Source organism: Escherichia sp. F1 (genome assembly GCF_046764225.1).
Lineage (GTDB): Bacteria > Pseudomonadota > Gammaproteobacteria > Enterobacterales > Enterobacteriaceae > Escherichia > Escherichia coli.
Window position 1 is genome coordinate 1,206,946 of the sequence record NZ_CP177202.1, and the last position, 115,343, is coordinate 1,322,288.

91 protein-coding genes, 1 tRNA gene, 3 rRNA genes, 2 pseudogenes and 1 other annotated feature (2 of these 98 only partly in view) are annotated in these 115,343 nt (G+C 52.1%); of the genes and pseudogenes, 67 read left to right on the forward strand and 30 right to left on the reverse strand.

Features of this window, described 5'->3' with window-relative positions; all coding sequences use genetic code 11:
- A protein-coding gene (gene tyrA, locus ACK8NJ_RS05805; RefSeq protein WP_000225221.1) for a bifunctional chorismate mutase/prephenate dehydrogenase crosses the window boundary here: on the forward strand, positions 1-441 show its 3' end. The gene continues 681 nt to the left of window position 1, outside the view; only the last 441 of its 1,122 coding nucleotides appear in the window; the start codon falls outside the window, past its left edge; it ends in the stop codon at positions 439-441.
- 42 nt (positions 442-483) lie between these two features.
- Here the strand turns inward: tyrA and pheA are convergent, their stop codons facing one another.
- The 5 genes from pheA to bamD all read right to left on the reverse strand — a co-directional run bounded on the left by pheA (position 484) and on the right by bamD (position 4,683).
- The gene (pheA, locus tag ACK8NJ_RS05810; protein ID WP_061361407.1) at positions 484-1,644 is read right to left on the reverse strand and encodes a bifunctional chorismate mutase/prephenate dehydratase; all 1,161 of its coding nucleotides are present in this window, start codon (positions 1,642-1,644) and stop codon (positions 484-486) included.
- Positions 1,645-1,665: 21 nt separating this feature from the next.
- Positions 1,666-1,791, reverse strand: a sequence feature (Phe leader region).
- Entirely contained in the window at positions 1,743-1,790 is a 48-nt protein-coding gene (gene pheL, locus ACK8NJ_RS05815; protein ID WP_001386991.1) for a pheA operon leader peptide PheL, read from the reverse strand. (Overlaps the previous feature by 48 nt.)
- Positions 1,792-1,893: 102 nt before the next feature.
- Complete coding sequence (raiA, locus tag ACK8NJ_RS05820; protein WP_000178456.1) at positions 1,894-2,235, reverse strand: ribosome-associated translation inhibitor RaiA; 342 nt, start codon at positions 2,233-2,235, stop codon at positions 1,894-1,896.
- Positions 2,236-2,495: 260 nt separating this feature from the next.
- Positions 2,496-3,842 carry an IS4-like element IS4 family transposase gene (locus ACK8NJ_RS05825; RefSeq protein ID WP_024195936.1) on the reverse strand — a complete coding sequence of 449 codons (1,347 nt, stop codon included), beginning with the start codon at positions 3,840-3,842 and terminating at the stop codon, positions 2,496-2,498.
- A 103-nt stretch (positions 3,843-3,945) separates the two neighbouring features.
- Positions 3,946-4,683 carry an outer membrane protein assembly factor BamD gene (gene bamD / locus ACK8NJ_RS05830; protein ID WP_000197686.1) on the reverse strand — a complete coding sequence of 246 codons (738 nt, stop codon included), beginning with the start codon at positions 4,681-4,683 and terminating at the stop codon, positions 3,946-3,948.
- 134 nt (positions 4,684-4,817) lie between these two features.
- Between bamD and rluD the strand changes: the two genes are divergently transcribed.
- From rluD to kgtP, 8 genes are all read left to right on the forward strand, one after another.
- Positions 4,818-5,798 carry a 23S rRNA pseudouridine(1911/1915/1917) synthase RluD gene (rluD, locus tag ACK8NJ_RS05835; protein ID WP_000079112.1) on the forward strand — a complete coding sequence of 327 codons (981 nt, stop codon included), beginning with the start codon at positions 4,818-4,820 and terminating at the stop codon, positions 5,796-5,798.
- Complete coding sequence (yfiH, locus tag ACK8NJ_RS05840) at positions 5,795-6,526, forward strand: purine nucleoside phosphorylase YfiH (protein ID WP_000040130.1); 732 nt, start codon at positions 5,795-5,797, stop codon at positions 6,524-6,526. Before rluD ends, yfiH begins: the two co-directional genes overlap by 4 nt.
- Before the next feature lie 129 nt (positions 6,527-6,655).
- The gene (gene clpB, locus ACK8NJ_RS05845; protein ID WP_001235102.1) at positions 6,656-9,229 is read left to right on the forward strand and encodes an ATP-dependent chaperone ClpB; all 2,574 of its coding nucleotides are present in this window, start codon (positions 6,656-6,658) and stop codon (positions 9,227-9,229) included.
- A gap of 443 nt (positions 9,230-9,672) precedes the next feature.
- A 16S ribosomal RNA gene (locus ACK8NJ_RS05850) occupies positions 9,673-11,214 on the forward strand.
- Between the two features lie 85 nt (positions 11,215-11,299).
- Positions 11,300-11,375, forward strand: a tRNA-Glu gene (locus ACK8NJ_RS05855).
- 195 nt (positions 11,376-11,570) lie between these two features.
- Positions 11,571-14,472, forward strand: a 23S ribosomal RNA gene (locus ACK8NJ_RS05860).
- 96 nt (positions 14,473-14,568) lie between these two features.
- Positions 14,569-14,684, forward strand: a 5S ribosomal RNA gene (gene rrf, locus ACK8NJ_RS05865).
- The 16S, 23S and 5S rRNA genes sit together here with 1 tRNA gene alongside, the layout of an rRNA operon.
- Before the next feature lie 347 nt (positions 14,685-15,031).
- Positions 15,032-16,330, forward strand: coding sequence for an alpha-ketoglutarate permease (gene kgtP, locus ACK8NJ_RS05870; RefSeq protein ID WP_000852132.1), 1,299 nt, complete (start codon positions 15,032-15,034; stop codon positions 16,328-16,330).
- Here kgtP and ACK8NJ_RS05875 read toward each other — a convergent pair.
- The 5 genes from ACK8NJ_RS05875 to trxC form a co-directional block, all read right to left on the reverse strand.
- Entirely contained in the window at positions 16,327-16,650 is a 324-nt protein-coding gene (locus tag ACK8NJ_RS05875; RefSeq protein WP_001221086.1) for a YfiM family lipoprotein, read from the reverse strand. The two genes, kgtP and ACK8NJ_RS05875, sit on opposite strands and share 4 nt — an antisense overlap.
- A 45-nt stretch (positions 16,651-16,695) precedes the next feature.
- Positions 16,696-18,051, reverse strand: coding sequence for a CDP-diacylglycerol--serine O-phosphatidyltransferase (gene pssA / locus ACK8NJ_RS05880; RefSeq protein ID WP_000949265.1), 1,356 nt, complete (start codon positions 18,049-18,051; stop codon positions 16,696-16,698).
- A gap of 113 nt (positions 18,052-18,164) precedes the next feature.
- The gene (gene patZ, locus ACK8NJ_RS05885) at positions 18,165-20,825 is read right to left on the reverse strand and encodes a peptidyl-lysine N-acetyltransferase PatZ (protein ID WP_001559655.1); all 2,661 of its coding nucleotides are present in this window, start codon (positions 20,823-20,825) and stop codon (positions 18,165-18,167) included.
- A 31-nt stretch (positions 20,826-20,856) separates the two neighbouring features.
- Positions 20,857-21,555 carry a tRNA-uridine aminocarboxypropyltransferase gene (gene tapT / locus ACK8NJ_RS05890; RefSeq protein ID WP_001300438.1) on the reverse strand — a complete coding sequence of 233 codons (699 nt, stop codon included), beginning with the start codon at positions 21,553-21,555 and terminating at the stop codon, positions 20,857-20,859.
- Positions 21,556-21,623: 68 nt separating this feature from the next.
- A complete protein-coding gene (gene trxC / locus ACK8NJ_RS05895) occupies positions 21,624-22,043 on the reverse strand; it encodes a thioredoxin TrxC (RefSeq protein ID WP_001098726.1) in 420 nt (139 codons plus the stop codon).
- Between the two features lie 206 nt (positions 22,044-22,249).
- On the opposite strand from trxC, the gene ACK8NJ_RS05900 reads away from it, so the two are divergent.
- Positions 22,250-23,287, forward strand: a complete 1,038-nt coding sequence (locus ACK8NJ_RS05900; protein WP_000997420.1) for a tRNA/rRNA methyltransferase — start codon at positions 22,250-22,252, stop codon at positions 23,285-23,287.
- Between the two features lie 47 nt (positions 23,288-23,334).
- On the opposite strand, the gene ung is transcribed toward ACK8NJ_RS05900, so the two are convergent.
- Complete coding sequence (gene ung, locus ACK8NJ_RS05905; protein WP_411962230.1) at positions 23,335-24,024, reverse strand: uracil-DNA glycosylase; 690 nt, start codon at positions 24,022-24,024, stop codon at positions 23,335-23,337.
- A gap of 304 nt (positions 24,025-24,328) precedes the next feature.
- Between ung and grcA the strand changes: the two genes are divergently transcribed.
- Positions 24,329-24,712 (forward strand): autonomous glycyl radical cofactor GrcA, encoded by a 384-nt coding sequence (gene grcA, locus ACK8NJ_RS05910; protein WP_000627804.1) that lies wholly within the window; start codon positions 24,329-24,331, stop codon positions 24,710-24,712.
- 61 nt (positions 24,713-24,773) lie between these two features.
- On the opposite strand, the gene eamB is transcribed toward grcA, so the two are convergent.
- Positions 24,774-25,361 carry a cysteine/O-acetylserine transporter gene (gene eamB / locus ACK8NJ_RS05915; protein WP_411962231.1) on the reverse strand — a complete coding sequence of 196 codons (588 nt, stop codon included), beginning with the start codon at positions 25,359-25,361 and terminating at the stop codon, positions 24,774-24,776.
- 102 nt (positions 25,362-25,463) lie between these two features.
- On the opposite strand from eamB, the gene ACK8NJ_RS05920 reads away from it, so the two are divergent.
- Entirely contained in the window at positions 25,464-26,345 is an 882-nt protein-coding gene (locus tag ACK8NJ_RS05920) for a LysR family transcriptional regulator (protein WP_328180391.1), read from the forward strand.
- A 32-nt stretch (positions 26,346-26,377) separates the two neighbouring features.
- On the opposite strand, the gene srmB is transcribed toward ACK8NJ_RS05920, so the two are convergent.
- Positions 26,378-27,712, reverse strand: coding sequence for an ATP-dependent RNA helicase SrmB (srmB, locus tag ACK8NJ_RS05925; RefSeq protein ID WP_000219193.1), 1,335 nt, complete (start codon positions 27,710-27,712; stop codon positions 26,378-26,380).
- 131 nt (positions 27,713-27,843) lie between these two features.
- Between srmB and trmN the strand changes: the two genes are divergently transcribed.
- A complete protein-coding gene (gene trmN, locus ACK8NJ_RS05930; RefSeq protein ID WP_411962233.1) occupies positions 27,844-28,581 on the forward strand; it encodes a tRNA(1)(Val) (adenine(37)-N(6))-methyltransferase TrmN in 738 nt (245 codons plus the stop codon).
- Here trmN and nadB read toward each other — a convergent pair.
- Positions 28,566-30,188, reverse strand: a complete 1,623-nt coding sequence (gene nadB, locus ACK8NJ_RS05935) for an L-aspartate oxidase (protein WP_411962235.1) — start codon at positions 30,186-30,188, stop codon at positions 28,566-28,568. The two genes, trmN and nadB, sit on opposite strands and share 16 nt — an antisense overlap.
- Before the next feature lie 255 nt (positions 30,189-30,443).
- Between nadB and rseD the strand changes: the two genes are divergently transcribed.
- The 13 genes from rseD to shoB all read left to right on the forward strand — a co-directional run bounded on the left by rseD (position 30,444) and on the right by shoB (position 40,493).
- Complete coding sequence (rseD, locus tag ACK8NJ_RS05940) at positions 30,444-30,599, forward strand: rpoE leader peptide RseD (protein ID WP_001303621.1); 156 nt, start codon at positions 30,444-30,446, stop codon at positions 30,597-30,599.
- Positions 30,596-31,171 carry an RNA polymerase sigma factor RpoE gene (rpoE, locus tag ACK8NJ_RS05945; protein WP_001295364.1) on the forward strand — a complete coding sequence of 192 codons (576 nt, stop codon included), beginning with the start codon at positions 30,596-30,598 and terminating at the stop codon, positions 31,169-31,171. The genes rseD and rpoE overlap by 4 nt, the downstream gene beginning before the upstream one ends.
- A gap of 32 nt (positions 31,172-31,203) precedes the next feature.
- Positions 31,204-31,854, forward strand: coding sequence for an anti-sigma-E factor RseA (gene rseA, locus ACK8NJ_RS05950; protein WP_001168459.1), 651 nt, complete (start codon positions 31,204-31,206; stop codon positions 31,852-31,854).
- Positions 31,854-32,810 carry a sigma-E factor regulatory protein RseB gene (gene rseB, locus ACK8NJ_RS05955; protein ID WP_000812053.1) on the forward strand — a complete coding sequence of 319 codons (957 nt, stop codon included), beginning with the start codon at positions 31,854-31,856 and terminating at the stop codon, positions 32,808-32,810. Before rseA ends, rseB begins: the two co-directional genes overlap by 1 nt.
- Positions 32,807-33,286, forward strand: coding sequence for a SoxR-reducing system protein RseC (gene rseC / locus ACK8NJ_RS05960; protein WP_000589047.1), 480 nt, complete (start codon positions 32,807-32,809; stop codon positions 33,284-33,286). Before rseB ends, rseC begins: the two co-directional genes overlap by 4 nt.
- Positions 33,287-33,483: 197 nt before the next feature.
- Positions 33,484-35,283, forward strand: coding sequence for a translation elongation factor 4 (gene lepA / locus ACK8NJ_RS05965; RefSeq protein ID WP_000790168.1), 1,800 nt, complete (start codon positions 33,484-33,486; stop codon positions 35,281-35,283).
- Positions 35,284-35,298: 15 nt separating this feature from the next.
- Complete coding sequence (gene lepB, locus ACK8NJ_RS05970; protein WP_000002542.1) at positions 35,299-36,273, forward strand: signal peptidase I; 975 nt, start codon at positions 35,299-35,301, stop codon at positions 36,271-36,273.
- A gap of 272 nt (positions 36,274-36,545) precedes the next feature.
- Positions 36,546-37,226, forward strand: a complete 681-nt coding sequence (rnc, locus tag ACK8NJ_RS05975) for a ribonuclease III (RefSeq protein ID WP_001068343.1) — start codon at positions 36,546-36,548, stop codon at positions 37,224-37,226.
- Positions 37,223-38,128: a GTPase Era gene (gene era, locus ACK8NJ_RS05980; protein ID WP_000020737.1), complete on the forward strand. Its 906-nt coding sequence runs from the start codon at positions 37,223-37,225 to the stop codon at positions 38,126-38,128. The genes rnc and era overlap by 4 nt, the downstream gene beginning before the upstream one ends.
- Positions 38,129-38,139: 11 nt before the next feature.
- Complete coding sequence (recO, locus tag ACK8NJ_RS05985) at positions 38,140-38,868, forward strand: DNA repair protein RecO (RefSeq protein ID WP_000399404.1); 729 nt, start codon at positions 38,140-38,142, stop codon at positions 38,866-38,868.
- Between the two features lie 11 nt (positions 38,869-38,879).
- Positions 38,880-39,611 carry a pyridoxine 5'-phosphate synthase gene (gene pdxJ, locus ACK8NJ_RS05990; protein ID WP_001295365.1) on the forward strand — a complete coding sequence of 244 codons (732 nt, stop codon included), beginning with the start codon at positions 38,880-38,882 and terminating at the stop codon, positions 39,609-39,611.
- Entirely contained in the window at positions 39,611-39,991 is a 381-nt protein-coding gene (gene acpS / locus ACK8NJ_RS05995; protein ID WP_000986029.1) for a holo-ACP synthase, read from the forward strand. The genes pdxJ and acpS overlap by 1 nt, the downstream gene beginning before the upstream one ends.
- Before the next feature lie 421 nt (positions 39,992-40,412).
- Positions 40,413-40,493 (forward strand): type I toxin-antitoxin system toxin ShoB, encoded by an 81-nt coding sequence (gene shoB / locus ACK8NJ_RS06000; protein ID WP_000128776.1) that lies wholly within the window; start codon positions 40,413-40,415, stop codon positions 40,491-40,493.
- Between the two features lie 194 nt (positions 40,494-40,687).
- Here shoB and yfhL read toward each other — a convergent pair whose 3' ends face one another.
- Together yfhL and ACK8NJ_RS06010 are read right to left on the reverse strand one after the other, a co-directional pair.
- Positions 40,688-40,948 carry a 4Fe-4S dicluster ferredoxin YfhL gene (yfhL, locus tag ACK8NJ_RS06005; RefSeq protein ID WP_001196285.1) on the reverse strand — a complete coding sequence of 87 codons (261 nt, stop codon included), beginning with the start codon at positions 40,946-40,948 and terminating at the stop codon, positions 40,688-40,690.
- Between the two features lie 55 nt (positions 40,949-41,003).
- A complete protein-coding gene (locus ACK8NJ_RS06010; protein ID WP_001296301.1) occupies positions 41,004-41,852 on the reverse strand; it encodes a MurR/RpiR family transcriptional regulator in 849 nt (282 codons plus the stop codon).
- A 208-nt stretch (positions 41,853-42,060) separates the two neighbouring features.
- Between ACK8NJ_RS06010 and yfhb the strand changes: the two genes are divergently transcribed.
- The gene (gene yfhb / locus ACK8NJ_RS06015) at positions 42,061-42,696 is read left to right on the forward strand and encodes a phosphatidylglycerophosphatase C (protein WP_411962244.1); all 636 of its coding nucleotides are present in this window, start codon (positions 42,061-42,063) and stop codon (positions 42,694-42,696) included.
- 57 nt (positions 42,697-42,753) lie between these two features.
- Positions 42,754-43,257 carry a tRNA adenosine(34) deaminase TadA gene (gene tadA / locus ACK8NJ_RS06020; RefSeq protein ID WP_001297409.1) on the forward strand — a complete coding sequence of 168 codons (504 nt, stop codon included), beginning with the start codon at positions 42,754-42,756 and terminating at the stop codon, positions 43,255-43,257.
- On the opposite strand, the gene mltF is transcribed toward tadA, so the two are convergent.
- Positions 43,254-44,810 carry a membrane-bound lytic murein transglycosylase MltF gene (gene mltF, locus ACK8NJ_RS06025; RefSeq protein WP_411962245.1) on the reverse strand — a complete coding sequence of 519 codons (1,557 nt, stop codon included), beginning with the start codon at positions 44,808-44,810 and terminating at the stop codon, positions 43,254-43,256. The genes tadA and mltF overlap by 4 nt on opposite strands.
- Before the next feature lie 257 nt (positions 44,811-45,067).
- Here mltF and purL point away from each other — a divergent pair, with 257 nt between their 5' ends.
- The 5 genes from purL (at position 45,068) to glnB (ending at position 53,556) form a co-directional block, all read left to right on the forward strand.
- The gene (purL, locus tag ACK8NJ_RS06030) at positions 45,068-48,955 is read left to right on the forward strand and encodes a phosphoribosylformylglycinamidine synthase (protein WP_000970168.1); all 3,888 of its coding nucleotides are present in this window, start codon (positions 45,068-45,070) and stop codon (positions 48,953-48,955) included.
- Between the two features lie 574 nt (positions 48,956-49,529).
- On the forward strand, positions 49,530-50,957 hold the full coding sequence (qseE, locus tag ACK8NJ_RS06035) for a two component system sensor histidine kinase QseE/GlrK (RefSeq protein WP_019843105.1): 1,428 nt from the start codon (positions 49,530-49,532) through the stop codon (positions 50,955-50,957).
- Between the two features lie 162 nt (positions 50,958-51,119).
- Positions 51,120-51,833 carry a two-component system QseEF-associated lipoprotein QseG gene (gene qseG / locus ACK8NJ_RS06040; RefSeq protein ID WP_001215884.1) on the forward strand — a complete coding sequence of 238 codons (714 nt, stop codon included), beginning with the start codon at positions 51,120-51,122 and terminating at the stop codon, positions 51,831-51,833.
- Positions 51,823-53,157 carry a two-component system response regulator GlrR gene (gene glrR / locus ACK8NJ_RS06045; protein WP_001298983.1) on the forward strand — a complete coding sequence of 445 codons (1,335 nt, stop codon included), beginning with the start codon at positions 51,823-51,825 and terminating at the stop codon, positions 53,155-53,157. The genes qseG and glrR overlap by 11 nt, the downstream gene beginning before the upstream one ends.
- 60 nt (positions 53,158-53,217) lie before the next feature.
- Positions 53,218-53,556 (forward strand): nitrogen regulatory protein P-II, encoded by a 339-nt coding sequence (glnB, locus tag ACK8NJ_RS06050; protein WP_000717694.1) that lies wholly within the window; start codon positions 53,218-53,220, stop codon positions 53,554-53,556.
- 44 nt (positions 53,557-53,600) lie between these two features.
- Here the strand turns inward: glnB and hmpA are convergent, their stop codons facing one another.
- A complete protein-coding gene (gene hmpA, locus ACK8NJ_RS06055) occupies positions 53,601-54,791 on the reverse strand; it encodes an NO-inducible flavohemoprotein (protein ID WP_407228028.1) in 1,191 nt (396 codons plus the stop codon).
- Positions 54,792-55,118: 327 nt separating this feature from the next.
- Here hmpA and glyA point away from each other — a divergent pair, with 327 nt between their 5' ends.
- On the forward strand, positions 55,119-56,372 hold the full coding sequence (glyA, locus tag ACK8NJ_RS06060; RefSeq protein ID WP_000919149.1) for a serine hydroxymethyltransferase: 1,254 nt from the start codon (positions 55,119-55,121) through the stop codon (positions 56,370-56,372).
- A 63-nt stretch (positions 56,373-56,435) separates the two neighbouring features.
- Here the strand turns inward: glyA and ACK8NJ_RS06065 are convergent, their stop codons facing one another.
- Positions 56,436-57,629: an ROK family protein gene (locus ACK8NJ_RS06065; RefSeq protein ID WP_407228029.1), complete on the reverse strand. Its 1,194-nt coding sequence runs from the start codon at positions 57,627-57,629 to the stop codon at positions 56,436-56,438.
- A 117-nt stretch (positions 57,630-57,746) separates the two neighbouring features.
- On the opposite strand from ACK8NJ_RS06065, the gene ACK8NJ_RS06070 reads away from it, so the two are divergent.
- The 6 genes from ACK8NJ_RS06070 to ACK8NJ_RS06095 all read left to right on the forward strand — a co-directional run bounded on the left by ACK8NJ_RS06070 (position 57,747) and on the right by ACK8NJ_RS06095 (position 66,676).
- A complete protein-coding gene (locus ACK8NJ_RS06070) occupies positions 57,747-61,028 on the forward strand; it encodes a DUF5107 domain-containing protein (RefSeq protein ID WP_407228030.1) in 3,282 nt (1,093 codons plus the stop codon).
- A 96-nt stretch (positions 61,029-61,124) separates the two neighbouring features.
- Positions 61,125-62,108 (forward strand): substrate-binding domain-containing protein, encoded by a 984-nt coding sequence (locus tag ACK8NJ_RS06075; protein ID WP_284091577.1) that lies wholly within the window; start codon positions 61,125-61,127, stop codon positions 62,106-62,108.
- A gap of 22 nt (positions 62,109-62,130) precedes the next feature.
- A complete protein-coding gene (locus ACK8NJ_RS06080; protein ID WP_089704441.1) occupies positions 62,131-63,642 on the forward strand; it encodes a sugar ABC transporter ATP-binding protein in 1,512 nt (503 codons plus the stop codon).
- Between the two features lie 24 nt (positions 63,643-63,666).
- Complete coding sequence (locus ACK8NJ_RS06085; protein WP_407228031.1) at positions 63,667-64,665, forward strand: ABC transporter permease; 999 nt, start codon at positions 63,667-63,669, stop codon at positions 64,663-64,665.
- Positions 64,666-64,697: 32 nt separating this feature from the next.
- Positions 64,698-65,792, forward strand: coding sequence for a zinc-dependent alcohol dehydrogenase family protein (locus ACK8NJ_RS06090; protein ID WP_000700809.1), 1,095 nt, complete (start codon positions 64,698-64,700; stop codon positions 65,790-65,792).
- A gap of 11 nt (positions 65,793-65,803) precedes the next feature.
- Positions 65,804-66,676 (forward strand): aldose 1-epimerase, encoded by an 873-nt coding sequence (locus ACK8NJ_RS06095; protein ID WP_411962246.1) that lies wholly within the window; start codon positions 65,804-65,806, stop codon positions 66,674-66,676.
- 47 nt (positions 66,677-66,723) lie between these two features.
- On the opposite strand, the gene ACK8NJ_RS06100 is transcribed toward ACK8NJ_RS06095, so the two are convergent.
- The 6 genes from ACK8NJ_RS06100 to hcaE all read right to left on the reverse strand — a co-directional run bounded on the left by ACK8NJ_RS06100 (position 66,724) and on the right by hcaE (position 71,460).
- Positions 66,724-67,146 (reverse strand): DoxX family protein, encoded by a 423-nt coding sequence (locus ACK8NJ_RS06100; RefSeq protein ID WP_001094726.1) that lies wholly within the window; start codon positions 67,144-67,146, stop codon positions 66,724-66,726.
- Positions 67,147-67,242: 96 nt separating this feature from the next.
- Positions 67,243-68,445 (reverse strand): phenylpropionate dioxygenase ferredoxin reductase subunit, encoded by a 1,203-nt coding sequence (hcaD, locus tag ACK8NJ_RS06105; protein WP_411962249.1) that lies wholly within the window; start codon positions 68,443-68,445, stop codon positions 67,243-67,245.
- Positions 68,446-68,454: 9 nt separating this feature from the next.
- Positions 68,455-69,267: a 3-phenylpropionate-dihydrodiol/cinnamic acid-dihydrodiol dehydrogenase gene (hcaB, locus tag ACK8NJ_RS06110; RefSeq protein ID WP_072648344.1), complete on the reverse strand. Its 813-nt coding sequence runs from the start codon at positions 69,265-69,267 to the stop codon at positions 68,455-68,457.
- Complete coding sequence (locus ACK8NJ_RS06115) at positions 69,264-69,584, reverse strand: bifunctional 3-phenylpropionate/cinnamic acid dioxygenase ferredoxin subunit (protein ID WP_001080102.1); 321 nt, start codon at positions 69,582-69,584, stop codon at positions 69,264-69,266. The genes hcaB and ACK8NJ_RS06115 overlap by 4 nt, the downstream gene beginning before the upstream one ends.
- Positions 69,584-70,102: a 3-phenylpropionate/cinnamic acid dioxygenase subunit beta gene (gene hcaF / locus ACK8NJ_RS06120; RefSeq protein WP_411962251.1), complete on the reverse strand. Its 519-nt coding sequence runs from the start codon at positions 70,100-70,102 to the stop codon at positions 69,584-69,586. The genes ACK8NJ_RS06115 and hcaF overlap by 1 nt, the downstream gene beginning before the upstream one ends.
- A complete protein-coding gene (gene hcaE, locus ACK8NJ_RS06125) occupies positions 70,099-71,460 on the reverse strand; it encodes a 3-phenylpropionate/cinnamic acid dioxygenase subunit alpha (RefSeq protein ID WP_411962252.1) in 1,362 nt (453 codons plus the stop codon). Before hcaE ends, hcaF begins: the two co-directional genes overlap by 4 nt.
- A gap of 135 nt (positions 71,461-71,595) precedes the next feature.
- Here hcaE and hcaR point away from each other — a divergent pair, with 135 nt between their 5' ends.
- Together hcaR and ACK8NJ_RS06135 are read left to right on the forward strand one after the other, a co-directional pair.
- Positions 71,596-72,486 (forward strand): DNA-binding transcriptional regulator HcaR, encoded by an 891-nt coding sequence (gene hcaR, locus ACK8NJ_RS06130; protein WP_000423251.1) that lies wholly within the window; start codon positions 71,596-71,598, stop codon positions 72,484-72,486.
- A 159-nt stretch (positions 72,487-72,645) separates the two neighbouring features.
- Positions 72,646-73,785, forward strand: a complete 1,140-nt coding sequence (locus tag ACK8NJ_RS06135) for a 3-phenylpropionate MFS transporter (protein WP_000244193.1) — start codon at positions 72,646-72,648, stop codon at positions 73,783-73,785.
- Here ACK8NJ_RS06135 and csiE read toward each other — a convergent pair.
- The 3 genes from csiE to suhB form a co-directional block, all read right to left on the reverse strand.
- Positions 73,777-75,057 (reverse strand): stationary phase inducible protein CsiE, encoded by a 1,281-nt coding sequence (gene csiE / locus ACK8NJ_RS06140; protein WP_000983019.1) that lies wholly within the window; start codon positions 75,055-75,057, stop codon positions 73,777-73,779. The two genes, ACK8NJ_RS06135 and csiE, sit on opposite strands and share 9 nt — an antisense overlap.
- Positions 75,058-75,247: 190 nt before the next feature.
- Positions 75,248-76,102, reverse strand: a complete 855-nt coding sequence (locus tag ACK8NJ_RS06145; protein ID WP_042003007.1) for an alpha/beta hydrolase — start codon at positions 76,100-76,102, stop codon at positions 75,248-75,250.
- A gap of 144 nt (positions 76,103-76,246) precedes the next feature.
- Positions 76,247-77,050 carry an inositol-1-monophosphatase gene (gene suhB, locus ACK8NJ_RS06150; RefSeq protein ID WP_000553451.1) on the reverse strand — a complete coding sequence of 268 codons (804 nt, stop codon included), beginning with the start codon at positions 77,048-77,050 and terminating at the stop codon, positions 76,247-76,249.
- A gap of 118 nt (positions 77,051-77,168) precedes the next feature.
- On the opposite strand from suhB, the gene trmJ reads away from it, so the two are divergent.
- The 11 genes from trmJ to sseB all read left to right on the forward strand — a co-directional run bounded on the left by trmJ (position 77,169) and on the right by sseB (position 86,034).
- Complete coding sequence (trmJ, locus tag ACK8NJ_RS06155) at positions 77,169-77,909, forward strand: tRNA (cytosine(32)/uridine(32)-2'-O)-methyltransferase TrmJ (protein WP_000940019.1); 741 nt, start codon at positions 77,169-77,171, stop codon at positions 77,907-77,909.
- Between the two features lie 269 nt (positions 77,910-78,178).
- The gene (gene iscR, locus ACK8NJ_RS06160; protein WP_001241357.1) at positions 78,179-78,667 is read left to right on the forward strand and encodes a Fe-S cluster assembly transcriptional regulator IscR; all 489 of its coding nucleotides are present in this window, start codon (positions 78,179-78,181) and stop codon (positions 78,665-78,667) included.
- A gap of 111 nt (positions 78,668-78,778) precedes the next feature.
- Positions 78,779-79,993: a cysteine desulfurase gene (gene iscS / locus ACK8NJ_RS06165; RefSeq protein ID WP_001295373.1), complete on the forward strand. Its 1,215-nt coding sequence runs from the start codon at positions 78,779-78,781 to the stop codon at positions 79,991-79,993.
- Between the two features lie 27 nt (positions 79,994-80,020).
- The gene (gene iscU / locus ACK8NJ_RS06170) at positions 80,021-80,407 is read left to right on the forward strand and encodes a Fe-S cluster assembly scaffold IscU (RefSeq protein ID WP_000331707.1); all 387 of its coding nucleotides are present in this window, start codon (positions 80,021-80,023) and stop codon (positions 80,405-80,407) included.
- Between the two features lie 16 nt (positions 80,408-80,423).
- Positions 80,424-80,747: an iron-sulfur cluster assembly protein IscA gene (iscA, locus tag ACK8NJ_RS06175; RefSeq protein WP_000028953.1), complete on the forward strand. Its 324-nt coding sequence runs from the start codon at positions 80,424-80,426 to the stop codon at positions 80,745-80,747.
- A 95-nt stretch (positions 80,748-80,842) separates the two neighbouring features.
- Positions 80,843-81,358 carry a co-chaperone HscB gene (gene hscB / locus ACK8NJ_RS06180; RefSeq protein ID WP_000384413.1) on the forward strand — a complete coding sequence of 172 codons (516 nt, stop codon included), beginning with the start codon at positions 80,843-80,845 and terminating at the stop codon, positions 81,356-81,358.
- A gap of 16 nt (positions 81,359-81,374) precedes the next feature.
- Positions 81,375-83,225: a Fe-S protein assembly chaperone HscA gene (hscA, locus tag ACK8NJ_RS06185; protein WP_001196613.1), complete on the forward strand. Its 1,851-nt coding sequence runs from the start codon at positions 81,375-81,377 to the stop codon at positions 83,223-83,225.
- Between the two features lies 1 nt (position 83,226).
- Positions 83,227-83,562, forward strand: coding sequence for an ISC system 2Fe-2S type ferredoxin (gene fdx / locus ACK8NJ_RS06190; RefSeq protein ID WP_001124471.1), 336 nt, complete (start codon positions 83,227-83,229; stop codon positions 83,560-83,562).
- Between the two features lie 11 nt (positions 83,563-83,573).
- Positions 83,574-83,774 (forward strand): Fe-S cluster assembly protein IscX, encoded by a 201-nt coding sequence (gene iscX / locus ACK8NJ_RS06195; protein ID WP_000523619.1) that lies wholly within the window; start codon positions 83,574-83,576, stop codon positions 83,772-83,774.
- Between the two features lie 58 nt (positions 83,775-83,832).
- Positions 83,833-85,116 carry an aminopeptidase PepB gene (gene pepB / locus ACK8NJ_RS06200; protein WP_000133605.1) on the forward strand — a complete coding sequence of 428 codons (1,284 nt, stop codon included), beginning with the start codon at positions 83,833-83,835 and terminating at the stop codon, positions 85,114-85,116.
- Positions 85,117-85,257: 141 nt separating this feature from the next.
- Positions 85,258-86,034: an enhanced serine sensitivity protein SseB gene (gene sseB / locus ACK8NJ_RS06205; RefSeq protein WP_001521057.1), complete on the forward strand. Its 777-nt coding sequence runs from the start codon at positions 85,258-85,260 to the stop codon at positions 86,032-86,034.
- Between the two features lie 31 nt (positions 86,035-86,065).
- Here the strand turns inward: sseB and timP are convergent, their stop codons facing one another.
- Both timP and sseA read right to left on the reverse strand, forming a co-directional pair.
- Positions 86,066-86,191 carry a small toxic inner membrane protein TimP gene (gene timP / locus ACK8NJ_RS06210; RefSeq protein ID WP_004974226.1) on the reverse strand — a complete coding sequence of 42 codons (126 nt, stop codon included), beginning with the start codon at positions 86,189-86,191 and terminating at the stop codon, positions 86,066-86,068.
- Positions 86,192-86,793: 602 nt separating this feature from the next.
- Entirely contained in the window at positions 86,794-87,639 is an 846-nt protein-coding gene (sseA, locus tag ACK8NJ_RS06215) for a 3-mercaptopyruvate sulfurtransferase (RefSeq protein ID WP_042064202.1), read from the reverse strand.
- Positions 87,640-87,845: 206 nt separating this feature from the next.
- Between sseA and yfhM the strand changes: the two genes are divergently transcribed.
- The 14 genes and pseudogenes from yfhM to ACK8NJ_RS06285 form a co-directional block, all read left to right on the forward strand.
- A complete protein-coding gene (yfhM, locus tag ACK8NJ_RS06220) occupies positions 87,846-92,804 on the forward strand; it encodes an alpha2-macroglobulin (protein WP_411962254.1) in 4,959 nt (1,652 codons plus the stop codon).
- Positions 92,805-95,117, forward strand: a complete 2,313-nt coding sequence (gene pbpC, locus ACK8NJ_RS06225; protein WP_001137705.1) for a peptidoglycan glycosyltransferase PbpC — start codon at positions 92,805-92,807, stop codon at positions 95,115-95,117.
- A 148-nt stretch (positions 95,118-95,265) separates the two neighbouring features.
- Positions 95,266-95,697, forward strand: coding sequence for a nucleoside-diphosphate kinase (gene ndk / locus ACK8NJ_RS06230; RefSeq protein ID WP_000963837.1), 432 nt, complete (start codon positions 95,266-95,268; stop codon positions 95,695-95,697).
- Positions 95,698-95,846: 149 nt separating this feature from the next.
- Positions 95,847-97,001, forward strand: coding sequence for a bifunctional tRNA (adenosine(37)-C2)-methyltransferase TrmG/ribosomal RNA large subunit methyltransferase RlmN (locus ACK8NJ_RS06235; protein ID WP_000003317.1), 1,155 nt, complete (start codon positions 95,847-95,849; stop codon positions 96,999-97,001).
- 284 nt (positions 97,002-97,285) lie between these two features.
- Positions 97,286-98,299, forward strand: a complete 1,014-nt coding sequence (gene rodZ / locus ACK8NJ_RS06240) for a cytoskeleton protein RodZ (protein WP_001090850.1) — start codon at positions 97,286-97,288, stop codon at positions 98,297-98,299.
- Between the two features lie 26 nt (positions 98,300-98,325).
- Entirely contained in the window at positions 98,326-99,444 is a 1,119-nt protein-coding gene (gene ispG, locus ACK8NJ_RS06245) for a flavodoxin-dependent (E)-4-hydroxy-3-methylbut-2-enyl-diphosphate synthase (protein ID WP_000551813.1), read from the forward strand.
- Between the two features lie 110 nt (positions 99,445-99,554).
- Positions 99,555-100,829, forward strand: a complete 1,275-nt coding sequence (hisS, locus tag ACK8NJ_RS06250) for a histidine--tRNA ligase (protein ID WP_001107167.1) — start codon at positions 99,555-99,557, stop codon at positions 100,827-100,829.
- Between the two features lie 17 nt (positions 100,830-100,846).
- Complete coding sequence (gene yfgM, locus ACK8NJ_RS06255) at positions 100,847-101,467, forward strand: ancillary SecYEG translocon subunit YfgM (RefSeq protein WP_000409205.1); 621 nt, start codon at positions 100,847-100,849, stop codon at positions 101,465-101,467.
- 10 nt (positions 101,468-101,477) lie between these two features.
- A complete protein-coding gene (gene bamB, locus ACK8NJ_RS06260; protein ID WP_001177048.1) occupies positions 101,478-102,656 on the forward strand; it encodes an outer membrane protein assembly factor BamB in 1,179 nt (392 codons plus the stop codon).
- 117 nt (positions 102,657-102,773) lie between these two features.
- On the forward strand, positions 102,774-104,246 hold the full coding sequence (gene der / locus ACK8NJ_RS06265) for a ribosome biogenesis GTPase Der (protein WP_001309661.1): 1,473 nt from the start codon (positions 102,774-102,776) through the stop codon (positions 104,244-104,246).
- Positions 104,247-104,308: 62 nt separating this feature from the next.
- Positions 104,309-104,524, forward strand: a complete 216-nt coding sequence (locus ACK8NJ_RS06270) for a zinc ribbon domain-containing protein (RefSeq protein WP_001196896.1) — start codon at positions 104,309-104,311, stop codon at positions 104,522-104,524.
- A gap of 209 nt (positions 104,525-104,733) precedes the next feature.
- Positions 104,734-106,910: pseudogene (gene sinH / locus ACK8NJ_RS06275) on the forward strand (intimin-like inverse autotransporter SinH).
- Positions 106,911-106,964: 54 nt separating this feature from the next.
- Positions 106,965-107,942: a SinI family autotransporter-associated protein gene (locus ACK8NJ_RS06280; RefSeq protein ID WP_000806622.1), complete on the forward strand. Its 978-nt coding sequence runs from the start codon at positions 106,965-106,967 to the stop codon at positions 107,940-107,942.
- 120 nt (positions 107,943-108,062) lie between these two features.
- Positions 108,063-115,343 (forward strand): annotated as a pseudogene (locus tag ACK8NJ_RS06285) (adhesion domain-containing protein) (it continues 762 nt past the right edge of the window).

Genomic DNA, 115,343 nt, shown 5'->3' on the forward strand with positions numbered 1-115,343 from the left:
GAGCAAATTCAGGTCTGGGGCGCTCGGTTGCATCGTATTAGCGCCGTCGAGCACGATCAGAATATGGCGTTTATTCAGGCACTGCGCCACTTTGCTACTTTTGCTTACGGGCTGCACCTGGCAGAAGAAAATGTTCAGCTTGAGCAACTTCTGGCGCTCTCTTCGCCGATTTACCGCCTTGAGCTGGCGATGGTCGGGCGACTGTTCGCTCAGGATCCGCAGCTTTATGCCGACATTATTATGTCGTCAGAGCGTAATCTGGCGTTAATCAAACGTTACTATAAGCGTTTCGGCGAGGCGATTGAGTTGCTGGAGCAGGGCGATAAGCAGGCGTTTATTGACAGTTTCCGCAAGGTGGAGCACTGGTTCGGCGATTACGCACAGCGTTTTCAGAGTGAAAGCCGCGTGTTATTGCGTCAGGCGAATGACAATCGCCAGTAATAATCCAGCGCCGGATGATTCACATCATCCGGCACCTTTTCATCAGGTTGGATCAACAGGCACTACGTTCTCACTTGGGTAACAGCCCAATACCTTCATTGAACGGGTGATTTCCCCTAACTCTTTCAATGCTTTTTGCATTTCCGCTGATTCAAGATTGGCCTGAATATCCAGATAAAACATCTCTTCCCACGGATTACCGTGAATCGGGCGTGACTCCAGACGGGTCATAATCAGATTGTGGTTGCGCAGTACCAGCAACGCTTCAACCAGCGCACCAGCTTGTTGCCCGGTCGCCATTAACAACGTCGTTTTCGCTGGAACCTGCTCAGACACGTTAATGGCTTTACGTGCCAACACCACAAATCGGGTGAAGTTTTGTCGCTGATTCGCTTCAATACGCTCCAGTACCTGCAAACCGTACAAAGTGCCGCCAGCTTCGCTTCCCAACGCAGCAACATGCGGTGATTTTGCCTGTGCAACCTTTTCCATTGCCGCAGACGTACTTTCGGTATATTCAATCTTCCAGTGCGGATAACGATTAAGGAATTTGCTGCATTGCTGGAATGGCTGCGGATGGCTGTAGACCGTATTGATGGTGGATAAATCAGTAGTGCCGGAGACCAACAAACAATGGTCGATAGTTAACGTCATCTCGCCAACAATCGACAAACTGGTATGTTGCAGCAGATCGTAAACGTCATTTATGGCACCGGAGCTGGTATTTTCAATCGGTACGACGGCATAGTCGGCCTGGCCGGTTTCCACCTGATTAAAAATATCGGCAAATTTGGCGCAGCCACTTTCAATGAATTGCTCAAAGTGACGGGCAGCATACTGGCGCGCCGCAAGATGGGAATAAGAACCTTTGGGGCCGAGAAAAGCGATGCGTGCTGAGTGCGGATTAATTTTATTGAGATGTTGCTGGAGCAACGCCTGCTGAGTTAATACGGAATCTTCAATAATGAGCTGGAACAGGCGAGTAATGTAATGGGCGTCCAGATGGTGCGCTTTACCGAGCGTAATTAATCTTTCCAGTAAATCGCGTTCACGATCAATATCACGTACCGGGCGATGCGAGAGCAATTTGGCTTTTCCCACCTCGACGGCCAGTTCGCGCCGCTCTGCCAGTAATGCTAATAATTTTTCATCCAGCGCGCTGATTTTCTCTCGCAGCGCCAGTAATGGATTTTCCGATGTCATAGTGTTGCCTTTTTGTTATCAATAAAAAAGGCCCCCCGATTTGGGAGGCCCTATTGTTCGTCTTCGCATTCTGTTTCACACGACGAAACGCCTCCCATTCAGGGGAAGGTAAAAAAGAATGCGAAGAAAAACGGTGTGTGTTTCATGTTTGTTTCCTTAAGTGACTTCAGTACAGTACCCGTACTGTTTTCACGCTGTCAACAAAAAACGCGCCCGAAGGCGCGTTGGCGATACACTCAATATAAAGGACTACTCTTCTTCAACTTCTTCGACGAAGTTGGCGTCTTTCACCGATGTTGCGGCACGACGTGCTTCGCCTTTGTGCTGCAGTTTATTGAGCTGCCGTTCCAGCTTGTTGATCAATTCGTTAATTGCGGTGTACATATCTTCATGTTTACCACTGGCAACCAGAACGCCGTTAGGTGTATTGATTGTGGCGTCAGCAACAAACCCTTGTGGCTCTTTGGACAGAATGATATGTGGATTAATCAGATGTGTTTGCCATTTTTCCAGTTTGGCGAGACGGTCTGCGACATGTTGGCGGATGGCCGGAGTAATTTCCATTTGTTTGCTGGTAATGTTCATTGTCATAAATTTTACCTCTTGTCTTCCCGTCTTGGTGAATTCAGCATACCGTTCCTGATGTCAAAATGTGTGATGGAAATCTCATAATTTTGTCACTTTTTGTCAACGAATCTTTTTTGTGAGAAATCGCAGGAAGAGGTGTTTTTTTACTTGAGGAATATCTCAAAGCGAGCCATATTTGATGAGATCGATAGTGGCTAAATCGCTTCAGTTTCACAACTAACAGAATAAAAAAACGGCAGCTCAAGGGCTGTAATGCCAGTCAGTTAAGCAACTGACTGGCTCTTTTTCGGGGCTGTGGGGTATTTCCAGGGCCTCTCTTTTACCACTCTCGGGAAGGCCCTTTCCCTTCTTGTCGGTAATTTCACAAGTTGTCCCATACTTGCAAGATCGCGCATCAGCTCCGGTATACGTCCCGGTGAAGCGCCCTGCAATGTCATCAGCATTCTCATCACCATTCCGCATGATTCTGAGAAACTCAGTTGATTCGGCCAGTAACCTTTCAGATGTTCCGCCATTTTAATCATCTGATATCTCACCAGATTATAAGCCAGTAAGACACCCCACAGCTCTTGCTCCACAAGCTCCGGCTTTTTACTTCTCAGCGTCAGCCTGCTCAGTTGCATCGTCTGTTTTATCTCCCTGTATCCCAGTTCGATTTCCCAGCGATGACTGTACAGATCCCCCATTTCTCCTCCGGGGAAGCGCATGGCGTCCGTCATCGACGTCAGCAGATGGCAGACTTTTCCTTTGCGCGTCACGGTCAGCAGGCGGGCTGTTACTTCATTTCCCAGTCCCGGCCACTTTTTTCGTGCCTGCGGGCTGGTTTTCAGCTTCACCAGATGATCGCCTTTACCCAGTTTTCTGATCTCTTCATATTGCGCTCCCTTTCTGAGAGGTATCATCCAGTGGCGGTGTTCTCCCGCCAGGCTCCAGGCATTTAACAGTCCCAGTGAGTAATAACCTTTATCCATTAACGTCAGAGTGTTATCGCCGGTTTGTTCTATAAGTTGCTCAGCAAGCTCATTTTCGCTGTTCTTCATCGTGCCGAAGGCTGCAGCCGTCAGCAGATGGCTGGTCAGTTCCATCTGGCAGACCATTTTGACCTGCGGGTAGAGCGCCGGGTTCCCGGCATGTGTCTGGCGGGGGAAGGCTGCATCGTTCTCTGGTGTATCCGGTGTGCGCCAGAACACACCATCGATGGCCAGCAGGGTCAGGCCGCACCAGTGCGGATGCGGCGTGGCGTTATGCCAGAGCTGCGCTGTTTTCGTGAACACGCGGCGGACAGCCTCACTTCCCAGGCGCTGGCGGGCCTGAATAACGGCACTGGGGGCAACGAAGGGGCGATTGCCTGGCAGCATGATGTCCAGGCGATTCACAATCTGGTGAAGAGGTTCTTTACGCTCAAGCGCCATGCCAACAATACACCAGACCATCATTTCGAGGGGAAGACGGCGCTTGCGTAGCGTTACAGTACCTGATTCGGCAAGGCAACGAGAGATGAGTTCGGGGTCGAGGTAATCCCCCAGAGAAGTCAGTGGGTTACGCAGAGAATCGTAACGGGATACCAGATCAAGAGCCTGTCCAATGTGCATAAAAAAATCCGGAAACAAGTGAGCGTTTCCGGATTCTTACACAGCCACTGGATCGGTCAACTGATCCTTAACTGATCGGCATTACAGCTCAAGGGCTGCCGTTTTGTGTTTCAGGTTTTTGTTATGTATTGCTGCTGTTTGCAGCGATGATTTTCGCTACTTTTTCAGCTTGCGCATTCATCTGCATCTGACGGTATGCATTTTCCATCAGCGGCAGCGCATCACGCGTAGCCTGGGTATCCGGGTAGTCGCGCAACATGCCTTCTACGCGGTTAACGACGGCAACCCATGCACCACGTTCTGTATAATACTCGGCAACGGAGTATTCATATTTCGCCAGACGATCTTTCAGGAATACCAGACGTTTGGTGGCATCGGTGGTGTACTGACTGTTCGGATAGCCGCGCACCAGTTTGGAAAAGTCACTAAACGCAGCTCGTGCATGTTGAGGATCGCGATCGCTACGATCGACGCCAAAGAACCCTTGCAGCGCACTGTCATCCAGCGCCATATTGGTCAGGCCACGCATGTACATGACATAATCGATATTCGGATGGGTCGGGTTAAGGCGAATAAAACGATCGATGGCAGCCTGTGCTAACGGCAAATCGGCGTTTTTATAGTAGGCGTAGATGAGATCCAGCTGCACCTGCTGCGAATACGGACCAAACGGATAGCGATTATCTAACGCTTCCAGTTGCGTTATTGCCTGTCTCCAGTTACCGTCCTGCAGCTTTTGTTGTGCAGTCGCGTAAATTTCATTTGGCGGATTATCAGGTACTTCTTCCTTTGACCCCGAGCAACCCGCCAAAAACAGGCTTAGTGTGGCGGCTGCCACCAGATATTTCATGCGCGTCATGACGTTTTGACTTTCCTCAAAATGTAATACGGGAGATTCTCTGTTCCTGCTCCCGGTTAAGACCAGCTACAATAGCACACTATATTAAACGGCAAAGCCGTAAAACCCCAACGATAAACGAAGAAGCAGTATATATGGCACAACGAGTACAGCTCACTGCAACGGTGTCCGAAAACCAACTCGGTCAACGCTTAGATCAGGCTTTGGCCGAAATGTTCCCGGATTATTCACGTTCGCGGATAAAAGAATGGATCCTCGACCAGCGCGTGCTGGTTAACGGCAAAGTTTGTGATAAGCCGAAAGAAAAAGTATTGGGTGGCGAGCAGGTTGCCATCAACGCTGAGATTGAAGAAGAAGCGCGTTTTGAACCGCAGGATATCCCGCTGGATATCGTCTATGAAGATGAAGATATCATCGTCATTAATAAACCACGCGACCTGGTGGTACATCCTGGCGCGGGTAACCCGGATGGTACGGTACTGAATGCGTTGCTTCATTACTATCCGCCCATTGCCGATGTACCGCGTGCGGGCATCGTCCATCGTCTGGATAAAGACACCACCGGCCTGATGGTTGTGGCAAAAACCGTTCCGGCTCAGACGCGTTTAGTCGAATCTTTGCAACGGCGTGAAATTACTCGTGAGTATGAAGCGGTGGCAATTGGTCATATGACCGCTGGCGGTACAGTAGATGAACCAATCAGCCGCCACCCGACCAAACGTACTCACATGGCGGTGCATCCGATGGGTAAACCGGCGGTCACTCACTATCGCATCATGGAACACTTCCGTGTGCACACGCGTCTGCGGTTGCGTCTGGAAACCGGACGTACGCACCAGATCCGCGTGCATATGGCCCATATCACTCATCCGCTGGTGGGCGATCCGGTTTATGGTGGCCGTCCGCGTCCGCCAAAAGGTGCTTCGGAAGCGTTTATCTCCACGCTGCGTAAGTTTGACCGCCAGGCGCTACATGCAACCATGCTGCGTCTTTATCACCCGATCTCCGGCATCGAAATGGAATGGCATGCGCCTATTCCACAAGATATGGTGGAGCTGATTGAGGTGATGCGCGCCGATTTCGAAGAGCATAAAGATGAAGTGGACTGGTTATGAGTAAGCTGATTGTCCCGCAGTGGCCCCTGCCAAAAGGTGTTGCGGCCTGTAGCTCTACTCGTATCGGCGGCGTGAGCTTGCCCCCGTATGACTCGCTCAACCTCGGTGCTCATTGTGGCGATAACCCGGATCACGTTGAGGAGAATCGCAAGCGACTTTTTGCTGCGGGCAATTTGCCTTCTAAACCGGTCTGGCTTGAGCAGGTACACGGCAAAGATGTGCTTAAGCTTACTGGCGAACCTTATGCCTCAAAACGAGCAGATGCCTCTTATAGCAATACGCCCGGCACGGTTTGCGCAGTGATGACTGCCGACTGCCTCCCTGTGCTGTTTTGCAATCGAGCGGGAACGGAAGTCGCCGCCGCTCATGCTGGCTGGCGTGGACTGTGCGCAGGCGTGTTGGAAGAGACAGTTTCCTGTTTTGCTGATAATCCAGAAAATATTCTCGCCTGGTTAGGGCCGGCAATTGGTCCACGCGCGTTTGAAGTGGGGGCGGAGGTTCGCGAGGCGTTTATGGCAGTAGACGCCGAAGCGAGTACAGCTTTCATTCAGCATGGTGATAAGTATCTGGCGGACATTTATCAGCTTGCCCGGCAGCGTCTGGCGAGCGTTGGTGTTGAACAAATTTTCGGCGGCGACCGTTGTACATATACGGAAAATGAGACTTTCTTCTCTTATCGTCGCGACAAGACCACCGGTCGTATGGCAAGTTTCATTTGGCTGATATAACCTAAAGAATCAAGACGATCCGGTACGCGTGATTTTCTTTTCACATTAATCTGGTCAATAACCTTGAATAATTGAGGGATGACCTCATTTAATCTCCAGTAGCAACTTTGATCCGTTATGGGAGGAGTTATGCGTCTGGATCGTCTTACTAATAAATTCCAGCTTGCTCTTGCCGATGCCCAATCACTTGCACTCGGGCACGACAACCAATTCATCGAACCACTTCATTTAATGAGCGCCCTGCTGAATCAGGAAGGGGGTTCGGTTAGTCCTTTATTAACATCCGCTGGCATTAATGCTGGCCAGTTGCGCACAGATATCAATCAGGCATTAAATCGTTTACCACAGGTTGAAGGTACTGGTGGTGATGTCCAGCCATCACAGGATCTGGTGCGCGTTCTTAATCTTTGCGACAAGCTGGCGCAAAAACGTGGTGATAACTTTATCTCGTCAGAACTGTTCGTTCTGGCGGCACTTGAGTCTCGCGGCACGCTGGCCGACATCCTGAAAGCAGCAGGGGCGACCACCGCCAACATTACTCAAGCGATTGAACAAATGCGTGGAGGTGAAAGCGTGAACGATCAAGGTGCTGAAGACCAACGTCAGGCTTTGAAAAAATATACCATCGACCTTACCGAACGAGCCGAACAGGGCAAACTCGATCCGGTGATTGGTCGTGATGAAGAAATTCGCCGTACCATTCAGGTGCTGCAACGTCGTACTAAAAATAACCCGGTACTGATTGGTGAACCAGGCGTCGGTAAAACTGCCATCGTTGAAGGTCTGGCGCAGCGTATCATCAACGGCGAAGTGCCGGAAGGGTTGAAAGGCCGCCGCGTACTGGCGCTGGATATGGGCGCGCTGGTGGCTGGGGCGAAATATCGCGGTGAGTTTGAAGAACGTTTAAAAGGCGTACTTAACGATCTTGCTAAACAGGAAGGCAACGTCATCCTGTTTATCGACGAATTACATACCATGGTCGGCGCGGGTAAAGCCGATGGCGCAATGGACGCCGGAAACATGCTGAAACCGGCGCTGGCGCGTGGTGAATTGCACTGCGTAGGTGCCACGACGCTTGACGAATATCGCCAGTACATCGAAAAAGATGCTGCGCTGGAACGTCGTTTCCAGAAAGTGTTTGTTGCCGAGCCTTCTGTTGAAGATACCATTGCGATTCTGCGTGGCCTGAAAGAACGTTACGAGCTGCACCACCATGTGCAAATTACTGACCCGGCAATTGTTGCAGCGGCGACGTTGTCTCATCGCTACATTGCTGACCGTCAGCTGCCAGATAAAGCCATCGACCTGATCGATGAGGCAGCATCCAGCATTCGTATGCAGATTGACTCAAAACCAGAAGAACTCGACCGACTCGATCGCCGTATCATCCAGCTTAAACTGGAACAACAGGCGTTAATGAAAGAGTCTGATGAAGCCAGTAAAAAACGCCTGGATATGCTCAACGAAGAACTGAGCGACAAAGAACGTCAGTACTCCGAGTTAGAAGAAGAGTGGAAAGCAGAGAAAGCATCGCTTTCTGGTACACAGACCATTAAAGCGGAACTGGAACAGGCGAAAATCGCTATTGAACAGGCTCGCCGTGTGGGTGACCTGGCGCGGATGTCTGAACTGCAATACGGCAAAATCCCGGAACTGGAAAAGCAACTGGAAGCCGCAACGCAGCTCGAAGGCAAAACTATGCGTCTGTTGCGTAATAAAGTGACCGACGCCGAAATTGCTGAAGTGCTGGCGCGTTGGACGGGGATTCCGGTTTCTCGCATGATGGAAAGCGAGCGCGAAAAACTGCTGCGTATGGAGCAAGAGCTGCACCATCGCGTTATTGGTCAGAACGAAGCGGTTGATGCGGTATCTAACGCTATTCGTCGTAGCCGCGCAGGGCTTGCTGACCCGAATCGCCCGATTGGTTCATTCCTGTTCCTCGGCCCAACCGGTGTGGGGAAAACTGAGCTTTGTAAGGCGCTGGCGAACTTTATGTTTGATAGCGACGAGGCGATGGTCCGTATCGATATGTCCGAGTTTATGGAGAAACACTCGGTGTCTCGTCTGGTTGGTGCGCCTCCGGGATATGTCGGTTATGAAGAAGGTGGCTACCTGACCGAAGCGGTGCGTCGTCGTCCGTATTCCGTCATCCTGCTGGATGAAGTGGAAAAAGCGCATCCGGATGTCTTCAACATTCTGTTGCAGGTACTGGATGATGGTCGTCTGACTGACGGGCAGGGGAGAACGGTCGACTTCCGTAATACGGTTGTCATTATGACCTCTAACCTCGGTTCCGATTTGATTCAGGAACGCTTCGGTGAACTGGATTATGCGCACATGAAAGAGCTGGTGCTCGGTGTGGTAAGCCATAACTTCCGTCCGGAATTCATTAACCGTATTGATGAAGTGGTGGTCTTCCATCCGCTGGGTGAACAGCACATTGCCTCGATTGCGCAGATTCAGTTGAAACGTCTGTATAAACGTCTGGAAGAACGTGGTTATGAAATCCACATTTCTGACGAGGCGCTGAAACTGCTGAGCGAGAACGGTTACGATCCGGTCTATGGCGCACGTCCTCTGAAACGTGCAATTCAGCAGCAGATTGAAAACCCGCTGGCACAGCAAATACTGTCTGGTGAATTGGTTCCGGGTAAAGTGATTCGCCTGGAAGTTAATGAAGACCGGATTGTCGCCGTCCAGTAAATGATAAAACGAGCCCTTCGGGGCTCGTTTTTGTCTATAAGTTAGACGGAAAAGACTATATTTAAGATGTTTTGCCTGAAAAACGAGCGAACGATAAAGTTTTTATATTTTTCGCTTGTCAGGCCGGAATAACTCCCTATAATGCGCCACCACTGACACGGAACAACGGCAAACACGCCGCCGGGTCAGCGGGGTTCTCCTGAGAATTCCGGCAGAGAAAGCAAAAATAAATGCTTGACTCTGTAGCGGGAAAGCGTATTATGCACGCCCCGCGCCGCTGAGAAAAAGCGAAGCGGCACTGCTCTTTAACAATTTATCAGACAATCTGTGTGGGCACTCGAAGATACGGATTCTTAACGTCGCAAGACGAAAAATGAATACCAAGTCTCAAGAGTGAACACGTAATTCATTACGAAGTTTAATTCTTTGAGCATCAAACTTTTAAATTGAAGAGTTTGATCATGGCTCAGATTGAACGCTGGCGGCAGGCCTAACACATGCAAGTCGAACGGTAACAGGAATCAGCTTGCTGATTTGCTGACGAGTGGCGGACGGGTGAGTAATGTCTGGGAAACTGCCTGATGGAGGGGGATAACTACTGGAAACGGTAGCTAATACCGCATAACGTCGCAAGACCAAAGAGGGGGACCTTCGGGCCTCTTGCCATCGGATGTGCCCAGATGGGATTAGCTAGTAGGTGGGGTAACGGCTCACCTAGGCGACGATCCCTAGCTGGTCTGAGAGGATGACCAGCCACACTGGAACTGAGACACGGTCCAGACTCCTACGGGAGGCAGCAGTGGGGAATATTGCACAATGGGCGCAAGCCTGATGCAGCCATGCCGCGTGTATGAAGAAGGCCTTCGGGTTGTAAAGTACTTTCAGCGGGGAGGAAGGGAGTAAAGTTAATACCTTTGCTCATTGACGTTACCCGCAGAAGAAGCACCGGCTAACTCCGTGCCAGCAGCCGCGGTAATACGGAGGGTGCAAGCGTTAATCGGAATTACTGGGCGTAAAGCGCACGCAGGCGGTTTGTTAAGTCAGATGTGAAATCCCCGGGCTCAACCTGGGAACTGCATCTGATACTGGCAAGCTTGAGTCTCGTAGAGGGGGGTAGAATTCCAGGTGTAGCGGTGAAATGCGTAGAGATCTGGAGGAATACCGGTGGCGAAGGCGGCCCCCTGGACGAAGACTGACGCTCAGGTGCGAAAGCGTGGGGAGCAAACAGGATTAGATACCCTGGTAGTCCACGCCGTAAACGATGTCGACTTGGAGGTTGTGCCCTTGAGGCGTGGCTTCCGGAGCTAACGCGTTAAGTCGACCGCCTGGGGAGTACGGCCGCAAGGTTAAAACTCAAATGAATTGACGGGGGCCCGCACAAGCGGTGGAGCATGTGGTTTAATTCGATGCAACGCGAAGAACCTTACCTGGTCTTGACATCCACGGAAGTTTTCAGAGATGAGAATGTGCCTTCGGGAACCGTGAGACAGGTGCTGCATGGCTGTCGTCAGCTCGTGTTGTGAAATGTTGGGTTAAGTCCCGCAACGAGCGCAACCCTTATCCTTTGTTGCCAGCGGTCCGGCCGGGAACTCAAAGGAGACTGCCAGTGATAAACTGGAGGAAGGTGGGGATGACGTCAAGTCATCATGGCCCTTACGACCAGGGCTACACACGTGCTACAATGGCGCATACAAAGAGAAGCGACCTCGCGAGAGCAAGCGGACCTCATAAAGTGCGTCGTAGTCCGGATTGGAGTCTGCAACTCGACTCCATGAAGTCGGAATCGCTAGTAATCGTGGATCAGAATGCCACGGTGAATACGTTCCCGGGCCTTGTACACACCGCCCGTCACACCATGGGAGTGGGTTGCAAAAGAAGTAGGTAGCTTAACCTTCGGGAGGGCGCTTACCACTTTGTGATTCATGACTGGGGTGAAGTCGTAACAAGGTAACCGTAGGGGAACCTGCGGTTGGATCACCTCCTTACCTTAAAGAAGCGTACTTTGCAGTGCTCACACAGATTGTCTGATAGAAAGTGAAAAGCAAGGCGTCTTGCGAAGCAGACTGATACGTCCCCTTCGTCTAGAGGCCCAGGACACCGCCCTTTCACGGCGGTAACAGGGGTTCGAATCCCCTAGGGGACGCCACTTGCTGGTTTGTGAGTGAAAGTCACCTGCCTTAATATCTCAAAACTCAACTTCGGGTGATGTTTGAGATATTTGCTCTTTAAAAATCTGGATCAAGCTGAAAATTGAAACACTGAATAGTCGAAAGATTATTCGTGAGTCTCTCAAATTTTCGCAACACGATGATGAATCGAAAGAAACATCTTCGGGTTGTGAGGTTAAGCGACTAAGCGTACACGGTGGATGCCCTGGCAGTCAGAGGCGATGAAGGACGTGATAATCTGCGATAAGCGTCGGTAAGGTGATATGAACCGTTATAACCGGCGATTTCCGAATGGGGAAACCCAGTGTGATTCGTCACACTATCATTAACTGAATCCATAGGTTAATGAGGCGAACCGGGGGAACTGAAACATCTAAGTACCCCGAGGAAAAGAAATCAACCGAGATTCCCCCAGTAGCGGCGAGCGAACGGGGAGCAGCCCAGAGCCTGAATCAGTGTGTGTGTTAGTGGAAGCGTCTGGAAAGGCGCGCGATACAGGGTGACAGCCCCGTACACAAAAATGCACATGCTGTGAGCTCGATGAGTAGGGCGGGACACGTGGTATCCTGTCTGAATATGGGGGGACCATCCTCCAAGGCTAAATACTCCTGACTGACCGATAGTGAACCAGTACCGTGAGGGAAAGGCGAAAAGAACCCCGGCGAGGGGAGTGAAAAAGAACCTGAAACCGTGTACGTACAAGCAGTGGGAGCCTCTTTATGGGGTGACTGCGTACCTTTTGTATAATGGGTCAGCGACTTATATTCTGTAGCAAGGTTAACCGAATAGGGGAGCCGAAGGGAAACCGAGTCTTAACTGGGCGTTAAGTTGCAGGGTATAGACCCGAAACCCGGTGATCTAGCCATGGGCAGGTTGAAGGTTGGGTAACACTAACTGGAGGACCGAACCGACTAATGTTGAAAAATTAGCGGATGACTTGTGGCTGGGGGTGAAAGGCCAATCAAACCGGGAGATAGCTGGTTCTCCCCGAAAGCTATTTAGGTAGCGCCTCGTGAATTCATCTCCGGGGGTAGAGCACTGTTTCGGCAAGGGGGTCATCCCGACTTACCAACCCGATGCAAACTGCGAATACCGGAGAATGTTATCACGGGAGACACACGGCGGGTGCTAACGTCCGTCGTGAAGAGGGAAACAACCCAGACCGCCAGCTAAGGTCCCAAAGTCATGGTTAAGTGGGAAACGATGTGGGAAGGCCCAGACAGCCAGGATGTTGGCTTAGAAGCAGCCATCATTTAAAGAAAGCGTAATAGCTCACTGGTCGAGTCGGCCTGCGCGGAAGATGTAACGGGGCTAAACCATGCACCGAAGCTGCGGCAGCGACACTATGTGTTGTTGGGTAGGGGAGCGTTCTGTAAGCCTGTGAAGGTGGCCTGTGAGGGTTGCTGGAGGTATCAGAAGTGCGAATGCTGACATAAGTAACGATAAAGCGGGTGAAAAGCCCGCTCGCCGGAAGACCAAGGGTTCCTGTCCAACGTTAATCGGGGCAGGGTGAGTCGACCCCTAAGGCGAGGCCGAAAGGCGTAGTCGATGGGAAACAGGTTAATATTCCTGTACTTGGTGTTACTGCGAAGGGGGGACGGAGAAGGCTATGTTGGCCGGGCGACGGTTGTCCCGGTTTAAGCGTGTAGGCTGGTTTTCCAGGCAAATCCGGAAAATCAAGGCTGAGGCGTGATGACGAGGCACTACGGTGCTGAAGCAACAAATGCCCTGCTTCCAGGAAAAGCCTCTAAGCATCAGGTAACATCAAATCGTACCCCAAACCGACACAGGTGGTCAGGTAGAGAATACCAAGGCGCTTGAGAGAACTCGGGTGAAGGAACTAGGCAAAATGGTGCCGTAACTTCGGGAGAAGGCACGCTGATATGTAGATGAAGCGACTTGCTCGTGGAGCTGAAATCAGTCGAAGATACCAGCTGGCTGCAACTGTTTATTAAAAACACAGCACTGTGCAAACACGAAAGTGGACGTATACGGTGTGACGCCTGCCCGGTGCCGGAAGGTTAATTGATGGGGTTAGCGCAAGCGAAGCTCTTGATCGAAGCCCCGGTAAACGGCGGCCGTAACTATAACGGTCCTAAGGTAGCGAAATTCCTTGTCGGGTAAGTTCCGACCTGCACGAATGGCGTAATGATGGCCAGGCTGTCTCCACCCGAGACTCAGTGAAATTGAACTCGCTGTGAAGATGCAGTGTACCCGCGGCAAGACGGAAAGACCCCGTGAACCTTTACTATAGCTTGACACTGAACATTGAGCCTTGATGTGTAGGATAGGTGGGAGGCTTTGAAGTGTGGACGCCAGTCTGCATGGAGCCGACCTTGAAATACCACCCTTTAATGTTTGATGTTCTAACGTTGGCCCCTGATCGGGGTTGCGGACAGTGTCTGGTGGGTAGTTTGACTGGGGCGGTCTCCTCCTAAAGAGTAACGGAGGAGCACGAAGGTTGGCTAATCCTGGTCGGACATCAGGAGGTTAGTGCAATGGCATAAGCCAGCTTGGCTGCGAGCGTGACGGCGCGAGCAGGTGCGAAAGCAGGTCATAGTGATCCGGTGGTTCTGAATGGAAGGGCCATCGCTCAACGGATAAAAGGTACTCCGGGGATAACAGGCTGATACCGCCCAAGAGTTCATATCGACGGCGGTGTTTGGCACCTCGATGTCGGCTCATCACATCCTGGGGCTGAAGTAGGTCCCAAGGGTATGGCTGTTCGCCATTTAAAGTGGTACGCGAGCTGGGTTTAGAACGTCGTGAGACAGTTCGGTCCCTATCTGCCGTGGGCGCTGGAGAACTGAGGGGGGCTGCTCCTAGTACGAGAGGACCGGAGTGGACGCATCACTGGTGTTCGGGTTGTCATGCCAATGGCACTGCCCGGTAGCTAAATGCGGAAGAGATAAGTGCTGAAAGCATCTAAGCACGAAACTTGCCCCGAGATGAGTTCTCCCTGAGACTTTAAGTCTCCTGAAGGAACGTTGAAGACGACGACGTTGATAGGCCGGGTGTGTAAGCGCAGCGATGCGTTGAGCTAACCGGTACTAATGAACCGTGAGGCTTAACCTTACAACGCCGAAGGTGTTTTGGCGGATTGAGAGAAGATTTTCAGCCTGATACAGATTAAATTAACCGGCGACAAGCGGGTTAATAAAACAGAATTTGCCTGGCGGCCTTAGCGCGGTGGTCCCACCTGACCCCATGCCGAACTCAGAAGTGAAACGCCGTAGCGCCGATGGTAGTGTGGGGTCTCCCCATGCGAGAGTAGGGAACTGCCAGGCATCAAATTAAGCGAAAGGCCATCCGTCAGGATGGCCTTTTTGCGTTGGTGAAAAAAATGCCGGATGCGACGCTGGCGCGTCTTATCCAGCTTACGCAGGCACGATAGGGGGCAGCTTATTCCTCCACATACGCCAGCGAATACGGCTTCCCCAACTTGCTCACTTCCATATGTGTCCTCCTTACCAGAAATCTATCCTTAAGCTCCTTAATAACCATTTTCCTGCTAACTAAATTCATGGTTAAGGTTGCATAATGGTGCGCAACAAATGTATAACATTTTCTTTACCAAAAAAATAAACAACAGCGACCGACAAAAGCATCGGATTACGGCAGGAGATATAATGGCATGGCTGAAAGTACTGTAACGGCAGACAGCAAACTGACAAGTAGTGATACTCGTCGCCGCATTTGGTCAATTGTGGGGGCCTCTTCAGGTAATCTGGTCGAGTGGTTCGATTTCTATGTCTACTCGTTCTGTTCACTCTACTTCGCCCACATCTTCTTCCCTTCCGGGAACACGACGACTCAACTACTGCAAACAGCAGGTGTTTTTGCTGCGGGATTTCTGATGCGCCCGATAGGCGGTTGGCTATTTGGCCGCATAGCCGATAAACATGGTCGCAAAAAATCGATGCTGTTATCGGTGTGTATGATGTGTTTCGGCTCACTGGTTATCGCCTGTTTGCCAGGCTACGAAACAATCGGTACCTGGGCTCCGGCATTATTGCTTCTTGCTCGTTTATTCCAGGGATTATCCGTTGGCGGAGAATATGGCACCAGCGCCACCTATATGAGTGAAGTTGCCGTTGAAGGGCGCAAAGGTTTTTACGCATCATTTCAGTATGTGACGTTGATCGGCGGGCAATTGCTAGCTCTACTGGTTGTCGTGGTTTTACAACACACCATGGAAGACGCTGCACTCAGAGAGTGGGGATGGCGTATTCCTTTCGCGTTAGGAGCTGTGTTAGCTGTTGTGGCGTTGTGGTTACGTCGTCAGTTAGATGAAACTTCACAACAAGAAACACGCGCTTTAAAAGAAGCTGGATCTCTGAAAGGATTATGGCGCAATCGCCGTGCATTCATCATGGTTCTCGGTTTTACCGCTGCGGGCTCCCTTTGTTTCTATACCTTCACCACTTATATGCAGAAGTATCTGGTAAATACTGCGGGAATGCATGCCAACGTGGCGAGTGGCATTATGACTGCCGCATTGTTTGTATTCATGCTTATTCAACCACTTATTGGCGCGCTGTCGGATAAGATTGGTCGTCGTACCTCAATGTTATGTTTCGGTTCGCTGGCAACCATTTTTACCGTTCCTATTCTCTCAGCATTGCAGAACGTTTCTTCGCCTTATGCCGCTTTTGGTCTGGTGATGTGCGCCCTGCTGATAGTGAGTTTTTATACTTCAATCAGTGGAATACTGAAGGCTGAGATGTTCCCGGCACAGGTTCGCGCATTAGGCGTTGGTCTGTCATATGCGGTCGCCAATGCTATATTTGGTGGCTCAGCAGAGTATGTAGCGTTGTCGCTGAAATCAATAGGAATGGAAACAGCCTTCTTCTGGTATGTGACCTTGATGGCCGTGGTGGCGTTTCTGGTTTCTTTGATGCTACATCGCAAAGGGAAGGGGATGCGCCTTTAATTATGCGCCAACTGCCAGACGGTATAGCCAGTAGTTGCACCGGCGACATCCCAGGTAAAATCTTTCCAGCTCCAGCCGCTCCCCTCGGGGCGGCTATCCCAAAGTTCTTTTGACGCGCCCAGCCCAACAGAGAACATCAGCCCGAAAGTGGCACTGCGATCGCGACTCATCCCCTGATGCTGTGCATATTCATTTCCGGCGGCGGAAAGCATCGCCGAGGCGATAAAGTGTTGAGCTTTATCCTGCCCGCTCCAGCTATCGTTAGCCATATGGCTGCATCCAGAAAGTAACAATAGCGAGCAGACAAAAAGAATACGCAAAACGTGGCCTCCAAAAAACAAACCCCGTACAGGACGGGGTTGTGATTACAGGATGCGGCTAATTAATCGGTCGATGCGGATACGGCGCAAACGGCGGATGAGTTTACGAACCTTCACCGGATAATCGGCAATACTTTGCAGATCGCGATAGTGCTTAACGATGGTGGTATGCTCGCGGATCAGCTCCAGTTCTTTCTCTCGCTGCGGCGCAAGCTCCAGTTGTGGATCGTGGATCAAAATGGCGTTTTCCAGATCCAGACGCCAGGCGCGCGGGTTCAGGTTATTACCGGTGATCAACATCCACTTATCATCAACCCACATCCCTTTCAGGTGATAGGTGTTGTCGTCATCTTTCCATAACCGAACCACTAGCTGGTCAGTATTGACGTAATACTGCAAACGGCTCAGGAAACGACGCAGATTGATCTCATAGAGATAAGGCAATGCGCCAATTATCTTGAAAGGTTCATCTTCCGGAATGTAGAAGTCGTTCGCGGTTTTATCACCAACAATAATTTCGACCTTTTTCCCTTCGCGCAGCAACTGGATAATATTGCGCACAAGGATTGCTGGCAGGTTGAAGTATGGCGTACAGATGGTTAGTTTCTGCTCGGCACAAGGCATAAGATGGAAAATGGTCTTGTTCAACAGACTCGATTTCCCCAGCCCCACTAGCGGCGTTACGGAAAGCTGATCGTTGTCGGCATCGCCCTGGAAATGATAAGCGGCATCACGCAGCTCCTGGCGGAACAGGCGAATGTCGTTCTTGATTTCCGGGCTTTTTGGCCGATTAACATCATCCAGACGATTAACGCCGCGGCCATTCATAATATTCTGTGTAACCCATTCAAACATAATGTCTGACATCTTACGGTTACGGATCAGATGATAACGGTCGTAGCGATATTTATCGTGCTGATGCAGGTAAACATCGTTCAGGCTGGCACCGCTATAAAGTACGCTATCGTCGATGATAAAGCCTTTAAAGTGCAGAACACCAAGGGCTTCACGGGTATTGATTGGCACGCCATAAACCGGAACATCTACGCCCGGATTTTCCTGCGCCATGCGGCAGTACCAGTCAGCGTTAGTGTTAGATGCCGCAGCGCCAATGCGTCCACGTTGTGCACGATGCCAGTCGACCAGCACCCGCACATCCAGTTCCGGACGCTGCCTTTTAGCCTCATACAACGCGTTCAGAATGCCTTTGCCACCGTCATCCTGTTCGAGATACAGGGCGACAATGCAAATGCGCTGCTTCGCGCTGGCTATTTTTTCCAGCAGCGTCTCCCGGAAGTCGGCGGGAGCGTAAAAGAAATCGACATCATCAACTGATTGAGAAATCTTGGGTAGTTGGGCAAGGTGTTGTTGATGTTTATTACGCTTAAATTTTGACAACATCACAGTGCATTTCTTCTCTGTTCATTGAAGGGTCCTCTGTGCAATGCAGACGACATAAGCGGGCAATAATAACACCAGTCCCGATTAAGTGGTCAACATTTCCAGTACCTTACTCATGATTCCTCGCGCTGGGCAAGATTTAGCGTAAGCCCAACGATCCCCTCTTCGAGCTGGATATCAACGTTAAACCCGAGCTTGCGGGCCAGCGCCACCATGCCACGATTGTTTGGCATCGTAATACCATTCAGACGTTGCAGTCCGTGATCTCGCGTATAGGTAATCAACTTTTCCATTAAGCGTCGACCTAAGCCTAACCCTTTGAGATCCGAGCGAACCAGCACGGCAAATTCGGCATCGATGTTATCAGGGTCGGAGATCGCACGCGTGACGCCAAGGATCTCTTCCGTTTGATCAATACGTCGTACCGCTACAAATGCCATTTCCCGATCGTAGTCGATCTGCGTCATGTTGGCTAAATCTTCATGGGTAAATTCGTTGATCTCGCTAAAGTAGCGGTAATAAAGATCTTCTTTGGTGACTCGCGAAATGAACTGCTGAAGTTGTGGCTCATCTTCTGGCAAAATCGGGCGGAACAAGCAGCGTTCACCGTTTTTCAATTCTACCCATTCTTCCAGCTGATGCGGATAAGGGCGCACTGCCAGCCGGCTCTCGTTATCGCCTTCAAACGGCGCGATATCCAGCGTGACATCCAGCGCGGTAAATTCACTGCCAGAAGCCAGCAAAGGATGAATGTCCAGACGTTGAATTTCCGGGCAATCGACAATCAAGTTGGAAACCTGCACCAGAAGCTGGCTCAAGCCTGCAACATCCAATGGGCGTAGCGCACTGCGCGCACGAATCTTTTTACTTTTGATCCCCTGAATAACCAGATAGCGGGCCAGGTTCATGTTCAGCGGTGGTAACGCGACGACGGCTTGATCTTCAGGACGCCACTCCACACCGCCTTCGCCCAGCATGATCAGCGGCCCGAAAACCGGATCGTGCTCAACCACAACCCGCAACTCCTGAGCGCCAGCACGGTTAGCCATACTTTGCACCAACAGGCCGTGGATCCGCGCCTGCGGCCAGGCCATTTTTACGCGATCGAAAATAGCGTTTGCCGCTTGCTGGACTTCATTAGCTGTACGCAGGTAGAGCATGACGCCCTGAACTTCCGATTTATGTGGAATATCCGGCGAACGCAATTTCAGCGCCACCGGATAACCAATCTGTTCGGCAATATGCACCGCTTCGGTGCTATCGCTGGCAATCCAGGTGGGGAGCGTGTTCATGCCATACGCTTGCAGGATGGGCTGAACTTCATGGGTATCGAGCGACGTAGCCCCTTCGGCAATCGCCTGTTGCAACAGAAGATGCGCTTCTGCGGTATTGGAGGTCAGATTGCTGGGCAACGCCGGCGTTTCGCGTAGTTGCTTCTGATTACGCCGGTACTCCACCATATGCATAAAAGCAGTGATGGTTCCTTCCGGGGTACGGTAGGTCGGCAGCCCGGCTTCGCTGAATAATCGTCGTGCCTCTTGCGAGGAATGTTCGCCACACCAGTTCGTCAGCAGAGAAACATACTTGCTGCGGGGATGATGCTTTACCGCTTCAATTAATACTTGCGCGCTTTCTGTTGCGGGAGCAGCGGCGCTGGGCGAATGAATAACCATCAGCGCATCAAAATCCTGGCTGTGGAGCAGAATGTCCAGCGTTTTGACATAATGCTCGCTGCTGGCGTCATCGCGCAGATCGAGCGGGTTAGAGATTGCCACATGCCCTGGCAGTGCATCGCGCAGTTTCTGGCAGGTTTCTTCGCTTAGCGTTGCCAGCTTGCCATTGCGTGACCATAAGGCATCCAGCGCCAGCGCGGCAGGCGCAGCACCGTTGCTGATAATCATCAACCGGTCGCCACGCAGCGGGCGCATATGGCTAAGGGTTTCTACCGCCGAAAACAGTTCGTGGGTGTCCTGTACCCGCAACAAACCGGCACGCTGAATAGCCGCATCCCACGCTGGATCCATTCCTGCCGTGGTGTTCAACAGACGTTGAGCCGCCGGGCTACGTCCGCTTTTAATCACCAGAATCGGTTTGTTGCGAGAGGCACTACGGGCCGCCGAAACAAAGCGTCGCGCGTCGCTTAACTGTTCGAGATAGAGCAGGATGGCGCTGGTTTTACTGTCGCGGGCCAGATAGTCGAGCAATTCATCAACGTCGATATCCAGGCTGTCGCCGAGCGCAATAAAGTAGGAAAAGCCCATCTCACGCTGTTGCGCCCAGTCGAGGATGGTGTTGGAGACAGCAGCCGATTGCGAAATAAACGCCAGTTTGCCGCGTTTAATCGGCACAGGCGAAAAGCTGGCATTCAGACCCTGCCAAGGAGCCAGTAAGCCCAGACTGTTTGGTCCAAGCAGGCGCATGTTATGGCGCAGGGCGCAGGCGCGGAGATCTTCGTGTTGCGATGCCGGGGCGGAAAGAATAATGCAGGTTTTACAGCCTTTCTCGCCGAGCTCTTCCAGAAGAGCAAGATTACGGCTGGCATTGGTACATAAAACCGCAAGGTCGGGTGTAAAGGGCAAGCTGGCAATATCCGGCCAGGCCAACACACCCAACACCGCTTTCCAGGCAGGCGTCACCGGGAGTACCGGTCCGTTAAAGCCTCCCGCCAGCAGGTTACGCATCATCAGGTAACCTGCTCGATTGGGTTTCATCGATGCGCCAATTACCGCAATCGATTTTGGTCGCAGTAGTGCTTCCAGTCCTCGCTGACTCATACCGGTCTCCCGCAGAAGTGACCGAATGATTTTAAACGCTTTCTAACTGTTCTGCTGTGATGCTACCCAGATGTTGCGTTTTTCCTGCCAGATAGCGTGTTTTAAAGCGGGTAAAATGCTCGCCTAACCCTGCCGCCGCACCGGTATCGCCGGCCATATCTAACAGTGCGATGGCTACCTCGGCAGTACAATATTGGCCTTCAGCCTGGGCTTCACGCAGGCGATAGGCAGAAAGCCGGGAAAGATCGACGGAAATGACGGGAAGATTATCCAGATACGGACTTTTACGAAACATCTTGCGAGCTTCCGGCCAGGTACCATCGAGCATGATAAACAGCGGTGGCTTACCGGCAGGTGGTGTGAAGATCACTTCCCGTTGCTCGTCAGCATACGAGGCGGGAAAGACCACCATTGGTTGATAGTCCGGGTTTTGCACCAGCTCCAGCAAGTCCTGCGAGGGTTCGGTTCGCGACCATTGAAACGCAACGGTATCAGGCAAAATATCAGCAATCAGACGCCCGGTATTACTGGGCTTCATTGGCTCGGTGTCGAACATCAGCAAACAGAAGCGACTTTTTGCTTGTGCTGGGGTAATTGTCGAACAGAGACATAATTTCTCTGGCAAAAGACAGCGTTGGCAGCGACGAACGCGATTACCGCGGGCAAGAAAAGGACGTGTTGCGCGCGCAATACGCTCGGCGCGTAACTGGAGAACAGCGTTTTCGGTCATAAGAGAGCGTCGAAAAAACGCCATTGTCGCAGAGGAGAAAACGGGGCACAAGATGCGCCCCGGTAATATTAAAGAGATTCGTTCAGCCAGCTATCAAACGGCGCTTTCGGTACTGCGCCATTAAGCATGTCGACAACCTGACCGTTTTTGAAAATCATGATCGTCGGTATACTACGAATTCCAAAGCGACTGCTCAATTCACGTTCAGCTTCGGTATTCACTTTCACAAAGCGCACTTTACCGCTACGCTCTTGCGCGACATCTTCAAAAATTGGTGCGAAATTACGGCAGGGGCCGCACCACGGTGCCCAGAAGTCGATCACCACAGGTAGATCATCTTTCAGCAATTTGTCGAGCGTTTCACCGGTCGCATTAATCACCTCTCCGTCAAACAAGTCGTGACCGCAGCGTCCGCATTTTGCCGCATCTTCGATCCGATCGTCGGGAATGCGATTGATGGCCTGACAATGGGTACAAACGGTATTCATAACTAACCTCGGGATGAGTAAGGAGACTTATCGGCAACGACGCCGGTATGTTTCTAATATGTTACATATTATCGGGGACATTGTTCCAGACAACAATCTGTTTTATTCAATAGGTATGATAGTCGTAGGCTTTGGTACGAAATCATGGCGAACCGCGCGGACTTCGGGTAATCTGCGCGCTTCGCGCAGCGCTGGTGGAGAAAAGCATGAACGATGAAATGAAAGGTAAAAGCGGCAAGGTCAAAGTGATGTATGTCCGCAGTGATGATGATTCTGATAAACGTACCCACAACCCGCGTACCGGGAAAGGGGGCGGGCGTCCAGGAAAATCTCGTGCTGACGGTGGCCGTCGCCCCGCCCGCGATGACAAACAGAGTCAGCCCCGTGACCGCAAGTGGGAAGAGTCGCCGTGGCGCACAGTTTCCCGCGCGCCGGGTGATGAGACGCCGGAAAAGGCCGATCACGGTGGCATCAGTGGTAAAAGTTTTATTGATCCGGAAGTTTTGCGTCGTCAGCGTGCGGAAGAAACCCGCGTCTACGGCGAAAATGCCTGTCAGGCACTGTTCCAGAGCCGTCCTGAAGCGATTGTTCGCGCCTGGTTTATCCAGAGTGTAACGCCGCGTTTTAAAGAAGCCTTGCGCTGGATGGCAGCAAACCGCAAAGCGTACCATGTTGTGGATGAAGCGGAACTGACAAAAGCGTCAGGCACGGAACATCACGGCGGCGTTTGCTTCCTGATCAAAAAGCGTAACGGTACAACCGTGCAGCAGTGGGTAAGCCAGGCAGGCGTGCAGGATTGTGTACTGGCACTGGAAAACGAATCTAACCCGCATAACCTGGGTGGCATGATGCGCAGCTGTGCGCACTTCGGCGTGAAAGGCGTTGTGGTGCAGGATGCGGCACTGCTGGAGTCGGGTGCGGCTATCCGTACCGCAGAAGGCGGCGCAGAGCACGTTCAGCCGATTACTGGCGACAACATTGTTAACGTGCTGGATGATTTCCGTCAGGCGGGTTACACCGTAGTGACCACTTCCAGCGAGCAGGGTAAACCGCTGTTCAAAACCAGTCTGCCAGCGAAAATGGTACTGGTACTGGGTCAGGAATATGAAGGGTTACCGGATGCCGCACGCGATCCAAACGATCTGCGCGTGAAGATTGACGGTACTGGCAACGTTGCCGGGCTAAATATCTCTGTCGCAACTGGCGTTTTGCTTGGTGAATGGTGGCGTCAGAATAAAGCCTGATAAATCAGCCGGGTGGCAACGCTGCCATCCGGCGTTTTCCTGCAAATTTACTCACTCTCTGCCGGTAATACTGGCATCCAGTCAATCGGTTTCTCGCCACGTTGTTCCAGCCACTGATTTGCCAGCACAAAATGGCTGCAGCCAAAGAACCCACGATGCGCAGAAAGCGGTGATGGATGCGGCGCTTTCAGTACGTGATGGCGTTGCTTATCAATAATCGCCCCTTTCTTTTGCGCATGTGAGCCCCACAACAAAAACACCACGCCTTCGCGGTGCTGGTTAATCAGGCTGATGACTTTATCGGTGAAGGTCTCCCAGCCGAGGCTGGCGTGGGAATGCGCCTGACCTGCGCGAACCGTCAACACAGTATTGAGTAGCAGAACGCCCTGACGCGCCCAGCTTTCAAGATAACCATGATTAGGGCGGGTGAAACCGGGAATAGTATTTTCCAGCTCTTTATACATATTCAGCAGTGACGGCGGTGTCGCAATGCCGGGGCGAACGGAAAATGCCAGACCATGCGCCTGTCCCGGTCCGTGATAAGGATCCTGGCCGAGAATCACCACTTTAACGTCACCCAACTCTGTAAAGCGGAACGCGTTAAAAACATCCTTTTGTGGCGGATAGATAGTGACGCCGGACTGCCGCTCGCTGGCGACGGTCTGTAGGGTATTAAGAAAATAGGGTTGTTGCTTCTCTTCAGCCAGCACGTCATGCCAGGTTAATTCGTTTGCCATCTCGCTCTCCCGCGAATCTTCAATCCGCCTAGCTTAACTGCTTCTTTCTACAGAACAAAATCATGCTCATTTTTTAGACTTAAACGAGTGCAAAAAAATGTAAATTGGTAAAATTTCACACCTGCATAAGTTGATGTAAAACAATAAAATCCATTTGCGACCATACTTGATGTGTGGTTTTTATTGATTTAAATCAAAGATTCAAGGGTGTTTGAGGAGTATATATACACTCAAGCAACAATGGTTTTACCAATTGGCCGCGACAGGCTGAACAAATCAAATAATTTTGCCGGGGAGGCATCACATGATTACAGGTATCCAGATTACTAAAGCCGCTAACGACGATCTGCTGAACTCTTTCTGGCTGCTGGACAGCGAAAAAGGCGAAGCGCGTTGCATCGTTGCGAAAGCAGGTTTTGCAGAAGACGAAGTGGTTGCAGTAAGCAAACTGGGTGACATTGAGTACCGTGAAGTTCCAGTAGAAGTGAAACCAGAAGTTCGCGTTGAAGGTGGTCAACACCTGAACGTAAACGTTCTGCGTCGTGAAACTCTGGAAGATGCAGTTAAGCATCCGGAAAAATATCCGCAGCTGACCATCCGTGTATCCGGTTATGCAGTTCGCTTTAACTCTCTGACTCCGGAACAGCAGCGCGACGTTATCGCTCGTACCTTTACTGAAAGCCTGTAAGGCTTAAGTAGCAAGTTATTAAGCGGAAGAGGGTGACCTCTTCCGCTTTTCTTTTTGTCTTTCAATAGAAAATGCGTACCGCACAATAGACCAGCAACAGCGCCAGCACGATATTTAACTGGCGACCATACTGGCGAAACAATCGCTGAAACAGATGCCCCGCCAGCGCCCAGCACACATTGCCAAACGTCCCAATCATCGCCAGCAAAACGCTGACGCCAACTACCCAGCTTAGCGCCTGCGTTTGCGGCAGGACAAACGTCGACAGTGCCGTAACGCCATACAAAATGATTTTGACGTTCACAAACTGCAAAGCAAAGCTGGCCCAAAAACTGATTGGTTTTGTCTGAAGCCCATCTTCCTTTGTTGAACTGGTAGCGATTTTCCACGCCAGCCAGACAATATATGCCGCTCCCGCCCAACTCAACAGATGCACTGCTGCCGGGTCGATAACAGCCAGTGAAAACGAAATTCCCGCGCATAGCAACATGACGATTAAAAATCCCAGACTCATCCCTGCCAGCACGCGAGTACTCTGACGAAATCCGTGCGTTGTAGCTGAGCTAAGGGCGAGAATATTGTTCGGTCCTGGCGTCATGGCGGTAATCAGGGTGTAAGTCCAAAAAGCACTTAAAAGGGTCGGTGTCACTTGTTATCTCCTCTGTTTTGGTAGACAGTACCCGACACGGAACATTTAAAAAAATGAATGTTTTTACATTCTAAATTCGATATTTTCGATAGGTTTGGGGTTATGGATCTGCGCCGTTTTATTACGCTTAAAACCGTGGTGGAAGAGGGTTCCTTTTTGCGAGCTTCGCAAAAATTGTGCTGCACACAATCGACGGTGACTTTTCATATTCAGCAGCTTGAGCAGGAGTTCTCAGTCCAGTTATTTGAGAAAATTGGTCGACGAATGTGCCTTACCCGCGAAGGAAAAAAGCTGCTGCCGCACATCTATGAACTCACCAGAGTGATGGATACCCTTCGTGAGGCTGCCAAAAAAGAGTCGGATCCGGACGGGGAACTACGCGTTGTTTCAGGCGAAACGTTGCTTTCTTACCGAATGCCGCAGGTGTTGCAGCGTTTTCGGCAACGCGCACCAAAAGTGCGTTTATCGTTGCAGTCTCTGAACTGTTACGTGATCCGTGATGCGCTACTGAATGATGAGGCTGATGTCGGCGTCTTTTACCGCGTAGGGAATGATGATGCTCTGAACCGACGAGAGTTGGGTGAACAATCGCTGGTGCTGGTGGCTTCACCGCAAATTGCAGATGTCGATTTTACTGAGCCGGGAAGACATAACGCCTGTAGTTTTATTATCAATGAACCGCAATGTGTCTTCCGCCAGATATTTGAGAGCACGCTGCGCCAGCGACGGATCACGGTGGAAAACACCATTGAGCTTATAAGTATCGAAAGCATCAAGCGTTGTGTCGCGGCAAATATCGGGGTCAGTTACCTGCCGCGCTTTACAGTGGCAAATGAACTTGCGAGTGGCGAATTAATCGAATTGCCTTTTGGCGAACAGTCGCAGACCATTACGGCAATGTGCGCTCACCATGCCGGAAAAGCGGTTAGCCCGGCGATGCACATTTTTATTCAGTGTGTTGAAGAGTGTTTTTTGCCGGGATAAAAATAATGCCGGGCTTAAACCCGGCATTGAGATTACTCTTCTGTCGTTTGCGGTGGCACGCCCGTTCCGCTCGGTTTACGGCGCTTACCAATATTTTTGGTGTCGCGATGGCGTTTTTTCACCCGCGGCTTCTCTTTCTCTTTAGCTTTTTTCTTCTCGGCGCGTTTTGCCAGTACTTTCTTCGATGGCTTGCCGGTCTGCTTCTCGCTTGGCGCACGCGTTTTCGGGCGTAACTCATCAATTACACGAGCTTTAATTGGCTCTTCAATATAGCGACCAACTTTGCCCAGCAGCAGATGGTCATGGGCTTCTACCAGCGAAATTGCGGTGCCTTTACGACCGGCGCGCGCGGTACGTCCGATACGGTGCAAATAAGTATCGCCACTGCGCGGCATATCGAAGTTAAAGACGTGGCTGACGTCAGGAATGTCGATACCGCGCGCGGCAACATCGGTTGCAACCAGTACGTTTACGCGACCTTCGGTCAAACGCTTGATCGCTTCGTTACGCTTGCCCTGTACCATCTCACCTTCGAGATAGCAGTTGTTGATGCCCGCTTCGCGCAGCCAGTTTGCCAGCTCATGCACACGCTCACGCTTACGCACAAACACAATTGAGCGGGTCGCTTCCGGCTGTTTTAACAGATGCACCAGCAATGCGGTTTTATGTTCCAGGTCATCGGCGCGGTAATACCACTGATGAATTTTTTTGCGCTCACGGGTGGACGGATTGGCAGAAACCTCCACCGGATCTTCCAGCAGACGCTCGGCAAAGTCCTGAATCGCATCGCCTTCCAGAGTTGCCGAAAAGAGCAGGGTCTGTTTACGCCAGCGCGTTTCGCCAGCAATATGTTCGATATCCTGAGCGAAGCCCATATCCAGCATACGGTCTGCTTCGTCGAGGATCAGCGTTTCAACCGCGCGGCAATCGAAGTTCTCTTCTTTTATGTATTGCAGCAGACGTCCGGTCGTGGCGACCACGATGTCCTGATTTTCGCTGAACACTTCCGCGTGGTTCATATAGGCTACGCCGCCGGTGATGGTGGCAATATCCAGATGCGTATGTTTCGCCAGTTCGCGGGCATGATCGGCCACCTGCATCGCCAGCTCGCGAGTTGGGGTGAGGATCAAAATACGCGGCGGACCGGATTTCTTACGTGGGAAATCGAGCAGGTGCTGCAACGCTGGCAGCAGATACGCCGCCGTTTTACCGGTGCCTGTCGGCGCAGAACCGAGTACATCACGGCCATCGAGCGCAGGCGGAATGGCGGCAGCCTGAATGGCGGTCGGGCGAGTGAAACCTTTATCCTGGAGGGCTTCCAGCAGGCTTTCGTCGAGTTCAAGTTCGGAAAAAGTCGTTACAGTCATGTTCTACCTCTGTGTGGGGCGCTGATTATAGACGTTACGGCTGCAATCTTCATCTGTTTGTATGGATATCGCTTCTCGGGTATTGTTCTCACCCGGTGCTATCGCCGTTTTTCCTGCAAGGTTTTATTTTCATGTCACAGTCTACATCCGTGCTTCGTCGTAATGGATTTACTTTTAAACAGTTTTTTGTTGCTCACGATCGTTGTGCGATGAAAGTTGGAACGGATGGCATTTTGCTGGGCGCATGGGCACCGGTGGCTGGGGTAAAACGTTGCCTTGATATCGGCGCGGGTAGCGGGTTGCTGGCATTAATGCTGGCGCAGCGAACCGATGACAGCGTAATGATTGATGCCGTTGAGCTGGAAAGTGAAGCTGCCACTCAGGCGCAGGAAAATGTCGCCCAGTCCCCGTGGTTAGAGAGAATTAACGTCCATACGGCGGATATTCAGCAGTGGATCGCACAGCAGACAGTGCGCTTCGATTTAATCATCAGTAACCCACCTTACTATCAGCCGGGAGTAGAGTGCGCGACACCTCAACGGGAACAGGCTCGCTATACCACTACGCTTGATCACCCATCGTTGCTGGCCTGTGCGGCGGAGTGCATTACCGAAGAGGGATTTTTCTGCGTGGTGCTGCCAGAGCAGATTGGTAATGGTTTTACTGAACTGGCATTAAGTATGGGCTGGCATTTACGTTTGCGGACGGATGTGGCTGAAAACGAAGCGCGACTGCCGCATCGGGTGCTGCTGGCATTCTCCCCGCAGGCGGGAGAATGCTTTAGCGATCGCTTAGTCATTCGTGGGCCAGGCCAGAACTATTCCGAAGCGTATACGGCGCTGACCCAGGCTTTTTATCTGTTTATGTAATGATTGCCGGGGGAAAGGATCGATGGACCGGAATGCGTGAGTAGTTCCGGATAATCCAGCGTGAAATGCAACCCCCGACTCTCCTTGCGCATCATCGCACAGCGAACAATCAACTCGGCAACCTGTACCAGATTACGCAGCTCCAGCAAATTATTTGAGACGCGGAAATGGGCGTAATATTCGTCTATTTCTTGTTGGAGCATGGTTATCCGCCGCAGGGCGCGTTCCAGGCGCTTCGTTGTGCGCACAATGCCAACGTAATCCCACATAAACAGACGTAGCTCGTGCCAGTTATGTTGAATCACCACCCGTTCGTCAGGGTTCTCAACGCGGCTTTCATCCCACGGCGGTAACGTACTGACGCCGTGGGCATAAGGCATACATCTGGTGATATCTTCTGCCGCCGACCAGCCATAGACCAGACACTCCAGCAAGGAGTTAGAGGCCATGCGGTTAGCGCCGTGTAAGCCGGTATAACTCACTTCGCCGATGGCGTACATACCCTCGACGTCCGTACGCCCATGATCATCAACCATTACACCACCGCAGGTATAATGTGCAGCAGGCACAATCGGCACCGGTTCTTTCGTGAGATCAATGCCCAGCCCGAGCAGTTTTTCATAGATCATCGGGAAATGCTGGCGAATAAAATCGGCAGGCTTATGGCTGATGTCGAGATACATACAATCCGCACCGAGGCGTTTCATTTCATGATCAATAGCGCGGGCGACAATATCGCGCGGGGCCAGTTCGCCGCGCTCATCGAAATCGGGCATAAAACGCGTGCCATCCGGGCGCTTGAGATAAGCACCTTCGCCGCGCAGTGCTTCCGTTAACAGGAAATTGCGTGCCTGTGGGTGATACAGCGCGGTAGGGTGAAACTGATTAAATTCGAGATTGGCAACCCGACAGCCTGCGCGCCACGCCATAGCAATGCCATCGCCAGAAGAAATATCCGGATTGGTGGTGTACTGATAAACTTTCGACGCACCGCCAGTTGCCAGCACTACCGCTTTAGCGTGGCAAGTTTCCACTGTTTCTTTATTACGGTTCCACACCCACGCGCCAACAACCCGTCGCGTGCCCGGCAGGCCAATTTTGTCAGAAACAATCAGATCAACCGCGTTGCTGCGCTCCAGCACACGAATATTCGGATGGTTCTGCGCCTTGCTCACAAGCGTGGATTGTACTTCTCTACCGGTGGCGTCGGCGGCATGAAGAATACGACGGTGACTATGTCCACCTTCACGGGTCAGATGGTAGCTTTCTGCACCATTCGGTTGAATGTGGGTATCAAACAACACCCCCTGGTCGATTAGCCATTGCACACAGGATCGTGCATTGCTGGCGACAAATTCAACTGCATGACGATCGCAAATACCAGCCCCGGCAATCAATGTGTCTTCCACATGCGAGTCAATGCTGTCAGTCTCATCAAACACGGCGGCTATACCGCCCTGGGCATAAAATGTTGAACCTTCCGTTACCGGGCCTTTACTTAGAACGATGACCTGATGCTGGTCAGCCAGGCGTAGCGCCAGTGAAAGTCCAGCTGCGCCGCTACCGATAATCAACACGTCACATGAATGTTCAGGGAGAGTATTCATTTTCTTTGTTTAATTTACTAAACATGGTTTGGTCAGCATAGCATCATGTTGTGCGGATAAACACCTGCTATTTTAATATTTGTTACAGTTGCTAAACACGTTGACGCAGGGCGGCGAGAAAAAGAGAAGTTACTGGCTGGTGGAGGATTAGGTGGTGAAATAAAAAGGCCGTTGGGTTACTCTTCAGGCAGTTAAATGGGCATTTCTACACAGATAATGCGATGTTCAGATTCTGTAGACTTATAATGATAGATAATGATCCGTCTACAGCATGACAAACAAAAACAGATGCGTTACGGAACTTTACAAAAACGAGACACTCTAACCCTTTGCTTGCTCAAATTGCAGCTAATGGAGTGGCGTTTCGATAGCGCGTGGAAATTTGGTTTGGGGAGACTTTACCTCGGATGAGCGAGCAGTTAACGGACCAGGTCCTGGTTGAACGGGTCCAGAAGGGAGATCAGAAAGCCTTTAACTTACTGGTAGTGCGCTATCAGCATAAAGTGGCGAGTCTGGTTTCCCGCTATGTGCCGTCGGGTGATGTTCCCGATGTGGTACAAGAAGCTTTTATTAAAGCCTATCGTGCGCTGGATTCGTTCCGGGGAGATAGCGCTTTTTATACATGGCTGTATCGGATTGCTGTAAATACAGCGAAAAATTACCTGGTTGCTCAGGGGCGTCGTCCACCTTCCAGTGATGTGGATGCCATTGAAGCTGAAAACTTCGAAAGTGGCGGCGCGTTGAAAGAAATTTCGAACCCTGAGAACTTAATGTTGTCAGAAGAACTGAGACAGATAGTTTTCCGAACTATTGAGTCCCTCCCGGAAGATTTACGCATGGCAATAACCTTGCGGGAGCTGGATGGCCTGAGCTATGAAGAGATAGCCGCTATCATGGATTGTCCGGTAGGTACGGTGCGTTCACGTATCTTCCGAGCGAGGGAAGCTATTGATAACAAAGTTCAACCGCTTATCAGGCGTTGACGATAGCGGGATACTGGATAAGGGTATTAGGCATGCAGAAAGAACAACTTTCCGCTTTAATGGATGGCGAAACGCTGGATAGTGAGCTGCTTAACGAACTGGCTCATAACCCAGAAATGCAGAAAACCTGGGAAAGCTATCACTTAATCCGTGACTCAATGCGGGGTGATACTCCCGAGGTGCTCCATTTCGATATCTCTTCACGCGTGATGGCCGCCATTGAAGAAGAGCCAGTACGTCAACCGGCGACGTTGATCCCGGAAGCCCAGCCTGCGCCGCATCAATGGCAGAAAATGCCATTCTGGCAGAAAGTACGTCCGTGGGCGGCACAGCTTACCCAAATGGGCGTAGCCGCATGCGTATCGCTTGCAGTTATCGTTGGCGTCCAGCACTATAATGGACAATCTGAAACGTCCCAGCAGCCCGAAACGCCGGTATTTAATACACTGCCGATGATGGGTAAAGCCAGCCCGGTAAGCCTGGGAGTACCTTCTGAAGCGACCGCAAACAATGGTCAACAGCAGCAGGTACAGGAGCAGCGTCGTCGCATTAATGCAATGTTGCAGGATTACGAACTGCAACGCCGACTCCACTCTGAACAGCTTCAGTTTGAGCAGGCGCAAACCCAGCAAGCCGCTGTACAGGTGCCAGGAATTCAAACTTTAGGAACGCAATCGCAGTAATGAAGCAACTTTGGTTTGCCATGTCATTAGTGACAGGTAGCCTGTTATTCTCTGCTAACGCCTCGGCCACTCCCGCGTCCGGGGCGTTATTACAGCAGATGAACCTGGCCAGTCAGTCACTGAATTACGAGCTGTCATTCATCAGCATCAATAAACAGGGTGTTGAGTCTCTGCGTTATCGACATGCACGCCTCGATAACCGTCCTCTTGCACAATTGTTGCAAATGGATGGCCCGCGCCGGGAAGTGGTACAGCGCGGCAATGAAATCAGCTATTTTGAACCGGGACTTGAACCGTTCACGCTTAATGGCGATTACATTGTTGATTCTCTGCCATCGCTCATCTATACCGATTTCAAACGCCTTTCTCCTTACTACGACTTTATCTCCGTCGGGCGCACGCGTATTGCTGATCGTCTTTGCGAAGTTATTCGCGTGGTTGCCCGAGATGGTACACGCTACAGCTACATCGTGTGGATGGACACCGAATCGAAATTACCGATGAGGGTTGATCTCCTTGATCGCGATGGTGAAACGCTGGAACAATTTCGCGTGATTGCTTTTAATGTCAATCAGGATATCAGCAGCAGTATGCAGACGCTGGCGAAGGCAAATTTGCCGCCGTTGCTTTCTGTTCCTGTAGGTGAAAAAGCTAAATTCAGCTGGACGCCAACCTGGTTGCCACAGGGTTTTAGCGAAGTTTCCAGTAGTCGACGTCCGCTACCGACGATGGACAACATGCCTATCGAATCACGTCTCTATTCCGACGGATTATTCAGCTTTTCGGTAAACGTTAACCGCGCTACGCCATCGAGCACCGATCAGATGTTGCGCACCGGACGCAGAACCGTCAGTACAAGCGTACGTGATAACGCCGAAATCACCATTGTCGGTGAACTGCCGCCGCAAACGGCGAAACGCATTGCCGAGAATATTAAGTTCGGGGCAGCGCAATGATCAAAGAGTGGGCTACCGTCATCTCCTGGGAAAACGGGCAGGCGCTGGTTAGTTGTGATGTTAAAGCCTCATGCAGCAGCTGCGCTTCACGCGCCGGTTGCGGTAGCCGCGTGTTGAATAAACTTGGCCCGCAAACCACGCATACCATTGTCGTACCCTGTGATGAACCGTTAGTGCCGGGGCAAAAAGTGGAATTGGGGATCGCCGAAGGCAGCCTGCTTAGCTCCGCATTACTGGTTTATATGTCGCCGTTGGTGGGACTATTCCTCATCGCTTCACTATTTCAGCTACTCTTTGCTTCAGATATTGCAGCATTATGCGGTGCGATTCTCGGTGGCGTTGGTGGATTCCTGATTGCACGTGGCGGCTCTCGAAAGTTTGCTGCCCGGTCTGAATGGCAACCGATCATCTTAAGCGTGGCATTGCCGCCTGGCCTTGTGCGATTTGAAACATCTTCGGAAGACGCGAGCCAGTGATTTCACTGGCTTTGTTGCATTTTGCATAACAAATGCGAGGACGTTTCCAGATACCACAATCCATACGGTATGAACATTTCCTCGCCTCAATGTTGTAGTGTAGAATGCGGCGTTTCTATTAATACAGACGTTAAGCTCAGAACAGCGACTTCTAAAAGCCTGGTTAACCGGGCATTAAGGCACAATAATCATACTTTATGAAGAATATACGTAACTTTTCGATCATAGCTCACATTGACCACGGTAAATCGACGCTGTCTGACCGTATTATCCAGATCTGCGGTGGCCTGTCTGACCGTGAAATGGAGGCGCAGGTTCTCGATTCCATGGATCTTGAGCGTGAGCGTGGCATTACCATCAAAGCGCAAAGCGTGACGCTGGACTACAAAGCGTCTGACGGCGAAACCTATCAGCTTAACTTTATCGACACCCCGGGCCACGTTGACTTCTCTTATGAAGTTTCCCGTTCGCTGGCTGCCTGCGAAGGCGCATTGCTGGTGGTCGACGCCGGGCAGGGCGTAGAAGCGCAAACCCTGGCAAACTGCTACACCGCCATGGAAATGGATCTCGAAGTGGTGCCGGTACTGAACAAGATTGACCTGCCGGCAGCCGATCCTGAACGCGTGGCGGAAGAAATTGAAGATATCGTCGGCATCGACGCCACCGACGCGGTGCGCTGTTCAGCGAAAACCGGCGTTGGCGTACAGGACGTTCTCGAACGTTTGGTGCGCGACATTCCGCCGCCGGAAGGCGATCCGGAAGGCCCGTTACAGGCACTCATTATCGACTCCTGGTTCGACAACTACCTGGGCGTTGTTTCACTTATCCGTATTAAAAACGGCACCCTGCGTAAGGGCGACAAAGTGAAAGTCATGAGTACCGGGCAGACCTATAACGCCGACCGTCTGGGTATTTTCACGCCAAAACAGGTTGACCGCACTGAACTGAAATGTGGCGAAGTAGGCTGGCTGGTATGTGCGATTAAAGATATCCACGGCGCTCCAGTAGGCGATACCTTAACGCTGGCGCGTAATCCGGCAGAAAAGGCGCTGCCTGGCTTTAAGAAAGTCAAACCGCAGGTATACGCCGGTCTGTTCCCGGTAAGTTCCGACGACTATGAAGCCTTCCGTGACGCGCTGGGCAAACTCAGCCTGAACGATGCTTCACTGTTCTATGAGCCGGAAAGCTCCAGCGCGCTGGGCTTTGGTTTCCGCTGCGGCTTCCTCGGCCTGCTGCACATGGAGATCATCCAGGAACGTCTGGAACGTGAATACGATCTGGATCTGATCACCACTGCGCCGACCGTAGTGTATGAAGTTGAAACCACGTCAAGAGAAGTTATTTACGTCGACAGCCCATCAAAGCTGCCAGCGGTAAATAACATTTACGAACTGCGCGAGCCGATTGCAGAGTGTCACATGCTGCTGCCGCAGGCATATCTCGGCAACGTTATTACGCTGTGCGTAGAAAAACGCGGCGTGCAGACCAATATGGTTTACCACGGTAATCAGGTGGCGCTGACGTACGAGATCCCGATGGCGGAAGTTGTGCTCGATTTCTTCGATCGCCTGAAATCTACCTCGCGTGGTTATGCGTCTCTGGATTACAACTTCAAACGCTTCCAGGCGTCCGACATGGTACGTGTAGACGTATTAATCAACGGTGAACGTGTTGATGCGCTGGCGTTGATCACCCACCGTGATAATTCGCAAAACCGCGGTCGCGAGCTGGTGGAGAAGATGAAAGATCTGATCCCACGCCAGCAGTTTGATATCGCCATTCAGGCAGCGATTGGTACGCACATCATTGCGCGCTCCACCGTGAAACAGCTGCGTAAAAACGTACTGGCTAAATGTTATGGCGGCGATATCAGCCGTAAGAAAAAGCTGCTGCAGAAGCAGAAAGAAGGTAAGAAACGCATGAAGCAGATCGGTAACGTCGAGCTGCCGCAGGAAGCGTTCCTCGCCATTCTGCACGTCGGCAAAGACAACAAATAACCCTTAGGAGTTGGCATGGCGAATATGTTTGCCCTGATTCTGGTGATTGCCACACTAGTGACGGGCATTTTATGGTGCGTGGATAAATTCTTTTTCGCACCTAAACGGCGGGAACGTCAGGCAGCGGCGCAGGCGGCTGCCGGTGACTCACTGGATAAAGCAACGTTGAAAAAGGTTGCGCCGAAGCCTGGCTGGCTGGAAACCGGTGCTTCTGTTTTTCCGGTACTGGCTATCGTATTGATTGTGCGTTCGTTTATTTATGAACCGTTCCAGATCCCGTCAGGTTCGATGATGCCGACTCTGTTAATCGGTGATTTTATTCTGGTAGAGAAGTTTGCTTATGGCATTAAAGATCCTATCTACCAGAAAACGCTGATCGAAACCGGTCATCCGAAACGCGGCGATATCGTGGTCTTTAAATATCCGGAAGATCCAAAGCTTGATTACATCAAGCGCGCGGTGGGTTTACCGGGCGATAAAGTCACTTACGATCCGGTCTCAAAAGAGCTGACGATTCAACCGGGATGCAGTTCCGGCCAGGCGTGTGAAAACGCGCTGCCGGTCACCTACTCAAACGTGGAACCGAGCGATTTCGTTCAGACCTTCTCACGCCGTAATGGTGGGGAAGCGACCAGCGGATTCTTTGAAGTGCCGAAAAACGAAACCAAAGAAAATGGAATTCGTCTTTCCGAGCGTAAAGAGACACTGGGTGATGTGACGCACCGCATTCTGACAGTGCCGATTGCGCAGGATCAGGTGGGGATGTATTACCAGCAGCCAGGGCAACAACTGGCAACCTGGATTGTTCCTCCGGGACAATACTTCATGATGGGTGACAACCGCGACAACAGCGCGGACAGCCGTTACTGGGGCTTTGTGCCGGAAGCGAATCTGGTCGGTCGGGCAACGGCTATCTGGATGAGCTTCGATAAGCAAGAAGGCGAATGGCCGACAGGTGTGCGCTTAAGTCGCATTGGCGGCATCCATTAATAGCCCATCTTCGTTCACGTTGTCGCCGTTATGGCGACAACGTGAATTATTTATGAGATAAATCTCCCGTGGCTAACGACATCCCCCGTCGTTGTGTATAGAATATTCCCCCGAAGTTTAAGGTTGGCACCTCCAGGTTGCCACGGCACACGAAACAGCGTTGGTCCCCATATACCGGTAAACTGAAACTGCAGCGAAGCAGTTAGCAGAGCCATGTATATCAGGTCTGTTTCGTGTGCTGAATTGTTGACGCATTTATTTATTGGTATCGCATGAACCCCATCGTAATTAATCGGCTTCAACGGAAGCTGGGCTACACTTTTAATCATCAGGAACTGTTGCAGCAGGCATTAACCCATCGTAGTGCCAGCAGCAAACATAACGAGCGTTTAGAATTTTTAGGCGACTCTATTCTGAGCTACGTTATCGCCAATGCGCTTTATCACCGTTTCCCTCGTGTGGATGAAGGCGATATGAGCCGGATGCGCGCCACGCTGGTCCGTGGCAATACGCTGGCGGAACTGGCGCGCGAATTTGAGTTAGGCGAGTGCTTACGTTTAGGGCCAGGTGAACTTAAAAGCGGTGGATTTCGTCGTGAGTCAATTCTCGCCGACACCGTCGAAGCATTAATTGGTGGCGTATTCCTCGACAGTGATATTCAAACCGTCGAGAAATTAATCCTCAACTGGTATCAAACTCGTTTGGACGAAATTAGCCCAGGCGATAAACAAAAAGATCCGAAAACGCGCTTGCAAGAATATTTGCAGGGTCGCCATCTGCCGCTGCCGACTTATCTGGTAGTCCAGGTACGTGGCGAAGCGCACGATCAGGAATTTACTATCCACTGCCAGGTCAGCGGCCTGAGTGAACCGGTGGTTGGCACAGGTTCAAGCCGTCGTAAGGCTGAGCAGGCTGCCGCCGAACAGGCGTTGAAAAAACTGGAGCTGGAATGAGCATCGATAAAAGTTACTGCGGATTTATTGCTATCGTCGGACGTCCGAACGTTGGCAAATCCACATTGTTGAACAAACTGCTGGGGCAGAAGATCTCCATTACCTCCCGCAAGGCGCAAACAACTCGTCACCGCATTGTGGGGATCCATACTGAAGGCGCGTATCAGGCGATCTACGTTGATACCCCTGGCCTGCATATGGAAGAAAAACGCGCCATTAACCGCCTGATGAACAAAGCGGCGAGCAGCTCTATCGGCGACGTTGAGCTGGTGATTTTTGTCGTAGAAGGCACCCGCTGGACGCCGGACGATGAAATGGTGCTCAACAAACTGCGCGATGGCAAAGCGCCGGTAATCCTCGCGGTGAACAAAGTGGATAACGTGCAGGAAAAAGCCGATCTGCTGCCGCACTTACAGTTCCTGGCAAGCCAAATGAACTTCCTCGATATCGTGCCGATCTCTGCCGAAACCGGGTTGAATGTTGATACTATTGCGGCAATCGTGCGTAAGCATCTGCCTGAAGCGACTCATCACTTCCCGGAAGATTACATCACCGATCGCTCACAGCGTTTTATGGCGTCTGAAATCATCCGCGAAAAACTGATGCGTTTCCTCGGCGCTGAACTGCCGTACTCCGTGACCGTGGAGATCGAACGTTTCGTCTCTAACGAGCGCGGTGGTTATGATATCAACGGTTTGATTCTCGTTGAGCGTGAAGGGCAGAAGAAGATGGTCATTGGCAACAAAGGGGCCAAGATCAAAACTATCGGGATTGAAGCGCGTAAAGACATGCAGGAAATGTTTGAAGCGCCTGTTCACCTTGAGCTGTGGGTAAAAGTGAAATCCGGTTGGGCCGACGACGAACGCGCACTACGCAGTCTCGGTTACGTTGACGATCTTTAAGAGTAACTCCGATGGAAGGCTGGCAGCGCGCATTTGTCCTGCATAGTCGCCCGTGGAGCGAAACCAGCCTGATGCTGGACGTCTTCACGGAGGAATCGGGTCGCGTGCGTCTGGTTGCCAAAGGCGCACGCTCTAAACGCTCTACTCTGAAAGGTGCATTACAGCCTTTCACCCCTCTCTTGCTACGTTTCGGCGGGCGTGGCGAAGTCAAAACGCTGCGCAGTGCTGAAGCCGTCTCGCTGGCGCTGCCATTAAGCGGTATCACGCTTTACAGCGGTCTGTACATCAACGAACTTCTCTCCCGCGTACTGGAATACGAGACGCGCTTCTCTGAACTCTTTTTCGATTACTTGCACTGCATTCAGTCTCTTGCCGGGGTCACTGGTACGCCAGAACCCGCGCTGCGCCGCTTTGAACTGGCACTGCTCGGGCATCTGGGCTATGGCGTCAATTTTACCCATTGTGCGGGTAGCGGCGAGCCGGTAGATGACACCATGACGTATCGTTATCGCGAAGAAAAAGGGTTTATCGCAAGCGTCGTTATCGACAATAAAACGTTCACCGGAAGGCAGTTAAAAGCGTTAAACGCGCGGGAATTTCCTGACGCAGACACACTGCGCGCCGCGAAACGCTTTACCCGCATGGCGCTTAAGCCGTATCTTGGCGGTAAACCATTAAAGAGCAGGGAACTGTTCCGGCAGTTTATGCCTAAGCGAACGGTGAAAACACATTATGAATGATGAGGATTGTCATGGCTGAATTACTGTTAGGCGTCAACATTGACCATATTGCAACGCTGCGTAACGCACGCGGTACTGCTTACCCGGATCCGGTGCAGGCGGCGTTTATTGCTGAGCAGGCGGGAGCGGACGGCATTACCGTGCATTTACGTGAAGATCGCCGCCACATTACTGACCGTGATGTGCGCATCCTGCGTCAGACGCTGGATACCCGCATGAATCTGGAGATGGCGGTGACCGAAGAGATGCTGGCGATCGCCGTTGAAACAAAGCCGCATTTTTGCTGCCTGGTACCTGAAAAGCGTCAGGAAGTAACAACCGAAGGCGGCCTGGACGTCGCAGGGCAGCGTGAAAAAATGCGCGATGCCTGCAAACGTCTGGCAGATGCCGGGATCCAGGTTTCTCTCTTTATCGACGCCGATGAAGAGCAGATCAAAGCTGCGGCAGAGGTTGGTGCACCGTTTATCGAGATCCACACAGGTTGCTATGCTGATGCCAAAACTGACGCCGAACAGGCGCAAGAGCTGGCGCGTATCGCCAAAGCCGCGACCTTTGCCGCTAGTCTCGGTCTGAAAGTTAACGCTGGTCACGGTCTGACCTATCACAACGTGAAAGCTATTGCTGCCATCCCTGAGATGCATGAACTGAATATCGGTCATGCCATTATTGGTCGTGCAGTGATGACCGGACTGAAAGATGCGGTGGCAGAAATGAAGCGTCTGATGCTGGAAGCGCGTGGCTAATGGCAATATTAGGTTTAGGTACGGATATTGTGGAGATCGCTCGCATAGAAGCGGTGATCGCCCGATCCGGTGAGCGCCTGGCACGCCGCGTATTAAGCGATAACGAATGGGCAATCTGGAAAACGCACCACCAGCCGGTGCGTTTTCTGGCGAAGCGTTTTGCTGTGAAAGAAGCGGCGGCAAAAGCGTTTGGCACCGGGATCCGCAATGGTCTGGCGTTTAATCAATTTGAAGTATTTAACGATGAGCTCGGCAAACCACGGCTACGGCTATGGGGTGAGGCATTAAAACTGGCGGAAAAGCTCGGCGTTGTAAATATGCATGTAACGCTGGCAGATGAACGCCACTATGCTTGTGCCACGGTAATTATTGAAAGTTAAAAAAATACCGTTCTCTTTATAAAGTAAAACCCCCGAACTGGTAAGGAACGGGGGTTTTCACTTTACAACTTTAATTTTGTGCAGCACACGATTCCAACAGAAATGATTATGGATCAATTTCGTTATCCTGTACAAGCAACTTGCAATCTCTGACATAAAAAACGCGAGCCTTTACGAAGAAATCGACATTGATAAAAAGATTAACGTGACCGCTTTTTGATAAGTACATTAAAATCGGTTTCGTTATTGGCAATTTTGCTGTGCTTTACACCATGCCACTGAATTCCCCCATTGAAACGAGTGGTGTCGTCAAAGCTCTGGTGTGGAGTGCAGCACTCGATTCCAATAACTCGCACGTTCAGTTTTGGGGAGATGTAAGGGCTAATCTGAACGGCTGCATTCCTTGTTTAAGGAAAAACGAATGACTGATTGCCGATACCTGATTAAACGGGTCATCAAAATCATCATTGCTGTTTTACAGCTGATCCTTCTGTTCTTATAACATAAGGAAACGTACTTAAGGCGCGTCAGGTTAACCAGCCAGGCGCGCCTTTAATAATTATAAATAAGTGCTTATACAGATAGTGTTATCATTCATGAAATAATTGATATTTATGATAACATCACGAAAATAAATATAAGAACCTGAAGGCTCACACTATAAAGTCAACAATAGTCTACTCCAGGAGCAGAATATTAAATTTTATCCGCGTGGTGCATCAGCACAAATTTATCCCACAATTGTTCTTCCGTCTCGACATGTTGCGGATCTTTCACAATAGTATTGGGGATCGGGCACACCTTCTGGCAGGTTGGTGTCTCGTAGTGCCCTACGCACTCGGTACACTTATCGCTGTTAATCTCGTAGATATGATCGCCCATTGAAATCGCCTCATTCGGGCATTCGGGTTCACACATATCACAATTGATGCATTTTTTAGTGATTAACAGCGCCATAAGGAAACTCTCAAAACAACACAAACCGGGCGGGCATTATACGCGCATTCTTTACTCAGACCAGTTTTTTCACCAGCGCTTCACTATGACGAATACGTTCTGGTGCCAGTTCCAGATCCTGCTGAATCAGCGCAATGAACAGCAAATCCGTTAACATTCCCTGCGCGTGACAAGCAGAGATTGAAGCACTGTTTGTCGCTTGTTCTTCGGCAATGGTATACAGGCAATGAGAAGCGCGCTGTTGCAGGGCATTGGGAGTAAAGCCGGTAATCGCCAGCACTTTTCCGCCCACTCGCAGCATCTCATCTGCCGCCAGGTTTAACTCGCGTCGTACACCGGTGTAGGAAATGGCTAATAACAGATCGTCAGGGGACGACGCCTGTACTGTTGCGAGTAGCGCATGCATATCGCGCACTGCGGCAGCATTGAAGCCAATCTTCATCAGCTTCCAGGCAAAGTTTTGCGCCACCAGACCCGAAGCGCCAATACCGGTCAGAATTATCCGCCGCGCAGAGCGCAACATTGCCACGCACTCATGCAACTTCTCTTCACTATTAACGTTTAGCGTTGCGTACATGGCGGCAGTATTTTCTTTAATCAGTTTTTCGCCGACCAGCCGTAACGGATCATCACCGCGGATTTGGTTATGAATGGGCACGGAGGGAGATTCCGGCTGGCTTGCCAGCGCTTCACTCAACGCCAACTTAAGTGCCGGAAAACCTTTATAGCCGAGTTTTTGCGCGAACTTCACGACGCTGGACTGACTGACTCCGGCTTCGTTGGCCAGTTGCTGAGAGCTTAAATGGCGCGCCGTATCAGGTTGTAGCAGCAGATAATCCGCCAGTTTTTTATCACTCTGGGCAAGCCCCTGGTAACGCTGACGGATACGAAGTAAGCCGTTCATATCTTTCCTCGCGATGAAATAGTGGCGACAACAGGCAATATGAGACAAACGCGAGTGAATTTTATATTCCATTGCCGCTAATTTCCATGAATTAAAAATTCCAGTTAGCCATGATGCGGTCGATTGTTGCCGGAAAAGTGATGATCTATCTGTTAGGCTATGTAGTAGCGAAAATTAATCAGGATGTTTCAGTCCAGAGGAGTATGGTTTGGCAACTCACGAGCGTCGTGTGGTGTTTTTTGACTTAGATGGAACATTGCATCAGCAGGATATGTTCGGCAGTTTTTTGCGTTATTTACTGCGTCGCCAACCGCTGAATGCATTGCTTGTCATGCCGTTGTTGCCGATCATAGCCATTGCGTTATTGATAAAAGGTCGTGCGGCACGCTGGCCGATGAGTCTGCTTCTGTGGGGATGCACTTTTGGTCACAATGAAGCGCGTTTGCAGGCGTTGCAGGCCGATTTCGTACGCTGGTTTCGTGACAATGTTACCGCCTTTCCGCTGGTTCAGGAGCGATTAACCACCTACCTGTTAAGTTCCGATGCTGATATCTGGTTGATTACCGGCTCTCCGCAGCCGCTGGTTGAAGCGGTTTATTTCGATACTCCCTGGCTGCCGCGGGTTAATCTTATCGCCAGTCAGATTCAGCGTGGCTATGGTGGTTGGGTATTGACGATGCGTTGCCTCGGGCATGAGAAGGTCGCGCAACTGGAGCGTAAAATCGGCACGCCACTGCGGTTGCACAGTGGCTATAGCGACAGTAATCAGGACAACCCGCTGCTTTATTTCTGTCAGCATCGTTGGCGAGTAACCCCGCGCGGTGAACTCCAGCAACTGGAATAGAGTAAAGCATAGCGTCCGTGTATAATGCGCCGCGCTTTTATAACCGGAGTTTTCTTTTTGTCTGAAGTCGAATTTAGCCACGAATACTGGATGCGTCACGCGCTGACGCTGGCAAAGCGTGCCTGGGATGAGCGGGAAGTGCCGGTCGGCGCGGTATTAGTGCATAACAATCGTGTTATTGGCGAAGGCTGGAACCGTCCGATTGGTCGACATGATCCCACCGCACATGCAGAAATCATGGCTCTGCGGCAGGGCGGTCTGGTGATGCAAAATTATCGTCTGATCGACGCCACGTTGTATGTCACGCTTGAACCCTGTGTAATGTGTGCCGGAGCGATGATCCACAGTCGCATTGGTCGCGTGGTCTTTGGTGCGCGTGACGCGAAAACTGGCGCTGCGGGATCTTTAATGGATGTGCTGCATCATCCGGGTATGAATCACCGAGTGGAAATTACCGAAGGAATACTGGCGGATGAGTGCGCGGCGTTGCTCAGTGACTTCTTTCGCATGCGCCGCCAGGAAATTAAAGCGCAGAAAAAAGCGCAATCCTCGACGGATTAATTTTGTTTCTCTTCACTCCCTTTCCTGGAAAACAGCAGAGAGGGAGAGTGGGTCAAATAGTTTGATGACGACTGGGAAAGAAACGAGAGAAAAGGAAATTTCTCTTTGCCCAACTCCGTAGGCGATACCGCCGGATAATCCTGCGCCAGTTGCATCGCCGCTTCTGTAGCCTGCTTCTCTTTCTCCTGCAGATAACCCACCAGGCTAATCTGATACTTACGAATATTTTCGACATAAGCGTAGGCTTCATGCCCACGAGCGTAGCCGTAAGTCAGCTTGCTGTAATAGGGTTTCTGGCTAAGTAAAGGCAGACGCTGTTTTACGTCAGCCCAACTGTCAGGATTACCTTTGGTTTTTGCCGTCAGGGCGCGGGCATCCAGCATATGCGCATAGCCCATATTGTACGCGGCGAGGGCAAACCAAATCCGTTCGTTCTCCGGCACACTTTCCGGCACTTTACTCATCATATCCTGCAAATAACGCACGCCGCCGCTGATGCTCTGTTCGGCATCGGTACGATCCGTAATGCCGAGGCTTTGCGCGGTATTTTTGGTTAGCATCATCATGCCGCGCACACCCGTCGGTGAAGTGGCCTGCGCATCCCAGTGCGATTCCTGATAAGCAATAGCGGCCAGCAAACGCCAGTCAATTTCTTCGGCGTATTTCTCAAACAGGGGCTTTAACTGCGGCAGTACCGCATCGACGGCGCGTAAAAATGTGCGCGTATCGACGTAATCAAAATCATCGCCATGCCCCAGGTATTTCTCTTCAATGCGTGCCAGAGTACCGTCTTCATTCATTTCGTTGAAGAAATCGAGCAGAGCGGCGGAAAGGGTATTATCGCCATCTAATGGGCTAAACCAGGTCACCGGTTGTTCATCGGTAATGTCGAGCGCTACGGCGAGTTCCGGATGAACGCGCTGAAACAGGCTAATGGCAACAGAATCAGCAATGGTGTAATCGAGTTTTCCTTCGATGACATCTTCCATTAATTCCGCAGAGCCTTTTTTGTCGTCAACCTTCCAGCTTAATTCCGGGAATTTTGTTTCTTTCAGGGTCTGGAGATCGTTAACCACCACATGACCCGGTGCAACGGTGAGTTGCTCCGCCGTCAGGTTGCCCAGCGTACGTGGGCGATACTGACCCACTTTATAAACCAGTTGTTGTGAAACGGAGTAGTAGGTCGGGCCTGGCTGATAATTTTTAACCCTTTCGCTGTTATAGACCAGTCCTGCCGCCAGCAGGTCGGCGTTACCATTATCGAGGTCGTCAACCAGCTGGCTGATATTCTGCCGCACGGTCACTTTCAGTTTTACGCCGAGGTAATCGGCAAACTGTTTCGCCAGTTCGTAATCCAGGCCAAAAGGTTTCCCGTTGATTTCGTTATAAGTCAGGGGAGTATGAATGGTGCTCACACGCAACTCTCCCCGCGCTTGAATGGCGGCGATACGGTTGTCGGCTTTACCAAACCAGGGAATGGATGGCCAGAGAGCGACCGCGAGCAGCAGTGCCAGAATGCCGATGAACAGATAATTAATCTTTAATTTTTTCAATTAGTTAATTCTCTGTGTCGTGCGCGTCCCAGCTTGAAAAAACGTAATAATAGTGAAAGGTTTACTCATAAATGAGCGGCATTTTGCGTAAACCTGCGCCAGTTGGCAACTTATTACAGCCATTGGCGGCACGCGTTGCTAATTCGCGATGGTGATTTTATTTCCACGCAAACGGTTTCGTCAGCGCATCAGATTCTTTATAATGACGCCCGTTTCCCCCCCTTGGGTACACCGAAAGCTTAGAAGACGAGAGACTTATGATGGAAATTCTGCGTGGTTCGCCTGCATTGTCGGCATTCCGAATCAACAAACTGCTGGCACGTTTTCAGGCTGCCAGGCTCCCGGTTCACACTATTTACGCCGAGTATGTCCATTTTGCTGACCTCAATGCGCCGTTAAACGATGATGAGCACGCACAACTTGAACGCCTGCTGAAATATGGCCCGGCACTCGCCAGCCACGCCCCGCAAGGCAAACTCCTGCTGGTGACCCCGCGTCCTGGCACCATCTCTCCCTGGTCTTCGAAAGCGACCGATATTGCCCATAACTGCGGGCTGCAACAGGTAAACCGTCTTGAGCGCGGCGTGGCTTACTATATAGAAGCCGGTACGCTGACCAATGAACAATGGCAGCAGGTTACCGCTGAACTGCACGACCGCATGATGGAAACGGTCTTTTTTGCTTTAGATGATGCAGAGCAGCTGTTTGCACACCATCAACCGACTCCGGTCACCAGCGTTGATTTGCTGGGGCAGGGCCGTCAGGCGCTAATCGACGCTAACCTGCGTCTTGGCCTGGCACTGGCGGAAGATGAAATTGACTATTTGCAGGATGCTTTCACAAAGCTTGGTCGTAACCCGAACGACATCGAACTGTATATGTTTGCCCAGGCGAACTCCGAGCACTGCCGCCACAAAATTTTTAACGCCGACTGGGTTATCGATGGTGAACAGCAGCCGAAATCGCTGTTTAAGATGATCAAAAACACCTTCGAAACCACGCCGGATCACGTTCTCTCTGCTTATAAAGATAACGCCGCCGTAATGGAAGGTTCTGAAGTGGGCCGCTACTTTGCTGACCACGAAACGGGCCGCTACGATTTCCATCAGGAACCGGCGCATATTCTGATGAAAGTCGAAACTCACAACCACCCGACGGCGATTTCTCCGTGGCCGGGCGCGGCGACCGGTTCCGGCGGTGAAATCCGCGATGAAGGTGCCACCGGGCGCGGCGCGAAGCCGAAAGCTGGTCTGGTCGGTTTCTCCGTGTCCAACCTGCGAATTCCTGGCTTCGAACAACCGTGGGAAGAAGATTTCGGTAAGCCTGAGCGCATTGTCACCGCGCTGGACATCATGACCGAAGGCCCGCTGGGTGGCGCGGCATTTAACAACGAATTTGGTCGTCCGGCACTGAACGGCTACTTCCGTACTTATGAAGAAAAAGTGAATAGCCACAATGGCGAAGAGCTGCGCGGTTATCACAAACCGATCATGCTGGCGGGCGGGATCGGCAACATTCGCGCCGATCACGTACAAAAAGGCGAGATCAACGTTGGTGCGAAGCTGGTCGTTCTCGGCGGCCCAGCAATGAACATCGGTCTTGGCGGCGGCGCGGCGTCTTCCATGGCGTCAGGTCAGTCTGATGCCGACCTCGACTTTGCTTCCGTACAGCGCGACAACCCGGAGATGGAGCGTCGCTGCCAGGAAGTGATCGACCGTTGCTGGCAGCTTGGTGATGCCAACCCAATCCTGTTTATCCACGACGTCGGCGCTGGCGGTCTTTCTAACGCCATGCCGGAACTGGTGAGCGACGGCGGGCGCGGCGGTAAATTTGAACTGCGCGATATCCTGAGCGACGAACCGGGCATGAGCCCGCTGGAAATCTGGTGTAACGAATCCCAGGAACGCTACGTGCTGGCGGTTGCTGCCGATCAGTTACCGCTGTTTGACGAACTGTGTAAGCGTGAGCGCGCGCCATACGCGGTGATTGGTGAAGCGACCGAAGAACTGCATCTTTCTTTGCACGATCGTCATTTTGATAATCAGCCGATCGATCTGCCGCTGGACGTACTGCTTGGTAAAACGCCGAAGATGACCCGCGAAGTACAAACGCTGAAAGCGAAGGGCGATGCGTTGGTTCGTGAAGGGATTACTATTGCTGACGCGGTGAAACGCGTGCTGCACCTGCCGACCGTGGCAGAGAAAACTTTCCTGGTGACCATTGGCGACCGCAGCGTAACCGGCATGGTGGCGCGCGATCAGATGGTGGGTCCGTGGCAGGTGCCGGTCGCTAACTGCGCGGTCACTACCGCCAGCCTCGACAGCTACTATGGCGAAGCGATGGCAATTGGCGAGCGTGCGCCGGTTGCGCTGCTGGATTTCGCTGCCTCTGCCCGTCTGGCGGTCGGTGAAGCGTTAACCAATATTGCCGCAACACAGATTGGCGATATCAAACGCATTAAACTTTCCGCCAACTGGATGGCGGCGGCAGGCCACCCTGGTGAAGATGCGGGCCTGTATGAAGCCGTTAAAGCTGTGGGCGAAGAACTTTGTCCGGCGCTGGGCCTGACGATCCCGGTGGGTAAAGACTCTATGTCGATGAAAACCCGCTGGCAGGAAGGTAACGAAGAGCGCGAAATGACGTCGCCGCTGTCGCTGGTGATTTCTGCATTTGCCCGCGTGGAAGATGTGCGTCACACCATCACGCCGCAGCTTTCTACCGAAGATAACGCATTACTGCTGATTGATCTGGGCAAAGGCAATAACGCGCTGGGCGCAACGGCGCTGGCGCAGGTTTATCGTCAGCTTGGCGACAAACCGGCAGATGTACGCGACGTCGCGCAACTGAAAGGTTTCTATGACGCGGTTCAGGCGCTGGTAGCACAGCGTAAGCTGCTCGCGTACCACGACCGCTCTGATGGCGGCCTGCTGGTAACGCTGGCGGAAATGGCCTTTGCTGGTCATTGCGGCATTGACGCGGATATCGCCACTCTGGGTGACGATCGCCTGGCGGCGTTGTTTAACGAAGAACTGGGTGCGGTGATTCAGGTTCGTGCCGCTGACCGTGAAGCAGTTGAAGCGGTACTGGCACAGCATGGGCTTGCTGATTGCGTCCATTATGTTGGGCAGGCGGTTTCCGGTGACCGTTTTGTGATTACCGCCAACGGGCAGACTGTATTCAGCGAAAGCCGCACCACGTTGCGTGTCTGGTGGGCAGAAACTACCTGGCAGATGCAGCGCCTGCGTGACAACCCGGAGTGTGCCGACCAGGAGCACCAGGCGAAATCAAACGACGCCGATCCGGGCCTGAATGTAAAACTGTCGTTCGATATCAACGAAGATGTGGCAGCACCGTATATTGCCACTGGCGCACGTCCGAAAGTTGCTGTGCTGCGTGAGCAGGGCGTGAACTCGCATGTTGAAATGGCGGCAGCTTTCCACCGTGCAGGCTTCGATGCTATCGACGTGCATATGAGCGACCTGCTGGCTGGACGTACGGGCCTGGAGGATTTCCACGCCCTGGTCGCGTGCGGTGGTTTCTCCTACGGTGATGTGCTGGGTGCCGGTGAAGGTTGGGCGAAGTCTATCCTGTTCAATGACCGTGTACGCGATGAGTTTGCAACCTTCTTCCATCGTCCGCAAACGCTGGCGCTGGGGGTATGTAACGGTTGCCAGATGATGTCTAATCTGCGCGAACTGATCCCAGGTAGTGAGTTGTGGCCACGTTTTGTGCGCAATACCTCCGATCGCTTTGAAGCGCGTTTCAGCCTGGTTGAAGTAACCCAAAGCCCGTCTCTGCTGTTGCAGGGGATGGTGGGCTCGCAAATGCCGATTGCTGTCTCTCATGGTGAAGGGCGCGTGGAAGTGCGTGATGCGGCGCATCTGGCGGCACTGGAAAGCAAAGGGCTGGTGGCACTGCGCTATGTCGATAACTTCGGTAAAGTCACTGAAACCTACCCGGCTAACCCGAACGGTTCACCGAACGGTATTACGGCGGTTACGACTGAAAGTGGTCGAGTCACCATTATGATGCCGCACCCGGAACGTGTTTTCCGTACTGTCAGCAACTCCTGGCATCCGGAAAACTGGGGCGAGGATGGGCCGTGGATGCGTATTTTCCGCAATGCACGTAAGCAGTTGGGGTAAGCCGTCAACCCATTGGTTTTGCAGCCGGATGAGGCATTCACGCCGCATCCGGCATTAAGCACCAACCACTATTATTAGCTCCCAACTTCGGGAGCTTTTTTGTGTCTGTAAATCACGACAATGGGTGGTTTACCGTGTCGCTTTCTGGCGACACTTAACTCATTGATTTTAATGGCATCTAATAAGTTTATCTTAAGTTGTCTCTTTTTAGCGACACAGTGGCTGATTTACATTCAAATAGCGAAGAAGCCATAAATCCCTCAAAGCAGCGTATAATCAGTACGTTACCAAACTATTTTCTTTATTGGCACAGTTACTGCATAATAGTAACCAGTGGCTCATTCACCGACTTATGTCAGCCCCTTCGGGACGTGCTACATAAAATTCGAATGACGCACAACAAGGTGCCTGCCGTCCAACTTCTGATATCAGCGTAGCTATATCAACCATCGGGCGAAACGTCGAGTTAGGCACCGCCTTATTCCATAACAAAGCCGGGTAATTCCCGGCTTTGTTGTATCTGAACTTCCCCTCGGTTAGCATCAGGCTATTCGCGTCTGACGAGAGTAACACCTTGAAACGCTGGCCCGTTTTTCCCCGCTCATTACGACAACTGGTAATGCTGGCATTTTTGCTGATTCTGCTGCCCCTGTTGGTGCTGGCATGGCAAGCCTGGCAAAGCCTGAATGCGCTTAGCGATCAGGCGGCGCTGGTTAACCGCACTACGCTTATTGATGCCCGGCGCAGTGAAGCGATGACCAACGCGGCGCTGGAGATGGAGCGTAGTTACCGTCAGTATTGCGTGCTGGACGACCCAACCCTGGCGAAGGTTTATCAAAGCCAGCGCAAGCGTTACAGCGAAATGCTCGATGCCCACGCAGGCGTACTGCCAGACGATAAACTTTACCAGGCATTGCGTCAGGATTTGAACAATCTGGCTCAACTTCAGTGTAACAACAGCGGTCCCGATGCCGCCGCCGCCGCACGTCTTGAAGCCTTTGCCAGTGCCAATACCGAAATGGTACAGGCCACGCGCACAGTGGTGTTCTCTCGTGGGCAGCAGCTTCAGCGTGAAATCGCCGAACGTGGGCAATATTTTGGTTGGCAATCGTTGGTGCTATTTCTGGTGAGTCTGGTGATGGTACTGCTTTTCACGCGGATGATTATCGGTCCGGTAAAAAATATCGAGAGGATGATCAACCGGTTGGGGGAAGGGCGTTCTCTGGGCAATAGCGTCTCGTTCAGTGGACCGAGCGAGTTACGCTCGGTTGGGCAACGTATTCTTTGGTTAAGTGAGCGCCTGTCATGGCTGGAATCCCAACGCCATCAATTCTTAAGACATTTATCTCATGAATTAAAAACGCCGCTGGCGAGTATGCGCGAGGGCACTGAATTACTGGCTGACCAGGTTGTCGGGCCGCTTACGCCAGAGCAAAAAGAGGTGGTGAGCATTCTTGATAGCAGCAGCCGCAATTTGCAAAAGTTGATCGAACAACTGCTTGATTACAACCGTAAACAGGCGGACGGTGCGGTGGAACTGGAGAATGTTGAGTTAGCGCCACTGGTGGAAATGGTGGTTTCTGCTCATAGCCTGCCCGCACGGGCTAAAATGATGCATACCGACGTCGATCTCAAAGCAACAGCTTGCCTGGCGGAGCCAATGCTGCTGATGAGCGTACTGGATAATCTTTACTCCAATGCGGTGCACTACGGGGCTGAATCCGGTAACATTTGCCTTCGCAGCAGTTTACATGGCGCGCGGGTTTATATTGATGTCATCAATACAGGCACACCCATTCCGCAAGAGGAACGCGCCATGATCTTTGAACCCTTTTTTCAGGGAAGCCACCAGCGAAAAGGGGCGGTGAAGGGCAGCGGTCTGGGATTAAGCATTGCCAGGGATTGTATTCGCCGTATGCAAGGGGAACTGTATCTGGTCGACGAGAGCGGGCAAGACGTTTGTTTCCGCATTGAATTGCCGTCGTCGAAAAACACGAAATAATGCTAACAGCCTATCCCATCAGGCTATTTTATTTGCCAGTTTGGCCCCGGAAGTGCTCGAAATCTTCACGTACGACTTGTACGCTCCGGTTTCTCCGCGCTGTCCATGTCCAAACTGCTGCAACAATTACGCCCACTGGGAAAGGCGCTAAGTCTGGTGAATATGCGACACATTTTTCAACGATTATTGCCCCGACGGCTGTGGCTGGCAGGGCTGCCATGTCTGGCATTGCTGGGTTGCGTGCAGAGTCACAATAAACCAGCCATTGATACGCCAGCAGAAGAAAAAATTCCGGTTTATCAACTGGCTGACTATCTTTCTACCGAATGTAGCGACATCTGGGCGCTGCAAGGTAAATCAACCGAAACCAATCCGCTTTACTGGCTGCGGGCGATGGATTGTGCTGATCGTTTAATGCCTGCGCAGTCGCGTCAGCAAGCTCGCCAATATGACGACGGCAGCTGGCAAAAGACCTTTAAACAAGGGATTTTGCTCGCCGACGCCAAAATTACGCCGTATGAGCGCCGCCAGCTGGTCGCGCGCATTGATGCGCTAAGTACCGAGATCCCGGCACAGGTTCGCCCTCTGTATCAACTCTGGCGCGACGGTCAGGCGCTGCAACTGCAACTGGCGGAAGAGCGCCAACGCTACGGCAAACTCCAGCAATCCAGCGACAGCGAGCTGGATACATTGCGCCAGCAACATCACGTTCTACAGCAGCAACTGGAACTCACCACCCGCAAGCTGGAAAACCTGACTGATATTGAACGCCAGCTCTCGACCCGCAAACCGGCTGGAAATTTCTCGCCGGATACGCCGCACGAGAGTGAAAAGCCCGCGCCATCCACCCATGAGGTCACTCCTGATGAGCCATAAACCTGCGCATTTATTATTGGTCGATGACGATCCGGGATTGCTGAAACTGCTTGGCCTGCGCCTGACCAGCGAAGGCTACAGCGTGGTCACGGCGGAAAGTGGTGCTGAAGGATTACGGGTACTGAATCGCGAAAAAGTAGATTTAGTTATCAGCGACCTGCGGATGGATGAAATGGATGGTATGCAGCTGTTTGCTGAAATCCAGAAAGTGCAGCCGGGAATGCCGGTAATTATTCTTACCGCGCATGGTTCTATTCCCGATGCCGTTGCTGCAACACAGCAGGGCGTTTTTAGTTTCCTCACCAAGCCTGTCGATAAAGACGCGCTATATCAGGCAATTGACGATGCGCTGGAACAATCCGCGCCAGCCACCGACGAACGTTGGCGCGAGGCGATTGTCACCCGCAGCCCGCTGATGCTGCGTTTGCTGGAACAGGCGCGGCTGGTGGCGCAATCAGACGTCAGCGTTTTGATTAATGGCCAGAGCGGCACCGGGAAAGAGATTTTCGCCCAGGCTATCCACAACGCCAGCCCGCGCAATAGCAAACCATTTATTGCTATTAACTGTGGTGCATTGCCCGAGCAATTGCTGGAGTCGGAGCTGTTTGGTCATGCGCGTGGCGCGTTTACTGGCGCTGTCAGCAATCGCGAAGGTTTATTCCAGGCGGCGGAAGGCGGTACGCTATTTCTCGATGAGATTGGCGATATGCCCGCACCGTTGCAGGTTAAACTGCTGCGCGTGTTGCAGGAGCGTAAAGTGCGCCCGCTGGGCAGTAACCGCGATATTGATATCGACGTGCGGATTATTTCTGCCACTCACCGCGACCTGCCAAAAGCGATGGCGCGCGGGGAATTCCGTGAAGACCTCTATTACCGCCTCAACGTTGTCAGCCTGAAAATTCCGGCACTGGCGGAGCGCACAGAAGACATTCCGCTACTGGCAAATCACCTGTTGCGCCAGGCGGCAGAGCGACATAAACCGTTTGTCCGCGCGTTCTCCACCGATGCGATGAAACGCCTGATGACCGCGAGCTGGCCGGGTAATGTGCGCCAGTTGGTCAACGTGATTGAACAGTGCGTGGCGCTGACCTCATCTCCGGTGATTAGTGATGCGCTGGTGGAGCAGGCGCTGGAGGGTGAAAATACGGCGCTGCCAACCTTTGTTGAGGCACGTAATCAGTTTGAACTCAACTATTTGCGTAAGCTGCTGCAAATTACCAAAGGCAACGTCACCCACGCGGCGAGAATGGCGGGGCGCAACCGGACAGAATTTTATAAACTGCTTTCCCGACACGAGCTGGATGCAAACGATTTCAAGGAATGAATTGGCGTTATGTGTTACGTTTAGCAGATCAAAAGACAGGCGACCTTTTCAAGGAATAGCATGAAAAAGATTGATGCGATTATTAAACCCTTCAAGCTGGACGATGTTCGCGAAGCACTGGCTGAAGTCGGCATTACCGGCATGACGGTCACTGAGGTGAAAGGTTTTGGCCGCCAGAAAGGCCATACCGAGCTGTACCGCGGCGCGGAGTATATGGTGGATTTTCTGCCGAAGGTGAAAATTGAGATTGTCGTACCGGACGACATTGTCGATACCTGTGTTGATACCATTATTCGCACGGCGCAAACCGGCAAAATCGGTGACGGTAAAATCTTCGTCTTTGACGTGGCACGGGTCATTCGTATCCGTACCGGTGAAGAAGACGACGCGGCAATTTAAACCGCGTCAAGGGTTGCCGGATGTTTCCATCCGGCAACATCAAATCACAGCACCTTATGCGGGCCAAAGCATTCGTAATGAATGTTTTCCTGCTTCACGCCCAGATCCACTAACTGTTTCGCGGCAAACTGCATGAAGCCAACCGGGCCGCAGAGATAGAACTGCATTGTCGGATCGCTGAACGCACCTTCCAGTTTGCTCAAATCCATCAGACCTTCACTATCAAACTGACCTTTAGCGCGATCGGCTTCGCTCGGCTGACGATACCAGGTGTGCGCGGTAAAGCGCGGCAGTGCTTGCCCCAGTTCCTTAACTTCATCGGCAAAGGCGTGAACATCGCCATTTTCTGCCGCATGGAACCAGTTCACTTGTGCTATGTGGCCAGCTTTTGCCAGCGTGTCGAGCATTGCCAGCATTGGCGTTTGACCGACACCGGCAGAGATTAACGTCACTGGTGTGTCATCTGCGACAGCCATAAAGAAATCACCTGCTGGAGCGACCAGTTTCACGACATCGCCAACATTGGCGTGATTGTGCAGCCAGTTGGATACCTGCCCACCCTCTTCGCGTTTCACCGCAATACGATAGCCTTTGCCATCCGGTTTGCGAGTCAAAGAGTACTGACGAATTTCCTGATGCGGGAAACCTTCCGGCTTCAGCCAGACGCCGAGATATTGCCCCGGACGGTATTCTGCCACTGCGCCACCGTCGACCGGCTCCAGTTCGAAGCTGGTGATAAGCGCGCTGCGCGGTGTTTTAGCCACAATGCGGAAATCGCGAGTACCTTCCCAGCCACCGGCTTTGCTGGCGTTTTCGTTATAGATTTCCGCCTCGCGATTGATAAATACATTAGCCAGTACGCCATAGGCTTTACCCCATGCGTCCAGCACTTCCTGGCCCGGGCTGAACATTTCGTCCAGCGTCGCCAACAGGTGTTCGCCGACGATGTTGTACTGTTCCGGTTTGATCTGGAAACTGGTGTGCTTCTGCGCGATTTTTTCTACCGCTGGCAGCAGCGCAGGCAGGTTTTCAATATTACTGGCGTAGGCGGCAATGGCGTTAAACAGGGCTTCACGTTGATCGCCATTACGCTGGTTACTCATGTTAAAAATTTCTTTGAGTTCTGGGTTATGAGTAAACATACGGTCGTAGAAATGGGCGGTTAACTTTGGCCCCGTTTCCACCAGTAAAGGGATGGTGGCTTTTACTGTAGCGATGGTTTGAGCGTCAAGCATATGGTCTTCCTTTTTTTGCATCTTAATTGATGTATCTCAAATGCATCTTATAAAAAATAGCCCTGCAATGTAAATGGTTCTTTGGTGTTTTTCAGAAAGAATGTGATGAAGTGAAAAATTTGCATCGCAAACCTGAAAAGAAATCCGTTTCCGGTTGCAAGCTCTTTATTCTCCAAAGCCTTGCGCAGCCTGAAGGTAATCGTTTGCGTAAATTCCTTTGTCAAGACCTGTTATCGCACAATGATTCGGTTATACTGTTCGCCGTTGTCCAACAGGACCGCCTATAAAGGCCAAAAATTTTATTGTTAGCTGAGTCAGGAGATGCGGATGTTAAAGCGTGAAATGAACATTGCCGATTATGATGCCGAACTGTGGCAGGCTATGGAGCAGGAAAAAGTACGTCAGGAAGAGCACATCGAACTGATCGCCTCCGAAAACTACACCAGCCCGCGCGTAATGCAGGCGCAGGGTTCTCAGCTGACCAACAAATATGCTGAAGGTTATCCGGGCAAACGCTACTACGGCGGTTGCGAGTATGTTGATATCGTTGAACAACTGGCGATCGATCGTGCGAAAGAACTGTTCGGTGCTGACTACGCTAACGTCCAGCCGCACTCCGGCTCCCAGGCTAACTTTGCGGTGTACACCGCGCTGCTGGAACCAGGTGATACCGTTCTGGGTATGAACCTGGCGCATGGCGGTCACCTGACTCACGGTTCTCCGGTTAACTTCTCCGGTAAACTGTACAACATCGTTCCTTACGGTATCGATGCTAGCGGTCATATCGACTACGCCGATCTGGAAAAACAAGCCAAAGAACACAAACCGAAAATGATTATCGGTGGCTTCTCTGCATATTCCGGCGTGGTTGACTGGGCGAAAATGCGTGAAATCGCTGACAGCATCGGTGCTTACCTGTTCGTTGATATGGCGCACGTTGCGGGCCTGGTTGCTGCTGGCGTCTACCCGAACCCGGTTCCTCATGCTCACGTTGTTACTACCACCACTCACAAAACCCTGGCGGGTCCGCGCGGTGGCCTGATCCTGGCGAAAGGTGGTAGCGAAGAGCTGTACAAAAAACTGAACTCTGCCGTTTTCCCTGGTGGTCAGGGCGGTCCGTTGATGCACGTAATCGCCGGTAAAGCGGTTGCTCTGAAAGAAGCGATGGAGCCTGAGTTCAAAACTTACCAGCAGCAGGTCGCGAAAAACGCTAAAGCGATGGTAGAAGTGTTCCTGGAACGCGGCTACAAAGTGGTTTCCGGCGGCACTGATAACCACCTGTTCCTGGTTGATCTGGTTGATAAAAACCTGACCGGTAAAGAAGCAGACGCCGCTCTGGGCCGTGCTAACATCACCGTTAACAAAAACAGCGTACCGAACGATCCGAAGAGCCCGTTTGTGACCTCCGGTATTCGCGTGGGTACTCCGGCGATTACCCGTCGTGGCTTTAAAGAAGCCGAAGCGAAAGAACTGGCTGGCTGGATGTGTGACGTGCTGGACAGCATCAATGATGAAGCGGTTATTGAGCGCATCAAAGGTAAAGTTCTCGACATCTGTGCACGTTACCCGGTTTACGCATAAGCGAAACGGTTAATCTGTTGAAAAAAGGCTTCCTTCGGGAAGCCTTTCTACGTTATCGCGCCATCAAATCTGTCGTAACTGCGCCTCAACATACAAATAGCCAATCCCCAGCACCTGTTGTGCGCGGCTTAATTGCCCAAAGCCAATTTTCGTCGCTTTCACGCTCGGTCCTTCGTCGCGGTCGAACGGGTTAAATCCCGTCTGGCGAATAATGGTATTAAGCCAGTGCTCACCAAAGGCACAACTGCGACCGTACAACCAAATCTGATTAATATTGAGGATGTTGAGGAAGTTATACAGACTCAAACCAATGGCATTGGCAGAGCGATCAACCCAACTGGTGATCCACGGTTCTCCACTCTGCCAGGCAGTGATTAACTGCGCTGTAGTCAGTTTTTCCGGATCAAGCTGAGTATTAACCGGTTGTGATTTTAGCCATACCCGCGCCTGTTTTTTTAATGCACTTAACGAGGCGACGGTTTCCAGGCAGCCATAACGTCCGCAGTCGCAGACGACGCCATCCGGATTAACGATGGTGTGACCAATCTGTCCGCTACCATACAAACTGCCGCGATAAATTTGCTCGTTAATCACGAACGACGAGCCAATGCCGTAATCAACGTTGATCACGCAGAAATCCCGTTCCTGCGAATTATTTTGCCATTTTTCCGCCAGCGCCAGCATCACGCAGTCATTATCGACCATCACCCGAATGCCGAGCTTCTCTTCCAGCAGATATTTTACCTCAACCGGCGTTGTCCACGGCGCTTGCGGCATGGTTTGCGACACGCCAGTCACCGGATCAACCTGACCGTGGATTGCCAGCGCCAGATTGATGGTGCGGTCCGGCCACAATTTACGGTGGCGATGCCAGCATTTTTCGATTTCGGACAGCAGCGCCTGCGGCGTCGGTGCATCAATCTGTAAATACTCAAATTCACCTTTCGGACTTAAACAAGCATTAGCAACCTGACACTCAATACTGGTGGGCGTCACGTTCAGGCACAGCGTCCAGTCACCTTCCGGCGCAATCAGCCATGTACCGCTACTATGCCCGCGCGTCTGGCTTTCATCGTCGATATTCACCACCCGTTTTTCGCTTTCCAGTTCCTGCAAAATATTACTGACTGCCGGAATCGAAATTTGCGCCAGCCGGGCCAGCGTTGATTTATTGGCGCGCTTTTGCCGGTACAGCAGTTCCAGAATCACGCATTTGTTATGGTGGCGAATCTGTTGATTATTAATGCAGGCTCTCATCTTCACTAAACCTTGTTTAGTTAATTGCGTGATTATTCCGCGAAAACATTGCCAGATTGTTCAATACACTGCCACAAATCTTTTAATTCAGTATGTCTTGTTAATATTGAGGGCACCATGACTCCAGTAAAAGTGTGGCAAGAGCGCGTTGAGATCCCGACCTATGAAACCGGGCCGCAGGATATACATCCCATGTTCCTGGAAAATCGCGTTTATCAGGGATCGTCCGGCGCGGTTTATCCCTACGGCGTGACCGATACGCTGAGCGAGCAGAAAACCCTGAAATCCTGGCAGGCGGTGTGGCTGGAAAACGACTACATCAAAGTGATGATCCTGCCGGAACTGGGCGGTCGGGTGCATCGCGCATGGGATAAAGTGAAACAGCGCGATTTTGTCTATCATAATGAAGTCATTAAACCGGCGCTGGTGGGGCTGCTGGGGCCGTGGATCTCCGGCGGGATTGAGTTTAATTGGCCGCAACACCATCGCCCGACCACCTTTATGCCCGTCGATTTCACCCTCGAAGCCCATGAAGATGGCGCACAGACGGTGTGGGTAGGCGAAACGGAGCCGATGCATGGTTTACAGGTGATGACAGGTTTCACCCTGCGCCCTGACCGGGCGGCCCTGGAAATCGCCAGCCGCGTCTATAACGGCAACGCCACGCCGCGTCATTTCTTGTGGTGGGCCAACCCGGCAGTGAAAGGGGGTGAAGGGCATCAGAGCGTCTTCCCGCCGGATGTAACGGCGGTGTTTGATCACGGCAAACGGGCCGTCTCCGCTTTCCCCATCGCCACCGGCACTTACTACAAAGTGGACTACTCCTCTGGAGTGGACATTTCTCGCTATAAAAATGTGCCCGTTCCAACCTCATATATGGCTGAAAAATCACAGTACGATTTTGTTGGCGCGTGGTGTCACGATGAAGATGGCGGTTTGCTGCACGTTGCCAACCACCATATTGCGCCAGGTAAAAAACAGTGGAGTTGGGGACACAGTGAATTTGGCCAGGCGTGGGATAAGAGTCTGACCGACAATAACGGCCCGTATATCGAACTGATGACCGGTATTTTTGCCGATAACCAGCCTGATTTTACCTGGCTTGATGCTTACGAAGAGAAGCGTTTCGAGCAGTATTTCCTGCCTTATCATTCTCTGGGCATGGTGCAAAATGCCTCCCGCGATGCGGTGATAAAACTCCAGCGTAGTGAGCGGGGGATTGAGTGGGGGCTGTATGCCATCTCTCCGTTGAAAGGATACCGTCTGGCGATCCGCGAAATCGGCAAATGCAACGCGTTGCTCGATGATGCCGTGGCCCTGACACCAGCGACCGCCATCCAGGGCGTGTTGCACGGTATCAATCCTGACAGACTGACCATTGAACTCTCCGATGCCGACGGCAATATCGTTCTGTGTTATCAGGAACATCAGCCGCAAGAGTTGCCGTTGCCGGACGTCGCCAAAGCGCCACTGGCAGCACAAGACATTACCAGTACAGATGAAGCCTGGTTTATCGGTCAGCATCTGGAGCAATATCATCACGCCAGCCGTTCACCGTTCGATTACTACCTGCGCGGCGTGGCGCTGGATCCGCTGGATTATCGCTGTAACCTGGCGCTGGCGATGCTGGAATATAACCGCGCAGATTTCCCGCAAGCGGTGGCGTATGCCACTCAGGCGCTGAAACGCGCACATGCGCTGAACAAAAATCCGCAGTGCGGACAGGCGAGTTTGATTCGCGCCAGTGCTTACGAACGTCAGGGGCAATATCAACAAGCCGAAGAGGATTTCTGGCGGGCGGTCTGGAGCGGCAACAGTAAAGCAGGTGGCTATTATGGTCTGGCACGGCTGGCGGCGCGTAATGGTAACTTCGACGCTGGTCTGGATTTTTGCCAACAAAGTCTTCGCGCCTGCCCAACCAATCAGGAAGTGCTTTGCCTGCATAATCTGCTGCTGGTGTTAAGTGGTCGTCAGGACAACGCGCGTTTGCAGCGCGAGAAACTGCTGCGTGATTATCCGCTGAACGCCACTCTGTGGTGGCTGAACTGGTTCGATGGTCGTAGCGAATCAGCCCTCGCGCAGTGGCGCGGTCTGTGTCAGGGACGCGACGTTAACGCCCTGATGACCGCCGGGCAACTGATTAACTGGGGAATGCCCACCCTGGCGGCAGAGATGCTGAACGCACTGGACTGCCAGCGCACGCTGCCGCTTTACTTGCAAGCCAGCTTGCTGCCGAAAGCTGAACGCGGCGAACTGGTCACAAAAGCCATTGATGTCTTCCCACAGTTTGTCCGTTTCCCGAATACGCTGGAAGAAGTGGCGGCGCTGGAGAGTATTGAAGAGTGCTGGTTTGCCCGTCATTTACTGGCCTGCTTCTACTACAACAAGCGCAGCTACAACAAAGCCATTACTTTATGGCAACGTTGCGTAGAGATGTCGCCGGAGTTTGCCGACGGCTGGCGCGGGTTAGCGATCCATGCGTGGAATAAGCAACACGATTATGAGCTGGCCGCGCGTTATCTTGATAATGCTTATCAGCTTGCGCCGCAGGATGCACGTCTGCTTTTCGAACGGGATTTGCTTGATAAGTTAAGTGGAGCCACACCGAAGAAACGACTGGCGCGTCTGGAAAATAATCTGGAAATTGCGCTGAAACGCGACGACATGACCGCAGAACTGCTCAATTTGTGGCATCTCACGGGTCAGGCAGACAAAGCGGCGGACATTCTCGCCACGCGCAAATTCCACCCGTGGGAAGGCGGGGAAGGGAAGATCACCAGTCAGTTTATCCTCAACCAGTTATTACGCGCCTGGCAGCATCTTGATGCCAGAGAGCCGCAGCAGGCCAGCGAACTGCTTCATGCCGCGCTGCATTATCCGGAGAATTTAAGCGAAGGCCGTTTACCGGGGCAAACTGATAACGACATCTGGTTCTGGCTGGCAATATGCGCTAACGCGCAGGGCGATGAAACTGAAGCGACGCGTTGTTTACGTCTGGCGGCGACCGGCGATCGCACCATTAACATCCACAGTTATTACAACGATCAGCCGGTTGATTATCTCTTCTGGCAAGGAATGGCGCTGCGACTGCTGGGCGAACAACAAACTGCACAGCAACTGTTTAGTGAAATGAAACAGTGGGCACAAGAGATGGCGAAAACCAGTATCGAAGCGGATTTCTTTGCCGTCTCGCAGCCTGACCTGTTGTCGCTGTATGGCGATTTACAACAGCAGCATAAAGAAAAATGCCTGATGGTGGCGATGCTGGCGGCCGCGGGACTCGGGGAGGTTGCGCAATATGAATCTGCTCGCGCTGAATTGACGGCGATTAATCCGGCCTGGCCGAAAGCAGCATTATTCACCACCGTGATGCCTTTTATTTTTAACCGCGTTCACTAAACCTTATTAACTGTAATATTTGAGCGGCACGCGCTGCCGCTCACGCTCAAATAATTAAAATAAGCCGTTGTAAATAAAAACCCTACAGGAGGCACTATGCCTAAAAAAATGAGAACAACCCGTAATCTATTATTAATGGCTACGCTATTAGGTAGCGCACTATTTGCCAGAGCTGCGGATAAAGAAATGACCATTGGCGCAATATACCTTGATACTCAGGGATATTACGCTGGCGTGCGTCAGGGCGTTCAGGATGCGGCAAAAGATTCTTCAGTACAGGTACAGTTAATTGAAACTAACGCCCAGGGTGATATTTCGAAAGAAAGTACCTTTGTTGATACCCTCGTGGCGCGTAATGTCGATGCCATTATTTTATCGGCAGTGTCTGAAAATGGCAGTAGTCGTACCGTTCGTCGCGCCAGTGAAGCGGGTATTCCGGTGATTTGCTACAACACCTGTATTAATCAAAAAGGTGTCGATAAATATGTCTCGGCGTATCTGGTCGGCGATCCGCTGGAATTTGGTAAAAAACTGGGTAACGCTGCCGCCGATTATTTTATTGCCAATATAATTGACCAGCCGAAAATTGCCGTCATCAATTGCGAAGCCTTTGAAGTTTGTGTGCAGCGACGTAAAGGATTTGAAGAAGTATTAAAATCCCGCGTTCCCGGCGCGCAAATAGTCGCTAATCAGGAAGGGACTGTTTTAGATAAAGCGATTTCCGTTGGTGAAAAACTAATTATCTCCACGCCGGATCTCAACGCCATTATGGGGGAATCGGGCGGTGCGACACTCGGCGCGGTAAAAGCGGTACGTAATCAAAATCAGGCCGGAAAAATTGCTGTTTTCGGTTCGGATATGACCACTGAAATTGCTCAGGAGCTGGAAAACAATCAGGTGCTGAAAGCGGTGGTGGATATTTCCGGTAAGAAAATGGGCAATGCTGTTTTCGCGCAAACTTTGAAGGTTATCAATAAACAAGCCGACGGTGAAAAAGTGATTCAGGTGCCTATCGATCTCTATACCAAAACGGAAGACGGTAAACAGTGGCTGGCAACGCACGTTGATGGTCTGCCCTAATCGCTGATTCGCAGAGGTCCCTATGTTCACGGCAACAGAGGCAGTCCCGGTAGCAAAAGTGGTGGCAGGAAATAAGCGTTATCCCGGCGTCGTTGCGTTGGATAACGTTAACTTCACGCTCAATAAAGGCGAAGTTCGTGCGCTGTTAGGCAAAAACGGCGCGGGCAAATCGACCCTCATTCGAATGCTTACCGGTAGCGAACGTCCGGATAGCGGTGATATCTGGATTGGCGAGACGCGACTGGAAGGTGACGAAGCTACGTTGACTCGCCGTGCCGCTGAACTGGGGGTACGCGCGGTTTATCAGGAGTTAAGTCTGGTGGAAGGGCTGACGGTGGCGGAAAACCTCTGCCTCGGTCAATGGCCCCGCCGCAACGGCATGATTGATTACCCGCAAATGGCGCAGGATGCCCAACGTTGCTTACTGGCGCTGGGCGTTGACGTTAGTCCTGAACAACTTGTTTCAACACTAAGCCCGGCGCAAAAGCAGCTGGTGGAAATTGCGCGGGTGATGAAAGGCGAGCCGCGCGTGGTCATTCTTGATGAACCTACCAGTTCGCTTGCCAGTGCGGAAGTTGAACTGGTGATCAGCGCGGTTAAAAAGATGTCGGCACTGGGCGTGGCGGTGATTTATGTCAGCCACCGGATGGAAGAAATTCGCCGCATTGCCTCCTGTGCCACCGTTATGCGCGATGGTCAGGTGGCGGGCGATGTGATGCTCGAAAACACCTCCACGCATCATATTGTGTCGCTAATGCTCGGGCGCGATCACGTTGATATTGCGCCGGTTTCCCCTCAGGAAATTGTCGATCAGGCCGTGCTGGAAGTCCGTGCGTTATGCCATAAGCCCAAGCTGGAGGATATCAGCTTTACGCTCCGTCGTGGCGAAGTACTCGGCATTGCTGGCCTGCTGGGGGCAGGGCGCAGTGAATTGTTGAAAGCCATAGTTGGGCTGGAGACGTATGAACAGGGCGAAATTGTTATCAACGGCGAGAAAATCACGCGCCCCGATTACGGCGACATGCTGAAACGCGGCATTGGCTATACGCCAGAAAACCGCAAAGAAGCGGGGATCATTCCCTGGCTGGGCGTTGACGAAAATACAGTGCTGACCAATCGGCAAAAAATCAGCGCCAACGGTGTGCTGCAATGGTCCACCATCCGCCGCCTGACCGAAGAGGTGATGCAGCGGATGACGGTCAAGGCCGCCAGTAGCGAAACGCCCATCGGCACGCTTTCTGGCGGCAATCAGCAAAAAGTGGTGATCGGTCGTTGGGTCTATGCCGCCAGCCAGATTTTGTTGCTCGACGAGCCAACGCGTGGCGTCGATATCGAAGCCAAACAGCAGATTTACCGTATTGTCCGCGAGCTGGCTGCCGAAGGAAAAAGCGTGGTGTTTATCTCCAGTGAAGTGGAGGAGTTGCCGCTGGTGTGTGACCGCATCCTGTTATTACAGCACGGTACGTTCTCGCAGGAGTTTCACTCGCCGGTCAATGTGGATGAGCTGATGTCCGCCATTCTGTCTGTGCACTGATGAATTTTACCGAGGAACCTGAAGATGTCTGCTTCGTCATTACCATTGCCGCAGGGCAAGAGCGTCTCGCTCAAAAAATTTGTCAGTCGCCATATTAATGAGATCGGTTTGCTGGTGGTGATCGCCATTCTTTATCTGGTCTTCTCTCTGAACGCGCCGGGTTTTATCTCATTGAATAACCAGATGAACGTGCTGCGCGATGCCGCCACCATCGGGATCGCCGCCTGGGCGATGACGCTGATTATTATCTCCGGTGAAATTGATGTCAGCGTTGGGCCGATGGTGGCTTTTGTCTCGGTGTGCCTGGCATTTTTGCTGCAATTTGAAGTTCCGCTGGCGATTGCTTGTCTGCTGGTGTTGCTGTTAGGCGCGCTGATGGGAACGCTCGCCGGGGTGCTGCGCGGCGTGTTTAACGTGCCAAGTTTCGTGGCCACGCTGGGGCTGTGGAGCGCCCTGCGCGGAATGGGGCTATTTATGACGAACGCCTTGCCAGTGCCGATTGACGAAAACGAAGTGTTGGACTGGTTGGGGGGACAATTTCTCGGTGTGCCGGTATCCGCGCTGATCATGATGGTGTTGTTTGCGCTGTTTGTGTTCATCAGCCGCAAAACCGCCTTCGGGCGCTCGGTTTTTGCCGTTGGCGGTAATGCCACGGCGGCGCAGTTGTGCGGTATTAACGTTCGTCGGGTACGCATTCTTATCTTTACCCTTTCGGGATTATTAGCGGCGGTGACCGGCATTTTGTTGGCGGCGCGCCTCGGTTCCGGTAACGCAGGTGCCGCAAACGGTCTGGAGTTTGACGTCATCGCCGCGGTCGTGGTTGGCGGTACGGCGCTTTCCGGTGGTCGCGGCTCGTTGTTCGGTACGCTGCTTGGCGTACTGGTGATTACGCTAATCGGTAACGGTCTGGTGCTGCTCGGGATTAACTCCTTTTTCCAGCAGGTGGTGCGCGGCGTCATCATCGTGGTGGCGGTGCTGGCGAATATCTTGCTGACTCAGCGAAGCAGTAAAGCGAAACGCTAAACCTAAACGCCCCTGGCGCGGGTGCGGCAGGGATGAAAATTAATCGTATTGTTAATGAGGGATTTATGAAAACGATGCTGGCAGCTTATTTACCAGGAAATTCGACCGTCGATCTGCGGGAAGTTGCGGTGCCGACGCCGGGGATTAACCAGGTACTGATCAAAATGAAATCCTCCGGGATTTGCGGAAGCGATGTCCACTATATCTACCACCAGCACCGTGCTACGGCGGCGGCACCCGATAAACCGTTATACCAGGGATTTATCAACGGTCATGAACCGTGCGGGCAAATTGTGGCGATGGGGCAAGGCTGCCGCCATTTTAAAGAGGGCGACCGCGTGCTGGTGTATCACATTTCTGGCTGTGGTTTTTGCCCGAACTGCCGCCGCGGTTTTCCTATTTCTTGTACTGGCAAAGGAAAAGCGGCTTACGGCTGGCAGCGTGACGGCGGCCATGCTGAATACCTGCTGGCGGAAGAAAAAGATCTGATCCTGCTCCCGGACGCGCTGAGCTATGAAGATGGTGCGTTTATCAGTTGCGGCGTTGGTACAGCGTATGAAGGGATTTTGCGCGGCGAAGTTTCCGGCAGTGATAACGTGCTGGTGGTCGGTCTGGGGCCGGTCGGCATGATGGCGATGATGCTGGCGAAAGGTCGCGGTGCAAAAAGGATCATCGGCGTTGATATGCTGCCGGAACGTCTGGCGATGGCGAAACAGTTAGGGGTGATGGATCACGGCTATTTAGCAACCACCGAAGGTCTGCCGCAGATTATCGCCGAACTCACCCACGGTGGCGCGGATGTTGCGCTCGATTGTTCCGGTAATGCCGCAGGTCGCTTACTGGCGTTGCAATCCACTGCTGACTGGGGACGGGTGGTTTACATCGGGGAAACCGGAAAAGTGGAGTTCGAGGTTAGCGCTGATCTGATGCATCATCAACGGCGGATTATTGGCTCCTGGGTGACCAGTCTATTCCATATGGAAAAATGCGCCCACGATTTAACGGACTGGAAACTGTGGCCGCGTAATGCCATTACCCATCGCTTCTCACTGGAACAGGCAGGAGATGCCTATGCGCTGATGGCGAGCGGTAAATGCGGGAAAGTTGTGATTAACTTCCCGGATTAAGGAGTCAGCGGATGACCATCTATACCTTATCTCACGGGCCGCTAAAGCTGGACGTTTCTGACCGGGGCGGCGTCATCGAAGGCTTCTGGCGTGACGCGACGCCGCTCTTACGTCCCGGTAAAAAAAGCGGTGTGGCAACCGATGCCTCTTGTTTTCCGCTGGTGCCGTTTGCAAACCGGGTGAGCGGCAATCGTTTTGTCTGGCAGGGGCGTGAGTATCAACTGCAACCGAATGTTGAGTGGGATGCGCACTATCTGCACGGCGACGGCTGGCTGGGGCAGTGGCAATGTGTCTCGCGCAGCGAAGATAGCTTGTGTCTGGTGTATGAACATCGCAGCGGTGTTTATCACTATCGGGTAAGTCAGGCGTTTCATTTAACGGCGGATACGCTGACGGTGACACTCTCTGTCACCAATCAAGGGGCAGAGGCGCTGCCATTTGGTACCGGCTGGCATCCTTATTTTCCGTTGTCACCACAAACGCGGATTCAGGCGCAGGCGAGCGGTTACTGGCTGGAGCGGGAGCAGTGGCTGGCGGGTGAGTTTTGCGAGCAGCTACCGCAGGAGCTGGATTTCAACCAGCTCGCGCCGTTGCCGCACCAGTGGGTGAACAATGGCTTTGCCGGATGGAATGGTCAGGCCCGCATCGAGCAGCCGCAGGAGGGTTATGCCATCATCATGGAAACGACGCCACCTGCACCATGTTATTTCATCTTTGTTTCCGACCCGGCGTTTGATAAAGGATATGCGTTTGATTTCTTCTGTCTGGAACCGATGAGCCATGCGCCGGATGACCATCATCGCCCGGAAGGGGGTGATCTCATTGCGCTTGCACCAGGGGAATCAACAACTTCAGAGATGTCGTTGCGGGTTGCGTTGCTGTAATTTATAAAATGCCGGATAAGGCGTTCACGCCGCATCCGGCATCTTTCCTAACGCCGATCGAGAGAAATTGCCCCCGGCCCGGTAATTGCCAACAGCAGGAATGCGCCAGCGATACTGACATTCTTCCAGAAATTAATCATATTTGGCCCAACCGCATCGCCGGTCATATCCCAGTAATGGTGACCAATTACCGCTGTACCCAGCGTGTAGAAAATAAACAGCACCGCCAGCGGACGGGTGAAAAAGCCAAGCACGATTAATATCGCGGCGGGCACTTCCATAACTACCGCAATAATCGCTGCCAGCATCGGCATTGGCGCGCCCAGCGAGGCCATATATTGGACCGTACCGTCAAAACCCATCATTTTGGGAAAACCAAAAATAATGAAAATTAAGACCACGGCGATACGGGCAATTAATAACAAAACGGGGCGTGCAGCTCCAAAATCAAAATAACGTAGTGTGTTCATAACCAATCCCTTTGCAAGATAATGTGATTTAAACGTAATACACACTCTTGCACCTCGCCACGCCCCAGGCATTGAGATATTCGCTAATTATCCTGGTTACAGTGATTTAAGCGCGATGTCCTCATCTATCAGCAGTTTCGCATCAAACGTTTTGCCGCTCTGGATCCATTTGCGGATTAAGCGAATCTCACGCCCCTGATTCAGCGTTACCGCACCGATAAGCACGCCGTTTTGCAGATTAAACCAAATCGCCTTCTGAGTTTCCGGGTTGCCACGACAAATCCAGTCATCGCCATGCATATCGCCAATAAACTGTAAGTTATCACTGTACTGATCGCTCCAGAACCACGGCGGCGGCAGTCGCGGAAGCGGTAGCCCCAACATTGCGGCAGCGGCAATTTGCGCCTGGTTATTGGCGTTTTCCCAGCTTTCGCAGCGGTGTAGTGCACCATTATCAAGACGGGTGATTGCCACATCGCCACCGGCAAAGATCGCGGGATCGCAGGTGCGGCAAGCCTCATCAATGACAATGCCATTGGCAGTATCAAGGTTGGCCTCGCGAGCCAGTTGGTCGTTGGCGCTGATACCAATACCGTAAATCACCACATCGGCCCGAAGCGTTTCGCCACTTTGCAGCGTCAGTTCTACTTTTTCACCATCGACCACATGTTCAATGGCATTATTGAGCAGAATGCGCACACCAGCCTGCTGATGGCGCTGTAAAAGATAGCGTTGCACGGGCGGTGGTGCATTACGGCCCATGACGGTTGCCGCCAGTTCAATCACTGTCACCTTACATCCGCGCTGCGTGGCGCTGGCAGCCAGTTCCAGACCAATAGTTCCGGCACCGACAATCACGACTGACCGTTCGGGCTGCAGAACTTCTCGCAGTCTGGCGGCATCACCGGCATGGCGCAGGGTAAAGCAGCGTTCTCCCAGTGCATCAAGCAACGGCAGCGGTCGAGCTGCCGCGCCGGTTGCTATAAAAAGCTGATCCCAGTGCCAGCTTTCGCCGTTAGCTAACACTAACTCTTGTGTGTCGCGGCCCAATGTTTTGATGGTTACACCGGAATGCAGATGAACATTGTTTTCCTGCCACCAGTGAGCGGGTAACACAGACTGCAACTGTGGGGAATCTTCCAGCAACATGGATTTCGAGAGCGGGGGGCGTTCATAAGGAAGATGTTGCTCATCGGAAAACAGATGCAGCTCACCGCTGAACCCTTGCTGGCGTAGCAAGGCCGCAGCCATTGCCGCCGCTTGCCCGCCACCGACAATAATGATCGTTTTTTCTTTCATCGTACTTCCTTAAAGATCCAGCCCAGCCGCTACGTGGCGAATGCCGCGAATCGCTAAACCCGCATCAGCGTTGATCATCACACCGCTTAATGCGCGATTATTGCGCCGCGATGCCAACATCACATACGGACCCGTAAAATCCGCCGGTTGCGGGAAAAATTGCAGCGGTAAAATGGCGGCAATTTTCTCCGGCGTCAGAGACTGCATTATCGAGGTTTCACTTTGCCCGAGCGCCTGTGGGCCGCGCAGGTCGCTGGCCATACCACACGGGCCGACGCCATTCACCCGCACTTTCGGTGCCAGTTCATAAGCCAGTTGGCGAATAAGTCCGGTTGCGGCATGTTTACTGGCGGTGTACAGCGGGCCACCGCCGCCGGGATACCAGGCGGCATTTGACAGTGTGAAAATCATGCTGCCTTCACTGGCGATTAACGCCGGAGCGCAGGCTTTTGCGCCCAGCAGGTAACCGAGTACGTTGACATTAAACAGCTCGTGGAAGCCGGTTTCGAGCGTCTCTGCGGGAGTATTAACCAGTGAGGCATTGTGATCCCAGATGCCCGCATTGCCGATAAAACAATCCAACTTGCCAGAACGAGTCAGGATCTGATCAACCGCGCGTTGATAATCGGCATAACAGGTCACGTTGCCTTCCACCGCCAGAATATATTCACCAAATCGCTGACGCAGACTGGCGACTTTCGCCGCCGACAGTTCCAGCGTGGCAACCTGCGCGCCTTCTTCGATAAATCTCTCGACCAGCGCCAGGCCTAATCCCGATCCGCCGCCGGTAATAAAGATGGACTCGTTATGCAGATCGCTCATGGCTGCGCCTCCGGTAAGTCGATGAAGATGTCACCACCTTCAACGTGTACTGGATAAGTGGTTAGCGGATCGGTGGCGGGCAGGCATAATGCTTTCCCCGTTTTCAGGCAAAAACTGGCGGCGTGCAGCGGGCACTCCACCGTGGCGTCATCTTCCAGATACCCTTCTGACATCGACGCATTACCATGGCTGCAACGATCGTTAATGGCATAAAACTCGCCGCCAACGTTGAACAGGGCGATGACGGGCGAGGTATCGATCCGGAGAGCCTCACCCTCCGGCACATCCGCAACGGGACACGCATAAATTCGATTCATCAGAACAGTACACTCAGGTTATGGGAAGTGATCACCGTTTGATCCAGGACGATATCCCGTTCCAGCAAGCGCCAGTTGTCATCTTCCAGACGGCGAACTTTGTCAAAACGAGTCCCGACATAGAACGTTTCATCGCGCTCTTTTTGTGCCCGATAAAGCAGATAATTCACCCTCACGGCAAATACGTTTGGGATGTCGGTTTCGCTTACCTGGCAGTTGCTGATTAAGTGACGAGTGCGTGACGGCGGCTCTTCTGCCCAGGCCATGCCCGTTTCCAGACGGGCGATTCGCCGCTCCAGCTGGTCTTTAGTGTCATTAAAAATCCAGGTCGTTGGTGGCTGGACGCCTTTGCGGCGGTCGCGTGTTTGCGCGTTAACCGTGGTGCGCATGGTGTAACGAATCTCTTCGTCGAGCTGTGCCAGCCAGTCACGAAATTTCCAGTCATCCAGCAGACTGGCTTCGTGAAAGAGAAACTGGCTAATGCGGTGATGTAACTCCAGTGAAACTTGCGCACTCATTTCATCACCTCCTGCTGGTAAGCGGCGGTTTTATCGAGCACTTCCTGCCAGCTTTCGCTACTCAGGAGATCGGCCCAGCGTTGGTACATTCCACGAGCGGCCGTTTCTGAGAAGATATAGTTAGTAATGCCTGGAATGCCGTCGTCGCGACGCTTTTCCTGACCAAGCCCCATTTCCAGACACAGTTTGCTGTTGCGGGCGCGGTGACCTTTCAGCAATTTCTGGATTTCACACCAGTTCTCCGAGTCATCCTGCTCGAGAAAACCAGCAGGACCAAAAGCACGAGTGGCGCTGTTTTCAAAAGCGGCTTTAACTTCATCGGAGGCGGCTTTGTCAGTAATACAGAACGCCCACACTTCAACTTGATCAGGGCCGCGCGGATGCCAGACGCGGAGTGTGGCAGTGCCGTTTAGCCATGAAAGCGTGGGGAATATATTGTTATGACCCGCCAGACGCAGGGCGCGAACTTCACCTAAACGTTGTTCTGCTTCGGCATAGGTTTCGCGGTAATAGCTGGAAACCGCGCCATCGACCCAGACATTAGCATCCGGTTTTTCAGTAAAGAAGAAACCGCTACCGTGACCGTCCTGACCAAATTGCAGCGCATCTTTGGCGGTTTCCCACACCGGGCGGGCGGTTTGTCCATCACCGAGACGCTTATCGCTGCCATCATCTTTCGCCCCTAATACCTGAACGGCAGAAGCATGGCTGAACAGAGCATGATACTGGTCACTGGCGAACTGCTCTGCCGGGAATTTCCAGTTGCAGTTGATCACCCACTTTTGTACGCCGCCGACAATTTCGGTGCCGCCTTCGCGACGATCCAGCATGCCATCCAGATACCAGGCAATGTCACCCAGGTAATCACGCAGGCCCGGTGCGCTGGTATCCCAGTTGCCAAAAATCAGCCCTTTATAACTCTCCACACAAGGAACTTCGTTTAGTCCCCAGTGGGATTTACACAACCTTTGTGGGTAGGCGCGAGGTTCCAGCGGTACATCGATCAACTCGCCGTTAATGCCATAAGACCAGCCGTGATACGGGCAGGTAAAGGCGCGAGTGTTGCCGCAATCTGCATAACTCACACGCATGGCCCGGTGGCGGCATTGGTTGAGAAACGCCTTAATGCTGCCGTCTTTCTGGCGCACCACGACAACCGCATCTTCTCCCATGTAGGTGTTAAAGAAATCACCGGGTTTTGGGATCTGGCTTTCGTGGGCGAGAAATAGCCAGCAACGACCGAAAATGCGCTCAAGCTCCAGTTGGTAAATGTCCGGGTCGGTATAAATACGCGGAGTGACCCGACCGTTTTGGGTGTCAATCAGTTGGTAAATGTTCAAATCTGAGGGTGTGGTCATATTTTTTAATCCTGAAAGATAAGATGTATTGACCTTCTATTTTTGTGCCATAAGGATGTTGCTGGTTGGTTGCTAATATGTGAAATAGTTAATTTCTACCAGCTGAGACGTTTTTTCGATAACAAGGGGAAGGTGATGGAACTACGGCATTTACGCTATTTCGTCGCAGTGGCGCAGGCACTGAACTTTACCCGTGCGGCGGAAAAACTGCATACCTCACAGCCTTCGTTAAGCAGCCAGATCCGCGATCTTGAAAACTGTGTCGGTGTTCCGTTACTGGTGAGGGATAAGCGCAAAGTCGCGTTGACGGCGGCGGGAGAATGTTTTCTCCAGGACGCGCTGGCAATCCTCGAACAAGCGGAAAATGCCAAATTACGGGCGCGGAAAATTGTTCAGGAAGACAGACAATTAACCATTGGCTTTGTGCCATCGGCGGAAGTGAATTTACTGCCAAAAGTATTACCGATGTTTCGTCTCAGACAGCCAGATACCTTAATTGAGCTGGTGAGTTTAATCACCACGGAACAGGAAGAAAAAATTCGCCGTGGTGAACTCGACGTCGGCTTAATGCGCCATCCTGTTTATAGCCCGGAGATTGATTATCTGGAGCTTTTTGACGAACCATTAGTGGTGGTGTTACCGGTTGATCACCCTTTAGCACATGAAAAAGAGATCACTGCCGCGCAACTGGATGGCGTTAATTTCGTCAGTACTGATCCAGCGTATTCCGGTTCGCTTGCGCCGATCGTTAAAGCGTGGTTTGCGCAAGAAAACAGCCAGCCAAATATCGTCCAGGTGGCAACGAATATTCTGGTGACCATGAATCTGGTGGGGATGGGGCTGGGCGTCACTTTGATACCCGGTTATATGAATAATTTTAATACCGGCCAGGTGGTATTTCGACCCATTGCCGGAAATGTGCCTTCTATTGCTTTACTGATGGCGTGGAAGAAAGGGGAGATGAAGCCGGCATTACGCGATTTCATCGCCATTGTGCAGGAACGTTTGGCAAGCGTAACGGCATAATTACGCATTATTTTTGCAACATGCGTCGCGGATCGCAGTTTTTTAGTGCTTGTGAACTGGTGTTACAGACATCGGGAAGCAGGCTCGAATATTCTTATTTTTCAACTTGCACCAACATTCGATTAACCCCAGACTAACGCCTCCTGACGGGAGGGACTCATGGTTTTGCAATCCACGCGCTGGTTGGCGCTCGGCTATTTCACATACTTTTTTAGTTACGGCATTTTTCTACCTTTCTGGAGCGTTTGGCTTAAGGGGATTGGCTTAACGCCAGAAACCATCGGCCTGTTATTGGGGGCAGGTCTGGTTGCCCGTTTTCTCGGGAGTTTGCTCATCGCGCCCCGCGTCAGCGATCCTTCTCGCCTGATTTCCGCCTTGCGCGTGCTGGCACTGCTGACACTTCTCTTTGCAGTCGCCTTCTGGGCGGGGGCGCACGTAGCGTGGCTGATGCTGGTGATGATTGGCTTTAACCTCTTTTTCTCACCGCTGGTACCGTTGACCGATGCACTGGCGAATACGTGGCAAAAGCAGTTCCCGCTTGATTACGGCAAAGTGCGACTGTGGGGCTCGGTGGCGTTTGTCATTGGCTCGGCGCTGACGGGCAAACTGGTCACTATGTTTGATTATCGGGTGATCCTCGCGCTGTTGACGTTGGGCGTGGCATCCATGCTGCTCGGCTTTCTCATCCGTCCGACGATTCAGCCACAAGGGGCAAGCCGCCAGCAGGAGAGCACCGGTTGGTCTGCGTGGTTGGCGCTGGTTCGCCAGAACTGGCGCTTTCTGGCCTGCGTTTGTTTATTGCAGGGGGCGCATGCGGCCTATTACGGTTTTAGCGCCATTTACTGGCAGGCCGCTGGCTACTCGGCCTCGGCGGTGGGCTATTTGTGGTCGCTGGGCGTGGTGGCGGAAGTCATTATCTTTGCGCTGAGTAATAAACTTTTCCGCCGTTGTAGTGCACGCGATATGCTGTTGATCTCGGCGATTTGCGGCGTAGTGCGCTGGGGCATTATGGGAGCAACTACGGCGTTGCCGTGGTTGATAGTGGTGCAAATTCTGCATTGTGGCACCTTCACGGTCTGCCACCTGGCCGCCATGCGCTATATTGCCGCTCGCCAGGGTAGCGAAGTCATCCGTTTACAGGCGGTTTACTCTGCCGTCGCGATGGGCGGCAGTATTGCGATCATGACCGTTTTCGCCGGTTTCCTGTATCAATATCTGGGGCACGGCGTGTTCTGGGTGATGGCGCTGGTGGCGCTTCCGGCAATGTTTTTGCGCCCGAAAGTTGTTCCCTCATGCTGATTCGAGCATTTTGCGGATCTGCTCCTGTTGATGTGTTGTCAACGTCAGGTCCGTATAGATCAGCGGTGGTGAAAAGAGCGGTAACGGCATGGTATAAGGAGCAATAATCAGTGCCGCGCCGCGCGGAGCGCCTGTCTGCAAAAATACCTTTACCGACATATGTTTAATGTTGAGCGGCAGTAACGTTAGTTCGCGTAGCTGCTGCTCAATCTGCGCTTCTCGCTCGCTATCATTCCCGGTCAGTAGAATAATCTGTTTCTCATGCAGGTCGTTTTCCTGCATTAGCCAGGCACCAAAAATCACCGCGACCAGACCGCTTTCCTCATCAGAAAGATGGACGCCGTATTCACTTTCAAATCCGGCCAGCGCCGCGCGGGTGGTGCGCACCAGGCGTGGGTACAGGCGGGCGAACTCTTCCGGCAGGGTGTTATCAATACCGATGGCAAACAAACTGCGATTTAACGCCTGGGCGAGGTGGGTATAAAGCTGATCGCATAACCCCTGTTCATCATAAAAACGAACATTTCCCAGCTCACGAAAATGGTTTACCAGGCGTTTGATAGACTTACGCAGTTGTCTGTCCCGCTGATGCGCATCCCGCAGTGGATCGGGAACCCGCAACATGGAAAAAAGTAATGCCATGAACAGTGGCTCATCAGGCGGTACAGGCTGGAGCGCCCGACGCTGCCAGTGGCGTCCAATTTCCTGCGCTACCTGAAATTCAAGGCAGGATTCCGCCCAGCGACGTTGGAGCGGATTAAACTGAGGCGTAATTCCAGCGTGGTGTTGCAGCAAACAATATTGCAGATACAGACACAGGAAATGAATATCGCGTGTTTCAAAGCGTTTTTGCAGCCGTCGGGAGCAGAGATTCACTAACGCTTGTAGATTGGTATCGTCGTAAAAGTTACGCGCAATTCCGCGCCGCTTCAGTTCACTCTTCAGGGCGGGGGTGAAATGGCTGGTAATAAATGACGGACAGAGACGGAAACCACGTCGTAGCCAGTGAAATAAACACAAACGTTGGTTAAGCACTGTACCTTCAACCCGGTAGCTACCGTCATAACCAGTAGTCAGTGTGAGTTGATGATAGCGCAGGATCTCCCGTCCTGTTTCGCTGATATCAAGACTGGCAATATCATCATCCACACCATTAAGCTCGCTGAAAGTTGCCGTGGTGGCGGTCAACCCCGGCTGAAAGAGCGTCAGCAAGATCTGGCAGCGGCGCTGGGGAGCCGAAAGGACAGATGGTGGAGCAAGCGTAGGCATCATCTGTAGATCTCCCATAAGCATAATTGATAAGAATAGCTAAAGTTTGCTCAGGGAAATGGCGAAGGGAATGCTAATCATCAGAAATGTTGGCAAGCGTCACAGAATTTTTCTCATCTTAAACTGTTCTGACCAGTGGATTAGCATGTCTTAAGGTAGTTTTGTGAATGATTATCGTGCTAGCGATCATGGGTTAGTTCTGCGGATTCAACGCGCTAAGGATAAAATCCACTATCTGTTCGCGATAAACATCGCCGTGACGATCGGAAAAAGCATCAATGTGTTCGCCATCCGGGATTAGGATCAACCGTTTTGGCTCTTTTGCCAGGCTATACAACTTTTCGCTGTGCTGCCATGGGATAACGTGATCAGCTTTACCGTGAATCAGTAAAAGCGGGATCGGGCTGACGCTGGCGATGTAATTTTCGCCGCTGTAACTCTCATCAAGTAAGTAGCCACTGCCGGGGATCATCTGGTTGGCGATGGTCGCATAAGAGGCAAATGTGGAGTCGAGGATCACCGCACGTATGCCTTCACGATCACCCTGACCAATAACATCCAGAATATTCGCCCCGCCAATACTCTGCCCGAACAGCACCAGCCGTTGTGGGTTTACATCACTGCGATGGCGCACCACATTGATGGCACTTTGCGTATCGTCCAGCAATCCGGCCTGGGACGGCGTGCCTTTTGATTTACCAAACCCGCGATAATCAAACATAAAAACGTTGAAATTACGCTCGGGTAACCAACTGACCAGCGGCCAGTGGGCGGACATATTTCCGGCATTGCCGTGAGCATGAATAATGGTAGCAATGGCGTTATCAGCAGGGCCCGTCGAAGAAGGGATAAACCAGCCTTGCAGATGAGTACCGTCCTTAGCCGTAAATTCGACGGATTCCGCCGACCAGGGTTCGGGACCGTAAATTTTGTCGTCAGGATAATAGAAGAAATTGATGGCGATGCGCGGTATTAAATAAATGCAGAAGGCAACAACAAAGAGAATAAACAGAATTTTGAGAACGCGTTTGTTCACTGGCAGCGCCATAACCTTTCCTTGCGACTTCTTTATCATCCATTAATCGGGGAAAGATGGTGGGAGAGTGGCGAAAGAAAGTAAAGCGGTGAGGAAGTATTTCGGAATAGCGCCTGAAAGGCGAGGGCGGGTGAGTGACATCACCCGCCAGAGTCATTAACGCTTCAGGGCGTCGCTTAACTCGTCACGCATATTCGCCAGCATGGCTTTAACAACGCGCGGGTTACCAGCAACGATGTTACCGGTCAGCATGTAGTTATGACCACCGGTGAAGTCGCTGACGATGCCGCCCGCTTCACGAACCAGCAGCTCGCCTGCGGCGAAATCCCACGGACGCAGACCGATTTCAAAGAAACCGTCAACGCGACCCGCAGCAACGTAAGCCAGATCCAGCGCCGCAGAACCGGTACGACGGAAGTCTGCACATTCGTTGAACAGTTTGCCGACGATGTTGATGTAGGTAGTGGCGTACTGTTTTGCTTTGAACGGGAAGCCGGTCGCCAGAATAGTACCGTCGAGATCGCGAGCGGTGCTGCCGCGCAGACGGTAGCCGTTCAGCTGTGCGCCCTGACCGCGAGTGGCGGTGAACAGTTCGTTACGCATAGGATCGTAAACCACAGCAACTTCAGTGCGGCCTTTGATACGAACGGCGATAGATACCGCGAAGTGCGGCAGACGTTTGATAAAGTTGGTAGTGCCATCCAGTGGATCGATAACCCATTGAACATCCTGATCAGTACCTTCAAGTTCACCGCTTTCTTCGGTGATGATGGTGTGCTGTGGGTAAGATTTACGAATCGTGTCGATAATCACCGCTTCGGCAGCTTTATCTACGTTGGTCACGAAGTCGTTACTGCCTTTCTGGCTCGCTTCTACAGCGTCCGGGGTTTCATAGTTTTTGGCAATTAAATTACCCGCCTTGCGCGCTGCGCGCACGGCGATGTTCAGCATCGGATGCATCGGTCTCTCTCACTGGATGTTAAAGAACGGGAAAACGGCGCAGAGTATAGCAGCGAGATCGGCATCTGTCTTCGTTTTATGATAAGATGCGCGAATAATCTTTAGACGAAGAAAGACAATGCTGCAAAATATTCGAATTGTGCTGGTGGAGACGTCACACACCGGCAATATGGGTTCTGTTGCCCGTGCCATGAAAACAATGGGATTAACCAATCTGTGGCTGGTTAATCCACTGGTGAAACCTGACTCCCAGGCGATTGCCCTGGCAGCAGGGGCCAGCGATGTGATTGGTAATGCTCATATCGTCGATACGCTCGACGAAGCGTTAGCCGGTTGTAGCCTGGTGGTGGGCACCAGCGCACGCTCCCGCACGCTGCCGTGGCCGATGCTCGACCCGCGCGAATGCGGTCTGAAAAGCGTCGCTGAAGCGGCAAATACCCCGGTGGCGCTGGTTTTTGGTCGCGAGCGTGTTGGCTTGACCAATGAAGAGTTGCAGAAATGCCATTATCATGTCGCGATTGCTGCGAACCCGGAATACAGTTCGCTGAACCTGGCGATGGCGGTTCAGGTTATTGCCTATGAAGTGCGCATGGCCTGGCTTGCAACTCAGGAAAATGGTGAGCAGGTCGAGCATGAAGAGACGCCGTATCCGCTGGTCGATGATCTGGAGCGTTTTTATGGTCATCTGGAACAAACGCTGCTGGCAACCGGTTTTATCCGTGAAAACCATCCGGGGCAGGTGATGAATAAATTGCGTCGTTTGTTTACCCGTGCGCGCCCGGAAAGCCAGGAATTGAATATCCTGCGCGGGATTCTGGCTTCTATAGAGCAGCAGAATAAAGGTAATAAGGCCGAATAATAGTGGTTGCCTGATGCGACGCTTAACGCGTCTTATCAGGCCTGCAGTGCACAGAGCCTCAGGTCGGATAAGGCGTTCACGTCGCATCCGACAACAGGTACAAACGCCACGATAAAAAAATGGCACTGAAGGTTAAATACCCGACTAAATCAGTCAAGTAAATAGTTGACCAATTTACTCGGGAATGTCAGACTTGACCCTGCTATGCAATACCCCCACTTTTACAATAAAAAACCCCGGGCAGGGGCGAGTTTGAGGTGAAGTAAGACATGAGACTGACATCTAAAGGGCGCTATGCCGTGACCGCAATGCTTGACGTTGCGCTCAACTCTGAAGCGGGCCCGGTACCGTTGGCTGATATTTCCGAACGTCAGGGAATTTCCCTTTCTTATCTGGAACAACTGTTTTCCCGTCTGCGTAAAAATGGTCTGGTTTCCAGCGTACGTGGACCAGGCGGTGGTTATCTGTTAGGCAAAGATGCCAGCAGCATCGCCGTTGGCGAAGTGATTAGCGCCGTTGACGAATCTGTAGATGCCACCCGTTGTCAGGGTAAAGGCGGCTGCCAGGGCGGCGATAAATGCCTGACCCACGCGCTGTGGCGTGATTTGAGCGACCGTCTCACCGGTTTTCTCAACAACATTACTTTAGGCGAACTGGTTAATAACCAGGAAGTGCTGGATGTGTCTGGTCGTCAGCATACTCACGACGCGCCACGCACCCGCACACAAGACGCGATCGACGTTAAGTTACGCGCTTAATAAAAAGAATTCAGAATCAGGCCGGGGCGTATCGCGCTCCGTAAACACGGTCGTACATCCAGCCGGTAGCCTGGTTCCTTGCATTGAGTGATGTACGGAGTTTATAGAGCAATGAAATTACCGATTTATCTCGACTACTCCGCAACCACGCCGGTGGACCCGCGTGTTGCCGAGAAAATGATGCAGTTTATGACGATGGACGGAACCTTTGGTAACCCGGCCTCCCGTTCTCACCGTTTCGGCTGGCAGGCTGAAGAAGCGGTAGATATCGCCCGTAATCAGATTGCCGATCTGGTCGGCGCTGACCCGCGTGAAATCGTCTTTACCTCTGGTGCAACCGAATCTGACAACCTGGCGATCAAAGGTGCAGCCAACTTTTATCAGAAAAAAGGCAAGCACATCATCACCAGTAAAACCGAACACAAAGCGGTACTGGATACCTGCCGTCAGCTGGAGCGCGAAGGTTTCGAAGTCACCTACCTGGCACCGCAGCGTAATGGCATTATCGACCTGAAAGAACTGGAAGCAGCGATGCGTGACGACACCATCCTCGTTTCTATCATGCACGTGAATAACGAAATCGGCGTGGTGCAGGATATCGCGGCTATCGGCGAAATGTGCCGTGCTCGCGGCATTATCTATCACGTTGATGCAACCCAGAGCGTGGGCAAACTGCCTATCGACCTGAGCCAGTTGAAAGTTGACCTGATGTCATTCTCCGGTCACAAAATCTATGGCCCGAAAGGGATCGGTGCGCTGTATGTGCGTCGTAAACCGCGCGTACGCATCGAAGCGCAAATGCACGGCGGCGGTCACGAGCGCGGTATGCGTTCCGGCACTCTGCCTGTTCACCAGATCGTTGGTATGGGCGAAGCCTATCGCATCGCAAAAGAAGAGATGGCGACCGAGATGGAACGTCTGCGCGGCCTGCGTAACCGTCTGTGGAACGGCATCAAAGATATCGAAGAAGTTTACCTGAACGGTGACCTGGAACACGGTGCGCCGAACATTCTCAACGTCAGCTTCAACTACGTTGAAGGTGAGTCGCTGATTATGGCGCTGAAAGACCTCGCGGTTTCTTCAGGTTCCGCCTGTACGTCAGCAAGCCTCGAACCGTCCTACGTGCTGCGCGCGCTGGGGCTGAACGACGAGCTGGCACATAGCTCTATCCGTTTCTCTTTAGGTCGTTTTACTACTGAAGAAGAGATCGACTACACCATCGAGTTAGTTCGTAAATCCATCGGTCGTCTGCGTGACCTTTCTCCGCTGTGGGAAATGTACAAGCAGGGCGTGGATCTGAACAGCATCGAATGGGCACATCATTAATCGGTATCGGAATCAGGAGAATTTATAATGGCTTACAGCGAAAAAGTTATCGACCATTACGAGAATCCGCGTAACGTGGGTTCCTTTGACAACAACGACGAGAACGTCGGCAGCGGCATGGTGGGTGCACCGGCCTGTGGCGACGTAATGAAGTTGCAGATTAAAGTCAACGATGAAGGTATCATTGAAGACGCGCGTTTTAAAACTTACGGCTGCGGTTCTGCTATCGCTTCCAGCTCCCTGGTCACCGAATGGGTGAAAGGGAAGTCTCTCGACGAAGCGCAGGCGATCAAAAACACCGATATTGCTGAAGAACTTGAACTGCCGCCGGTGAAAATTCACTGTTCTATTCTGGCAGAAGACGCGATCAAAGCCGCCATTGCGGACTATAAAAGCAAACGTGAAGCAAAATAAGAGTTGAGGTTTGGTTATGTCGATTACACTGAGCGACAGTGCAGCAGCGCGAGTAAATACCTTTCTGGCTAACCGCGGCAAAGGGTTTGGCCTGCGTCTGGGCGTGAGAACCTCCGGATGTTCAGGTATGGCTTATGTACTGGAATTTGTTGACGAACCGACGCCGGAAGACATCGTGTTTGAAGACAAAGGCGTGAAAGTCGTGGTCGATGGCAAAAGCCTGCAATTTCTGGACGGTACGCAGCTGGACTTCGTAAAAGAAGGCCTGAACGAAGGGTTTAAATTCACCAACCCGAACGTTAAAGATGAGTGTGGTTGCGGCGAAAGCTTCCACGTTTGATGCGCATACCGATAACCCCACCGTGGTCGCCTGCGCGTGGGGTTTGTTTTACCTGATTCGCCGTTATCGCGGCGGATCGCAGCCCTGAGAATGTTATGGATTACTTCACCCTCTTTGGCTTGCCTGCCCGTTATCAACTCGATACCCAGGCGCTGAGCCTGCGTTTTCAGGATCTACAACGTCAGTATCATCCTGATAAATTCGCCAGCGGAAGCCAGGCGGAACAACTCGCCGCCGTACAGCAATCTGCAACCATTAACCAGGCCTGGCAAACGCTGCGTCATCCGTTAATGCGCGCGGAATATTTGCTTTCTTTGCACGGTTTTGATCTCGCCAGCGAGCAGCATACTGTGCGCGACACCGCGTTCCTGATGGAACAGCTGGAACTGCGCGAAGAACTGGACGAGATCGAACAGGCGAAAGATGAAGCGCGGCTGGAAAGCTTTATCAAACGTGTGAAAAAGATGTTTGATACCCGCCATCAGTTGATGGTTGAACAGTTAGACAACGAGACGTGGGACGCGGCGGCGGATACCGTGCGTAAGCTGCGTTTTCTCGATAAACTGCGAAGCAGTGCCGAACAACTCGAAGAAAAACTGCTCGATTTTTAATTTCTGGAAGCTAAACATGGCCTTATTACAAATTAGTGAACCTGGTTTGAGTGCTGCGCCGCATCAGCGTCGTCTGGCGGCCGGTATTGACCTGGGCACAACCAACTCGCTGGTGGCGACAGTGCGCAGCGGTCAGGCCGAAACGTTAGCCGACCATGAAGGCCGTCACCTGCTGCCGTCTGTTGTTCACTATCAACAGCAAGGGCATTCGGTGGGTTATGACGCGCGTACTAACGCAGCGCTTGACACCGCCAACACCATTAGTTCTGTTAAACGCCTGATGGGGCGCTCGCTGGCTGATATCCAGCAACGCTATCCGCATCTGCCTTATCAATTCCAGGCCAGCGAAAACGGCCTTCCGATGATTGAAACGGCGGCGGGGCTGCTAAACCCGGTGCGCGTTTCTGCGGACATCCTCAAAGCACTGGCGGCGCGGGCAACTGAAGCCCTGGCAGGCGAGCTGGATGGTGTAGTTATCACCGTTCCGGCGTACTTTGACGATGCCCAGCGTCAGGGCACCAAAGACGCGGCGCGTCTGGCGGGGTTGCATGTTCTGCGCTTACTTAACGAACCGACTGCTGCGGCTATCGCCTACGGGCTGGATTCCGGTCAGGAAGGCGTGATCGCCGTTTATGACCTCGGTGGCGGGACGTTTGATATTTCCATTCTGCGCTTAAGTCGCGGCGTGTTTGAAGTGCTGGCAACCGGCGGTGATTCCGCGCTCGGCGGCGATGATTTCGACCATCTGCTGGCGGATTACATTCGCGAGCAGGCGGGCATTCCTGATCGTAGCGATAACCGCGTTCAGCGTGAACTGCTGGATGCCGCCATTGCAGCCAAAATCGCGCTGAGCGATGCGGACTCCGTGACTGTGAATGTTGCGGGCTGGCAGGGCGAAATCAGCCGTGAACAATTCAACGAACTGATCGCGCCACTGGTAAAACGAACCTTACTGGCTTGTCGTCGCGCGCTGAAAGACGCTGGCGTAGAAGCTGATGAAGTGCTGGAAGTGGTGATGGTTGGCGGTTCTACTCGCGTGCCGCTGGTGCGTGAACGAGTAGGCGAATTTTTCGGTCGTCCACCGCTGACTTCTATCGACCCGGATAAAGTCGTCGCTATTGGCGCGGCGATTCAGGCGGATATTCTGGTGGGTAACAAGCCGGACAGCGAAATGCTGTTGCTGGATGTGATCCCGCTGTCGCTGGGCCTCGAAACGATGGGCGGCCTGGTGGAGAAAGTGATTCCGCGTAATACCACTATTCCGGTGGCGCGCGCTCAGGATTTCACCACCTTTAAAGATGGTCAGACGGCGATGTCTATCCATGTAATGCAGGGTGAGCGCGAACTGGTGCAGGACTGCCGCTCGTTGGCGCGTTTTGCGCTTCGTGGTATTCCGGCGCTACCGGCTGGCGGCGCGCATATTCGCGTGACGTTCCAGGTCGATGCCGACGGTCTTTTGAGCGTGACGGCGATGGAGAAATCCACCGGCGTTGAGGCGTCTATTCAGGTCAAACCTTCTTATGGCCTGACCGACAGCGAAATCGCCTCGATGATCAAAGACTCAATGAGCTATGCCGAGCAGGACGTAAAAGCCCGAATGCTGGCAGAACAAAAAGTAGAAGCGGCGCGTGTGCTGGAAAGTCTGCACGGCGCGCTGGCTGCTGATGCCGCGCTGTTAAGCGCCGCAGAGCGTCAGGTCATTGACGATGCTGCTGCTCACCTTAGTGAAGTGGCGCAGGGCGATGATGTTGACGCCATCGAACAAGCGATTAAAAACGTAGACAAACAAACCCAGGATTTCGCCGCTCGCCGCATGGACCAGTCGGTTCGTCGTGCGCTGAAAGGCCATTCCGTGGACGAGGTTTAATATGCCAAAGATTGTTATTTTGCCTCATCAGGATCTCTGCCCTGATGGCGCTGTTCTGGAAGCGAATAGTGGTGAAACCATTCTCGACGTTGCGCTGCGTAACGGTATCGAGATTGAACACGCCTGTGAAAAATCCTGTGCTTGCACCACCTGCCACTGCATCGTTCGCGAAGGTTTTGACTCGCTGCCGGAAAGCTCAGAGCAGGAAGACGACATGCTGGACAAAGCCTGGGGACTGGAGCCGGAAAGCCGTTTAAGCTGCCAGGCGCGCGTTACCGACGAAGATTTAGTGGTCGAAATCCCGCGTTACACTATCAACCATGCGCGTGAGCATTAACAGAGGTTAGTATGGGACTTAAGTGGACCGATAGCCGCGAAATTGGCGAAGCACTGTACGATGCGTATCCCGATCTTGATCCGAAAACGGTTCGATTCACCGATATGCATCAGTGGATTTGCGAGCTGGAAGATTTCGACGACGACCCGCAGGCATCCAACGAGAAAATCCTCGAAGCGATTTTGTTAGTCTGGCTTGACGAGGCCGAGTAAATGAACGGGCTGCCTGGGGGTAGCCCGTTTTGCTGTTAAACGAATAAGGATAACTAAAATGACAGAAGCGATGAAGATTACCCTCTCTACCCAACCTGCCGACGCGCGCTGGGGAGAAAAAGCGACTTACAGCATTAATAATGATGGCATTACCCTGCATTTGAACGGGACAGACGATCTGGGGCTGATCCAGCGTGCGGCGCGCAAGATTGACGGTCTGGGCATCAAGCATGTTCAGTTAAGCGGTGAAGACTGGGATGCGGATCGCTGCTGGGCATTCTGGCAAGGTTACAAAGCCCCGAAAGGCACACGTAAAGTGGAGTGGCCGGATCTGGACGATGCCCAACGGCAGGAACTGGATAACCGCCTGATGATCATCGACTGGGTGCGTGACACCATCAACGCACCGGCGGAAGAACTGGGGCCATCGCAACTGGCACAGCGTGCTGTTGATCTGATCAGCAATGTCGCGGGCGATCGTGTGACTTACCGGATCACCAAAGGTGAAGATCTGCGTGATCAAGGTTATATGGGGCTGCACACGGTCGGACGCGGTTCAGAACGTTCTCCGGTATTGCTGGCGCTGGATTACAACCCAACTGGCGATAAAGAAGCGCCAGTGTACGCGTGCCTGGTTGGTAAAGGCATCACCTTTGATTCCGGCGGCTACAGCATCAAACAGACCGCATTTATGGACTCGATGAAGTCGGACATGGGCGGCGCGGCAACGGTTACCGGAGCGCTGGCGTTTGCCATTACGCGCGGACTGAACAAGCGCGTGAAGCTGTTCCTCTGCTGTGCGGATAACCTGATCAGCGGCAATGCGTTCAAGCTGGGCGATATCATTACCTATCGCAACGGTAAAAAAGTTGAAGTGATGAACACCGATGCGGAAGGGCGTCTGGTGCTGGCCGATGGCCTGATTGATGCCAGTGCGCAGAAACCGGAACTGATCATTGATGCGGCGACCCTCACCGGGGCGGCGAAAACTGCGCTGGGTAATGATTATCACGCGCTGTTCAGTTTTGACGATGCGCTTGCCGGTCGCTTGCTGGCGAGTGCCGCGCAGGAGAATGAACCGTTCTGGCGTCTGCCGCTGGCGGAGTTCCACCGCAGCCAGCTGCCGTCTAACTTTGCCGAACTGAACAATACCGGAAGCGCGGCGTATCCGGCAGGTGCGAGCACGGCGGCGGGCTTCCTGTCGCACTTTGTTGAGAACTATCAGCAAGGCTGGCTGCATATCGACTGCTCGGCGACTTACCGTAAAGCGCCGGTTGAACAGTGGTCTGCGGGTGCTACGGGACTTGGTGTGCGCACGATTGCTAATCTGTTAACGGCGTAAACTAATATGCCGGATGCGGCGTAAACGCCTTATCCGGCCTACAAATTGCGAAAATCCAATAGATTGCGACTCCCTTGTAGGCCTGATAAGCGTGGCGTATCAGGTACTTGTGCCCCGAACGTTGAATGAATTGTGGTTCTTATGTCCGAAACAAAAAATGAACTTGAAGACCTGCTGGAAAAAGCAGCAACCGAACCGGCGCACCGCCCGGCCTTTTTCCGTACGCTACTGGAATCCACCGTCTGGGTGCCTGGTACGGCGGCGCAGGGCGAGGCTGTGGTTGAAGATAGCGCGCTTGATTTACAGCACTGGGAAAAAGAAGATGGCACCAGCGTCATTCCTTTTTTCACCTCGTTAGAAGCACTTCAACAGGCGGTTGAAGACGAACAGGCATTTGTCGTAATGCCCGTTCGCACATTGTTTGAGATGACCCTTGGCGAAACGCTCTTCCTTAATGCCAAACTGCCAACCGGTAAAGAATTTATGCCGCGTGAAATCAGTTTGTTGATTGGTGAAGAAGGAAATCCGCTGAGCAGCCAGGAAGTACTGGAGGGCGGTGAATCGCTGATATTATCGGAAGTCGCAGAGCCACCAGCACAAATGATTGATTCTCTCACCACCTTATTTAAAACTATTAAGCCGGTGAAGCGTGCTTTTATTTGTTCAATTAAAGAGAACGAAGAGGCACAGCCTAATTTACTTATTGGCATTGAAGCCGATGGTGATATCGAAGAAATTATTCAGGCGGCGGGAAGTGTAGCGACCGATACATTACCTGGCGATGAACCCATCGATATTTGTCAGGTGAAAAAAGGGGAAAAAGGAATTAGCCACTTTATTACCGAACATATTGTGCCATTCTATGAACGTCGCTGGGGTGGTTTTTTGCGTGACTTTAAACAGAACCGGATAATCTAAAATATGCCGCCCCAAAGGGCGGCATTCGGGCTTACCTGCTGTTCTGAAGGTTGTTAACAACCAATAAATTGTTGCCGGAGAGACTCCGGTTATTATTTACCTCGGTTAACAGCGCACCAGAAACAATAAGTACGATACAAAAGCACCGTATCTTCATTGTGCGGTCCATGCGAAGACCGCATCACGACAGCACCACTGGCGATATTGCCGCGATAGCAAGCGCTGAGACGCGCTTGCCCTAACGGTCGCGGAACATCCTTTCCTTGAGCCAGCGCCCGCTTGCGAGACGGCGGAAAGGTCCGCAGTGGATAATACACTAACAGAACAATAATAACTCTCTTTTACTTGACAAAGAGAGAGTTACTGGCGAGTATTGTGTCCGCTGAGACGCGCTTGCATTACTACGGTAATACAATCTGCTGGAAAGGCCGCGAACCAAACCAGCAACAAATAACCGCCTGATTTTGGCGGTTTTTTGTTGTTTAAAGAAAGTGAAGTTACACGTTTAACTAATATCTTTTACCAGTTAGTATATTTTAATATTAAGCGGGATTTGTTTATATTTGTCTGAATTCGGACTGATAAGCTAAATGAATTCAAAATCTATCCTTTTTTATCTACTTGACATCGTTGATGCATAAAGCGAGTATTGAGTAGACGAGATACACTTGCAGTAATACAATCTGCTGGAAAGGCCGCGAACCAGACCAGCAATAAAAAACCGCCAAATTCGGCGGTTTTTTATTGCCTGTAAAAAGCTTATTTTACGGGCTCAACCGGTAAATCTGCTCGTGCGCCCCATTCACTCCATGCGCCGTCGTACAGTTTCACGTTTGGCACATCCAGCGTCGCGAGTGCCAACAAAACCACGGCTGCCGTTACACCAGAGCCGCAGCTGACGATAATCGGTTTGTCATAGCTGACGCCGCGACCAAAAAATATCGCATCCAGTTCATCGGTCGTTTTTAGTTCGCCTTCGCGCACCAGTTCCGTCCACGGAACGTTCAATGCACCGGGAATATGTCCGCGACGTAAACCTGGGCGAGGTTCATCAACTTCTGCGTTAAAACGTGCAGCCGGGCGGGCATCAATAATTTGCGCCGTATTTTCATGGCTTGCCAATAACACATCGGTGACTTTCACCACGGCTTCAGGATTAAACGTGGCGTTAAACTCTCCTTCCGGCAGCTCTACTGCACCTTCTTCTAACAGCAGATCATCGCGCTGCCAGCCTGCAAGTCCACCCCCCAGAATCGACACTTTCTCTACACCAAAGGTGCGCAGCATCCACCATGCTCGTGGGGCTGAGAAAAGATTACCTTCGTCATAGACAATCAGGTGCTTATCCTGGTTAACGCCTAACTCACGCATCGCCACGGCGAACGTTTCCGGGCGCGGCAGCATGTGCGGAAGCGGGGAAGTGTGATCAGAAAGCGCTTCGATATCAAAAAACACTGCGCCGGGAATATGTCCATTCAGATACTCCTGAGCAACGTTACGATCTTCCTGTCCAGGCGACGCCATGCGGGCATCGATAATCTGAATTTCCGGGTCATCAATATGTTCGGCGAGCCAGTCGGCTCCTACAAACCATGTCGTGGACATAGGCATCTCCATTTTTGCCGGGGTTAGGCTAAATTGTCGGATGTTTAGTGAAATGCGACAAGCAAAAGAGGCTGATTTGGCTGTCTGAGCCACAATTCTCACTAAAATTCGGATTGTATGGGCGTGATACTGAATTACATAACGTAAATTCTCACGCATAATAATTATTCGACGTTGCTAACGGGCCATTGTGGCAGGGATGAAAAATGAAAAAGTTACGCGTAGCCGCCTGCATGCTAATGCTGGCGCTGGCAGGGTGCGACAACAACGATAACGCGCCAACAGCGGTGAAAAAAGATGCGCCTTCTGAAGTTACTAAAGCGGCCTCTTCAGAAAACGTGAGTTCAGCAAAACTTTCCGCGCCGGAGCGACAAAAACTGGCCCAACAGAGTGCCGGTAAGGCGCTGACATTGCTGGATCTCTCTGAAGTTCAACTTGATGGCGCAGCCACGCTGGTGCTGACGTTCTCCATTCCTCTCGACCCGGATCAGGATTTCTCACGCGTTATCCATGTCGTCGATAAGAAAAGCGGCAAAGTGGATGGTGCCTGGGAGCTGTCAGATAATCTTAAAGAGTTGCGTTTACGCCACCTCGAACCGAAACGTGATTTGATCGTCACTATTGGCAAGGAGGTCAAAGCACTCAACAACGCAACCTTCAGTAAAGATTACGAAAAAACTATAACTACCCGCGATATCCAACCCAGCGTTGGTTTTGCCAGCCGTGGTTCGTTGTTACCTGGTAAAGTTATTGAAGGGCTGCCGGTAATGGCGCTCAACGTTAACAATGTTGATGTTAACTTCTTCCGTGTGAAGCCCGAATCTCTGCCTGCATTCATTAGCCAATGGGAATACCGCAATTCGCTGGCGAACTGGCAGTCTGACAAACTGCTGCAGATGGCGGATCTGGTTTATACCGGACGGTTTGATCTCAATCCTGCGCGTAACACCCGTGAAAAATTATTGCTGCCGCTGGGCGATATCAAACCGCTTCAGCAGGCAGGCGTGTATCTGGCTGTGATGAATCAGGCTGGACGTTACGATTACAGTAATCCCGCGACGCTGTTTACGTTAAGTGATATCGCCGTTTCAGCTCACCGTTATCACAATCGTCTGGATATCTTTACCCAAAGTCTGGAAAACGGCGCGGCCCAGCAAGGAATTGAAGTCTCTTTATTAAATGAGAAAGGGCAGACTCTGACTCAGGCAACCAGTGATGCTCAGGGGCATGTGCAGCTGGAAAATGATAAAAACGCGGCATTACTGCTGGCGCGTAAAGACGGTCAGACAACGCTACTCGATTTAAAACTTCCGGCGCTGGACTTAGCAGAATTTAACATTGCTGGCGCGCCAGGCTATAGCAAACAGTTTTTCATGTTTGGCCCGCGCGATCTTTATCGCCCGGGTGAAACGTTAATCCTCAATGGTTTGCTGCGTGATGCAGACGGTAAAGCGTTGCCCAATCAACCCATCAAGTTAGACGTGATTAAACCCGATGGGCAGGTACTCAGGAGCGTCGTTAGTCAGCCGGAAAATGGCCTCTACCACTTTACCTGGCCACTCGATAGCAATGCGGCAACCGGTATGTGGCATATTCGCGCTAACACGGGCGATAACCAGTATCGGATGTGGGATTTCCACGTCGAAGATTTTATGCCAGAGCGTATGGCGCTGAATCTGACCGGTGAGAAAACCTCGCTTACGCCGAATGATGAAGTGAAATTCTCCGTGGTGGGATACTACCTGTACGGTGCGCCTGCTAATGGTAATACTTTGCAAGGGCAACTTTTCCTGCGCCCACTGCGTGAGGCTGTGTCAGCCTTACCTGGTTTTGAATTCGGCGATATAGCTGCCGAAAACCTTTCCCGCACGCTGGATGAAGTTCAGTTGACGCTGGATGATAAAGGGCGCGGCGAAGTTTCTACAGAAAGCCAGTGGAAGGAAACGCATTCCCCATTGCAGGTTATTTTCCAGGGCAGTTTGCTTGAGTCAGGTGGTCGCCCGGTGACGCGCCGCGCTGAGCAGGCTATCTGGCCTGCCGATGCATTGCCGGGGATCCGTCCGCAGTTCGCCTCGAAATCGGTTTACGATTATCGCACTGACAGCACGGTGAAACAGCCCATTGTTGATGAAGGCAGTAACGCCGCTTTTGACATCGTTTATAGCGATGCGCAAGGCGTGAAAAAAGCCGTGTCGGGCTTGCAGGTGCGCCTGATTCGCGAACGCCGCGATTACTACTGGAACTGGTCAGAAGATGAAGGCTGGCAATCACAGTTTGATCAAAAAGATCTGATTGAAAATGAACAAACTCTGGATCTGAAAGCGGACGAAACCGGCAAGGTCAGTTTCCCGGTAGAGTGGGGCGCTTATCGTCTGGAAGTCAAAGCGCCGAATGAAGCGGTCAGTAGTGTGCGTTTCTGGGCTGGCTATAGCTGGCAGGACAACAGCGACGGGAGCGGCGCAGTGCGTCCGGACCGTGTCACGCTGAAACTGGATAAAGCCAGTTATCGCCCTGGCGACACCATTAAGTTGCATATCGCCGCGCCAACGGCGGGTAAAGGTTATGCGATGGTCGAGTCCAGTGAAGGGCCGCTGTGGTGGCAAGAGATTGATGTTCCGGCTCAAGGGCTGGATCTGACGATTCCGGTCGATAAAACCTGGAATCGTCATGATTTGTATTTAAGTACGCTGGTGGTACGTCCTGGCGATAAATCTTGCTCTGCGACGCCAAAACGCGCAGTTGGGGTGTTGCATCTGCCGCTTGGCGATGAAAACCGTCGTCTCGATCTGGCGCTGGAAACCCCCACCAAAATGCGCCCCAATCAGCCATTAACCGTGAAAATTAAAGCCAGCAATAAAAATGGTGAGATGCCAAAACAGGTGAATGTGCTGGTGTCTGCCGTTGATAGCGGTGTGCTGAATATTACTGATTACGTTACCCCCGATCCGTGGCAGGCGTTCTTTGGTCAGAAACGCTATGGTGCAGACATTTACGATATTTACGGTCAGGTCATTGAAGGTCAGGGGCGTCTGGCAGCTCTGCGTTTTGGTGGCGATGGTGATGAGCTGAAACGTGGTGGTAAACCGCCGGTCAATCACGTCAATATTGTCGCGCAGCAGGCGCTGCCGGTAACGCTCAACGAACAGGGCGAAGGCTCGGTTACACTGCCGATTGGCGATTTTAACGGTGAACTACGCGTCATGGCGCAAGCCTGGACGGCAGATGACTTCGGTAGCAACGAAAGCAAAGTGATAGTTGCCGCACCGGTGATTGCTGAACTGAACATGCCGCGCTTTATGGCGAGTGGCGATACCTCGCGTCTGACGCTGGATATCACTAATCTTACCGATAAACCGCAAAAACTGAACGTTGCCCTGACCGCCAGTGGTTTGCTTGAACTGGTCAGCGTTTCACCCGCAGCCGTTGAATTAGCGCCAGGTGTGCGTACTACGCTGTTTATCCCGGTGCGAGCATTGCCGGGTTATGGCGATGGAGAAATTCAGGCCACCATTAGCGGGTTAGCGTTACCGGGTGAAACCGTTGCCGATCAGCATAAGCAGTGGAAAATCGGCGTCCGTCCGGCGTTCCCGGCACAAACGGTTAATTACGGTACGGCGTTGCAGCCTGGTGAGACATGGGCGATTCCGGCGGATGGATTGCAAAACTTCTCGCCTGTTACACTGGAAGGGCAATTGTTGTTGAGCGGCAAACCACCGCTGAACATCGCACGTTATATCAAAGAGTTAAAAGCGTATCCGTACGGCTGTCTTGAGCAAACCGCCAGCGGCCTGTTCCCGTCACTTTATACCAACGCAGCCCAACTGCAGGCGTTGGGCATCAAAGGCGACAGTGATGAGAAGCGCCGTGCATCGGTCGATATCGGCATTTCCCGTTTGCTGCAAATGCAACGTGATAACGGCGGCTTTGCGCTGTGGGATAAAAACGGTGACGAAGAGTACTGGCTGACGGCTTACGTGATGGATTTCCTGGTCCGCGCAGGTGAGCAGGGTTACAGCGTGCCGACAGACGTCATTAACCGGGGAAATGAGCGTCTGCTGCGCTATTTACAAGATCCGGGCATGATGTCGATCCCGTACGCGGATAATCTCAAAGCCAGTAAATTCGCCGTACAGTCTTACGCTGCGCTGGTGCTGGCCCGTCAGCAAAAAGCACCACTGGGTGCGCTGCGTGAAATCTGGGAGCATCGTGCAGATGCTGCGTCTGGATTACCGCTGCTGCAACTTGGCGTTGCGCTGAAAACCATGGGGGATGCGACGCGTAGTGAAGAAGCGATTGCGCTGGCGCTGAAAACGCCGCGTAATGATGAGCGGAAATGGCTGGGTGATTACGGTAGCCCACTGCGCGACAACGCGTTAATGCTCTCCTTGCTGGAAGAAAATAAACTGCTACCCGATGAGCAAAACACTTTGCTGAACACGCTTTCGCAGCAGGCGTTTGGTGAACGCTGGCTATCGACGCAGGAAAGCAACGCGTTGTTCATGGCTGCCCGTACGATCCAGGATTTACCGGGTAAATGGCAGGCGCAAACCTCTTTCTCAACTGAGCCGCTGACAGGCGAGAAAGCGCAAAACAGCAATCTGAATAGCGATCAACTTGCCGCCTTGCAGGTGACCAACAGTGGCGATCAGCCGTTATGGCTGCGTGTGGATGCCAGCGGTTATCCGCAATCCGCACCTTTACCGGCGAACAATGTGCTGCAAATCGAGCGTCATATTCTTGGTACTGATGGTAAGAGCAAATCGCTGGACTCGTTACGTAGCGGCGATCTGGTGCTGGTCTGGTTGCAGGTTAAAGCCAGTAACAGCGTGCCGGATGCGTTAGTCGTGGATCTGCTGCCTGCGGGTCTGGAACTGGAAAATCAGAATCTGGCGAACGGTAGCGCCAGCCTGGAGCAAAGTGGTGGCGAAGTGCAAAACTTACTGAACCAGATGCAGCAGGCGAGCATTAAGCACATTGAGTTCCGTGACGATCGCTTTGTGGCGGCGGTTGCCGTTGATGAATACCAACCGGTAACGCTGGTGTATCTGGCGCGGGCGGTGACGCCGGGAACGTATCAGGTACCGCAACCGATGGTGGAATCAATGTATGTTCCCCAATGGCGGGCGACCGGCGCGGCTGAAGATTTGCTGATTGTCAGACCGTAAATGCCTCGCTTGTTAACCAAACGCGGCTGCTGGATAACGCTGGCAGCTGCGCCATTTCTCCTTTTTCTTGCAGCGTGGGGAGCAGATAAACTCTGGCCTCTACCGCTGCATGAAGTCAATCCCGCACGAGTGGTTGTGGCGCAGGATGGGACGCCGCTCTGGCGCTTTGCCGATGCGGAAGGCATCTGGCGTTATCCGGTAACAATCGAAGATGTTTCTCCACGTTACCTTGAAGCGCTGATCAATTATGAAGATCGCTGGTTCTGGAAGCATCCGGGGGTGAATCCATTCTCGGTGGCGCGCGCAGCATGGCAAGATCTCACTTCGGGAAGAGTTATTTCCGGTGGCAGCACGCTCACTATGCAGGTTGCTCGTCTGCTTGATCCTCACCCCAAAACATTTGGCGGCAAAATTCGCCAGCTCTGGCGCGCGTTGCAACTGGAGTGGCATCTGTCTAAGCGTGAAATTCTGACCTTGTATCTTAACCGCGCTCCGTTTGGCGGTACGTTGCAGGGGATCGGTGCGGCAAGTTGGGCTTATCTCGGAAAATCGCCTGCGAATTTAAGCTATTCCGAGGCGGCAATGCTGGCGGTTTTGCCGCAAGCTCCCAGCCGTCTTCGCCCGGATCGTTGGCCGGAGCGTGCCGAAGCCGCGCGTAATAAAGTGCTCGAACGGATGGCCGTGCAAGGTGTGTGGTCCCGTGAGCAGGTAAAAGAGTCAAGGGAAGAACCCATCTGGCTGGCACCCCGACAAATGCCGCAACTGGCACCGCTGTTTTCGCGCATGATGCTCGGTAAAAGCAAAAGCGACAAAATCGTTACGACGCTGGATGCCGGTCTTCAACGACGTCTGGAAGAACTGGCGCAAAACTGGAAAGGACGATTACCACCGCGCAGCTCACTGGCGATGATCGTGGTTGATCATACCGATATGCGTGTTCGCGGCTGGGTGGGTTCGGTTGATCTCAACGATGATTCACGCTTTGGTCATGTTGATATGGTCAATGCGATCCGATCGCCAGGATCGGTGCTCAAACCGTTTGTTTACGGTCTGGCGCTGGATGAAGGATTGATTCACCCGGCATCACTGCTGCAAGACGTCCCCCGGCGTACCGGTGATTACCGACCTGGCAACTTTGACAGCGGTTTTCATGGGCCGATCAGCATGAGCGAGGCGCTGGTGCGCTCGCTGAATTTACCAGCTGTGCAGGTGCTGGAAGCCTATGGACCGAAACGGTTTGCGGCAAAGTTACGCAATGTTGGATTGCCGTTATATTTGCCCAACGGTGCTGCGCCGAATCTTTCACTCATTCTCGGCGGCGCTGGTGCAAAACTGGAAGATATGGCGGCAGCGTATACCGCGTTTGCTCGCCACGGCAAGGCAGGCAAATTGCGCTTACAGCCTGACGATCCGCTGCTTGAACGGCCTTTAATGTCGTCGGGGGCGGCGTGGATCATTCGCCGGATTATGGCTGATGAAGCGCAACCCTTGCCGGATGGTGCCTTGCCGCGCGTCGCCCCACTGGCATGGAAAACGGGCACCAGCTATGGCTATCGTGACGCCTGGGCGATTGGGGTTAACGCTCGCTATGTCATTGGGATCTGGACTGGCAGACCGGACGGCACGCCCGTTGTTGGTCAGTTTGGCTTTGCCAGTGCCGTACCGCTATTGAATCAGGTCAATAATATCTTACTGTCGCGCAGTGCAAATCTGCCGGAAGACCCACGTCCTGACTCTGTAAGTCGTGGCGTTATCTGCTGGCCGGGCGGACAGTCTTTGCCGGAAGGTGACGGTAACTGTCGCCGCCGCCTGGCAACCTGGCTACTGGACGGGAGCCAGCCGCCAACTCTATTACTGCCGGAGCAGGAAGGCATTAATGGCATTCGTTTCCCCATCTGGCTGGATGAAAACGGCAAACGTGTTGCCGCTGATTGCCCTCAGGCGCGACAAGAAATGATAAATGTCTGGCCGCTACCACTGGAACCCTGGTTACCCGCATCAGAACGTCGCGCTGTGCGCTTACCACCGGCCTCGACAATTTGCCCGCCATACGGTCACGATGCACAACTCCCACTGCAGCTGACAGGTGTTCGCGATGGAGCGATTATTAAACGTTTACCGGGCGCAGCGGAAGCGACTTTGCCGTTGCAATCAAGTGGAGGGGCAGGCGAACGCTGGTGGTTTCTGAATGGCGAACCGTTAACTGAACGCGGGCGCAACGTGACCCTGCATTTGATGGATAAAGGCGATTATCAATTGCTGGTGATGGATGAGGTGGGGCAAATCGCGACAGTGAAATTTGTCATGCAATAGTCTGTTTTGTCCCTGATTGTTGCTTAAACTAGGTTTATTTTAAAAAAATGTTACCTTCATCAATAGTCAACGGCCCTGTTGCTCATTATAATCCGCGCCATCTCGTACGCTGGTACAGACAACAACAGAACAATTTACAGAGGTAAAAATGGCTATTGAACGTACTTTTTCCATCATCAAACCGAACGCGGTAGCAAAAAACGTCATAGGTAATATCTTTGCGCGCTTTGAAGCTGCAGGGTTCAAAATTGTCGGCACCAAAATGCTGCACCTGACCGTTGAACAGGCTCGTGGCTTTTATGCTGAACACGATGGAAAACCGTTCTTTGATGGTCTGGTTGAATTCATGACTTCTGGCCCGATCGTTGTTTCCGTGCTGGAAGGTGAAAATGCTGTTCAGCGTCACCGCGATCTGCTGGGCGCGACCAATCCGGCAAATGCACTGGCCGGTACTCTGCGTGCTGATTACGCTGACAGCCTGACCGAAAATGGTACCCACGGTTCTGATTCCGTCGAATCTGCCGCTCGCGAAATCGCTTATTTCTTCGGCGAAGGCGAAGTGTGCCCGCGCACCCGTTAATAATTTCGTAAATGCCGCGTGCAAACGTGGCATCCGTGCGCCAGAATTTGTACAATGCAGCGCCCCCGGACGAGCAGCCGCTCACCGGGGCGTTTCTTTTTTCAACCCTCCAGGGGCCATAACGTGTAATAACGAGGCCGGAATAGCATATGTCTGAACAATTAGTCACACCTGAAAACGTCACCACGAAAGATGGAAAAATCAACCTGCTGGATCTCAACCGTCAGCAGATGCGGGAGTTTTTTAAAGATTTAGGTGAAAAACCCTTCCGCGCCGATCAGGTGATGAAGTGGATGTATCACTATTGCTGCGACAACTTTGATGAGATGACCGACATCAACAAAGTGTTGCGCGGCAAACTGAAAGAGGTGGCGGAGATCCGCGCACCGGAAGTGGTTGAAGAACAGCGTTCATCTGACGGCACCATTAAATGGGCAATTGCCGTTGGCGATCAGCGCGTCGAAACGGTGTATATCCCGGAAGACGACCGTGCCACGCTCTGCGTCTCTTCGCAGGTGGGGTGTGCGCTGGAGTGTAAATTCTGTTCCACCGCCCAGCAGGGCTTTAACCGCAACCTGCGGGTATCGGAAATTATCGGCCAGGTGTGGCGTGCAGCGAAAATCGTCGGCGCAGCAAAAGTCACCGGTCAGCGTCCAATCACTAACGTAGTGATGATGGGCATGGGCGAGCCGCTGCTCAACCTGAACAATGTCGTTCCGGCGATGGAAATCATGCTTGATGATTTCGGTTTTGGCCTGTCTAAACGTCGCGTGACGCTTTCCACTTCCGGTGTAGTTCCGGCGCTGGATAAACTGGGCGATATGATCGACGTTGCACTGGCAATTTCCCTGCACGCGCCGAACGACGAAATTCGTGACGAAATTGTGCCGATCAACAAAAAGTACAATATCGAAACGTTCCTTGCTGCGGTACGCCGTTATCTGGAGAAATCCAACGCCAATCAGGGCCGAGTCACTATTGAATACGTGATGCTTGACCACGTTAACGACGGCACTGAACACGCGCACCAACTGGCGGAGCTACTGAAAGATACGCCGTGTAAGATCAACCTGATCCCGTGGAACCCGTTCCCTGGCGCGCCGTATGGACGCAGTTCGAACAGCCGTATCGACCGTTTCTCAAAAGTGCTGATGAGCTACGGTTTCACCACTATTGTGCGTAAAACTCGTGGTGATGATATCGATGCTGCCTGTGGTCAGTTGGCGGGCGATGTTATCGACCGTACGAAACGTACCCTGCGTAAACGGATGCAGGGTGAAGCCATCGATATTAAAGCGGTCTGATAGCCATTACGCCACGGTTACTTTATGTACCGTGGCGTAATCTTTTATGAATGAAGTATTAAGTTGCAATTGTCTGGTCAATATTAACGGTGCGTTTTTGCTGACTTTAAGGCAGTATGTAACGATGCAACAGTAAGTTAGCCTTAGTGAATGTGGGCTTTGTCACGAGCACACAGACGGTCTTATACTGTATGATAACGGTTAACTTAACGGATGTTTCGCGGTGTGGGTGAGCATGATGGTTCACCGGCATCTCAATTCTCATTTAAACGTACCTGCAGCGAATGAATACTGAAGCCACGCACGACCAAAATGAAGCACTTACTACCGGCGCTCGCCTGCGTAATGCTCGCGAACAACTAGGACTTAGTCAGCAGGCCGTTGCCGAGCGACTTTGCCTGAAGGTTTCCACGGTACGCGACATTGAAGAAGATAAGGCACCCGCCGATCTTGCTTCAACATTCCTGCGCGGATATATCCGCTCTTATGCGCGTCTGGTACATATTCCAGAAGAAGAACTGCTGCCAGGGCTGGAAAAGCAGGCTCCACTTCGGGCTGCAAAAGTTGCGCCGATGCAGAGTTTTTCCCTCGGTAAACGCCGCAAAAAACGCGACGGCTGGCTGATGACCTTCACCTGGCTGGTGTTGTTTGTGGTTATCGGCCTGAGCGGTGCCTGGTGGTGGCAAGACCACAAAGCTCAGCAGGAAGAGATCACCACTATGGCCGATCAATCTTCGGCGGAATTGAGCAGTAATAGCGAGCAGGGGCAGAGTGTTCCGTTAAATACGTCGACAACTACAGACCCGGCTACAACGTCCACGCCGCCAGCGTCTGTGGATACTACCGCAACCAACACGCAAACACCTGCCGTAACTGCGCCAGCACCAGCTGTTGATCCGCAACAGAATGCGGTTGTTTCGCCTTCGCAGGCAAATGTTGATACCGCCGCGACCCCGGCACCAACGGCAACAACAACGCCAGATGGCGCTGCGCCGTTGCCAACCGATCAGGCAGGCGTGACTACGCCGGCGGCTGATCCGAATGCGCTGGTGATGAACTTTACTGCCGATTGCTGGCTGGAGGTCACTGATGCTACCGGTAAAAAATTGTTTAGCGGTATGCAACGTAAAGACGGTAATTTGAACTTAACCGGCCAGGCACCGTACAAACTGAAAATTGGTGCGCCAGCCGCAGTACAGATCCAGTATCAAGGGAAACCTGTCGATCTGAGTCGTTTTATCAGAACTAACCAGGTTGCGCGTCTGACCCTCAATGCCGAACAATCACCGGCGCAGTAACAGACGGGTAACGCGGGAGATTTTTCATGCATAACCAGGCTCCAATTCAACGTAGAAAATCAACACGTATTTACGTTGGGAATGTGCCGATTGGCGATGGTGCTCCCATCGCCGTACAGTCCATGACCAATACGCGCACGACAGACGTCGAAGCAACGGTCAATCAAATCAAGGCGTTGGAACGTGTTGGCGCTGATATCGTCCGTGTCTCAGTACCGACGATGGACGCGGCAGAAGCGTTCAAACTCATCAAACAGCAGGTTAACGTGCCGCTGGTGGCTGACATCCACTTCGACTATCGCATTGCGCTGAAAGTAGCGGAATACGGCGTCGATTGTCTGCGTATTAACCCTGGCAATATCGGTAATGAAGAGCGTATTCGCATGGTGGTTGACTGTGCGCGCGATAAAAACATTCCGATCCGTATTGGCGTTAACGCCGGATCGCTGGAAAAAGATCTGCAAGAAAAGTATGGCGAACCGACGCCGCAGGCGTTGCTGGAATCCGCCATGCGTCATGTTGATCATCTCGATCGCTTGAACTTCGAACAGTTCAAAGTCAGCGTGAAAGCGTCAGACGTCTTCCTCGCTGTTGAGTCTTATCGTTTGCTGGCAAAACAGATCGATCAGCCGCTGCATCTGGGGATCACCGAAGCGGGTGGTGCGCGCAGCGGGGCGGTTAAATCCGCCATTGGTTTAGGTCTGCTGCTGTCTGAAGGCATCGGCGACACGCTGCGCGTATCGCTGGCGGCCGATCCGGTTGAAGAGATCAAAGTCGGTTTCGATATTTTGAAATCGCTGCGTATCCGTTCGCGCGGGATCAACTTCATCGCCTGCCCAACCTGTTCGCGTCAGGAGTTTGATGTTATCGGTACGGTTAACGCGCTGGAGCAACGCCTGGAAGATATCATCACTCCGATGGACGTTTCGATTATCGGCTGTGTGGTGAATGGCCCAGGTGAGGCGCTGGTTTCTACACTCGGCGTCACCGGCGGTAACAAGAAAAGCGGCCTCTATGAAGATGGCGTGCGCAAAGACCGTCTGGACAACAACGATATGATCGACCAGCTGGAAGCACGCATTCGTGCGAAAGCCAGTCAGCTGGACGAAGCGCGTCGAATTGACGTTCAGCAGGTTGAAAAATAATAACGTGATGGGAAGCGCCTCGCTTCCCGTGTATGATTGAACCCGCATGGCTCCCGAAACATTGAGGGAAGCGTTGAGGGTTCATTTTTATATTCAGAAAGAGAATAAACGTGGCAAAAAACATTCAAGCCATTCGCGGCATGAACGATTACCTGCCTGGCGAAACGGCCATCTGGCAGCGCATTGAAGGCACACTGAAAAACGTGCTCGGCAGCTACGGTTACAGTGAAATCCGCTTGCCGATTGTAGAGCAGACCCCGCTATTCAAACGTGCGATTGGTGAAGTCACCGACGTGGTTGAAAAAGAGATGTACACCTTTGAGGATCGCAATGGCGACAGCCTGACTCTGCGCCCTGAAGGGACGGCGGGCTGTGTACGCGCCGGCATCGAGCATGGTCTTCTGTACAATCAGGAACAGCGTCTGTGGTATATCGGGCCGATGTTCCGTCACGAGCGTCCGCAGAAAGGACGTTATCGTCAGTTCCATCAGTTGGGCTGCGAAGTTTTCGGTCTGCAAGGTCCGGATATCGACGCTGAACTGATTATGCTCACTGCCCGCTGGTGGCGCGCGCTGGGTATTTCCGAGCACGTAACACTTGAGCTGAACTCTATCGGTTCGCTGGAAGCTCGTGCGAATTACCGCGATGCGCTGGTGGCATTCCTTGAGCAGCATAAAGAAAAGCTGGACGAAGACTGCAAACGCCGCATGTACACTAACCCGCTGCGCGTGCTGGATTCAAAAAATCCGGAGGTGCAGGCGCTTCTCAACGACGCTCCGGCATTAGGCGATTATCTGGACGAGGAATCTCGTGAGCATTTTGCCGGTCTGTGCAAACTGCTTGAGAGCGCGGGGATCGCTTACACCGTCAACCAGCGTCTGGTGCGTGGTCTGGATTACTATAACCGTACCGTTTTCGAGTGGGTGACTAACAGCCTCGGTTCCCAGGGCACCGTGTGTGCAGGCGGTCGTTATGACGGTCTGGTGGAACAACTGGGTGGTCGTGCTACACCGGCAGTCGGTTTTGCGATGGGCCTCGAACGTCTTGTATTGTTAGTTCAGGCCGTTAATCCGGAATTTAAGGCCGATCCTGTTGTCGATATATACCTGGTGGCTTCAGGTGCTGATACACAATCTGCGGCTATGGCATTAGCAGAGCGTCTGCGTGATGAATTACCGGGCGTGAAACTGATGACCAACCACGGCGGCGGCAACTTTAAGAAACAGTTTGCCCGTGCTGATAAATGGGGTGCCCGCGTTGCTGTGGTGCTGGGTGAGTCTGAAGTGGCTAACGGCACAGCAGTAGTGAAGGATTTGCGCTCTGGTGAGCAAACGGCAGTTGCGCAGGATAGCGTAGCCGCGCATTTGCGCACGTTACTGGGTTAAGGAAGGAGAAGGACAGCGTGGAAATTTACGAGAACGAAAACGACCAGGTTGAAGCGGTTAAACGCTTTTTTGCTGAAAATGGCAAAGCACTGGCTGTTGGGGTGATTTTGGGCGTTGGGGCACTGATTGGCTGGCGCTACTGGAACAGCCATCAGGTTGATTCTGCACGCTCCGCTTCTCTTGCCTATCAAAATGCGGTTACCGCAGTGAGCGAAGGCAAACCGGATAGCATTCCGGCGGCGGAAAAATTTGCTGCTGAAAATAAAAATACTTATGGTGCGCTGGCTTCTTTGGAACTTGCGCAGCAATTTGTTGACAAAAATGAACTAGAGAAAGCTGCCGCCCAGTTACAACAGGGGCTGGCAGACACGAGCGATGAAAATCTCAAAGCCGTGATAAATCTGCGTCTTGCTCGCGTTCAGGTACAGCTCAAGCAGGCTGATGCCGCGCTGAAAACCCTTGATACCATCAAAGGTGAAGGGTGGGCTGCCATTGTTGCCGACCTGCGTGGTGAAGCATTGCTGAGCAAAGGTGATAAGCAAGGTGCGCGTAGTGCATGGGAAGCAGGCGTGAAAAGCGATGTTACTCCGGCACTGAGCGAAATGATGCAGATGAAAATTAATAATTTGTCCATCTGAGAGGGACCCGATGCAATTGCGTAAATTACTGCTGCCAGGACTGCTTTCCGTTACCCTTTTAAGCGGCTGTTCGCTGTTTAACAGCGAAGAAGATGTGGTAAAGATGTCCCCATTGCCAACCGTTGAAAACCAGTTTACGCCGACCACGGCGTGGAGCACTTCCGTTGGTAGCGGCATTGGCAACTTCTATTCCAATCTTCATCCGGCACTGGCGGACAACGTTGTCTATGCAGCGGACCGCGCTGGTTTAGTAAAAGCGCTGAATGCGGATGATGGCAAAGAAATCTGGTCTGTCAGCCTGGCCGAGAAAGATGGCTGGTTCTCTAAAGAGCCTGCATTACTTTCTGGCGGCGTGACCGTGTCTGGCGGGCATGTCTACATTGGCAGTGAAAAGGCGCAGGTTTACGCGCTGAATACCAGCGATGGTACTGTGGCATGGCAAACTAAAGTCGCGGGTGAAGCTCTTTCTCGCCCGGTGGTCAGCGACGGTCTGGTGTTAATCCACACCAGTAACGGTCAGTTACAAGCGCTGAACGAAGCTGACGGCGCTGTCAAATGGACAGTTAACCTCGATATGCCTTCGCTCTCTTTGCGTGGCGAGTCTGCGCCGGCAACGGCTTTTGGTGCGGCTGTCGTGGGTGGCGATAATGGTCGCGTCAGCGCAGTGCTGATGGAACAGGGCCAGATGATTTGGCAGCAGCGTATTTCCCAGGCGACCGGTTCTACCGAAATTGACCGTCTGAGCGATGTTGACACGACTCCCGTCGTTGTTAACGGCGTTGTTTTCGCGCTGGCCTATAATGGTAACCTGACGGCGCTTGATCTGCGCAGTGGTCAGATTATGTGGAAACGCGAACTGGGTTCGGTGAATGATTTCATCGTCGACGGCAATCGCATCTATCTGGTCGATCAAAATGACCGGGTGATGGCGTTGACCATTGATGGCGGCGTTACGCTGTGGACACAAAGCGATCTGTTGCATCGCCTGCTGACTTCTCCGGTGCTGTATAATGGCAACCTGGTGGTAGGTGACAGTGAAGGTTATCTGCACTGGATTAACGTCGAAGATGGTCGTTTCGTTGCCCAGCAAAAAGTTGATAGTTCCGGTTTCCAGACTGAACCGGTTGCCGCTGACGGCAAACTGCTGATCCAGGCAAAAGACGGAACCGTGTACTCTATTACACGTTAATCGTCTCTGTCGTTCACTTTGAAAACGGCTCCTGGACAGGGGCCGTTTTCCTGTTTTTAACAACGACACGAATATAGCGTGCGTTGTCTGATGATTTATAAAAATGAGGCTTTAAACATGGTACCTGTGGTCGCGCTTGTCGGGCGCCCTAACGTAGGAAAATCCACGTTATTTAACCGTCTAACTCGCACCCGAGATGCGCTGGTTGCGGATTTCCCGGGTCTGACTCGTGACCGTAAGTACGGTCGTGCAGAAATTGAAGGCCGTGAGTTTATCTGCATTGATACCGGCGGGATTGATGGCACAGAAGACGGTGTAGAAACCCGCATGGCGGAACAGTCGCTGCTGGCGATTGAAGAAGCGGACGTCGTACTGTTTATGGTGGATGCGCGCGCGGGCCTGATGCCGGCGGATGAAGCGATTGCTAAACATCTGCGCTCCCGTGAAAAACCGACCTTCCTGGTGGCAAACAAAACTGACGGTCTGGATCCCGATCAGGCAGTGGTTGATTTCTACTCGCTTGGTTTAGGGGAAATCTACCCGATCGCCGCGTCTCACGGTCGTGGCGTATTAAGTCTGCTGGAGCACGTGCTGCTGCCGTGGATGGAAGATCTCGCACCGCAAGAAGAAGTCGACGAAGACGCTGAATACTGGGCGCAATTTGAAGCAGAAGAAAACGGCGAAGAAGAAGAGGAAGATGACTTCGACCCGCAAAGTCTGCCGATCAAACTGGCGATTGTGGGTCGTCCGAACGTAGGTAAGTCTACACTCACTAACCGTATTCTTGGTGAAGAGCGCGTTGTTGTTTACGACATGCCTGGCACGACGCGTGACAGCATCTACATTCCAATGGAGCGCGATGGACGTGAGTATGTACTCATTGACACCGCTGGCGTACGTAAACGCGGCAAAATCACCGATGCTGTAGAGAAATTCTCGGTAATCAAAACGTTGCAGGCCATTGAAGATGCCAACGTGGTGATGTTGGTGATTGACGCCCGCGAAGGTATTTCCGATCAGGATCTCTCGCTGCTGGGCTTTATTCTCAATAGTGGGCGCTCACTTGTCATTGTGGTGAATAAGTGGGATGGCCTGAGCCAGGAAGTGAAAGAGCAGGTGAAAGAAACGCTGGACTTCCGTCTGGGCTTTATCGATTTTGCTCGTGTGCACTTTATCTCTGCCTTGCACGGCAGTGGTGTTGGTAACTTGTTTGAATCAGTGCGTGAAGCGTATGACAGCTCCACCCGTCGTGTGGGGACCTCTATGCTGACGCGCATCATGACGATGGCTGTTGAAGATCACCAACCGCCGTTGGTACGCGGTCGTCGTGTGAAGCTGAAATATGCCCACGCTGGTGGTTATAACCCGCCGATTGTGGTGATTCACGGTAACCAGGTGAAAGACCTGCCTGATTCCTACAAGCGTTACTTGATGAACTACTTCCGCAAATCGCTGGACGTAATGGGATCGCCGATTCGTATTCAGTTCAAAGAAGGGGAAAACCCGTATGCGAACAAGCGTAATACCCTGACGCCAACCCAGATGCGCAAGCGTAAGCGCCTGATGAAGCATATCAAGAAAAGTAAGTAATCACTTATCTGGTTTCCCTTTCCACACGGAAAGGGAAACCGAATAACGCGCGAGGAGTATTTATGGCACTCAACTGTCCAACCTGCAAAACCCCTCTCGAACGCAATGGCGAGACTGCCCACTGTGCAACTTGCGACAAAGACTTTACCGTCCAGGCACTTTGCCCTGAGTGTCATCAGCCGTTACAAGTGTTAAAAGCTTGTGGTGCTGTGGATTATTTCTGCCAACATGGGCACGGTTTAATATCTAAAAAACGCGTTGAATTTGTTATTGCTTAATATCATGTGAATATATTGTTTTATCATTTTTATTTAATATGTGAATGGTAAAACAATCTGTTATTAGTGGAATAACTAATGTAATTGAGTGAAATCACTAATTTAAATAATTAAGAATATATTTATTCTTTATGACATGCCTTTCTGAATAATCAGGGATACAATATTAAAGCTTATTTTTGACTGTATCATTGTCACAGGGAAAGTGCATGCTGCGATGGAAACGCTGTATTATGCTAACATTTATCTCTGGTGCTGCTTTCGCGGCACCAGAGATAAATGTTAAGCAAAACGAATCGTTACCTGATTTAGGTAGCCAGGCAGCACAGCAGGATGAACAAACCAACAAGGGTAAATCGCTGAAAGAGCGCGGAGCCGATTACGTCATCAACTCCGCCACGCAAGGGTTTGAAAACTTGACCCCTGAGGCGCTGGAATCTCAGGCCAGAAGCTATCTGCAAAGTCAAATCACCTCAACCGCACAATCTTATATTGAAGACACACTCTCTCCCTACGGTAAGGTCCGTTCGAACTTCTCCATTGGCCAGGACGGCGATCTGGATGGCAGCTCCATCGATTATTTTGTTCCCTGGTACGATAATCAAACCACTGTTTATTTCAGTCAATTTTCTGCGCAACGAAAAGAAGATCGTACAACCGGGAATATTGGTCTTGGGGTAAGACATAATTTTGATGAATGGTTATTGGGCGGAAATATATTTTATGATTATGATTTTACCCGAGGACATCGCCGTTTAGGTTTAGGCGGCGAAGCGTGGACTGATTATTTAAAATTCTCTGGCAACTATTATCATCCGCTTTCTGACTGGAAAGACTCTGAAGATTTCGACTTTTATGAAGAACGACCTGCGCGCGGCTGGGATATTCGTGCCGAAGCCTGGTTACCTTCTTATCCGCAACTGGGGGGCAAAGTTGTCTTCGAGCAATATTACGGCGATGAAGTCGCCCTTTTTGGTACGGATAATTTGGAGAAAGATCCCTACGCGGTAACACTTGGACTGAATTATCAACCGGTGCCATTACTAACCGTTGGGGCGGACTATAAAGCGGGGACCGGAGATAACAGCGATGTCAGCATTAATGCCACTCTTAATTATCAGTTCGGCGTTCCGCTAAAAGATCAATTGGATAGCGATAAAGTGAAAGCGGCTCACTCGTTGATGGGCAGTCGTCATGATTTTGTTGAGCGTAATAACTTTATTGTTCTGGAATACAAAGAAAAAGATCCGCTTGATGTCACCCTGTGGTTAAAAGCGGATGCCACCAACGAGCACCCTGAGTGCGTCATTAAGGACACTCCCGAAGCGGCCGTCGGGCTGGAAAAATGTAAGTGGACCATTAACGCGCTTATCAACCACCACTACAAAATTGTCGCTGCGTCATGGCAGGCGAAAAACAATGCTGCCCGCACGTTGGTTATGCCGGTTATCAAAGAGAATACCCTGACAGAGGGTAACAATAACCACTGGAACCTGGTGCTGCCCGCCTGGCAGTACAGCTCTGACAAAGCCGAACAAGAAAAACTCAATACCTGGCGAGTACGTCTGGCACTGGAAGATGAAAAGGGCAACCGACAGAACTCTGGCGTGGTGGAAATCACCGTTCAGCAGGACCGTAAAATAGAGTTGATTGTTAATAACATCGCGAACGTGCCGGAAGAGAACAACCACAGCCACGAAGCCAGCGCTCAGGCAGATGGCGTTGATGGTGTGGTGATGGATCTCGATGTAACCGACAGCTTTGGCGATAACACCGACCGCAATGGCGATGCGCTGCCGGAAGATAACCTCACGCCGCAGCTTTACGACGCGCAGGACAAACGAGTGACGTTAACCAACAAGCCTTGCTCGACCGACAACCCCTGCGTTTTTATCGCTAAACAAGATAAAGAAAAGGGCACTGTCACCCTCTCCAGTACCTTACCCGGCACCTATCGCTGGAAAGCAAAAGCCGCGCCCTACGACGACAGTAACTATGTGGATGTCACTTTCCTCGGGGCAGAAATTGGTGGGCTAAATGCATTTATCTATCGTGTGGGGGCGGCTAAACCCAGCAACCTGATAGGTAAAGATAAAGAACCGCTGCCGCTCAACAACACTTATCGATTTGTTTTGTGGCGTGACAGCAATAAAGACGGTGTCTTCCAGCAGGTCGAAAAACTGACTGACGAAGAGATGGCGCAGTACGACTACAAGTGGGAATTTACCGGCAAGAGCATCAATGGTGAAGTGGGTGCACAGGCGAACACTTCCAATGAGGACATTGTGATTCCGGCCACTAACCGCGAAGCAGCCAAACCTATGGCGCACAAGCGGGAGATGGCTTGCAGGGATACGGTTTACGCGTGCTGTATACCAAAAAATAAGATTGGCGTAAGGCCAGTCGGCCAGTCGCTGAAGGTTCATTAAGGAGAGCATCAATGAAGCAGGATAAAAGACGCGGTCTGACCCGGATCGCATTGGCGCTGGCACTGGCAGGTTATTGTGTGGCACCTGTGGCGCTGGCGGAAGAAAGCGCCTGGGTCGACAGCGGCGAAACCAATATTTTCCAGGGAACCATTCCGTGGCTCTATTCGGAAGGGGGAAGCGCTACGACAGATGCCGACCATGTAACGTTGACTTCTGATCTAAAAGGCGCTCGCCCGACAGGTAGTGAAACGGACAAGCGTCTTTACTCGGGTGATAAATTAACCGTAAGTTGGGAAATTGGTGATACCGAAGGCGACGTGGATCTTGGGGGATTGGGCGATAACGCAAAGACTATCGATACTATCCGCTGGATGAGCTACAAGGACGCTCAGGGTAACGATCCAAAAGAGCTGGTAACGAAGGTGACCAGTTACACCCTTACCGATGCCGACCGTGGTCGTTATATCGGTATTGAAATTACGCCAACCACGCAGACCGGTACGCCAAACGTCGGGAATGCGCTGCATCTTTATGACATTTCCACTGCCAGCGGCGGCGGAAGCGACAGCGACAACGTTGCGCCAGGGCCGGTAGTTAACCAGAACCTGAAAGTCGCCATCTTTGTTGATGGTACCAGTATCAACCTTATCAACGGCAGCACGCCAATCGAACTTGGCAAAACCTACGTGGCCAAACTGTACTCGGATGAGAACAAAAACGGCAAGTTTGATGCGGGTACCGATGCTGACGTTACCGCCAATTATGACTTCCGTTGGGTACTTTCTGGCAGCAGCCAACAGCTCGGCACCTCGGGTGGTATCGTTAACTCAAGCTTCGATAATAACAATCTGGTCATCCCTGCGACCAACGAAGACGCCAGAACCAACCTTAACGGCCCTGCGCGCGATGGTAAAGAAGCTCTTACCATCCCGACCAACGGCGACGGGGTACAGGGGTACAAACTTCACATTATTTACAAACACAAATAATGCGTACTCAGCAGCATTCCCGCAAGGGAATGCTGTTTCCGCATATTTTGCTTAATCCCGGATTAAGCAAAATATGTTGATGCGACAAGCGTCCGTTTAACAACCGGTGGAGTTTCTGTCATGTCCCTGACCCTGAATAAAATCCTTGTGTTATGCGCATTGCTGATAAGCGCAATGCTGCCTGGGTGGTCATGGGCAGAATCTGCATGGCAAGACTCTTCAGATACGGTCGGCGAATTTAACGGTACCGTGCCCACCGCCGACAGTGCCAGCATACCCGTCTACCAGGGCAGTGTCTTTCTGGATCCTGCAAAGACGCATGAGGTAGCGTTTACCGCTAAACCGAGTGAATTCAGCGCGGATATTAGCGTCTCTAAATTGCTCGTCACCAATCCGCAAGACAGAGAAGGCGATATCATTTCCACCCCACGTTGGGAAAACCAAACGCCACCGACAGTATCTTTAGTTTGGGCGGATGCCGCGACGCCGGACACCTTACTGGACCCACAGCCAGTCGCAGATCGCTCGTTTTGCGCTCAGGGACTTGCCGGGCGTTCGCTGGTCGCCTGGGCGCAGCCTGATCCCCAACAGACCATGCCGCTGTTATATTTACTCACCTCGACGGGCTATCCCTATGAAAGTGTTCTGACGCTCGCCGATCAGAAAGTGACGCTGAAGATTGCTCCCGCGCAGGGTGACCTTATTTCCGTCAGCGCCGCGGGCTATGACGAATCCTCCGGTGCGGCGAAAACGACGGTTGGCGGCAGTATCACGTTAACGGTCACCACCAAAGATTGCGTCGGTAATGTTGTGGGGAATATTCCTTTTGTTATCAAACGCAAAGATGCTGAAAACCGCCAGGGTGTGGTGAACAATACTGCGCCGGTAAAACTGGGCACGACCGAATTAACCACCACCGCGACGGAATATCGTGGTACTACCGATGCGAATGGTGTTGCCACGGTTACGGTCACCCAGGCCAACGGCCCTGGTGTAAAAACGCCGTTGGTCGCGAGCCTTGCGGGTATTGCTCAGGCCAGTGAAACGGCAGTGATCTTTACCGTCCTCACCAGCCCGGATGTCCCGCAGGCTACAATGTGGGGTCATATGCCCGATACGCTGAAGGCCCGTGATTACACTTTTAGTCGACCAAAACTGGCGGCGGAAGTCGATAATGAAGACGGTACGGTTAACGATCACAATGAAACCTGGTCCACCTTTACCTGGAGCGGCGCGGATAAACATTGCGACATTTTGCCCGGAATGCGTCAGTTCGGTGCGCTGGCGACGGTGGTGCCAACGTCAGTGCAGGATGTGGCTGGTTGGCCGATGCAGGGTAATTTCTACTGGTCATCACTGGCGGGGATGAGTGGCCAGCACCATGCGGCGGATGTTTCGAACCGCAGCGAAGCGCAAAAACCAGACGATACGACGTTTATTGTGAGCTGTGTCGATAAAGAAGCGCCCGATGTTGAACCGAAGCTGGTACTGACGCCGGGCAGTTATGATTCGACGATAAAAGCGATGAAAGTAAAGGTGGGGGAAGAGGCTTCTTTACGCCTGACGATTACCGATAGCAAGAACAACGATCAGCCGCTGGCTTACTACTACTTTTCGCTGCATCTGGATGACGGTGTTAACCGTAAGAATCAAACTGACGCTGCGTGGGAGACGCACCCGGTACAAATTGATGGTGGCAGTAACGTTCGCAAAGTTGACGCCCATACCTATGAAGGGATCACTGATGCTAACGGAGAGGCCTCTCTGACGCTGACCCAGCCAGGCGGAGTGGGGGTGAAAACTCACATCACCGCGAAAATGCGCAGTGATTTTACCGCTTCGGATGAGAAAGACGTTATTTTTACGGTGATCACCAGCCCTGATTCCGACAAAGCGCGGATGTGGGGACATATGTTAGGCATTATTGAAGCGAATAATATCTTTAAACGCCCACGGCTGGCGGATGAAACCGACAACGAACTGGGAGCAGTGCGGGAAAATAACGAAGACTGGGCGCTGTTTGATCAGAATAGCAGTATGCAGGCTGAGTGTGGTTTAGGTCATATTCCGAGCCAAAGCTCATTGCACAGTTTGTTTGCCGCACATCCAGCCAATGTCATCGGCACCGAATATGGCTGGCCAACGTTGCAAAAAGCGTATCTTAGTGCGGTGGAAGAGACGTCGCACGCGTCGGTGAACCTGGCCACGGGCAACATCGATACCTATTCCGGCTTTAAGCAAAACTACCTTTCTTGTTCGGGCAATGAGATGGTCGCCCAGATTGCCGCGACCACCGATCATGATGTTTCCACAAGCAGCAGAGCGCAGGCTAAAGTGGGTGAAACGATTACCATGACGGTACGCACCTTTAATGCCTTGAATAATGCGCCCGTGCCGTATACCGCGTTCACCATCACTAAAGATATGGGGAAAAATCGTCAGGGGCAGAGCACGGGTTTCGATGATCCAACCCGCGGCGCAATCGAGATGAATGGCACGCTCTACGGAACATCGCAACCGTCTTTAGTCTATGCAGGTACTACGGATGCGCAGGGTTTTGCTACTGTGGAAATTAAGCAACCGCAAGGTGTGGGCTTAGCGACGCCGCTGAATATTGCGCCTGTAAACTCCTATATTCCCAATACTGTTAAATACAATGTGATTTTCACTACGCTCACCAGTCCGGATGCGGTTGGCGCGCAGATGTGGGGGCATATGGATGAGACGATTACCGTCGATGCATTAACCTTTGCCCGACCCCGACTGGCTGCGGAAGTGTCCAGCCCGGACGGCACATTAACGGAAAATAACGAAGTGTGGTCGCGCGTTAGCCAGGCCAACACTTCCAGCACCAGTAAAGGTGGCTGTGGTGCCAATATGCTCCCACGCCGTTCCCAGCTTAACGCGCTCTATGAGGCTAACAGCGGTAACGCCGTTCAAACGGTACACGGTTGGCCAACGCAGCGTCAGCCCTACTGGAGCAGTTCGCCCGCGGATCAGGTGCCGCATTACTACACCATAGCCCTCAACGATGGCGCGCGGACCATTGGCGGTAGCACGGCGGTTTATGTCAGTTGCCTGACGACGGCTAACAATCCTGCCAGCAGCATTACGCTGGAAGTGGTGGACCCGGCGCAGTGGAACGCGGCAGCAAATGCGGCGAAGCTGAAAAAAGGCGAAACGCTACAGGTGAAGGTGACGGTAAAAGATGCTCAGGGCAATCCATTGGGTGATATGCCTTTTACGCTGAAGCGTGGCGATGGTTATACCCGATCAAACGAAAAACACATTGCCGGTAGCGGTGATGCGCTGGTTGCGCCGGTTGTGATCAATAGTGGCCTGGCGGATGAAACTTCGCTCAATGATACCGCCGCAGCATACAGCGCGATGACCGGTAGCGATGGCACTAAAATTCTCACTATTACCCGCCCGGATACCCATGGCACAAAAACGTCGCTGACCGCCGCGCTCTATTCAGACACAACGAAAAAAGCGACCCTCGATACCATTTTTACCGTTGTCACCAGCCCAGACAGCAATAAAGCGAAAATGTGGGGGCATATGCCGGAAACGGTGACGGCTGCGGATGGAACGGTCTTTAAACGCCCATTATTGTTGAAAGAGTTATCCAGTACGTCGGGTCGAACAGCGATTGCAGAAGATAATGAGGACTGGGCGCAATTTACCCAAACTCAGGCGACAAGCACATCCTCTAATGGTTGTGGTAGTGAATATGTTCCCTCTCAGGCCGGGCTGGAGTCATTGTATGAAGCCAACCGCGGCAATGCGATGAAAACGGTTCAGGGCTGGCCCGTCGCCTCAAGTTACCTTACCAGCACGACAGGCAGCAGTAGTCTGGAACAGCGTGACTTCAAGGCCGTCAATCTCAGTTCAGGCACCAGTTCGATAATTCCATCGGCCACAAAAGAACTGCTTACCTGCCAGACGACGCCGATCGTCAAGGCTAGCCAAATCGTTCTTGAGGCTGCGGACCCCACAAAATTTGACAGTACGAATAATGTTGTCAAAGCGAAAAAAGGGGAAGAAGTCGTGGTTCGCGTGACCACTAAAGATTCGCAGGGTAACCCGGTGGGAAATACCGCGTTTACGCTTAAACGTAACCTTAGCGTCAATCGGGCAAATGCGTCTACAACGGTGACAGCAGGCGCGCTCATCGTGACGGATGCCTGGGGTAACACGCAGAGTAATTTTTCCTCAACAACAGCACTGATTTATGGCGTTACCGGCGCAGATGGTACGACAACACTTGCACTGAAACAGGACAATACCACGGGTTTAAAAACCGAACTGACCGCCATGCTGGATACAGATAATAACGTAAAATCAATGCTTCCGGTGGTCTTTACGGTGATAACCAGCCCCGATACCCCTAAAGCAAAATTCTGGGGGCATATGGCCGAAACGATGACCGGTGCAGGCGGGCTTATTTATAAAAGACCGTTATTGCAAGATGAGCTTTCCGTTACAACCAGTCGAAGCTCTTTTCAGGAAGATGGAGAGAGCTGGTCACTGTTCTCGCCGGACCAGTCGAACAACACATCTGTAAATGGTTGCGGTGCAGGATATGTCCCGATTGAAAGTGAGCTGGAGTCACTGTATGCCGATGAAGGTTACGTGCCAATACATGACGTTACGGGATGGCCTGTATCACGCGCCTATATCTCCAGTACGGTTGTTGCCTATTACACTCAAACATTTAATTTTAAAGCGGTTTCGTTAAAAACGGGTGATGGAACGGAGGTCATGTCAAGCAGTCTAGGACTGCTAAGTTGTCGGGCTACCCCAGTGGCGGTGACCAGCCACATTATTGTTGAAGCGAACGATGTGACACAATTTGTCAAAGTTGACGAAACCCTCAGCGCACTAAAACGGAAAAAAGGTGACGACGCGGTGATTCGCGTGGTGACAAAAGATGCGCAGGGAAATGTCGTACCAAATGTTCCGTTTATTCTCAAACGTGAAGGATCGACAAATCGCCAGAATGTACAGTTGTCGAACAGAACTATCACTGTAATCAACGCTGCGGGAACGTCGGCAAGAGTGGATACTCCATCAATCTCCCTTTATGCGGTGACAGGTGCAGACGGGACAGCCACGTTTACGGTAAAGCAGGATGATTCTATAGGCCTGGTAACCAATGTGTACGCTCAGGCCTATCAGTCGAGCCTGGAATCCAACAAATTACCCGTGATGTTTACCGTGATAACCAGCCCGGATACCCCCCTGGCAAGTTACTGGGGGCATATGGCGGAAACGTTCACTACGCGTTCTGGTACTGCCTTCAAACGCCCCTTACTCTCTGCTGAAAGAGCGTCGGGCCAGTCGTTTATAGAAGACAATGAAGAGTGGGCCGTGTTGAGATCGGCAACAAAGGGGGATATCGATAAAAGCGGGTGCGATGTACATTATCAACCACTGTTAAGCGAACTACAGGCATTGTACGACGAACACCCAAGTCGTGCGATAAAGACCGATCTGGGTATTCCGGTAAATAGCTACTGGTAGGCTTACGACATGGTGGCATATGCGGGTAACTGGTACGATCAATATATTTATCTGTTAAATGGATCAAGTGGAAGAGCGTCTTCAACCACCTCGGCATTAATGCTGTGCCTGGTAAACCCTCATCCAGAGGCGGCTTCTATTGAAATGACCTCAACGGCGGAGGATGCAACGAAAACGGCCAGCAATGATGGCAGGCCCAGCGCAACAGCGAAGAAGGGAGAGGTTATCCCGATGACTGTTACGGTGCGAGATAGCGCAGGCAATCCACTGCCAGGTGCCAGCTTTAACCTTAAACGAGGAACTGCGCTGAACCGCGCTAAAGCTGCGTACGATGCCTCTGCAGATGATCTTACCATCATACCTGTGGAACCTACTGGGGTAACGTCAATCTTGTATGGGGATGGGACGCAGGCTCTTCTGAAGACAGGGAGCGATGGTAAAGCTACGTTTGAGGTCAGCCAGAATAGCAGTTATGGGCTGTCAACGCCGCTCAGCGCAGAACTCATGCGCGATACCTCGAAAAGCGTCACGCTGGATGTCATTTTCACGGTGATAACCAGCCCGGATTCGCCAAAAGCGAAATACTGGGGCCATATGCCGGAAACGTTTACCAGTTCGGCAGGCGTGACCTTCAAGCGCCCATTACTGGCAGCGGAAGCGACTACGGGGAGCTTGGTAAACGGTAATAATGAGACATGGTCATATATATATAGTACTCAAAAAGCGACGGCAGATTGTTCGCTGGAATATCAACCGCGCCTCAGCGAATTGCAGGGGTTATATGACGATCACCCAAACGGGGCGTTAACGAAAGATCTGGGGTTGCCGATAGCGTCAGGAAACTGGTGGATTTATGAATTACTTAACTCCAATGGTAGCTCCTGGTATTACCAGGTCTTTAACCTAAGCACGGGACGAGCATCATCCGCACTCTCTCCGGTTGCTCTAATGCTCTGCCTGGCACAGCCTCACTCTAAGCCGTCAAGCGTTACCCTGACTTCAGTAGCATTTGATGAGACGAAAACCGCCAGTAACGGCGGCACACCTTCGGCATCGGCGAAAAAGGGCGAGACAATCCCGTTAGTCGTGACAGTAAAAGACCAAAATGGCAACCTGGTGAGTGGTGAGGGCGTGACGCTTCAGCGGGCGCAGGCGAAAAGTCGTTCAGGAATTAGGCCCTCATCGTCGGCAGATGATCTTATTGTAGATGTCGTCACACCGACAGCAACCCGTATTTCCTTTGCTCAGGATACGGCAAAATGGCTTGGTTTTACCGGCAGTGATGGCACAGTGACGTTCAATGTTACGCAAAACGCCACCACCGGCCTGGCAACGCCGTTTACGGTCTCGCTTGCACAAGATCCGCAGATCACGTCAAACCTGGACCTGATATTTACCGTGGTCACCAGCCCTGACGCCCAGGATGCCGACTACTGGGGTCATATGCCAGAAACGGTGACAGCGGCAAATGGAACCGTCTTTGAACGACCGAAATTGTGGAAGGAGCTGCCATCGACCTCCGGGGTAAATAAAACCAATAACAATAATGAGGACTGGCCCTATTTTTCGTCAACCACTAAAGCAAATGCCAGCCTCAGCCCTTGTGAGGAAGCCCGGCAACCGTTGCTCAGCGATATGAAGTCACTGTATCAACGTTATCCCAATAACACCCTTACGACGGAAACTGGCTGGTCAGTTTATTATTACTGGTGGGCGCAGGATAAGACTACAGATGGTAAAAATCAGTCGCTCAATATGAAAGATGGCACAACGACATTGAATGGTAATGCCGCTTATCAGGCGTGTCTGGTGTCTGCGCGCGCAACGGTTTCCAGCGTCACACTGACCTCAACAGCGTTTGATGCTGACAGCCAG

Bases quoted from the DNA above. Each gene is read 5' to 3' on its own strand.
- pheA (WP_061361407.1), bottom strand. From the start codon at position 1,644: ATGACATCGGAAAATCCATTACTGGCGCTGCGAGAGAAAATCAGCGCG.
- raiA (WP_000178456.1), bottom strand. From the start codon at position 2,235: ATGACAATGAACATTACCAGCAAACAAATGGAAATTACTCCGGCCATC.
- bamD (WP_000197686.1), bottom strand. From the start codon at position 4,683: ATGACGCGCATGAAATATCTGGTGGCAGCCGCCACACTAAGCCTGTTT.
- rluD (WP_000079112.1), top strand. From the start codon at position 4,818: ATGGCACAACGAGTACAGCTCACTGCAACGGTGTCCGAAAACCAACTC.
- yfiH (WP_000040130.1), top strand. From the start codon at position 5,795: ATGAGTAAGCTGATTGTCCCGCAGTGGCCCCTGCCAAAAGGTGTTGCG.
- clpB (WP_001235102.1), top strand. From the start codon at position 6,656: ATGCGTCTGGATCGTCTTACTAATAAATTCCAGCTTGCTCTTGCCGAT.
- kgtP (WP_000852132.1), top strand. From the start codon at position 15,032: ATGGCTGAAAGTACTGTAACGGCAGACAGCAAACTGACAAGTAGTGAT.
- pssA (WP_000949265.1), bottom strand. From the start codon at position 18,051: ATGTTGTCAAAATTTAAGCGTAATAAACATCAACAACACCTTGCCCAA.
- patZ (WP_001559655.1), bottom strand. From the start codon at position 20,825: ATGAGTCAGCGAGGACTGGAAGCACTACTGCGACCAAAATCGATTGCG.
- tapT (WP_001300438.1), bottom strand. From the start codon at position 21,555: ATGACCGAAAACGCTGTTCTCCAGTTACGCGCCGAGCGTATTGCGCGC.
- trxC (WP_001098726.1), bottom strand. From the start codon at position 22,043: ATGAATACCGTTTGTACCCATTGTCAGGCCATCAATCGCATTCCCGAC.
- ACK8NJ_RS05900 (WP_000997420.1), top strand. From the start codon at position 22,250: ATGAACGATGAAATGAAAGGTAAAAGCGGCAAGGTCAAAGTGATGTAT.
- ung (WP_411962230.1), bottom strand. From the start codon at position 24,024: ATGGCAAACGAATTAACCTGGCATGACGTGCTGGCTGAAGAGAAGCAA.
- grcA (WP_000627804.1), top strand. From the start codon at position 24,329: ATGATTACAGGTATCCAGATTACTAAAGCCGCTAACGACGATCTGCTG.
- ACK8NJ_RS05920 (WP_328180391.1), top strand. From the start codon at position 25,464: ATGGATCTGCGCCGTTTTATTACGCTTAAAACCGTGGTGGAAGAGGGT.
- srmB (WP_000219193.1), bottom strand. From the start codon at position 27,712: ATGACTGTAACGACTTTTTCCGAACTTGAACTCGACGAAAGCCTGCTG.
- trmN (WP_411962233.1), top strand. From the start codon at position 27,844: ATGTCACAGTCTACATCCGTGCTTCGTCGTAATGGATTTACTTTTAAA.
- nadB (WP_411962235.1), bottom strand. From the start codon at position 30,188: ATGAATACTCTCCCTGAACATTCATGTGACGTGTTGATTATCGGTAGC.
- rseD (WP_001303621.1), top strand. From the start codon at position 30,444: ATGATCCGTCTACAGCATGACAAACAAAAACAGATGCGTTACGGAACT.
- rpoE (WP_001295364.1), top strand. From the start codon at position 30,596: ATGAGCGAGCAGTTAACGGACCAGGTCCTGGTTGAACGGGTCCAGAAG.
- rseA (WP_001168459.1), top strand. From the start codon at position 31,204: ATGCAGAAAGAACAACTTTCCGCTTTAATGGATGGCGAAACGCTGGAT.
- rseB (WP_000812053.1), top strand. From the start codon at position 31,854: ATGAAGCAACTTTGGTTTGCCATGTCATTAGTGACAGGTAGCCTGTTA.
- rseC (WP_000589047.1), top strand. From the start codon at position 32,807: ATGATCAAAGAGTGGGCTACCGTCATCTCCTGGGAAAACGGGCAGGCG.
- lepA (WP_000790168.1), top strand. From the start codon at position 33,484: ATGAAGAATATACGTAACTTTTCGATCATAGCTCACATTGACCACGGT.
- lepB (WP_000002542.1), top strand. From the start codon at position 35,299: ATGGCGAATATGTTTGCCCTGATTCTGGTGATTGCCACACTAGTGACG.
- rnc (WP_001068343.1), top strand. From the start codon at position 36,546: ATGAACCCCATCGTAATTAATCGGCTTCAACGGAAGCTGGGCTACACT.
- era (WP_000020737.1), top strand. From the start codon at position 37,223: ATGAGCATCGATAAAAGTTACTGCGGATTTATTGCTATCGTCGGACGT.
- recO (WP_000399404.1), top strand. From the start codon at position 38,140: ATGGAAGGCTGGCAGCGCGCATTTGTCCTGCATAGTCGCCCGTGGAGC.
- pdxJ (WP_001295365.1), top strand. From the start codon at position 38,880: ATGGCTGAATTACTGTTAGGCGTCAACATTGACCATATTGCAACGCTG.
- acpS (WP_000986029.1), top strand. From the start codon at position 39,611: ATGGCAATATTAGGTTTAGGTACGGATATTGTGGAGATCGCTCGCATA.
- shoB (WP_000128776.1), top strand. From the start codon at position 40,413: ATGACTGATTGCCGATACCTGATTAAACGGGTCATCAAAATCATCATT.
- yfhL (WP_001196285.1), bottom strand. From the start codon at position 40,948: ATGGCGCTGTTAATCACTAAAAAATGCATCAATTGTGATATGTGTGAA.
- ACK8NJ_RS06010 (WP_001296301.1), bottom strand. From the start codon at position 41,852: ATGAACGGCTTACTTCGTATCCGTCAGCGTTACCAGGGGCTTGCCCAG.
- purL (WP_000970168.1), top strand. From the start codon at position 45,068: ATGATGGAAATTCTGCGTGGTTCGCCTGCATTGTCGGCATTCCGAATC.
- qseG (WP_001215884.1), top strand. From the start codon at position 51,120: ATGCGACACATTTTTCAACGATTATTGCCCCGACGGCTGTGGCTGGCA.
- glrR (WP_001298983.1), top strand. From the start codon at position 51,823: ATGAGCCATAAACCTGCGCATTTATTATTGGTCGATGACGATCCGGGA.
- glnB (WP_000717694.1), top strand. From the start codon at position 53,218: ATGAAAAAGATTGATGCGATTATTAAACCCTTCAAGCTGGACGATGTT.
- hmpA (WP_407228028.1), bottom strand. From the start codon at position 54,791: ATGCTTGACGCTCAAACCATCGCTACAGTAAAAGCCACCATCCCTTTA.
- glyA (WP_000919149.1), top strand. From the start codon at position 55,119: ATGTTAAAGCGTGAAATGAACATTGCCGATTATGATGCCGAACTGTGG.
- ACK8NJ_RS06065 (WP_407228029.1), bottom strand. From the start codon at position 57,629: ATGAGAGCCTGCATTAATAATCAACAGATTCGCCACCATAACAAATGC.
- ACK8NJ_RS06070 (WP_407228030.1), top strand. From the start codon at position 57,747: ATGACTCCAGTAAAAGTGTGGCAAGAGCGCGTTGAGATCCCGACCTAT.
- ACK8NJ_RS06075 (WP_284091577.1), top strand. From the start codon at position 61,125: ATGCCTAAAAAAATGAGAACAACCCGTAATCTATTATTAATGGCTACG.
- ACK8NJ_RS06080 (WP_089704441.1), top strand. From the start codon at position 62,131: ATGTTCACGGCAACAGAGGCAGTCCCGGTAGCAAAAGTGGTGGCAGGA.
- ACK8NJ_RS06085 (WP_407228031.1), top strand. From the start codon at position 63,667: ATGTCTGCTTCGTCATTACCATTGCCGCAGGGCAAGAGCGTCTCGCTC.
- ACK8NJ_RS06090 (WP_000700809.1), top strand. From the start codon at position 64,698: ATGAAAATTAATCGTATTGTTAATGAGGGATTTATGAAAACGATGCTG.
- ACK8NJ_RS06095 (WP_411962246.1), top strand. From the start codon at position 65,804: ATGACCATCTATACCTTATCTCACGGGCCGCTAAAGCTGGACGTTTCT.
- ACK8NJ_RS06100 (WP_001094726.1), bottom strand. From the start codon at position 67,146: ATGAACACACTACGTTATTTTGATTTTGGAGCTGCACGCCCCGTTTTG.
- hcaD (WP_411962249.1), bottom strand. From the start codon at position 68,445: ATGAAAGAAAAAACGATCATTATTGTCGGTGGCGGGCAAGCGGCGGCA.
- hcaB (WP_072648344.1), bottom strand. From the start codon at position 69,267: ATGAGCGATCTGCATAACGAGTCCATCTTTATTACCGGCGGCGGATCG.
- ACK8NJ_RS06115 (WP_001080102.1), bottom strand. From the start codon at position 69,584: ATGAATCGAATTTATGCGTGTCCCGTTGCGGATGTGCCGGAGGGTGAG.
- hcaF (WP_411962251.1), bottom strand. From the start codon at position 70,102: ATGAGTGCGCAAGTTTCACTGGAGTTACATCACCGCATTAGCCAGTTT.
- hcaE (WP_411962252.1), bottom strand. From the start codon at position 71,460: ATGACCACACCCTCAGATTTGAACATTTACCAACTGATTGACACCCAA.
- hcaR (WP_000423251.1), top strand. From the start codon at position 71,596: ATGGAACTACGGCATTTACGCTATTTCGTCGCAGTGGCGCAGGCACTG.
- ACK8NJ_RS06135 (WP_000244193.1), top strand. From the start codon at position 72,646: ATGGTTTTGCAATCCACGCGCTGGTTGGCGCTCGGCTATTTCACATAC.
- csiE (WP_000983019.1), bottom strand. From the start codon at position 75,057: ATGATGCCTACGCTTGCTCCACCATCTGTCCTTTCGGCTCCCCAGCGC.
- ACK8NJ_RS06145 (WP_042003007.1), bottom strand. From the start codon at position 76,102: ATGGCGCTGCCAGTGAACAAACGCGTTCTCAAAATTCTGTTTATTCTC.
- suhB (WP_000553451.1), bottom strand. From the start codon at position 77,050: ATGCATCCGATGCTGAACATCGCCGTGCGCGCAGCGCGCAAGGCGGGT.
- trmJ (WP_000940019.1), top strand. From the start codon at position 77,169: ATGCTGCAAAATATTCGAATTGTGCTGGTGGAGACGTCACACACCGGC.
- iscR (WP_001241357.1), top strand. From the start codon at position 78,179: ATGAGACTGACATCTAAAGGGCGCTATGCCGTGACCGCAATGCTTGAC.
- iscS (WP_001295373.1), top strand. From the start codon at position 78,779: ATGAAATTACCGATTTATCTCGACTACTCCGCAACCACGCCGGTGGAC.
- iscU (WP_000331707.1), top strand. From the start codon at position 80,021: ATGGCTTACAGCGAAAAAGTTATCGACCATTACGAGAATCCGCGTAAC.
- iscA (WP_000028953.1), top strand. From the start codon at position 80,424: ATGTCGATTACACTGAGCGACAGTGCAGCAGCGCGAGTAAATACCTTT.
- hscB (WP_000384413.1), top strand. From the start codon at position 80,843: ATGGATTACTTCACCCTCTTTGGCTTGCCTGCCCGTTATCAACTCGAT.
- hscA (WP_001196613.1), top strand. From the start codon at position 81,375: ATGGCCTTATTACAAATTAGTGAACCTGGTTTGAGTGCTGCGCCGCAT.
- fdx (WP_001124471.1), top strand. From the start codon at position 83,227: ATGCCAAAGATTGTTATTTTGCCTCATCAGGATCTCTGCCCTGATGGC.
- iscX (WP_000523619.1), top strand. From the start codon at position 83,574: ATGGGACTTAAGTGGACCGATAGCCGCGAAATTGGCGAAGCACTGTAC.
- pepB (WP_000133605.1), top strand. From the start codon at position 83,833: ATGACAGAAGCGATGAAGATTACCCTCTCTACCCAACCTGCCGACGCG.
- sseB (WP_001521057.1), top strand. From the start codon at position 85,258: ATGTCCGAAACAAAAAATGAACTTGAAGACCTGCTGGAAAAAGCAGCA.
- timP (WP_004974226.1), bottom strand. From the start codon at position 86,191: ATGAAGATACGGTGCTTTTGTATCGTACTTATTGTTTCTGGTGCGCTG.
- sseA (WP_042064202.1), bottom strand. From the start codon at position 87,639: ATGTCCACGACATGGTTTGTAGGAGCCGACTGGCTCGCCGAACATATT.
- yfhM (WP_411962254.1), top strand. From the start codon at position 87,846: ATGAAAAAGTTACGCGTAGCCGCCTGCATGCTAATGCTGGCGCTGGCA.
- pbpC (WP_001137705.1), top strand. From the start codon at position 92,805: ATGCCTCGCTTGTTAACCAAACGCGGCTGCTGGATAACGCTGGCAGCT.
- ndk (WP_000963837.1), top strand. From the start codon at position 95,266: ATGGCTATTGAACGTACTTTTTCCATCATCAAACCGAACGCGGTAGCA.
- ACK8NJ_RS06235 (WP_000003317.1), top strand. From the start codon at position 95,847: ATGTCTGAACAATTAGTCACACCTGAAAACGTCACCACGAAAGATGGA.
- rodZ (WP_001090850.1), top strand. From the start codon at position 97,286: ATGAATACTGAAGCCACGCACGACCAAAATGAAGCACTTACTACCGGC.
- ispG (WP_000551813.1), top strand. From the start codon at position 98,326: ATGCATAACCAGGCTCCAATTCAACGTAGAAAATCAACACGTATTTAC.
- bamB (WP_001177048.1), top strand. From the start codon at position 101,478: ATGCAATTGCGTAAATTACTGCTGCCAGGACTGCTTTCCGTTACCCTT.
- der (WP_001309661.1), top strand. From the start codon at position 102,774: ATGGTACCTGTGGTCGCGCTTGTCGGGCGCCCTAACGTAGGAAAATCC.
- ACK8NJ_RS06270 (WP_001196896.1), top strand. From the start codon at position 104,309: ATGGCACTCAACTGTCCAACCTGCAAAACCCCTCTCGAACGCAATGGC.
- ACK8NJ_RS06280 (WP_000806622.1), top strand. From the start codon at position 106,965: ATGAAGCAGGATAAAAGACGCGGTCTGACCCGGATCGCATTGGCGCTG.